Raw genomic sequence first — 111590 nt, 5'->3', positions numbered from 1 at the left:
CCGCAGATCCGCGAGGAACCGCTCGGCGTCCGACCGGTGCTCGAACCCGACGACGGTGTCGTCGGCGTAGCGCACCACGGCCATGGTCCCGGTCGCGTGGCGCTGGCGCCACTGCCGGACCCACAGGTCGTAGACGTAGTGGAGATAGACGTTGGCCAGCAGCGGCGATGCCACCGCCCCTTGCGGGCTGCCGGCCGTCGCCGGCTGCCGTTTCCCCGTCTCGTCCACCACGCCGACCGTCAGCCACTTGCGGATCAGCCGCAGGACGCGGGCATCGCCGATCCGGTGTTCCAGGAACCGCATCATCCACATGTGGTCGATGCTGTCGAAGAACGCCCGGATGTCTGCATCCAGGATCCAGTTCACCCGGCACTCGCCGATCGCCACCGCCAACGCGTCGAGCGCGTCGTGCTGCCCCCGTCCCGGCCGGAAGCCGTAGGAGAAGCCGAGGAAGTCTTCCTCGTAGATGGCGTTCAGCACCTCCACCAGCGCCCGCTGGACGATCTTGTCCTCCAGCGCCGCGATCCCGAGCGGCCGCATCCGGCCGTCCGGCTTGGGGATGAGATGCCGGCGTGACGGATGCGCCCGGTAGCGGCCGGAATGCACGCGGTCCTTCAGGTCCGCCAGCCGTTCCTCCAGCCCCTCCGCGTACTCCCGCCACGTCATTCCGTCCACACCCGGAGCCGCGTCCCGCTTCAATGCCCGATAGGCAAAGCGCAGCAGGTCGGTATCCACGTGCGTCAGAAGGGTGGTGAACCGCTCCTCCTTTCGCTCCCGTGCCGCTTGACGTATGCGCTCCAGCCCCGAGAGCACGGGTGCCCGGTCCTGAGCCCGGCCCGTGTGCGGCGGAGACGCATTCCCCTCGGCCCCACCCCTTCCCTCCACCGGCTCCGCGTCCGCGTTCGCCGGTTTCACAGGTACTATGGATGGGTCTGGAGCTTTAGCTAACGCCGAAGGCGATACCTCTTCGGCGCGTGCATCACCGGCTACGGCTCCTCGCCTTCCCGGTGCGGACCGCCAGGCCATCGGCCCGTGGTCACGCCGAAGATCTCCCGGTTCCCGCTCGAGGAGCGTCCGCACATGCCAGGGTCTCTGACCACGCCGGACCGCCGGGGTGCTCGCATGACGCGCCCCGCCGTATCGCCTTCCAGGCACAGAACCCTGTCGGCATCCGGGATCGAGATTCTTACGCGGCTCAATGGCTGGCCTATGCGCCCCCCTGTCAACGCTTCGCCGTCGGCCTCACGACCGCCGCCGCATGACTCGGGGCCGGTGTGGATCGCTACTCCTTCACCGTACAGGACTTTCACCCGCTACTCCTTGCCGGTCTCCCGGCGCTCTCTGCGTGCATCTGCGGCCCTAATCCGTGAACGCCGCCTTCACGACCTCGCACTTGTTGCTCAGGTGCCGCCGCAGCGCCGCGCCCAGGGCCGGGCCGTCGCGGCGCTCCAGGAGCGCCAGGATCTCCTCGTGCTCGTCCACCGCCTGCTTCCACCGGGCGTCCGACATGTTCGCCATGTAGCGGGCGCGGCGGATGCGGGTGGCGAGACCGTCGTACAGGGTGCGCAGCGTGGCGTTGCCGGACGCGTCCATGATGCCCTCGTGGATGCGCTGGTTCAGCCGGAAATAGTCCGGCAGCTCGCCCCGCCGGTAATGCTCGACCATGCGCTCATGGATCGCGCGGATCGACGATATCCCGGCATCGTCGATCCGGGCGCAGGCCAGTTCGCCCGACAGCGCCTCCAGCGCGCCCATCACCTCGAACATCTCGTCCACGTCCCGGGCGGTCAGCTTGGTCACCACGGCGCCGCGGTTGGGCAGCAGCTCCAGCAGCCCTTCGGAGGCCAGGACCTTCAGCGCCTCGCGCAGCGGCGTGCGCGAGATGCCGAACTGCTCGCACAGCTGCTTTTCCGGAACCCGGCTGCCGGGCGCCAGCTCGCCCTCCAGCACCAGCCCGCGCACCCGCTCGACCACCTCGTCGTGGAGCGAGCGCCGCGCGATGCGGCCCGCCGGTTCCATCAGCGCATCGGTCATGCCCGCGCCTCCTGTCCAAGCGCCTGCTCGAGCACCCGCGCGACATGGATCGCGGAGCGCCGGGCGCCGTCGTGGATCTGGTGACGGCAGCTGGTGCCGTCGGCGACGATCAGGGTCTCCGCGTCGGCCGCCCGGACCGCCGGCAGGAGGGAAAGCTCGGCCATCTTCATGGACACATCATAATGCTTCGCGTCGAAGCCGAAAGCCCCCGCCATGCCGCAACAGCCGCTGTCGATGACCTCGACCTCCAGCCCCGGCACCAGCCGCAGGGCCTTCTCGACGGCGCCCATGGCCCCGAAAGCCTTCTGGTGGCAGTGGCCGTGGACCAGGGCGCGCTTGGCGGCCAGCGGTTTCAGCGGCAGCTTCAGCCGGCCCGCCGCGTCCTCCCGCGCCAGGAACTCCTCCAGCAGCAGCGCCTGTCCGGCCAGCGCGTCGGTATCCTCCCCCGGCAGCAGCGCCTTGAACTCGTCGCGCAGCGTCAGCAGGCAGCTCGGCTCCAGCCCGATCACCGGCACGCCCCGCGCCACGAAGGGGGCCAGCGCCGCGACCGTCCGCCGGGCCTCGGTCCGCGCCTCCTCCACCAAACCGGAAGCCAGGAAGGTCCGTCCGCAGCACAGCGGCCGGCTCTCGCCGCCGGCGCGCGCGGTCCGCACCCGATAGCCGCCGGCCTCCAGCACGGCCCGCGCCGCCCGCAGGTTCTCCGGCTCGAAATAGGTGTCGAAGGTGTCGGCCAGCAGCACGACCTCCGGCCCGCCGGGATTGCGCCCGGTCTCGTCGGCCCGGAACCAGTCGCGCCGCCACGCCGGCAGGCTGCGCCGGGCGCTGAAGCCCAGCATCCGCTCGCTCAGCCGGGCCAGCGCCGGCACCCGGTCGCGCAGGCCGGCGACGCCGCCCAACCGGGCCGCCTTGGCGGCGTAGCGCGGCAGGAACGCGACCAGCCTGTCCATCGGCCGCAGGCCGTGGCGCTTGCGGTAATGGTGCAGGAACTCGATCTTCATCCGCGCCATGTCCACGCCGGTGGGGCATTCGCGCTTGCAGCCCTTGCAGCTCACGCACAGGTCCATGGTCTCGTACATCTCGTCCGAGACCAGCGCGTCCGGCCCGAGCTGGCCGGTCAGCGCCAGCCGCAGCGAGTTGGCCCGCCCGCGCGTCACGTGCTTCTCGTCCTGGGTTGCCCTGAACGAAGGGCACATCACCCCGGGGTTGGACTTCCGGCAGGTGCCGTTGTTGTTGCACATCTCCACCGCGCGCGACCAGCCGCCCCAGTCGGACCAGTCCAGCGCCGGCTCCAGAGGTTGGGGCGCGTAATCCGGCCCGTAGCGGAACAGCGTGCGGTCGTCCATGCGCGGCGCCCGGACGATCTTGCCGGGGTTCATCATCCCCTTCGGGTCGAACGTGTCCTTGATCTCCTCGAAGGCCCGGACCAGCCGCGTGCCGAACATGCTCTCGTGGAACTCCGAGCGGGAGATCCCGTCGCCGTGCTCGCCCGAATGGGACCCCTTGTAGGCCCGCACCAGCGCGAAGGCCTCCTCCGCGATGGCCCGCATCCTGCGCGCGCCGTCGGCCTCCTTCAGGTTCAGGATCGGGCGGACGTGCAGGCACCCGACGGAGGCATGGGCGTACCAGGTGCCGGTCGTGCCGTGCCGGGCGAAGACCTCGTTCAGCCCGTCGGTATAGTCGGCCAGATGCTCCAACGGCACCGCGCAGTCCTCGATGAAGGAGACCGGCTTGCCGTCGCCCTTCATGGACATCATGATGTTCAGCCCGGCCTCGCGCACCTCCCAGATCGAGCGCTGCTGCACCGGATCGACCACCTCCACCACGGCGTCGGGAAAGCCCAGGTCGGCCATGGCCTGGTCCAGCCGCTTCAGCTCCCGCACCAGCGAATCCCGCTCGGCGCCGGCGAACTCGACCAGCAGCAGCGAATCGGGCTCGCCGCGCACGAACCTGCCCAGCGTGGCGTTGAACTGCGGGATCGCGCGGCCCAGCTCGATGATGTTGCGGTCCACCAGCTCGACCGCGACCGGCCCCAGCTCCACCAGATGCTTGGTCGCGACCATCGCCGAGCGGAAGGTCGGGAAATGGCAGACGCCCAGCACCCGGTGCGTCGGCACCGGCTGGACCTCCAGTTCGACCCGCGTGGTGAAGGCCAGCGTGCCTTCGGACCCTACCAGCAGATGGGCCATGTTGTTGCCGCCCAACCCGTCGCCCGGCACGACGCTGTCCAGGTTGTAGCCGCCGACCCGGCGCTGGACCTTGGGGAAGCGGGCCTCGACCTCCGCCGCCTCGCGCCCCGCCACGGCGCGCACCCTCCGGACCAGGTCCAGGAACCCGGGAGACCCGGCCGCCGCGTCGGGATTGCCCGGCACCGGGCCGAAGCGCATCGCCTCCCCGTCGGGCAGGATCGCGTCGATCGACAGCACGTTGTCGACCATCTTGCCGTAGCGGAGCGAGCGCGCCCCGCAGGAATTGTTGCCCGCCATGCCGCCGATCGTGCAGCGGCTGGCCGTGGACGGCTCGACCGGGAAGAATAGGCCGTTCTTGCGGAGGAAGGTATTGAGCTTGTCCAGAACGATGCCCGGCTCCACCGCGACCCGGCGCGCCTCCACGTCGAATTCCGCGATGGCGTTCAGGTGCCGGCTGACATCGACCACCAGCGCCTCGCCCACGGTCTGGCCGTTCTGGGAGGTGCCGCCGCCGCGCGGCAGCACCGGCACGCCCTGCTCCCGGGCGATTTCCAGGGTCGCCGCGACGTCCGCGACCGTGCGCGGGACCACCACGCCGATCGGCTGGACCTGGTAGATCGACGCGTCGGTGGCATAGCGCCCGCGGTCGAAAGCCCCAAATAGAACCTCGCCCTCGATCGCGCCCTGCAGCCTCCTGGCAAGTCCCGTGTCGCGCACCAGCTTCTCTCCCTCGCCCCGGCGGGCTGAAACTCGTTTTGATTTTGCATTCATAATTATCAATGTATAATGCATTCACAGGCGAGGAAACCACCATTTCATAAGAGAGGAGCCGCCATGCCGGCGCACAGCGGACGTCACTTCCTTCAGATCCCCGGCCCGACCAACGTCCCGGACCGCATCCTGCGGGCGATCGACCACCCGACCATCGACCATCGCGGGCCGGATTTCGGCCGGCTCGGCGCGAAGGTGCTGGACGGCGTCAAGGGGATTTTCCGCACGGCGTCGCCGGTGGTCATCTATCCCGCGTCGGGAACCGGCGCCTGGGAAGCGGCGCTGGTCAACACCCTCTCCCCCGGCGACCGCGTGCTGATGGCGGAGACGGGGCATTTCGCCAGCCTGTGGCGCGAACTGGCGGCCCGCCTGGGACTGGAGCCGGAATTCCTGCCCGGCGACTGGCGCCACGGCGCCGACCCGGCCGCGATCGAGGCCCGGCTGGCCGAGGACCGGGAGCACGCCATCAAGGCGGTCTGCGTCGTCCACAACGAGACCTCGACCGGCGTCGCCAGCCGCATCCCGGAGATCCGCGCCGCGATCGACCGCGCCGGCCACCCCGCGCTGTTCCTGGTCGACACCATCTCCTCCCTGGGCTCGATCGACTACCGCCACGACGAGTGGGGCGTCGACGTCACGGTCGGCGGCTCCCAGAAGGGGCTGATGCTGCCGCCCGGCCTCAGCTTCAACGCCGTCAGCGACAAGGCCCGCGCGGCGGCCAAGTCGGCCCGCCTGCCCCGCTCCTATTGGGACTGGGAATCGATGATCGCCGTCAACGGGACCGGCTACTTCCCCTACACGCCCGCGACCAACCTGCTGTTCGGCCTGGACGCCGCGATCGACATGCTGATGGAGGAAGGGCTGGACAACGTCTTCGCCCGCCACGACCGCCACGCCGAGGCGACCCGCCGCGCCGTCCGCGCCTGGGGACTGGAGGTTCTGGCGGCGGACGCGCGGGAATATTCCAGCTCCCTGACCGCCGTCCTGGTGCCCGACGGGGTCGATGCCGACGCGCTGCGCGGGACCATCCTGGAGCGGTTCGACATGTCGCTGGGCAACGGGCTGGGCCGGCTGAAGGGCAAGGTCTTCCGCATCGGCCATCTGGGCTCCTTCAACGACCTGATGCTGTGCGCCACCCTGTCCGGCGTCGAGATGGGACTGGTGACCCACGGCGTGCCGGTCGAGCGGGGCGGCGTCCAGGCGGCGATGGAATACCTGACCGGCAACGCCTGACGCCGGCGCGGGGAACCCGGCCGCCCGCCGGGCGGTTGAACTTCCATGGCGGACAGGGACGGCAAGGAACCCATCGACATCGACGCGGTGTTCGAGCGGCTGCGCCGGGCGGTGTCCGGCCTGCCCAAGGCCGCCATGTTCGACCTGCGCGACCGGGGCTACGGCACGCCGTTCGAGCAGCTCGTCGGCAGCCTGATCTCCGCCCGCACCCGCGACGAGACGACGGTCGAGGTCTGCCTGCGCCTGTTCGCGGAGGCCCGCACCCCGGAGGACTTCGTGCGCCTGCCCGGGGACCGGCTGGCAACCCTGCTCGACGGCGCGACATTCCCCGAGCCCAAGGCCCGCGACCTGAAGGAGATCGCCCGGCGGATCCTGGAGGAGCACGGCGGACGGGTCCCCGACGGCCTGGAGGCGCTGACCGCCTTTCGCGGCGTCGGCCCCAAGATCGCGGCCCTGACGCTGGCGGTGGGTTTCGGCCGGCCGGCGGTGGCGGTAGACGTCCATGTCCACCGCATCGTCAACCGCTGGGGCTACGTCGCGACCACGGCCCCGGAGCGCACCATGCAGGAGTTGGAGAAGAAGCTGCCGGAGCGCTACTGGATCGAGATCAACGAGCGCCTGGTGCCGTTCGGCAAATTCGTCTGCACGGCGGCCCGCCCGAAATGCTCGGCCTGCCTCCTGCTGTCGATGTGCCGCCAGGTCGGCGTGGTCAATCCGCGCTGACCGGCCCCCGCGACCCGGGTTCCAGCAGCCCGGCGATCGCCCGCTTGAGGTCCGACCCGGCGAGCGGCTTGTGGAGCAGGCGGATGCCGTCCCGGTCGGCCTGCCGGAGCACCTCCGGCGCGGTGTCGCCGGTCATCAGGATCGCCGGGGTCGGCCATTTCTCGCGGACCGCTTCGATCGCCTCGAAGCCGCTGCCGTCGCCCAGCCGGTAATCCGACACGATCAGGTCGAAGGGAGATTCCCGCCCGGCGAGGCAGGCCCGGAGCTCGCCCACGCCCGAGACCCGGGTGACATCCAGGCCCCAGTCCCGCATCTCCATCACCAGGGCGGCGGCGATGATGGCGTCGTCCTCGGCCATCAGGACGGAGCATCGCCGCAGGTCGCCGATCTCGGGCACGGGCGCCGGCGCGGGCCGGACCGACGCCGGGTCCGCCCGCGGCACCCGAACCGAAAAGGTCGAGCCGACCGAGACCCTGGAGGCCACGCCGATGCGGAGACCGAGCACGTCGGCGATCCGGCGGACCGTGGCCAGACCGATGCCGAAGCCCCCCGAAGGATCCGCGGGATCGCCGCCCTGGTAATAGTCCTCGAAGATCCGGGCGATCTGGTCCCCCGGGATGCCCCGGCCGGTGTCGCGCACGTCGATCCTGACGACGCCCCCGTCCTCCTCGGCGGCTTCCACCAAGATGCCGCCCCGGTCCGTGTATTTCAGCGCGTTGCCGATCAGGTTGCGCAGGATCAGCTCCAGCATCACCTGGTCGGTCAGCACGGCGAGCGGGGTCGCGGGCACCGCGAGCCGCAATCCGGTCGCCCGGGCCTGTCCCGCGAACTCGCCGGCGAGCCGCTGGAGCAGGGCATCCAGCGGGAAGGCCGCCCGGTCCGGCCGGACGACGCCGGCTTCCAGGCGGGCGAGTTCCAGCAGGCCGCTGAGCAGGCCGCGCAGGCCTTGCAGCGACAGCTCCACCATGTCGGCCAGCGCCCTGGCGTCCGGGTCGGTCAGCCGCCGGTTCAGCAGGTCCATGTAGAGGCACGCCGCCGTCACCGGCTGGCGGAGGTCGTGGCTTGCCGTCGCCAGGAAATGCGACTTGGCCCGGTTGGCCCTCTCCGCCTCGTCGCGCGCATACCGCATGGCGGCCTCGACCTCCTTCAGGGCGCTGACGTCGGTGCAGGTGCCGCACCAGTGCGTGATGCCGCCGTCTGCGCCTCGGATCGGGACGGCGCGGGTCTGGAACCACCGGTACTCGCCGTCCGCCCGCCGGAGGCGATGATCCACATCCAGCCAGCCGCGCGACGGCGCGGCGCTCCAGGCGGCACGGGTCGCCGCCCGGTCGTCGGGATGGACCGGCTCCAGCCATCCCCAATGAAGCGCGTCGGGGCCGGCCTGTCCGGTGAAGGCGATCCACTGGCGGCTGGCCCAGGTCCAATCGCCCTGGCCCACGGCCGTCCAGACCAGTTGGGGGATCGCCTCGCTCAGGGTGCGGAAACGGGCCTCGCTGGTACGGAGCGCGGCCTCCGCCTTTTCCCGCTCGACCAGCTGCGCGAGCGCCTGCGCGTGTGCGCGTTCGGCGCGGTCCTTCGCGTCGCCGAGCGAACCGAGCAGCCCGATCACGCGCAACGCGGTCGCCGCGGCGCGGGCCAGCGTCTCCAGCACCGCGACCTCCTCCGCGTCGGGCGTCCGGACCTCCGCCCAGTACACCCCGATCGCCGAATTGGGCTCGTCCCGCCCGATCGGGATGGTGATCAGGCTTTTCACGAAGGTCGTCCGATAAACGTCGGAGGAAACGCGGCCGTCGCGATAGACGTCGGGGACCACCGCGGTCCGGCGGTTCAGCATGGCCCACCCGGAAATGCAGGATGCCAGCGGAAAGCGCTGTCCGCTCCAGAGCGGGCCGATGGCGTCCTCGGCGACGTAATGGCACTCGTCGCCCGTCCGCAGCACGACCGTCACCCCGTCGGCCCCGCAGAGCCCTCCGGCGGCGTCCCGGACCGAGTCGATGACCTCCTCGCGGGATTCGGCCGCTTGAATCCGCTCCATCGCCTCCGATAGGCGTCGCAGCCGGGCATTGGTTTTCTCCAAGCGCTGCTCCGCCGTCGCGGTCATCGCCTTTTCCTCGTTTTTATCCCCGTTCGTCAAAACAAACAGGCGAGGAGGCCAAATGATCGGAAAAGATTTGCCGTTATCGTTTGAATCTTTTCGGAACGCCCTCAATCGGCGCCGGCGAGTTTCTTTGGGCGGGCGAGGGGATGGTGGTCGTTGACGACTCTCCTGAGCCGGTCGCCGACCACGTGGGTATAGATCTGGGTCGTCGCGATGTCCGCATGGCCCAGCATCTTCTGGACGCTGCGCAGGTCGGCGCCGTGATCCAGAAGATGGGTCGCGAAGGCGTGGCGCAGCACGTGGGGGCTGACCTTGCGGGGCTCGATCCCGGCGTCGATCGCCAGCTCCTTGAGCAGTTGGGCGAAGCGCTGGCGGGTCAGGTGCCCGTCCTCCGACGTGCGCGACGGGAACAGGAAGGCCGCCTGGCGCTGCTCCCGCCCCGGCACCATGAAGGCCTTGCGCAGCGGCATGTAGGCGGACAGCGCCTCGCGCGCGGGCTCGGACAGGGGCACCATGCGCTCCTTGCCGCCCTTGCCCTTGACGATCAGGCAGCGGGCGTCCCGCGCGATGCCGGTCAGCGGCAGCCCGACCAGTTCGGACACGCGCAGCCCGGTGGCGTAGAGCACCTCGAGCAGCGCCACCAGCCGGATGCCGTCCGGGCCGCCGCGGCGCTGGGCGGCGGTCAGCAACGTCTCGACCTCGACCTCGGTCAGGATCTTGGGCAGCGGGCGGCCCTGCTTCGGACTGTCGATGGTCGCCGCCGGATCGTCGGTGCGCAGCCCCTCCGAGCACAGGAACCGGTAGAACTGGCGCAGCGCCGACAGGCGCCGGGCGATCGTGCGGACCGCGGTCCCGCCGTCCAGCCCGCTCAGATGGTCGAGATATCCCCTCAGGTCGTCGGTGCCGGCCCCGTCGAGGCCGGTGCCGCGCGTGGCCAGCCAGGATGCCGCGTCGATCAGGTCCCTCTCATAGGCCTGGCGCGTGTTGTGCGCCGCGCCGCGCTCGGCCACCAGCATGTCGAGGAAGGCCTCGATGCGCGGCGACGCCGGCATCTTGGGTTTTCGGGGGCGTCCGGGACGTGCCATGGGCATGCTTTCCGCTACGGTGAACAGGGGCGCGGCAAATCAGCGCATGGGTCGGCGGCTTGGCCGGTCAGCGGGGGAATCGGTCATCGGGAATGACGCGTTCCACCGTCCTGGACGGCGCCGGAATGTCCCAGGTCGCCAGGAAAACCGATCCGCCGGCGGCGACTATCAGGACGAGAACGATCAGGACGCTGAGCAAGCGGGACATGATACCAGTCGAGGATGAGCCCGAGTACGGGCGGTTGCGAGAGCGAGCCACGGCACCGTCATTGGTCTAGAGAAGACGAAATGCCTTGTGTTAAGGAACACCATGGCCTTTTTTAGGCACGGTCCCGACCTGCGGGCGGTCCGGCCGGGATCCCAAGCCGTCCCCCTGCGGGTCGGCCGGCGGATCCTCGCCCTGCCCAAAGGTTGAAGACGCTATACTGTACCGATGGCATCGTCGCAGCGCAATATAACCAACCGTCAATCCTGTTCGCAGAAGGCCGCGTCCGTTCCATGAACGCCCAACAGTCTGTCGCCTCGCCGCGCTCGGCGGTCCCTCGCCTCGCGGTGCCCCGGACCGTGGTGCTGGTCGGCCTGATGGGAGCCGGGAAGACGAGCATCGGGCGACGGCTCGCGGCGCGGCTGCACCTGCCCTTCCGCGACGCCGACAACGAGATCGAGACCGCCGCCGGCCGCACCATCGAGGAGATCTTCGAGCAGTTCGGCGAGGCCGAGTTCCGCGCCGGGGAGCGCCGGGTGATCGGCCGGCTGCTCCAGGACAACCCGCCGCACATCCTGGCGACCGGCGGCGGCGCCTACATGGACCCCGAGACCCGCGCCCTGATCCGCAGCCACGGCATCTCGGTCTGGCTGCGCGCCGAGCTGGACGTGCTGCTGGCCCGGACGTCCCGGCGCAGCAACCGGCCGCTGCTGAAGCAGGGCAACCCGCGCGAGATCCTGGGCCGCCTGATCGACGTGAGATACCCCGTCTACGCGGAGGCGGACATCACCGTGGACAGCATCGACGCCCCGCCGGAGGAGACGGTCGAGCGCGTGCTGAAGGCGCTCGGCTCCTATCCCGGCGTCATCCTGGCGGACGGCGGCTGAACCGGCTATCTGGATCTCTGGGCTGGATTAATGGGAAAGACTGACACCATGCAGGACATCGTCCGGGTCGATCTGGCCGAGCGGGGCTACGACATCGTGATCGGCCCGGGCGTGATCGCCCAGGCCGGGGCGCGGATCTCCGCCCTGGCCGGCCGGCGGCCGGTCGTCGTGGTGACCGACGACACCGTGGCCCCGCTCCACCTGCCGGCCCTGGAAGCCTCGCTCGAAGGGGCCGGAGTCCGGCGCAACGGCCCGGCGATCGTCCTTCCCGCGGGCGAGAAGACCAAGAGCTTCGCCCACCTGGAAGCCCTGCTCGACGACCTGCTCGGCCGCGGCATCGAGCGTTCCACCCTGCTGGTGGCGCTCGGCGGCGGCGTGATCGGCGACCTCGCCGGCTTCGCGGCGGCCGTGGCGCTGCGCGGGCTCGACTTCGTCCAGGTGCCCACGACCCTCCTGGCCCAGGTCGACAGCTCGGTCGGCGGCAAGACCGGGATCAACACGCGCCAGGGCAAGAACCTGGTCGGCTCCTTCCACCAGCCCCGCCTGGTCCTGGCCGACACCGGCGTGCTCGCCACCCTGTCCCGCCGCCACATGCTGGCCGGCTATGCCGAGGTGGTGAAGTACGGGCTGATCGACGACGCCGGTTTCTTCGCCTGGCTGGAGGAGCACGGCGCCGCCGTCTGCGCCGGCGAGCCGGAGGCGCTGGTCCGGGCGGTGACGGTGAGCTGCGCCGCCAAGGCCGCCATCGTCGGCCAGGACGAGCGCGAATCGGGCCGCCGCGCGCTGCTCAATCTCGGGCACACCTTCGGCCACGCCCTGGAGGCGGCGGTCGGCTACGACGACCGGCTGCTCCACGGCGAAGGCGTGGCGCTGGGCATGGGCCTGGCGTTCGACCTGTCCGCCCGGCTCGGCCTGTGCGGGGCCGAGGATCCCGGCCGGGTGCGGCGCCATCTCGACGCGATCGGCCTGCCGACCCGGCTCGGCCAGGTCGCGGGCGTGACATGGGATACGCAGGAACTGTTGGGGCACATGGCGAAGGACAAGAAGGTCCAGGACGGCCGGATCACCTTCGTCCTGGCGCGCGGCATCGGCCAGGCCTTCACCGCCCGCGACATCGACGGGCGCGAGGTCGCGGCGGTGCTGGACCGAGCCCGCTGAGCGATCCGCGCCGGCCCGTGGCCGGCACGGCACGCCCCTCCCCCACCCCATACCGAGGCCTTTGAAACCATGGACCTGACGCTCTGGATCACGGTCGGAGCGATCCTCGCCCTGCTGGTGATGTCGGCCTTCTTCTCCGGGTCCGAGACGGCGCTGACCGCCGCGTCCAAGGCGCGGATGCACCAGCTCGAACACGAGGGCGACCGCCGCGCCTCCGTCGTCAACCGGCTGCGCGACGACAAGGAGAAGCTGATCGGCGGGCTGCTGCTCGGCAACAACACGGTCAATATCCTGGCCTCGTCGCTGGCGACCAGCGTCCTGATCCAGCTCGTCGGCGATGCCGGCGTGGCCTATGCCACGCTCGGCATGACGCTGATGGTGCTGATCTTCTCCGAGGTGCTGCCCAAGACCTATGCCCTGCGCCACGCCGAGCGGACGGCGCTGTTCGTCGGCCGGCCGGTGCGGTTCCTGGTGATGGTGTTCTCGCCGGTCACGGCGGCGGTCAACGTGCTGGTCAGCGCGGTGCTGCGGGCCTTCGGCTCGAGCATCGAGAATGTCGGCGTGCAGTCCAACATCGACGAGCTGCGGGGCGCCATCGAGCTGCACCGGGGCGAGGACCCCGGCGACGAGGAGGAGGTCCGGCACGAGCGCGCCATGCTGCGCTCGATCCTCGACCTTGCCGACGTCGAGGTGATGGAGATCATGACCCACCGGCGCAACCTGGTGACGATCGACGCCGGCCAGCCGCCGGCGCGGATCGTCCAGGAGGTGCTGGAGAGCCCCTTCACCCGCCTGCCGCTGTGGCGCGACGATCCCGACAACATCGTCGGCGTCCTGCACGCCAAGGCGCTGCTGCGCGAGGTGCAGGCGAACGGCGGCGACCTGGAGAAGCTGGACATCGGCGCCATCGCCGCCGATCCCTGGTTCATTCCCGACACCACGACCCTGTTCGACCAGCTCCAGGAGTTCCGCCGCCGGCGGGAGCATTTCGCGCTGGTCGTGGACGAGTACGGCTCCCTGATGGGAATCGTGACCCTGGAGGACATCCTGGAGGAGATCGTCGGCGACATCTCCGACGAGCACGATATCGCCGTGGCCGGCGTGCGGCCCCAGCCCAACGGCACCTACATCGTGGACGGCTGGGTGACCATCCGCGACCTCAACCGCGAATTCGAGTGGCGGCTGCCCGACGAGGAGGCCTCGACCATCGCCGGACTGGTCCTGTACGAGGCGCGGCGCATCCCGGAGGTCGGCCAGACCTTCAGCTTCTACGGCTTCCGCTTCGAGGTGCTGCGCCGCCAGCGCAACCAGATCACGGCGCTGCGCATCACTCCGCCGGCCGACTCCGGAGACGGCGACGACACGACGCGCGACCGCGGGGACGCTTCCGCTTCGGCTTGACCATCCACGCACGATCCTGCCAAAATCGCAATTACGCGAAAAATCTTATACAAGATTGCGTCTGGTCGATTGCAACTTTCCGTCCGGGGTTCTGGCGGAGAGCCCCGGGCCTGGACAGTTCCGTCCGCAGGTGGAGAGGGATAGGGATAATGCCGAAGCGTAAATTGGTCCCGGACGTGGTGCGGGAACAGGAAGTCATTTCATTCAAGCCCGATGACATGGTCGGCGCGGCGGTCAAGGCGATGGCCGAACGCCGGGTCGGCGCGGTGCTGGTGATGGAAGGGGACGGCCTGAAGGGGATCTTCACCGAACGCGACCTGGTCACCCGCGTCGTGGCCCAGGACCTCGACCCCAAGACCACCGCCCTGGGCCAGGTGATGACCGCCGGCCCGGACACCCTGCCGCCCGACGCCATGGCGATCGAGGCGCTCGATTTGATGCGCAAGCACAACTACCGCCACCTGCCCGTCCTCCGCGACGGGGCCGTGGTCGGCATCGTCTCCATCCGCGACCTGTACGCGGCCGTCCATGCCCAGCTCGAGCAGGAGATCAAGGAACGCGATTCGTTCATCTTCGGGCAGGATTACTCGATCGGCGCCTGATCACGGGGTGCTGCGGGATGCCGCATGCGACTTCCGGCCGCATGCGGCATTCCCCAGGATGTTTGACGCGGCGCCGCCGCGCGCCACATAGAGCGGTGGTGCGGAGCATCCTGAAATAATCAGATTGGGTTGGAGCCTTGTCCCTAACATATCCGGCGCCCCGGCATGCGGCGCCCGCCGCGGCGGTGCCCGCGGAAGCCCGGCACGCCCGGGCCATCGCGGTCTGGCTGCTGTTCTGCTGCGGCATGGTGTTCGCCATGGCGGTGATCGGCGCCATCACCCGGCTGACCGAGTCGGGCCTGTCCATGGTCGAGTGGAAACCGCTGATCGGCATGCTGCCGCCGCTGTCGGAAGGCGAGTGGAACCGCGTGTTCGACCTGTACCGGGCGACGCCGGAATACCGTTACGTGAATGCCGGCATGTCGCTGGACGAGTTCAAGCTGATCTTCTTCTGGGAATGGTTCCACCGCCTGTGGGGCCAGCTGATCGGCTTCGCCTTCCTGCTGCCCTTCCTGTGGTTCTGGGCGACGAAGCGCATCCCCAAGGGCCTGATGCCCAAGCTGGTCGGGCTTTTCGTGCTGGGCGGCCTGCAGGGCGGGATCGGCTGGTTCATGGTGGTCAGCGGCCTGGTCGACCGGCCGTCGGTCAGCCACTACCGCCTGGCGCTCCATCTCGGGCTCGCCTTCCTGATCTTCGCGCTGATGCTGTGGGTGGCCCTGGGTCTGCTCGACCCGAAGCCGCGGTCCGGCCGCAGCGCCGCGGCGCCGTCCCTCAGGCGCCATGCCGAACTGGCCCTGGGCTTCGTCGCGGTCACGGTCGCCTGGGGCGCCTTCGTCGCCGGGCTGGACGCCGGGATGATCTACAACACCTTCCCGCTGATGGGCGGGCAGCTCGTGCCGTCCGACATGTGGTTCCTCGACCCGGCTCCGCTGAACCTGGTGGAGAACCACGCGGCGGTCCAGTTCACCCACCGCTGGCTCGCCATCGTCACCGGCGTCGTGGTGCTGGCCCTGTCCTGGCGCGCGGTCCGGGCCGACCTGGGCCCGCGCGGCCACAGGCTGGCCTATGCCGCCGGCGCGATGATGCTGCTCCAGATCGCTCTCGGCATCGCCACCCTGCTGACCGTCGTCGCGATCCCGGTCGCCGCGATCCACCAGGCCGGCGCCCTGACCCTGATCGGCCTGCTGGTCTGGTTCCGCTACGAAGTCAGGGCGGCGGGGGCTCCGGAAAGAGCAGCCTGACGCAGCTTCCGCCGCCGGCCCGCCCAGCGACCGTGACGCCGCCGGCATGGATCTCCATCGCCTTGGCCACGATCGCCAAACCCAGGCCGGCGCCGCCGCGGGTCCGCCTGTCGCCTTGCGTGAAGCGGTCGAACAGATCGTCGCGCAGGGCCGGCTCGATACCCGGCCCCCGGTCGCGGACCTCGATCACCGCCCCCGGGCCGGCGACCACGGTGACGGCGGTTCCGCGCGGCGTCGCCCGGAGGGCATTCTCCACCAGGTTCCGCAGCGCACCCGCGATAGCATCGCGATGCCCCGCGACGGCGGCGCCGCCGTCGTCCTGGAACTCCAGTTCCCTGCCCTGGTCGACCGCCAGCGGGGCCAGGCGCCGGACCGTCTCGCGCCCGACCTCGGCCAGATCGACCGAGGCGGGCGGTTCGGCGGCCAGCCCTTCCAGCTGGGCCACCCGCAGGAGTTGGTCGACCAGCCGGGACATCGCCTGCACGTCCCGCTTGGCCGCCGCCGCGGCCGCTCCCCCGATCCCGTCCAGCTCCAGGAGAAGGACGGCAAGCGGCGTTCGCAGTTCATGGGCCACGTTGGCGGTGAAGTCGCGCTGGAAGCGAAGGACCTCGTCGGCCCTCCCCAAGGCCGCGTTGACCGCGCTGACCAGCGCGTGCACCTCCCGCGGCAGATCCTCGCCCGCATCCAGGCGAAGGCCGCCGCGCCGCACGTCGAGCTTCCTGGCCTGCCCGGCGGCCCGATCCAGCGGCAGCAGGGTTCGCCGGACCGCGAACACGTTGACGGCCAGCAGCAGCAGGGCCAGCGGCACCATCGGGATCGCCACATGGTCCATCACCTCGTGCGCCAGCACGCCCCAGGCGATATGGTCCGGATCGGCGGCGATCGCGACGCAGACCAGCAAACCGATTTCGATCGCGTCGAAGCGCTGCGCCAGGATGCGGACCTCGCCCCGGCCGTCGGGAACGATGCGCCAGAAAAGATCGGGCGCGGCGGCGGGATCCGGCAGCGGAACCGTGAACAGGCCGCCGTTCATGCCGGCGATGACGTTGCCCCGGCCATCGACGATGCGGAACCCGTAGGCGCCGGGATGGCGCCGGTAGCGTTCGGCATGCTCCTCCGGCAGGTCGAGCGCCGGGCGGCCGTCGGCGCCCGCCGCGACATGGGCGGCAAGCCGCTCTGCCTCGCTCGCGGCGGCCCGCACCCCGAGCTGGCTGCCGTCCAGCCCGTAATGGAAGGCGACAAGGACCACCTGGGCAGCCATGACGAGGCTCGCGACCAGGACCAGGCGTACGGTGATCAGGTGCGCCACCGATCGCCGCTGCCGCCGCGCCTCGGGGCCGGTCCGGCGGATCACGCCGCCTCCGCGGTCCGAAGCAGGTAACCCACCCCCCGCACGGTATGGATCACGGCGTCCGCCCCGGCCTCGGCAAGCCGCCGCCGCAGCCGCGAGACGTGGGCCTCCAGCGCGTTCGGCGTCACCTCGTCGTTGAATCCGTAGAGGCTTTCCTCCAGGACCGGGCGCGTCACCACCTGCCCGACACGGCGCAGCAGGATCTCCATCAGGTCGAGTTCCCGGCGCGGCGCGTCGATCGCCCGTCCGCCGACGCTGATCCTGCGCGACACGGTATCGAAGGCCACGTTGCCCGCCGTCAGGACCGTGGCCAGGCAGGAGCCGGGACGGCGCAGCAGCGCCCGGCAGCGAGCCAGCAGTTCGTCCATCTCGAACGGCTTGACCAGATAGTCGTCCGCTCCGGTGTCCAGCCCCGACACCCGGTCGCCCAGGCCGCCCCGCGCCGTCGCGACCAGCACCGGGATGCTCCGGCTGCGGCTCCGGAAAGCCTTCAGCCAGGCCAGCCCGTCCCCGTCCGGCAGTCCCAGGTCGAGCAGGATCAGGTCGTAGTCCGCGGCGGCGACGGCGGCATCCGCCTCCTCCAGGGACCCGAAGGCGTCCACCGCGAATCCGGCGCGGGCGAGCCCGCCGGCCATCAGGCCGGCGAGCCTTTCGTTGTCCTCGACGAGCAGCAGCCTCATGCCGACACTCAGACCCGTTTCCGGCCGGTGACCATCGCCCCGATCAGGTTCTCCCGATGCCGCACGCTTTCATAGATCGCCGCCGAGGCATGGATCAGGGCCAGCCAGAATATCGCGTCCGCCGTGCCCTCGTGAAGCTCCTCGACCCACTCGACGCCCCAGAAAGCGTCGAGCGTCGCCATCCAGCCGGTGACGCTGACGGCCGCGAGCAGCACCATCAGCGTGATCATCATGACCGCGGCGGCCGGATTGTGGCCGAACCGCCGGGGTTCGCGCCTACGGAGCAGGAGCGAGACGTACCGGACCAACCGGGCCGGCGTCGGCACGAAGTCGGAAAAGCGGGCGTAGCGCGTCCCGACGAATCCCCACGCGATCCGGACGGCCAGGACCGCCGCGACCGCGTAGCCGATGATCTCATGGGCTTGCCCGCCGTCCTCGACGATGAAGAGGTTGGCGACGCATCCCGCCACGACCACCCAGTGGAAGAGGCGGACGACCGGATCCCAGACCATGACCGACCCGTGGCGGGTGCCGCCGGCCGTTCCGCCGGCCATGCCGCCGCCGATGCCCGTTCCCGTCATCAGTCGTCGACCTCCGCCTTGACGATCCTGGCGTCGACCGGATCGAAATAGACCTCGGCCTTGCGGCCGTCCTTGTCGTAGCCATAGATCTCGTAGCAGTTGCCGCTGGTGGTCTTGAAGGTCCGGATGTCCCGGTAACCCATCTCGGCGATCTTCTGCTTCATGTCCGCTTCGGGAATCCACTTGTCCCGGGACTCCCTGGTGCAGGTCGGACCGGCCAGCGCGGAACCGGCGAGCAGGGCCAGGGTGAGCGATACGGTACCAAGCAGGACGGGCTTCTTCATGACGCTGTCTCCTTCCGTTGACGGCGGACCGGGACGGTCCGCGCCGTTGACGGCGGACCGGGACGGTCCGCGCCGTTGACGGCGGACCGGGACGGTCCGCGCCGTTGATCGACGAAGGAGACCCTAGGCGCCCCGCCTGACGGCAATCTGACGAAACCGGGCCTTCAGGCGGAAAGGGCCGCCGCGGCGCCCGGCCGGAAGAACAGGCCCAGTTGCAGGCTCTCCGCGATGCGCCTCGCCCGCTCCAGGAAGCGCTCGGCCTGGGGCGGCTCGAACAGCTCGGCGGCGGTCTCCTCGAACAGGGACAGCCACCGGGCGAACAGGCCCGCCTCCATGCCGGGGATGCGCATGTGGGCCTGCATCGGGCTGCCGTGGTAGGTCCCGGTCTTCAGCATGACCGAGGACCAGAACCGGACCATCGTCCCCAGGTGCCGGTCCCAATGGCCGTCCACGACCCGCTCGAACACCGGGCCGAGTTCCGCGTCGTCGCGGATACGCTCGTAGAAGCGGTGCACCAGGGTGACGATGGTCTCTTCGGTGATGCTGTCGAACCTCATGGCTTTCTCCGGCTCCGGTCTTGGGTCTGTTCCGATCCTAGCCCTCGGCAGATAACATGTACATTCAAAGCATCTTTCTGCGTCGCTAGGTCGCCCCCCTGGTTTCCGCCTTCGGGATCGTGCAGTGTGCCGTCAACGCCTGGAAACGACGGAAGGGAAGCAAGCCGATGCCGGAGATGGATGTCGCCGCCTGCCGGGCCCTGGACGCCGCCGACCCGCTGGCCCGGTTCCGCGACCGCTTCGCCCTGCCCGACGGCGTCATCTATCTGGACGGCAACTCGCTGGGGGCGCTTCCCCGGGCGACGGCGGCGCGGGTCGCCTCGGTGGTCGAGGCCGAATGGGGCCGCGACCTGATCGGCAGCTGGACCGCCCATCACTGGATCGACCTGCCCCGGCGCGTCGGCGACAAGATCGCGCGGCTGGTAGGCGCCGCCCCCGGCGAGGTCAGGGTCGCCGATTCGACCTCGGTCAACCTGTTCAAGCTGATGGCGGCGGCCCTGCGGCTCCGTCCCGACCGCCGGGTCATCCTGTCGGAACCCGACAATTTCCCGACCGACCTCTATATCGCGCAGGGCTTGGTCGACCTTCTCGGCCAGGGGCACGAGCTGCGGCTGGCCGGTCCTGACGGGCTGGCGGACGCGATCGACGGTGACGTGGCGCTGGTTTCCCTGACCCACGTGAACTATCGCAGCGGCCGGATCCACGACATGGCCGAGGTGACCCGGCGGGCGCGGGCCGCCGGCGCTCTGACATTGTGGGACCTCGCCCACAGCGCCGGCGCCGTGCCGGTCGACCTCGACGGCTGCGACGCCGATTTCGCGGTCGGCTGCGGCTACAAGTACCTGAACGGCGGCCCCGGCGCGCCGTCCTTCCTGTTCGCCGCCGCCCGCCACCACGACACCCTGACCCCGCCGCTGTCGGGCTGGATGGGCCACGCCGCCCCCTTCGCCTTCGACGGGAACTACCGCCCCGCCGACGGCCTGGACCGGATGCTGGTCGGCACGCCGCCGGTGATCAGCCTGGCGGCACTGGAGGTCGGGGTGGACCTGATGCTGGAGGCGGACATGGCGGCGCTCCGCGCCAAGTCCATGGCGCTCGGCACCCTGTTCGCCGACCTGGTTTCCGCCCGCTGCGGCGCCCACGGCTTCCGCCTCGCCTCCCCGGCCGATCCCGCGGGGCGCGGCAGCCAGGTCTGCTTCGCCCACGCGCAGGGCTACGCCATCGTGCAGGCCCTGATCCGACGCGGCGTGATCGGCGACTTCCGGGCACCCGACATCCTGCGTTTCGGCTTCGCGCCGCTCTATGTCGGCTATGCCGACGTCTGGCGGGCGGTCGAGCATCTGCGCGCCGTGATGGAGAGCGGCGAATGGGACCACCCGGAATTCCACCGCCGCGCCGCGGTCACCTGAATCGAAGGCAAGGAGAGATCCTCATGGAAGACCTCGACCACGGGGAATCGGGCGCCCACACCGATTTCAGCGGCGCCATGAGCTACGGCGACTATCTCAGGCTCGATCCGCTGCTGGCCTGCCAGCAGCCGGTGTCCGAAGAGCATGACGAGATGCTGTTCATCGTCATCCACCAGGCGACCGAGCTATGGCTGAAGCTGGCGATCCACGAGCTTCGGGCCACCATCGCCGGGCTGGAGCGCGACGACCTCCAGCCGGCCTTCAAGAACCTCGCGCGGGTCTCGCGGATCCAGAGCCAGCTGATCCAGTCCTGGGACATCCTGTCCACCCTGACCCCGGCCGACTACCTGAAGTTCCGAGACCGGCTCGGCCAGTCCTCGGGTTTCCAGTCGCACCAGTACCGCATGATGGAATTCCTGCTGGGCAACAAGCGCGCCTCGATGCTGGCGCCCCATCGCCACCGCGAGGACCTTCATGCCGGCCTCAAGGCGGCCCTGGAAGGCCCCAGCCTGTACGACGCCACCGTCCGCCTGCTGGCCCGGCGCGGCTTTGCCATATCCCGGGAGGTCCTGGACCGGGACCTCTCCACCCCCCACCGCAGCGATCCCACCGTGCTGTCGGCCTGGCTGGAGATCTACCGCGACACCCGGCGGCATTGGGACCTCTACCAGCTGGGCGAGGAACTGGTCGACCTGGAGGACTGGTTCCAGCAATGGCGGTTCCGGCACATGACCACGGTCAAGCGGATCATCGGCTTCAAGCGCGGCACCGGCGGCACCGCCGGCGTCGGCTATCTCCGCCGCGCCCTCGACATGACGTTCTTCCCGGAACTGTGGGAAGTGCGGACCGAATTGAATTAGCCGCAGATGAACACAGATGGGCTCCCGAATGCCCGATCCTCTGCGGGCTGCGAGAGCTTATTTCCAAAGAAATCTGTGTTTATCTGCGTGCATCTGTGGCCCAAATCCGAACGTCAGTCGAGCTGGACGTTGATGCCGAACCCGATATACTCCAACTTGCGGGAGTAGAACTGCCCGTTGGGGTTCGAGCCGTTGTAGTATTCCGCCAGCAACCGGATGCGACGGGGCGTCAGCAGGGTGCTTTCGAGCTGGAAGCCCGCCTGCAGGGACAGGTCCATGTCCCAGTCGGCCTCCTCGCGGAACTTCATGTCGGCCGCGGCGACCGGGCGGAGCAGTCCGCCGGCGTAGGTGTCGCGGCTCTCGTACTCCAGGCCGGCCTGGGCGGCCCAGGGCTCCAGGTCCGACGGTTCCTGGTCGAACAGGTAGCTGACCCCGCCATAGACCCGGAACTCGTCGCCGATATCGTAGGAGGCCAGCCCCTCGACCGCCTCGTAGCTCAGGTTGATGCGGCGGGACCGGTCGATCTCCTCGCGCAGCAGGTACTCGTCGCCCAGATGGGAGCTCTGGTGGAAGATGCGCCCGAGCACCGAGAAGTCGCCCCGCCGCCACGACACCGGGATGCCGACCCAATAGTCGGCGTTGACCAGGTCCATGCTGTCGCTGTTGAGGTCGAAGACCGAGAAGACGCTGGCCTGGAAGCCCACTTCCCAGCGACCGCCGAACAGGCTGTTGCGGTACAGGGCGAAGGTCTCGCCGAAGCTGACCGCGCCGGCATGCTCCACGTCCGGATCGTCCAGGTAGTACCGGTAGCTGGCCGAGAAACGCGGCCAGCGGGGATCGGCGACCAGCGGTTCGAACAGGTTGTTGCGCGGCAGGATCTCCGCGCCCTGCGCCACGATCGCGGTGGCCGGGACGCCGGCAGCGTCGGCCGGAGGCTGTGCCAGCACGGGTCCCGGCGCGGGCACGGGCGGCACGGCCGCCTCGCGCACCCGGACTTCGGTGACGCCGGGGATTTCCGACAGGGCGCTCCGCAGGCGCGGACCCGTGGAGGAGGCGAGGGTCTCGGCATCGACCTGGACCACGCCGCCCGATACCGTGACCTTGGACGCGGCCAGACCGAATTCGCGCTGGACGATCGCGGCGGCATAGCCGGCGATGAAGGTGTCGTCGGGCGCCTGGGCGAATGCCGGATTTCCGCCGGCGACTCCGGACAAGGCGGCAAGGCAGAGGGCGGACGCCAGTCCATGGCGTCGGATTTGGGACGGAATCACGGGTTTTTCTTCTCCGGCTTCGACGAGCCGCCTTTCACCACGGCGGAAAGGAGGCTGCGGCGTGGAAACGCTCGACACCGCTCCTTGGCTCCCTCGTCTCCGGAAAAGTCACCGCCAGGGCCGGGAAGAAACGAAAAACGCCGCGATCCGGAGGATGCGGCGCTTTCGAACGAACGTCGGAAAGGTTGGGAAGGCCGTCAGGCGGCCTTCTTGACCTGGGCGGCGTCCGTGAACGACTTGACGAGCTGGTCGACGAACGCCGGCAGGCTGTCGAGGCCGTCGGCGGTGACCAGGGCCTTGTCGAGGGTGATCGGCTCCTCGCTCCACACGGCGCCGGCGGCTTCCAGGGACTCGCGGACCGTCTCCGAGGCGGTGACGGTGCGGCCCTTGACCTTCTGGGCCACGGCCAGGAGGCTGACGCCGTCGTCGATCGCCGCGACCGGCTTGCCGCCGTCCATGAAGCTGCCGATGATCCGGCGGACATGCGGATTTCCGGCCAGCTTCGCGACGCTGCGCTCGCCGCCGGGCAGGATCAGCATGTCGAAATCGGCCGCCAGGACCTCGGCGATCTGCTGATCGACCGGGAAATAATGCCCCCAGGCCTTGCCGTGCCAACCGTTCACCAGACCCTGCTCAGGCGAAATCACCTTGAGGCTGGCACCGGTCTTGAGCAGGGCGCGCTGGGGCTCGGTCATTTCGGTTTCTTCGAAACCGTTAGCCACCAGGATGGCGATGGTCTTACCCGCGAGCGGCTGATCCATCAAAGCAATCCTCCATTGGTTGTGTCGTGTGACGTCGGACGCTTCGGCCCGCCGCGGCTGCGACAACCCGGCGAACCACGTCGGCAACTGTAGAAATCGCAGCGAGGTCCGCCGTGAAGCGGCTCGATCCACCGATCCCCGACCTGAACTGATCCGAAGCGGGCTCGGCCAACGCGCGAGATGCAGATGCCTGTGAGACGGTCTGTCCCGGAAGGGGCGCGACCGTAGCCGGGGCGCAAAGGCACCGTCAAGCTTTTCGAAGCATGAAGGTTAAGTGGCGGCTTTCATGCGCCAAGTCAATGTTTAATTCCGCAGCGCAACCGATGGCTACCGGCCGCCGCCCGGCCGGTAGTGGCGCAATCCCGCCATGATCAACTCATCCGCTCCGGACCCGGTGATTGGCGGGTCGGGCGGCATGATTTCGCACATACGAGGTACGCGCCCCGCGCAGGCCTGGAGGACGGCGGCCGGAGAGCCGCGGGGCGCGCGGAGACGGGGCCGGATGAAAAAAGGCGGCGGTGAGGGATCTCACCGCCGCCAGTCTGCTCCAACACTGGGATGGGAACGGCGCCGCCGCGCCGTCAGCCTTCCTGCGCGATGGTGAAGCGCATGTGGCAGTTGCTGCGGGTCGCCTCCGCCTGGGCCTGCCACTTGGACCGGGCCTTCTCGTAGCTGTCGAACGGACCGAACATCTTCTGGGTGCCGTCCTTCACCTCGGAGAACCGGGTGTCCTTGTACTCGCCGCCGACGACCCAGAAACGATTGTTGCTTCCCATGACACTCTCCATCGTTCTCGTAGGGTTGAAGTCACTCAGGGTTAAGTCCGGTGATGCGCTCCGGGCGGAGCGGATCAGTGGAACTGGTCGCTCTCGGTGCTGTCCTTCATCGCGGTGGTCGAGGACTTGCCGCCCGACACCGCGACGCTGACCGCGTCGAAATAGCCGGTGCCGACCTCGCGCTGGTGCTTGACCGCGGTGAAGCCGTCCTTCTCGGCCGCGAACTCCTTCTGCTGGAGTTCGGAATAGGCCGCCATGCCGCGCTCCTTGTAGCCGCGCGCCAGGTCGAAGGTGGCATAGTTGAGGCTGTGGAAGCCCGCCAGCGTGACGAACTGGTACTTGTAGCCCATGGCGCCGATCTCCTGCTGGAAGCGGGCGATCGTGGCGTCGTCCAGGTTGGCCTTCCAGTTGAAGCTGGGCGAGCAGTTGTAGGCCAGCATCTTGCCCGGGAACTCCTTGTGGATCGCCTCGGCGAACCGGCGGGCGTCCTCCAGGTTGGGCTTGCTGGTTTCCCACCACAGCAGATCGGCATAGGGCGCGTAGGCCAGGCCGCGGGCGATGCAGTAATCGACGCCGACGCCCTTCCTGATGCGGTAGAAGCCTTCCGGCGTACGGTCCTCGCGGTCGATGAAGGGGTGGTCGCGCTCGTCGATGTCGGACGTGATCAGCTGCGCGCTCTCCGCGTCGGTGCGCGCCATCAGCAGGGTCGAGGTGCCGCAGACGTCGGCGCCCATGCGGGCGGCGTTGAGCGTCCGCACGAACTGCTGGATCGGCAGCAGCACCTTGCCGCCGAGATGGCCGCACTTCTTCTCCGACGCGAGCTGGTCCTCGAAATGGACTCCGGCCGCACCAGCCTCGATCATGGCCTTCATCAGCTCGAAGGCGTTCAGCGGCCCGCCGAAGCCGGCCTCGGCGTCGGCGATGATCGGCGCGAACCAGTAGGTGCCGGACTTGCCTTCCATGTGGTGGATCTGGTCGGCGCGCTGGAGCGCGTTGTTGATCCGCTTGACCACCGACGGGACGGAGTTGGCCGGGTAGAGGCTCTGGTCCGGGTACATGGATCCGGCCAGGTTGGCGTCGGCCGCGACCTGCCAGCCGGAGAGGTAGATGGCCTCCAGCCCGGCCTTGACCATCTGCATGGCCTGGTTGCCGGTGAAGGCGCCCAGCGAATGGACGTAGGGGCGGGTGTGCAGCAGCTCCCACAGGCGCCGCGCGCCCAGCTCGGCCAGGGTGTACTCGATCCGGACCGAGCCGCTCAGCCGGGCGACGTCCTCCATGGTGTAGTCGCGCTTGATGCCGTCCCAGCGCTTGGCGTGGATCTCTTCGACGGCGTTGAAGCCGGTGCTGTGGTCGAGCGGTGCCATGGTCGCGTTCTCCTTCTTGTACCGTTCTCCGGGGCCGGCGCCCCGGGCCTGGACCGCTTTCCAAGGTGCGGTGCAGCGATGAACTACAGGTACCGTCATAACGCTCCATGGGCAATAAGTGGCTGATTGTAAAAGGGTAATCCTGTAAAGGCTAGTTTCCGGCTTGCTGTAAATCCGTAAAGCTTGTAAATTTTGCGGCACTGCGGCGAAGGCGGAGACAGGCTGTGGGAGCGGACAAGAAGGCGATGCTGGGCCACAAGGTCCGCCGGCTGCGGCGCGACCACAACCTGACCCAGGCGCAGATGGCGGAGCAGCTCGGCATCTCGGCCAGCTACCTCAACCTGATCGAGCACAACCAGCGCCCGGTGACGGTCCAGCTCCTGCTGAAGCTGGGACAGGCCTTCGAGATCGACCTCCAGGCCTTCGCCGAGGACGAGGAGAGCCGGCTGATCGCGGGGCTGCGCGAGGTGTTCGCCGACCCGCTGTTCGCCGGCAGCGACGTCAAGAATTCCGATTTCCGCGAGCTGGCCGCGGTCGCCCCGACCCTGGGCCAGGCTGTCGTCACGCTCTACCAGGCCTACCGCGAATCGCGCGAGGACATCGAGGCGCTGGCCGGACGGGTGGCGGACCGCGACAAGCTCCAGGTCGTCCAGGCCGCGGCCTTCCCGGTGGAGGAGGTCCGCGACTTCTTCCATGCCCAGGGCAACCATTTCCCCGAGCTGGAAAGCGCCGCGGAGGAGCTGTGGCGCGACCTGAAGGCGGAGAGCGGCGACCTCTACCGCGGCCTGACCGACTTCCTCAGCCGCGCCCACGGCGTGCGCGTCAAGCTGATGCCGATGGACGTGATGGGCACCGGCCTGCGCCGGTTCGACCGCCACAGCCGGCGCATCCTGCTGTCGGAGATGCTGCCGCCGAGCGGCCGCAATTTCCAGCTCGCCTGCCAGATCGCCCTGCTCCACCACCGCGACCTGCTGGACCGGCTCGCCGCCGGAACGTCCCTCTCGGGCGACGAGGCGCGGCGGCTGACCCGCATCGGGCTGTCCAACTATTTCGCCGGCGCCGTCCTGATGCCCTACGACCGCTTCATCGAGGCGGCCCGGTCGGTCCGGTACGACATCGAGATCCTGGGCCACCGGTTCGACGCCAGCTTCGAGCAGGTCTGCCACCGGCTGACCACGCTGCAGCGGCCCGGCGCCAAGGGCGTGCCCTTCTTCCTGATCCGGGTGGACAACGCGGGCAACGTCAGCAAGCGGTTCAGCGCCGGCAGCCTGAACTTCGCGCGGTTCGGCGGCGCCTGTCCGCGCTGGAACGTCCATGACGCCTTCCGGTCGCCGGGGCAGATCATGACCCAGCTGGCCCGCATGCCGGACGGCACGACCTATTTCAGCATCGCCCGCACGGTGGACAAGAGCGGCGGCGGCTGGCGCAGCCCGCCCCAGCAGTTCGCCATCGGGCTGGGCTGCGACGTCGCCCATGCCGGGCAGCTGGTCTATGCCGAAGGGGTGGACCTGGACAATGTCGGCGCCGCGACGCCGATCGGCGTCAATTGCCGCCTGTGCCCGCGCCTGGACTGCAGCCAGCGCGCCTTCCCGCCGCTGAACCACCGCCTGATCATCGACGAGAACCAGCGCGGCCTGTCCACCTACTTCTTCATGCCGGGCCGGCAGCAGACGGAACTTTGATGGACGCCGACAGGTTGAAAGAGTAAATGTGTCATTTCAAAGTGCAGTCATCGACCCAAAACTTCGACCAAATTTGTCGCACATGGATGTTTTTTGGCGGAAAAGCCGCCCGTATTCCACGAAATTCAATCTTTTCTTTGAGGTGTCAATAACCACTTTGCATCTTCTCTTGAGGCACGACATATAAATCCTGGCATACAGGCATCCAATATGGTCTTCACCCGTTCATGATGCTTGATGAAACTATTGCAGGAACCTGGCTCCGATGACGGTCAATGACAGCCATGCCGCTCGGCCCCTCGGTGCCGACCGCTTCAACAAGCCCTTCTATCGCCTGCTGATGGCGCTCGGCCTGTTCGGGCCCTCCCGCAGGGTGAACCGCTGGCTGTACCGGGTCCGTACCCAGCGGCGGGCGCTGGCCGGCCAGGGCCTCGTGCCCGAACGGAAGCTCACCGCCAGCTTCGTCGACGCCGTCGAGCGCCTGCGCGGCCTGAACGGCGGCAAGCCGATCGGCGACTACATGGAATTCGGCGTCTGCTACGGCTCGTCCATGGCCTGCATGCACGACGCGCTGGTCCGGACCGGCACGCCAGGCGTCCGCCAGTTCGGCTTCGACAGCTTCGAGGGACTGCCGCCGGAAACCGACCACCAGGACAACCAGCTCTGGAGCAGCGGCCAGCTCGCCTCGTCGATCGAGTTCGCCCGCAAGCTGCTGACCCGCCGCGGCGTGGACTGGAGCAAGACCTTCCTGATCAAGGGCTGGTTCAAGGACACGCTTACCCCCGACCTGGTCGAGCGGCACGGCATCCGCCATGTCGGCATCGCCATGATCGACTGCGACATCTACACCTCGGCCCGCGATTCGCTGGCCTTCGTCGAACCCCTGATCGGCGACCACGCGGTCTTCCTGTTCGACGACTGGCACGCCGGCGGCCTGGCGGAGCAGAACCTGGGCGAGAAGCGCGCCTTCGACGAGTTCCTGCGCCGCAATCCGGACATCACGACGATCCAGCTGCCGGCCTATGACGAGAATTCGGCCGTGTTCCTGCTGACCCGGAACAAGGCCCGGCCGCACGCCTGACGGCAGGCCGGGGCCCGCGCCGGGACCGGTGCCGGACGGGGCCGTTTTTCAATGCCGGGTGGCGGCGATTTCGTGTAGATATCGCCGCCATGCGTGTCCCCGTCCTACTGGCCGTCCTGGCCGTCGCCGTCCTGGGCAACTTCGCCCTGTGGGCGCTCCCCAATCGTCCCCAACCGCTCGAGCCGCCTCCCGGCGGCAAGCTGCAAAGCGTGTCCTTCGCGCCGTTCCGCGACGGGCAGAGCCCGCTGACCATGGTCTATCCGACGCCGGCCCAGATCGAGGAGGATCTCCGCCTGCTGGAGGACGAGGTCATGGCGGTCCGGACCTACACCAGCCGCGAAGGGCTGGAGAACGTCCCGCCGCTTGCCCGCAAGTACGGGCTCAAGGTGATGCAGGGCTCCTGGATCGGACCCAAGACCGACCTGAACGAGGAGGAGGTCGCCGCCCAGATCCGCCTCGCCAACGAGTATCCCGACGTGATCGACCGCGTGATCGTCGGCAACGAGGTGCTTCTGCGCGGCGACCGCACCGTCGATCAGCTCGTGGACTATATCCGCCGGGTCAAGGCGCAGGTGAAGCAGCCCGTGACCTACGCCGACGTCTGGGAATGGTGGCTGAAATATCCGCAGGTAGCGGACGAGGTGGACTTCATCACCATCCACCTGCTGCCCTACTGGGAGGACGTCCCGGCCGGCGTCGAGGGCGCCGAGGAACGCATCCTCGAAGCCTACCGCGAGATCCACGAGCGTTTCCCCGGCAAGCCGATCCTGGTCGGCGAGGTCGGCTGGCCGACCGCCGGCCGGACCCGCGGCCCGGCCGAGACCGGGCTGGTCAACAAGGCCCGGTTCGTCAACCTGTTCGTCCGCATGGCCGAGCGGGAGGGCTTCCAGTACAACATCGTCGAGGCCTTCGACCAGGGCTGGAAATCTGCCAACGAGGGCACCGTCGGCGCCAATTGGGGCCTGTTCTCCACCGACCGCGACCGCAAGTTCTCGCTCGCCGGGCCGGTCGTCGAGAATCCGGACTGGATGCGCCACTTCGCGCTGTCGAGCGGCCTGGCCGTCGCCGCCGTGCTGGCCGCCGCGGCGGCGGTGCCGGGGCTCGCCGGCTCCCTGCGGCCCGGCCGCGCGCTGGTCCTGGCGATCCTGGCCCAGGGCATGGCGAGCGCCCTGGTCCTGGCCGGGCACGTCGCCTGGACCCAGACCTATTACCCGTTCGAAACGGTCCGCGCCGCCCTGCTGTGCGCGCTGGAGGTCGTCCTGGCCGCGGCGATCCTCGACTCGGCGGCCCGCCTCCTGGCCGATCCGCGGGGCGGCAAGGCCGGGATGCTGGCCGGCGCCGGCGCCGCAGCGGCCTGGACCCTGGCGGCCGTGGCGGTCGTCGCGACCGCGCTGCTGATCTTCGACGGGCGCTACCGCGACTTCCCCGTTCCCGACTACCTGGTGCCCGGCCTGGCCCTGCCGGCGCTGGGGCTGGTCCGCCTCGCCCTCCAGGGCGGCGGGCTGAACTCCCTGACGGTGCGGGGCGCCCTGGCTGGCGCCTCCGCGGCGGTCGTCCCGTCGGTCCTGGCCGGGCGGGCGGCGCTCGCCCTGGCCGTGCTCCTGCCGCTCGGCGCGGCGGGCATCGTGATTCGGGAAGGCACCGTCAACACGGAGGCGATGGCCTGGGCGGGGCTCCTGGTGCTTACCGCCATACCGTACGCGGCTGCAATCGCGGCAGCCCGTGGCAAGCTTTCGTCAACCAAAGGCATTTTATCAGCATCTCGTTAACCATATGAAAACCCGGCCCGCCCACCCTGTGCTCCGAACTTTGGGAGTAGGGAGGGGGCCGGGATGCCTCATCGAGTTAGTACCAAATATCCTGCGCGGCTGCTGGCCGGCGTCGTCGCCTTCGCCCTGGGTTGTTCGGCATCGTCCCGGGCCGACCCCGTCCTGGATCCGGCCGATCTGAACAACGCCGTGATCGCGGCCGGACAACAGACCCGCGCCGTGATCAACCGCCTGAACGATCTCCACGCATCCCATGCCGGCGGCGCGCCCAACGGCGGCAACCGCGCCGAACGGCTCCGGCTGGAACTGGACGAGAAGCAGGTGCCGCTGCGCGCCTTCTCGCGCTTCATGCCGCCGGCCCTGAAGGATTCCCGCACCGGCCCGGTCGGCACCTTCTTCAGCGGCAGCGCGCGCCTCGCGAAGAAGGCCGGCCGGCACGAGCGCGGCGGCACCATGCTGGAGACGCCCGGCCTGACGGCGGGGGCGGACATGCAGGTCGGCGACCACAGCTCGATCGGCGTCGCCGGCGGCTACGTCGCCACGGCGGAGAAGCTGTCGGGCCGCAGCCTCGCCGTCTACGGCGCCCATATGGTGAAGCCCGGCCTGACGCTCGACGCGATCGCCGGGACCGGCGACCTGTCCTTCGCGACCGGAGGGGCCGACCTGATGTTCGGCGGCCTGGGCCTCCGCAACGAGCTCCGGCTGGACGGCGGCCTGATCCTCGCCGCCACCACCCGCTTCAACTATGCCGCTGCCGAGGGCGGCGACTCCGGCGCCGACAGCGAGGTCGCGACCGGGACCGTCGGGCTGCAGGCCAGCTACCGGATCGACTACCTGTGGGGCACGCTGATGCCGCGGGCCGGCATCGAGCATGTCCACGAACTGGCGGACGAGGCCGTGCAGCCGACCGAGACCAGCATCCGCTTCGGCCTCACCGCCCACCACCGCGACGGCGGCATCCTGACGATCGACCATTCCACCACCCAGGCCCGCACCCACACCCTGCGGGCGGCGCTGAAGGTCAAGTTCTGACGGACCCTTCTCCGTCCGTCAGGGCGAGGGAGACAGGCGCCGGGGCGTCCGCCCCAGCTTCTCGCGCAGCAGCTCCGCGGCCCCGGCCATGCCGACCAGGGCGACGATCCGCGGCATCAGGGCGCGGACCTCGGAGAAACGCCGCTTCCGGAAGGCCGCCATCGCCTCGTAGATCAGCCCCTTGGCCAGCGAAACCCGGATCTGCCGGCCGATCCGCCCCTTGCACGCCCGCGCGAGCCGGCGGCATTCGTCGGTGCCGATCTCGCGCAGCGCGGTGAAATGGGTCAGCGCGCCGATCAGGATGCGGCGCTCGGCCGCCGTCAGGTCACCGCCGTTCGCGACGATCCAGGCCAGGTCCCGCCCGGCGCTGTCCGGAACGACGTGCCGCGTCGCGATCGCGAAGCGCTGGATCCGGGCGGTCTGCTCGCCGTAGGCCCAGGACTTCGGGACGTAACGGTCCAGCGGAAGCCCGTCCAGCAGTTCCGAGATGAAGATCCTGTTGTAGCGGCTCCAGGCCACGGAAGGGTCCGCGCCGCTGAGCGACTGGGCCAGGGTGCCGCGGGTCCCCGGGTGCCGGCGCTGGATGAAGGTCGGCTCCTCGATCCGCGCCGGCGGATAGTGGCGCGCCAGCTTCAGCATGATGTCGTAGTCCTGGCACCGGACCAGCCGTTCGTCGAACAGGCCGACCCGCACCAGGCACTCCTTCCGGGCGACGACCGCCGGCTGGCCGTAGACGAAGCAGTGCTCCATCATCCGGATCAGGAACTCGTCCGGCTCCGCCGGCCAGAGCCTCGCCTCGTACTGGACGGCGATCCGGCCGTCGGGTCCGGAACGCCCCACCTGGACCGCGCTGTAGGTGAACCCGGCTTCGGGGTTCCGCTCCAGGGCGGTCAGGTGGCGCGCCAGCGCGTCGGGCAGCGCCACGTCGTCGTCGTCGAAGACCCAGATGCAGTCGCCCCGGGCCAGCGGCATCGCCCTGTTGATGGCCGTCGACTTGCCGCCGTTCGGCTTGGAGACGACCTCGATCCGGCCCGAATAGGCCGCCAGCACCGCCAGGGTATCGTCGGTCGAGCCGTCGTCGACCACGATGACCTGGTCCGGCGCCCTGGTCTGCCCCAGAATGCTGTCGATCGCATCCGCGATGTAGCCCGCCCGGTTGAAGGTGGGAATGATCACGGTGCAGGTCAGTCGCTTCATCTCCCGGTTCCCGTTCGGCCGATCCGCATGGATGGAACTGCGGTGGCTGTTCTAGGGCAGAACCGGGTCCGACGGAACCTGAAGATGGGACGTCCGCCCCTCACGCCAGCCTGGCGTCCAGGGTGATCTCGGTCGCCGCCAGCGCCTTGGAGACGGGGCAGTTGGCCTTGGCGTCTTCGGCCTGCTTCCGGAAGCCCGCCTCGTCGATGCCGGGGACCTCGGCCTCGCAGACCAGATCTATCCGGCTGATCGTGAACCCGCCGTCCGCCTTCTCCAGGTGGACCTTGGCGGTGGTCGAGACCCGCTCCGCCGGATGGCCGGCGCCCGCCAGCCCATGGGCCAGCGCCATGGAGAAGCAGCCGGCATGGGCCGCCGCGATCAGTTCCTCGGGGTTGGTGCCGCTGCCCGATTCGAAACGCGACGGGAAGGAGTAGGCGCTGTCCAGGGTGCCGCTGCCGGTCCTGATCCGGCCGGTCCCGTCCCTGAGCGCGCCGCGCCATTCGGCTTCCGCCGTCCGCACTGCCATGATCGTCCTCCGTCGATAGGGGTCCGTGCCTGCAGAACACGCCGGCGGGCTTTTGGGTCCCGCCCCTTTCGGGCCGGCCCGTTTCACGATGTCGCGCCCGCATATCCCGCTTGGCGGCGCGGGCAGGCCTGGATCATCGTCGGGCCGTGATCGTCCGTCCGGAGCATCATGCCTCAACGAGCGGCCTTCCCCGTCGGTTCGACGGTCCCGCGGGCCGCCGCAGCCCTGGCTGCGGCGATGATGCTGTCCTTCTGCCTGCTTACCGCCTCGGCCGGCGTCGCCCGGGCGCAGAACGCCGCCCGGACGGTCATGCTGGTCAACGAGATGGAGGTCTACGCGCTCGGGCGCGACATGGAGCTGTTCGAGGACCCGACCGGCCGCCTGAAGATCGACCAGGTGGCGGCCCCCGAATTCTCCCACCGCTTCCGGCCCGGCGGGGAGGACGAGCCGAATTTCGGCCTGACCCGGTCCGCCGTCTGGGCCCGGGTGACCCTGAACAGCATCCTGGCCGTCCACCGGGACTGGTTCCTGGTGTTCCGCGAGGCCTTGGTCGACCGGGTCACGGTCTATGTGCCCCGGCCGGACGGCGGCTGGACGGCGCTCGAAGGCGGCATGCTGGCATCGCGGAGCTATTTCCGGCTGGCCCACCGCTATCCCGTCTTCCCCCTCTGGCTCCAGCCGTCCGAGCGGCCGACCCTCTATGTCCGGGTGGAGAACCGCGGCACGCTGACCGTCCCCCTGGTGATCCAGTCCGTGGCGTCGCTCTACACCTCCGACCGGTCCGAACAGCTCCTGTTCGGGACCCTGTTCGGCATCCTGATGACGGTCTGCGTCTATCTGTTCTTCATCTGGCGGGTCATGCGCGAGCGCTGCCAGCTCTACCTGATCCTGATGCAGCTCTCGGTCACCTTCTACATCGCCTCGGCGAACGGCTTCCTGGCCGAGTACCTGTGGCGCGGCATGCCGTGGTGGACCGGCTATTCGGTGCCGCTGTCGATCCTGCTGGCCATGGTCACCGGCATCCTGTTCGCCGACAGCTTCCTGGCGGTCCGGCGGCACATGCCGGCCTTCTACCGCGTGCTCCGCCTGCTGGTCGTGGCGCTGGCGTCCCTGGCCGTCCTTGCGGCCTTCGACCGGCTGCTCGTCAACAGGCTGCTGCCGTGGTGCGTGATCGGGTTGGTCGCGGTGTTCCTCCATGCCGGGGTCGGGGCCATCCGCCTCAAGGTGGAAGGCGGGCCGGTCTTCCTGGTCGCCTTCTCCGCCCTGCTGGCCGGCGGGCTGGCACGCAGCCTGGTCAGCCTGGACCTGCTGCCGGCGAACCTGCTGACGTCCAACATGTTCGACGCCGGGGCCGCAATCTCCTCCGTGGTCTTCGCGGTCGGCATCGCCGGGCAGTTCAAGACCCGGCAGGAGGAGAAGGAGCGCGCGCTCCGCCTCAGCAACGAGCGGTTCGCCCTGGCCGCCGACGGCGCCAGCGCCGGGCTGTACGATTGGGACCTGGTCACCGGCACCGTCTACTACTCGCCCCGCATGGCCGAGCTGTACGGCGGCCCGGCCGCCGACCTCGGCACCTCCGCCGAGGCCTGGACGCGGCAGATCCATCCCGCCGACGCGATGCGGGTGCGCCGCGCCTATCGGGCCTTCCTGAAGAGCCGGTCGAACACGGTGGCCCTGGAATACCGCCTGCTGTCGCGGGACGGCAAGCTGCGCTGGGTATCGACCACCGGGGCCGCGGTGCGCGATCCGCGCACCAACTGGGTGCTCCGGGTCGCCGGCTCGACCGCGGACATCACGGAGAACAAGCGGGCGGAGGAAAGCCTGCGGGCATCCGAGTCGCTGAAGGCCGCGGTCATCGCCTCCTCCCTCGACTGCATCATCACCAGCGACGCCGAGGGCCGGATCATCGAGTTCAACCCCGCGGCCGAGCAGACCTTCGGCCATGACCGGGAGTCCGTCCTGGGCAGGCCGCTGGGCGACATCATCATGCCGGTGCTCCAGCGCGCCCGCCATACCGCCGGCATGCGTCACTATTTCGATACCCGTGAGCGCCACCTGCTCGGCCGCCGGGTCGAGGTCGAGGCGATGCGCTCCGACGGCACCGTGTTCCCGGTGGAATTGGCGGTCAACGAGGTCAAGGCCGGCGGCCAGGCGGTCTTCACCGCCTTCGTCCGCGACATCACCGAGCGCCGGCGCGCCCAGGCCCAGATCGCCAGCCAGCGGGAGGCCCTGCTCCAGTCGGAGAAGCTGGCGGCATTGGGCTCGCTGCTGGCCGGCGTGGCGCACGAGCTGAACAACCCGCTGTCGGTGGTGGTCGGCCAGTCCGTCCTGCTGGAGGAGACCGCGCCGGACGATCCGACGGCCCGGCGCGCCCGCAAGATCCACCGGGCCGCCGACCGCTGCGCCCGCATCGTCAAGACCTTCCTGTCCCTGGCCCGGCGCAGCCCGCCGGAGCGGCAGGAGGTCGATCTGAACGAGATCGTGCTGGCCGCGGTCGAGCTGGTGGGATACTCGCTGCGCACCGACGGGATCGAACTGGACCTCGCCCTGTCGCCCGGCCCGGCCCGGCTGTGGGGCGATGCCGACCAGTTGAACCAGGTGGTCACCAACCTGGTGGTCAACGCCCGGCAGGCGCTCCAGGGGGCTCCCGGGCCCCGGCGGCTGGAAGTCTCGGTCGTCCGAGCCCCCGAGCCGCCGGTGATCCGGCTGACGGTGGCCGACAACGGTCCCGGCGTTCCGGCCGGCATCCGAACCCGGATCTTCGATCCCTTCTTCACGACCAAGCCGGCCGGGATCGGCACCGGCGTGGGGCTGTCCATGTGCCACAACATCATCGACAGCCACGGCGGCACCATAGTCGTCGGCGAGACGCCCGGCGGCGGCGCCACATTCACCGTCGAGCTGCCGGCGCGCGATCCGGCCCCGGTCCCGGCATCGGAGCCGCCCCCGGCCCCTACGGCCGTGCGGCCGCTGAACCTCCTGATCGTCGACGACGATCCCGAGATCGCCCTGACCCTCGCCGAGATGCTCCAGCCCGACGGCCACTCCATCGCCATCGCCCAGAACGGCGCGGAGGCGTTGGAACGCCTCGCCTCGGAGCCCTGCGACCTGGTGATCAGCGACGTCCGCATGCCCGGACTGGACGGCCGGGGCCTCTACCGCGGGCTGGAGGCACGCCATCCCAGCCTGCTGGACCGTATCGTCTTCGTCACCGGCGACACGCTGAGCGACGGCGTGCGCGACTTCCTGGGCAGGACCGGCGTGCCCGTTCTCGAGAAGCCCTACGAGCCGGCGGACCTGAAGGCGATGGTCGCCCGGCTGGTCGGCGGCCCCTGACCGGCCGGCGGCCGGGACGGCATCAATAGATATTGAAAGGGAAATAACGCGAATTGACGCGCAGGAAGGTTCCGTTGCGCAGCAGCCTGTCGATCGCCGCGTCCACCCGCTCCACCAAGTCCGTATCGCCGGAGCGCATGGCGACGCCGATCCCCTCGTCCACGTAGAGGGGATTGCCGATCCAGGCGAAACCGGCACCCTGCGGCGTGTTGAGGAAATGCCAGAGCCCGAGCCCGTCGGCGAGCACGAGGTCCAGCCGTCCCGCGACCAGCGCCTCCAGCATCTCCCCCTGGGTCTCGAACAAGGTCGGCTTGACCGCGGGGCCGTAGGTTCGGAGCAGATGATCGACATGGGTCGTGCCAATGACCACGCCGATCCGCCGGCCGGCAAGGCTGTCCGCCGTAATCGGCGCCGTTTCGGCGCGGTCCGCCAGGAACCGGATCGGCGTGGAATAGTATTTGGCCGAGAAAGCCACGAGCCGCCGCCGTTCCTCGGTGATCGCGAAGCTGGCCATGACGGCGTCGATCCGGCCGTCGCGAAGCGCCCGCACAAGCTGGCCGAACGGGATGTCTACCCACTGGCAGACGGCGTCGAGGCTGTCGCAGATCTGGTTTCCCAGGTCGACCTCGAACCCGGTCAACCTGCCTTCGGCGGTGAAATAGGCGAAGGGCGGGTATCGCGCGTCGGTCCCGATGCGGAGCGTCTCGCCCCGCACCGGCGCCGACAGTCCCGGAAACGCCAGCCCCAGGAGGACCAGCACCAGCAACGCCTTGATCACGGCACCGCGCCCCCGTCCGGCTCCCGTTCAGACCACTCCGGGCACACTATGGATCGAAAGAGGTAACGTCAACGGCCGGTGCCATCGTCGCCGCGGGCCGAGGCCGGGGAGCGGCGAACAAGGGCAGCGGCATCCGCTCCGTCGTCATGACCGAGGTTGATCCACGGCTGTCCGGCACGTTGTTCGCGCATTCCACAAAAGCGCCAATCTCGTGCAGAAGCACTCCTTTTTCGTCATGGCCGGACTTGATCCACGGCTGTCCGGCACGATGATTGCTGATCAACCCCAAGCTGATGCTCAGGATACTTCATCTTCCCATTATCGTCATGCCCGGACTTGATCCGGGCATCTCCAGCCACGGAGCCCCCGTGAGACCTGTGAGACGATGGCCGGATCAAGTCCGGCCATGACGAAAAAGGGGTGGTTCTGCCTTGAGTTCAGGCTTGTGAGCGGTAAGCAATAAACGTGCCGGACAGCCGTGGACTTGATCCGGCCATCTATCACGGGAAGCATCGAAGCCTCCGTGCCTTGAGATCCGCGGGTCAAGCCCGTGGATGACGAAGACCGGCGTAGATCACGATTGCATTGCTGGCGGCCGGTGTCTGTCAGCGCAAGCCGAGGAACGACAGGATCGCGATGATGACGACGATGACGCCGATGATGACGAAGATGTTGGGCATTCATAAGCTCCGGATTCAGGATTAGGACCGACAGAAAACGTTCAAATCGTGGCAAAGTTCCGCAATTTCCATAACTGGAACAAATCGCGGATCAGGCTGTTCATGAGTCAACGTCAACTACGGCCGGAACGACTGATGACCTTCAAGAAAACCCTGACTGCCGCCGCTTTGGCGATTGCTATCTGCCTGCCATTCTCTTTCGATACCGCCCACTCGACTGGAAAGCCCGGCACCGATTTCAGGCAGGTCGGGACCGCGTCCTGGTACGGCCCCGGCCTGCACGGCAAGAAGACCGCGAGCGGCGCGCGTTTCGACCAGAACAAGCTGACGGCGGCGCACCGCTCGCTGCCCCTGAACACCGTGGTCAAGGTGACCAACCTGGAGAACGGCAAGGCCGTCAAGGTCAAGGTCAACGACCGCGGCCCTTACGCCAAGAAGCGGGTCATCGACCTGTCGCGGGCCGCCGCCCGCAAGCTCGACATGACCGACGACGGCACGGCCCGCGTCCGGATCGAGGTCGCGGAATATCCGGCCTCCGACCAGACCGCCTCGTCCAACTGAGGCTCCGGGAACAGGATCCCCGGACGGCGCCGGCCCCGGGGGCCGACGCCGGATCACGGGGATCAGGCTTGCCCCTCGTCCTGATGCTGGTGCTCGCTGCTGACGCGCCAGACCTTGCTGGCCTGCGGCCCGGTCTCCCCGACGACCTCCACGTAATGGACCGGATCGCCTTCCGAGAAGCTTTCCAGTTCCTCGTTCATCACCGAATTGCGGTGGAACCAGAGCTGCGTCCCCTCGGCGGTCCGCAGGAAGCCGAAGTCATTGTTGGGATTGATCCGCATGATGTGGCCGTGCATGGGCGCATCGTGCGGCTTGGTGACCTCGCTCGACAGCTTGCCCTTGTAGCCCTTCAGCATGCGCTCGGCGGTGTCGAAGGCGTCCTTGAGAACGGTATAGACATCCGGGTCCGCGAAACGCTCGGCCGCCCGGTTGGGCTCCTTGCTGACCACGAGGTCGTCGCCCGGCACCGACATCTCGATCCGGACACGATAGATGTTGCCCTTCTGATGCTGCCGGTGCGGCGCTTCGACCACCACTCGGCAAGCCACAAGACGCGGAAACAGCTTCTCCAATTTGGCAACACGTTCGCGCACGCGGGTTTCCACAGTTGCGGAGGGCTCGAGATTGTGGAAGGCGATTTCCAGCGGAACGTCCATGGTATGCGATCCTCGATGCTTCGTGTCCAATGCCCCTCCCAACAGACGAAGGCCGGCATCGGCACGCAGGTCCCGGGGTCGCGTCCGTGATCGGGCGGATCCGCCGCGGCCGCGGCTTCCCACTCCATCTTTCTGCGAAAATGAAACGATATTCCTGCGAGTTTGAAATATATCTTTTCCGCCTCCGGGCTCATCCAAAATATCGCTTGCTCATATCCCAGTATTTACTTCACATCTAGAACCTGGAGTTAAGACTGCGGTAATAGACTTTTGCCGATAATCTGTCCGGAACGAGGATTATGGCCGTCGCATGGAGCGACGTCGGGGAGACAGCGGAGTGCCGAACGAGATGGACGTCCAGGATCAACATGGGTCGATCTTCAGCCGCGACGCGGTCGTGCGGCTCGGGCGATCCCATGTCGCGTCCCCGGCTCCCTCCCGCGAGGCCTCCGCCCCCGATACGTTCCTGACGCGGACGCTGAACCGGATCCTGACGGCCGCCTGCGGGCTCGACGAGGTCCCGACACCGGAACCGGCGCTCGGAAGGATCGCGGCCCTGCTCGACACCATCCCCGGCATCTCCGGCGCCGAATTCCAGCTCGGCAACACAGGAGATCCGCAGGCCCAGCGTTTGGAAACGCTGCCGGCGGAGTCTCCCGCCGGCGGGAGCCTGCGCCTGGTCGCCCGGCGCGGATCGGCGGAGGACCGGACCTACCTGATCCCCCTGCGGGCCGGCCGTTCCCACCATGGCTGGCTGCGCCTGCGGCACGATCCGGACGTCCCGCTGCCCCGCCTGTCCAGCGAACTCGACACGATCTGCCGGCTGGTCGCCCTCCACCTGGAGAAGCGCCGCTCGGCGGACCTGCTGGAGCAGGCGAACCGCGACATGGCGGAGCTGCGCGCGACGCTCGAACGCGCCGCGGACCGGAAGGACGCCGGCCGCCGGGATCCCGGGCCCGACGGTGCGGGCTTCCACGACAGGGAAAGGGCGCTCCTCCTCGCTATCATGCGCGCCCAGGGCGCGGTCCTACGCGGCGAGCCGGCGGAGGATGCCCTGAACCCGCTGTTCGCCGCCCTCCGGGACCTCACCGGCAGCAACGCGGTCCGCGCCGGCTCCGACGGAGCCCTCGAATTCGAGGACCCGGCATCGCCCCTGCCGCCCGGCCTGCTGGCAGAGGCCCGCTCGGCGGTCGCATCGATCATCGCGTCGGAGGCCCACGGCGTCGAGCTGTGCGAAGCCCGGCAGCGGGCCGACCGCGCCGAATTCGCCGACCTCGCCAAGACCGAGTTCCTGGCGACCATGAGCCACGAGCTGCGGACGCCGCTGAACGCCATCCTCGGCTTTTCCGAACTGCTGAAGAACCAGACCTTCGGCCCGCTCGGCTCCGCCCGCTATGTCGGCTACGCCTCCGATATCTATGACAGCGGCAAGCTGCTGCTCCAGATCGTCTCAGACATCATGGACGTCGCCAAGGTCGAGACCGGCCGCATCCATCTCGCCCATGACTGGGTGGATGCGGACCATCTGGTGTCGTCCGTGGTCCGGCTGATCGAGCCGCGCGCCGCGGCGGCCGGCATCGCGTTCGAGACCCGGATCGCCCGGCACCCGCTGCCCCGCCTGTGGGCGGACGAGCGGCTGATCAAGCAGGCGCTGCTCAACATCCTGTCCAACGCGGTCAAGTTCACGCCGCCGGGCGGCAGCATCCGGCTGACGGTGGACGCGGCCCGGCTCGACTCGGGCGACACCGGCCTCGGGATCGAGATCGCGGACACCGGGCTGGGGATCGCGGCCTCGGAACTGACCCGGGTGTTCGAACCGTTCCACCGCGGCGACTGCGCGACCAACCGCCGGTTCGAAGGCACCGGGCTGGGTCTGCCGCTGGCCCGCTCCTTCATCGACCTCCACGGCGGATCGCTCACCCTCGACAGCATCCAGGGTGCCGGTACCACGGTCCGCATCAGCCTCCCGCCGGCCGCCGCGGAATAGGGCGGGCCGCCGGAACCAGCTCAGCGTTCCGCGAAGAACCGGGCGATCGTCTCCGCCGCGGTCCCGATATGCCGCCTCAGGACCTCCGTGGCACGGGCCGCGTCGCGCTCCCGCGCGGCCTCCAGCATGAGGCGGTGGTCCTCCTGGGACATGTGCTCCGGTCCCTTGGCGGCGAGATGGAAACGCAGGTACCGGTCGAACGACGCGAGCTGGGCCTCGACCAGCGCCAGCAGCTTGGGATGCCCGGCGCGGACATAAAGCGACATGTGGAAGCGCCGGTTCAGTTCGCCCATGCGGGACGGGTCGGCCTCGCTGTCCATCTCCCCGATCAGGTCAGCGGCCCGGCCGAAATCCTCCTCCACCAGCCTGGGGATCGACAGCGCCAGCGCCGCCGGCTCCAGCGCCAGCCGGATCGCATAGGTATCCGCCGCGTCCGCGGCGGAGATCTCGGTCACTACGGCGCCGCGGTGGGGCACGAAATCGACCAGCGCCTGGGCTTCGAGCTGGCGCAGGGCCTCCCTCACCGGCATCCGGCTGACCTGGAAGGCCTCCGCGAGATCCTCCTGCCTCAGCGGGGTGCCGCCCGCCAGCCTGCCGGTCAGGATGGCCGTGCGCAGCGTCGCCTCGACGAACCCGGTGGCGGTGCGGTGGCGCGGCGGCGCCTCGGCGATCAGCGCGGCCAGGCCGGCCGAGGCGGAAGGGTGATTCTGGCTCATCCGATATCCAGACGTTGATTGGATCCAATTTTCATGTAGGCTCGTCCCGATCTTTTTCCAACCCGGATCCAAAGACGAGGACAGCCGCCATGCGGAATGATACCGCACCCCGGTCCCTGCTCCAGCCCATGACCGCGGGCTTCCTGGCCGCCCTCGTCGGGTTCGGCAGCGCCTTCCCGATCGTCCTCCAAGGCCTCTCCGCCGTCGGCGCCTCCCCCGCCCAGGCCGCGTCCGGCCTGCTGGCGCTGTGCATCGTGACCGGGCTGCTGGGCGCCGCGCACAGCATCGCGACCCGGCAGCCGATCAGCATCGCGTGGTCGACGCCGGGCGCCGCCCTGCTGATCGCGACCGGCGTGCCGGAAGGCGGCTTCCCCGCGGCGGTCGGCGCCTTCATCGTCGCGGGAGGCCTGGTGGTGATCGCCGGCCTGTGGCGGCCGTTCGGCCGCGCCGTCGTCGCGATCCCCATGGGCCTCGCCAGCGCCATGCTTGCCGGCGTGCTGCTCGACCTCTGCCTGGCGCCGGTCCGGGCGGTCGGCGCGCTGCCGGAACTGGCGCTCCCGATCGTCGTCACCTGGGCGCTGGGCTGGCGCTTCGCCCGGCTCTACGCGGTGCCGCTGGCCGTGCTGGTCGCCGTCCTGATCATCCTGATCGCCACCCCGATACCCGAGGGGGCGCTGGCCGACATCTGGCCGAACCCGGTTCTCGTGATGCCGGAATTCACCCTGCCGGCGGTGGTAAGCATCGCGGTGCCCCTGTTCATCGTCACCATGGCGTCGCAGAACGTGCCGGGCCTCGCGGTGCTGCGCGGCAACGGCTACCGGCCGGAGGTTGCCCCGGTGTTCGTCTCGACCGGGCTGTTCGGCGCGGCCTCGGCCCTGTTCGGCGGCCACGCGGTCAACCTCGCCGCCATCACCGCGGCGCTCTGCGCCGGACCGGAGGCCCACCCCGACCCGGCGCGCCGCTATCTCGCCCCCGTCGCGGCCGGTGTCGCCTATGTCCTGCTGGGCCTGTTCGCCGGCTTCGCCGCGTCCTTCATCGCCGCCTCCCCGCCTCTGCTGATCCAGGCTGTCGCCGGACTCGCCCTGCTCTCCAGCCTCGCGGGCGCCCTGGCCGGCGCCCTCGGCCGCGACGACGAGCGCCTGCCCGCGGTCGTGACCTTCGTCACGACGGCGTCAGGCGTCGGCTTCTTCGGGATCGGCTCCGCCTTCTGGGGCCTGGTGGCCGGCGGACTGCTCCTCGCCCTGGGGCGGAGCGGGGCGGTCCGCTAGGGGGCGGAGGCCGGACCGCCGCATCAGGGTCCCGCGATAGACCCTGCGGGGCTTGCCGTCGCCGAACAGGCCGTCCAGGGAGGTGACGGCCAGCGCCTTGCGGAAGAGCGCATCCATCGCCTCCGGGGCGGTCCGGCGCACCCGGGCCTGAAGGTCCGGAGGAACCGTCCCGAACTGCGACTCCAGATAGAACAGGATGGCGTCCGCCTTGCCCCTGGCCATTCCCTGGAGCAGCCCCTCCTCGCGGCCCTTCGCGAGCCCCTCGGCGATGCCCTCGGTCCTGCCCTGGCTGAGCCATTCCTTCGCAGCGAGCGATATCAAGTTCCCCTCCCGATCCGGCCTGACCCTGCGCGCCACCCTGGTCAGAAGCTCGACCGTGATGGCTGGAAACGCCCGGATCATATAGCGGATGACCTGCTCTTCAAAGACCGTCCCCTCGCGCAGTTCCGCAAGCAACGCGGCCAGCAGGGGTTCCGGGTCGCCGGGGCGGGAGACATGCTTCAACGCCCGCAGCCCGGCCCGCACCTCCGCGTCCGAGGACAGCTCCGAGTCGGGAACCGGCCCGACGTCGCACAGCAGGTAGCCCATGTCGCCGGCGAGCTGGCGAAGGTCCTCGTCGGCGTCCACGCAGCCGATGATCGAGGTCGGGACCGTCCAGGGCCGGCGTCCGTGATAGAAGACCAAGGTAATGATCGGCGGCAGCCGCAGCCTGCCGTCGGGACCGATCGTGCCGACGCGGCGCCAGATGTCCACCCGGTATCCCAGCACCTGGACCGGCGTCCAGGGGAAGGGCGAGCTCTTGTGCTCGACCAGGGCATGGAGCAGCAGGGTCCCGGCGTCGCGCAGCGCCAGCCCGTACAGCCGGTCGCTCTGGGTCGGGTTCAGCTCCGGGTCGACGAAGCTGCCGTCGAGCAGCACCGGCGGCTCGTCCGCCAGCCGGCTCACGATGTCGGCCGGAAGATAGTCGCGGATCAGGATGCCCGCGCGGCGGGGATCGTCCAGGAGGGCGCGGAACAGCGCGTCGTGCGGAGCGGACATGGAAGCCGAATACCATGGCAGGAGGCGGGCACCGGGCACGTGACCCGATGCCCGCCCCCGACGCCATGCGGCATGGTGTCAGGCCGGGCGGAAGCCCCGCCGGGCGCCTACCGCACCTTGCCCTGCTTCCAGGCCTCCAGCAGCTGCTCGTAGGCGACCGTCTCGCCCTTGGGCTTCTCGTCGGCCAGCTTCGGCTTCGGCGCGCCGGGCTGGTCGAACCAGTACTGGGCGTCCTGGACCTTGTTCAGCTTCGGACCGCAGTCGCCCTGGACGTTGGCCCGCTCGAGCCGCGCCAGCACGGCGTCCTGGGCCTCCGCCAGGCTGTCCATCGCCTGCTGCGGGGTCTTCTCGCCCGTCACCGCCTCGGCGACGTTCTGCCACCACAGCTGCGCCAGCTTCGGATAGTCAGGGACGTTGGTGCCGGTCGGAGTCCAGGACACGCGCGCCGGGCTGCGGTAGAACTCGACCAGCCCGCCCAGCTTGGGCGCCATGTCGGTCATCGCCTGGGTCTGAAGGTCCGACTCGCGGATCGGGGTCAGGCCGACCATGGTCTTCTTCAGGGAGGTGGATTTCGCCACGGTGAACTGGGCGTACAGCCAGGCCGCCTTGCGGCGGTCGACCGGGGTGCTCTTCAGAAGCGTCCAGGAGCCGGCGTCCTGGTAGCCCAGCTTCATCCCCTCTTCCCAATAGGAGCCGTGGGGCGACGGTGCCATGCGCCACTTGGGCGTGCCGTCGGCGTTGACCACGGGCAGGCCCGGCTTGGTCATGTCGGCGGTGAAGGCGGTGTACCAGAAGATCTGCTGCGCGATGTTGCCCTGCGCCGGGACCGGCCCGGCCTCGGAGAAGGTCATGCCGCCGGCCTCGGGGGGCGCGTATTTCTTCAGCCAGTCGATGTACTTGGTCAGCGCGTAGACCGAGGCCGGCCCGTTGGTGTCGCCGCCGCGGGTCACGCTGGAGCCCGCCGGGTTGCAGCCCTCGACCCGGATGCCCCACTCGTCCACCGGAACGCCGTTGGGGATGCCCTTGTCGCCGGCCCCCGCCATGCTCAGCCACGCGTCGGTGAAGCGCCAGCCCAGCGACGGGTCCTTCTTGCCGTAGTCCATGTGGCCGTAGACCCGGACGCCGTCGATGGTCTTCACGTCGTTGGTGAAGAAGTCGGCGATGTCCTCGTAGGCGGACCAGTTGACCGGCACGCCCAGCTCGTAACCGTACTTGGCCTTGAATTTCTCCTTCAGGTCCGGCCGCGCGAACCAGTCCGCGCGGAACCAGTAGAGGTTGGCGAACTGCTGGTCGGGCAGCTGGTACAGCTTGCCGTCGGGGGCGGTGGTGAAGCTCTTGCCGATGAAGTCGTCGATGTCCAGGGTCGGCAGGGTGACGTCCTTGCCCTCGCCCGCCATCCAGTCGCTCAGCGCCACCGCCTGACCGTAGCGGAAATGGGTCCCGATCAGGTCGCTGTCGTTGACATAGGCGTCATACACGTTGCGCCCCGACTGCATCTGGGTCTGCAGCTTCTCGATGACGTCGCCTTCCTGGATCAGGTCGTGCTTCAGCTTGATCCCGGTGATCTCGCTGAAGGCGCGGGCCAGGGTCTTCGCCTCGTACTCATGGGTCGTGATGGTCTCGGACACGACCGAGTTCTCCATCCCGCGGAACGGTTCGGCCGCCTTGATGAACCACTCCATCTCCTTCAGCTGCTCCTCCTTGGAGAGGCTGGAGGGCTGGAACTCCTGGTCGATCCAGCGCTGGGCCGCGTTCAGCTGGTCGGCGGTCTGGGCCAGCGCCGGCAGGGCCGTCAGGGCCAGGGCGGACGCCAGCACCGTGCCGGCCATCAGGGTTCTTCGCACCGTCTTCGTCATCGTTTCCTCCGAACCGTTCTTGGTTGTTGTCGTCACGATCGGGCCCTGCTCCCGGGGACCTCGCCGGGGTCGGGCATTCACCCGAACCTCATGACCACCGCCATCCACAGCAGCGACAGGCCGAACGCGATCCACAGGTTCAGGTCGGTGAAGCCGATGAAGGCGAGGTGGATATAGGCGCTGCCCAGCAGGCCGATGAACAGGCGGTCGCCGCGCGTCGTCGGCATCGGCAGGAGGCCCCGCCGCTCGACCGAGGGCGACACCGCCTGCCACGCCGTCATGCCCGCCAGGATCAGCGCGATGCCGGCGAAGAAGGCGGCGGTCGGCCCGGTCCAGGCCATCCATTCCAGTTCCGTCGCGAAGTCCATGGCCGCTCCTCAGACCCGGCCCAGGGCGAAGCCCTTGGCGATGTAGTTTCGGACGAACCAGATCACCAGCGCGCCGGGCACGATGGTCAGCACCCCGGCCGCCGCCAGCAGGCCCCAGTCCATGCCGGCGGCGCTGACCGTGCGGGTCATGGTGGCGGCGATCGGCTTGGCGTCCACGCTGGTCAGGGTGCGGGCGAGCAGCAGCTCGACCCACGAGAACATGAAGCAGAAGAAGGCCGTCACCCCGATCCCGGCGCGGATCAGCGGCAGGAAGATCGTCAGGAAGAACCGCGGGAATCCGTAGCCGTCGATATAGGCGGTCTCGTCGATCTCGCGCGGGACGCCGGACATGAAGCCTTCCAGGATCCAGACCGCCAGCGGCACGTTGAACAGGCAATGGGCCAGCGCCACGGCGATGTGGGTGTCGATCAGCCCGAAGGTCGAGTAGAGCTGGAAGAACGGCAGCAGGAACACCGCCGGCGGCGCCATGCGGTTGGTCAGCAGCCAGAAGAACATGTGCTTGTCGCCCAGGAACCGGTAGCGCGAGAAGGCGTAGGCCGCCGGCAGCGCCACGGCGAGCGAGATCACCGTGTTCAGCGCCACGTACTGGATCGAGTTGATGTAGCCCGTGTACCAGGACGGGTCGGTGAAGATCGTGACGTAGTTGGCGAAGGTGACCGTCTGCGGGAACAGGCTGAACCCGCTCAGGATCTCCTGGTTCGGCTTCACCGACATGGCGAGCAGCCAGTAGATCGGCAGCAGCAGGAAGACGAAATACACGATCAGCCCGACATGGCGCTTCCTGAAGCCGGAACCGGAATGCTTGCCCCGGGCGCTCATCGCGCATCCTCCCGGTCGGTGTGGGTGATGTAGGTGTAGAAGATCCAGGACAGCAGCAGGATCACCAGGAAATAGATCAGCGAGAAGGCCGCCGCCGGCCCCAGGTCGAACTGCCCGACCGCGATCTGCGCCAGGAACTGGCTCAGGAAGGTGGTGGCGTTGCCGGGGCCGCCCCCGGTCAGCACGAAGGGCTCGGTATAGATCATGAAGCTGTCCATGAAGCGCAGCAGGATCGCGATGGTCAGCACCCGCCGCAGCTTGGGCAGCTGGATGTAGCGGAACACCGCCCAGGCGGACGCGCCGTCGATCCTGGCCGCCTGGTAGAAGGCCTCCGGGATCGACCGCAGGCCGGCGAAGCACAGCAGGATCACCAGGGGCGTCCAGTGCCAGACGTCCATGATCAGCACGGTCAGCCAGGCGTCGAACGCGTCGGCGGTATAGTTGTAGGGAATGCCGATGCCGTTCACCGCCACGCCCGCCAGCCCGATGTCCGGCCGGGCGTAGAGCTGCCAGATCGTGCCGACCACGTTCCAGGGGATCAGCAGCGGCAGCGCCACCAGCACCAGGCACAGGGACGACCGCCAGCCCCTGGCCGGCAGGGTCAGGGCCACCGCGATGCCCAGCGGGATCTGGATCAGCAGCACGCAGCCGGAGAAGACGAGCTGGCGCAGGAAGGCGCCGTGCAGCCGCCCGTCGTTCAGCACCTGCTCGAACCATTCGGTCCCGACGAAGACCCGCTGGAACGGCCCCAGGATGTCCTGGACCGAATAGTTCACCACGGTCATCAGCGGGATGATCGCGCTGATCGCGACGATCAGGAAGACCGGCAGCACCAGCAGCCAGGCCTTGTTGTCATGGGGGCGGTTGTCCATCGCGGCCTCTCTCCCGTCAGGCGACCAGCCGGCCGTCGGCATAGAGCCGGGTGCGGTCGGGCGGGAAGGTCAGCCAGCCGCGCTCGGCCGGGACCGGGGCGTCCTCGTGCAGCTTGGCCTTGACCTGATGGCGGCCCAGCCTCGCCGTGACGATCTTGAAGTTGCCCAGGTCCTCGACCAGGGCGATCTCCACCGGCAGGGCGCCGTTCGCCGGGGACGCGCCGACCCGCAGGTGCTCCGGCCGGATGCCGATCTCCAGCGGAACGCCGCGGTGCGGCGCGTGCTCGATCACCGACCGGGCCAGCGGGATGCTTACGTCGTCCACGACGGCGGCGCCGCCCTCGAACCGGCAGGGCAGGAAGTTCATGCCCGGGCTGCCGATGAAATATCCCACGAAGGTGTGGGCCGGCACCTCGAACAGTTGCTGCGGCGTGCCCAGTTGCATGACCCGGCCGTCATACATCACAGCGACCTGCTCGGCGAAGGTCAGCGCCTCGTTCTGGTCGTGGGTGACATAGATCAGGCTCAGCCGGAACCGCTCGTGGATCTGCTTGAGCTTCCGGCGCAGCAGCCATTTCAGCTGCGGGTCGATCACGGTCAGCGGCTCGTCGAACAGGATCGCCGCCACGTCGCTGCGGACCAGACCGCGGCCCAGCGAGATCTTCTGCTTCCGGTCGGCGGTCAGCCCGCGCGCCCGCCGGCCCAGGTCGGCCGACAGCTCCAGCATGTCGGCGACCTCCTCGACCCGGGCGCGCACCTCGCGCTCCGCGACCTTTCGGTTGCGCAGGGGAAAGGCCAGGTTGTCGAACACCGTCATGGTGTCGTAGATCACCGGGAACTGGAACACCTGGGCGATGTTGCGCTCCTGCGGCGGCAGGGCGGTCACGTCGCGGCCGTCGAACAGCACCTGCCCCTCGCTCGGGACCAGCAGGCCGGAGATGATGTTCAGCAGGGTGGTCTTGCCGCAGCCGCTCGGTCCCAGCAGCGCATAGGCGCCGCCGTCCTCCCAGACATGCTGCATCGGCTTCAGCGCATAGTCGGCGTCCCCCCCGGGGTCGGGCCGGTATGAGTGGGCGAGGCCGCGCAGTTCGATCCGTGCCATGGGTCTTCCCCTCCGCCCTATTCCGCCGCCATGCCCAGCCGGGGCCGCGGCGGCGCCGCGACCAGCCGGCCGTCGGCCCCGAAGGCGAACAGCCGGCGGGCATTGATCCAGGCGGTGACCGGCTCGCCCAGCGTCAGGCTGTGGACCCCCTCCTGCTGCACGACCCAGGCGAACCCCCGGCCCCGGACATGGATGAAGGTCTCCGACCCGCTGATCTCGGCCAGTTCGACCGTGCCCGGGACCGGGATATCGTCCTCATGCTCCCGGAACACCGAGAGATGGTTCGCCCGCACGCCGAACCGGTAGCGGCCGTGGGGCAGGTCGGCCAGATGACCCGCCGCCGGCACCCGGATGCCGTCGGCCAGCAGCACGCCCGTCCCGTCGACCACGCCGTCCACCTGGTTCAGCGGCGGATCGCTGAACACCTGCCCGACCCGGAGCGACGACGGGTTGTGGTAGACCTCGACTGTCGGCCCGGTCTGGATCAGCCGGCCCTCGTGCAGCACGGCGATGGTGCCGCCGAGCATCAGCGCCTCCAGCGGCTCCGTGGTGGCATAGACGACGATGGAGCGGTGCCGCCTGAAGATCTCGCGCATCTCGGTGCGCAGCTCCTCCCGCAGCTTGTAGTCCAGGTTGACCAGCGGCTCGTCCAGCAGCAGGAGTCCGGCTTCCTTGACCAGCGCGCGGGCGATCGCGGTGCGCTGCTGCTGGCCGCCGCTCAGCTCGGCCGGCAGGCGTCCCAGAAGTCCGTCGATATGCATGATGGCCGCCGCCTCGCGCACCTTGCGGTCGACCTCGGCCTTGGGCAGGCCCGCCAGCTTCAGCGGGGAGGCGATGTTGTCGTAGACAGTGAAGGAGGGGTAGTTGACGAACTGCTGGTAGACCATCGCCACGTCGCGGGTCCGCACGGACTGGCCGGTCACGTCCCTGCCCTGCCAGACGACGCGCCCGCCGCTCGGCCGGTCAAGCCCGGCCATCAGGCGCATCAGCGACGTCTTGCCGGCGAGCGTCGGCCCGAACAGCACGTTGAGCGATGCCGGCTCCAGCGCCAGGGATATGTCCTGCAGGTGGGTCTCACCGCCGACGACGCGGGAAATCCGGTCGAGCACCAGGGTCATCGACGCCCGGTCCGGTCCTGGGACACGCGGAAAACCGGGACGCACCCGTCACGGCACATGGTCAGCCATCCTCCCCAATCCTCCCCTCTAGAGCCCGGCGCGGCGCCGGTGCGGAGAGTTCTTATAGTTTGATACAGGGAGGTTATGCGGACTGCCCGTGTTTTTGCAAACGAAAATTTCGGGTTCAGATTGTTCTTAAACGAACATGATTCCGGTCAAGATGATCGAAAAGGAACATACCGTGCATAGATGTCGCCGGAACCGTCGGCCGGGCGGCGGCTTTCCAGCCACCGGGCGATCCCCGCCTGGTCGACCCAGTCCGCGAACAGCAGGCGCCGCTCCTCGCCGAGCGCGACGTTGTACCGGTGCGTCCCCAGGTCCGCCAGCCGCTCCAGGCAGGAGAGCGCACGATCCGGCGTTTCGGGAATGAACTCGAACGACAGGCACTCGACCGGCCGGGACAGCCCGTCGAGCACCGCCCGCTCGAAGCCCTCCACGTCGATCTTGCAGAACCGCGGCACGCCATGGAGTCCGATCAGCGCGTCCAGGGTCGTCACCTCCACGGTGACCCGCTCCTCCCAGCGCTCGCCGGGGAAGCGCGGCGACGCCGCCACCTCGGCGGCCCAGTCCGCCGACAGGGTGGACAGCGTGGGATTGCGCCGGTTGATCAGCAGCTCGGCGCTGCCCGGCGCGGCGCCCAGCGCGGCGCGGACCAGCGTCACCGAAGGGTCGCGGCCGTGGAGGCGGCCTAGCACCGTGGCCAGATGAGGCTGGGGCTCGACCGCCACGACCCGGGCACCCAGGTCGCGCCACGCCCGCACCCGGTCGCCCAGATGCGCCCCGATGTCGAAGGCAAGATCGCCGGGACCGAGAAAACGGCCGTAGAACGCCCTGGACCGCCGCCGCCGCAGGGGGTTGGCGCGGTAGATCAGCGCCGACCGGACGACGCCGTAGGCCTTCAGGAGTGAATTCGGCCGGAGTGTCAAGGGGAGCGTCCTGTTTTCCGGGTATGCCAGCGCCTGCGTCACCAAGATAGGGAAGCGCCGCCGGGTTGCCAGGACCGTCGCGGAAGAGGCGCCGCGCGTGAATCTTCCGCGACCGAACAGATCTCGAACGAGATCGGCGGCATCCAGTCCATCTCGGGCGAGGTCGTCGCGGCGCTCGACACGGTTCGCGAAGCCATCGCGACGGTCCGCGAATACGTGACCGTCAGGGCTTCCGCGGTCGAGGAGCAGAGCTTTGTCACCCAGTGCATGTCGGCCAACATGCAGAGCGCGTCCCGTGCCGTGACCGTCGTTTCATCCGACATCCGGGAGATCTCCCCGATCGTTCATCAGGCGGCGCATGCGGTGTCCAAGACGAAGGGGACCGCCGGCGTGCCGGTTCAGCGAAGAATTGTCGCAGGCCGCCATATCGCCGCGTATTTCAGGCATGGTGCCTGCCGGGCACCAATTTGCGCGAGACATGGCGATGATGGGATCGATCGGTTCACGAGTGCTCGGCCTTGCCATGTGCATCGCCGCTTTCGTCGCGGCGGCGCTGACCGCCGCCACCTTCCTCCGCCTCGACCGCATGATCGACGCGGATGACGGCGAAAGGCTGGAAAACGCGTACCGCGCCTTCGTCTCCACCCTGGATTATCGGGCGGAGGAGAGCGAGATCCTTGTCTCCTACCTGGCCCGGATGACCGACACGGTACGCCTCGTCCGCGACCGCGACCGCGACGGCTTGGTGGCGCTGCTGAAGCAGCCGTTCGAAGCGAACCGCGCCGCCACGGGCATCAGCCAGATGCATGTCCATACGGCCGACGTCAGGTCCCTGCTGCGCGTCAACCAGATCGAGAAGTGGGGAGACGACCTGACCGCGATCCGCCCGATGCTGGTGGAGGTCAACCGATCCCGCAAGCCGTTGCGCGGGCTGGAAGGCGGCGTGTTCGGCCTGGCGATCCGCGGCGTGGTGCCGGTCCTCGACTCGGACGGCAACCCCGTCGGATCGATGGAGGCCGGCACCTTCCTGGACGACGCCCTGCTGAAGCGCGCGGCGGATCCCGACATCCATTACGCCGTCTTCGTGAACACGCCGGAGGGGATGAAGCGCCTGGCCGCGACCTACGACGGCGCCGAACCGCTGGCTCCCGGGGAGGCGCTGCACGCCGCCGGGCGCGGCGAACGGGCGGTGGCCCGGACCTCCCGGGGCGGCATCCCCTACTCCCTGGCCGCCGAACCGCTGCGGGACTATTCGGGGCGGGTGATCGGCGCGGTGGAAGTGGCGCACGACCGGACCGCGGCGATCGCCGCGTCGCGCGACGCGCTGATCGAGTCGGCCGCCATCGGCCTGGGCATGCTGGCGCTGGCCGCCCTGGCGGCGGTGCTGGTGGGCCGCCGGCTGGTCGCGCCGATCGACAGCCTGACCCGGACCATGGGCCTGCTGGTCGAGGGCCGCACGGACGTCGAGGTCGGCTACCGCAGCCGGCGGGACGAGATCGGGGCCATGGCCCGGGCGGTGGAGACGTTCCGCGGGAGCCGGGAGAGGATCGACCGGATGATGGCCGAGGAACGGCTCCAGATCGAGCAGAGGCAGCGCCGGACGGAACGGCGCGACGGCTGCATCGCGGGTTTCGAGCAGTCGATGAGTTCGGTCTCGGCGGCCCTGTCGGCCGCGGCCCGGCAGATCGGCGAACGCTCGGACCGGCTGGGCGCCGTCGCCGAGCGGACGGCGGCCTCCGCCTCCACCGTGGCGGCGGCGGCGGCCCGGTCGACCGCCGGGGTCGAGGCGGTCGCCGCCGCGGCGGAGGAATTGTCCGCCTCGATCCAGGACATCGTCCGGCAGGTCACGGAATCCTCGTCGATCGCCCGGGAGTCGGTCGAGGAGGCCGAGCGGACCAACGCGACGGTGGCGGGACTGGCCGACGCCGCCGACCGGATCGGCGAGGTGGTCGCGCTGATCAACTCGATCGCCGCGCAGACCAATCTCCTGGCGCTGAACGCGACCATCGAGGCGGCCCGGGCGGGCGAGGCCGGCAAGGGCTTCGCCGTCGTCGCATCGGAGGTCAAGAACCTGGCCAACCAGACCGCCAAGGCCACCGAGGACATCTCCCTCCAGATCGCGGCCCTGCAGCAGGTCGCGGGCGAGGCGGCGGGAGCCATCGGCGGGATCGGCGGCACGATCCGGCGCATCGCCGCCATCGTCACCTCGATCGCCGCGGCGGTCGACCAGCAGGAAGCGAGCACCCGGGAGATCGCCCGCAACGTGACCCAGGTGAACGACGGCACCCGCGTGGTCACCGAGCAGGCCGGCGGCACCCTGGGCAATGCCCGGGAAGCCAGCGGCCTGGCGGAGGACGGCCGGGCCGACGTGGCCGCCCTCGCGCTCCAGACGGACGCCCTGCGCAGCCATGTCGACGACTTCATCCGGGATATGCGCGCGGCCTGACGGCGGCCGGCGGCGGCCCGCATCTTTCACGGTTCCAAGGAACCCGGCGGCGATTTCGCGGTTCATTCTTCAGGGGCCGCGGAGGGCCCCCGGGAGCAGGCCGAAGCCCAATGCTTGGTTAATTTCACGTAAAAGGAACTGGACCAAAAAAGCGGCAACTGTTCGGAGTCGCAAAAACGGCATAGGGCTTCATTTTACCCCTACCAACCGCACCGGTGTTGCACCACTCTAATTGGCAACGAAGGAGAGGATACATGGAAATCGCTCTGATAGCTTTGATCACCTCTGTCGCCGTTGCCGGCTGCTACGCCGCCGCCAGCGCGCCGCGTCCGGTTCCCGTGCGGGTCCGTTCCAACCGGCGCAACCAGCGCCGCTGATCCCTCACCCCGCATCCGCTTGACGGGATCCGGGCAGGAGTGTCCGACCCGGACGGCGCGTCCGGGCCGAAACCCCGTTCGAACTGACGGCCGGTCACCGATCGAGATCGTTGATCGCCCGGTCCAGTTCGAATTCCTTCGAGGAGACATAGGTCTCCATGCCGCCCAGGCGCCGTTCCATCTCCCGGAACTTGTGCTTGAGCCCGGCGATGGTGACATCGGGCTTGGTCGCCACCGTGCGCCAGAAGTCCTCCTCCTCCCGGCTGGCATAGACCCGCGCGGGCTTGTTCTTGAGCACCAGCGCAGCCAGCAGGTAGGCGCCGACCACGGGCATGGTGAAGAAGATCCCGCCCAGCGCCACCCCGAGGCGGACGAGGAAGACGTCCACCCCGAAGTAGTCGGCCAGTCCGGCGCAGACGCCGAGCAGCTTTCCCCGTTCCCGGTCCCGGTAGAGCCGGTGCGGGTTGGGCGAGGCGAAGGGCGATTCGGGCCAGCTCATTGTCGGCTCCTCCATCCCGGCGCCTCGGAATCCAGGATCTTCTCCAGGCTGACGATCCGGTTCTCCATCCTGCCGGCACTCTCCCAGAGTTCGGCCAGCGTCCGTTCATCCTCGGCGGACAGCCCGCGGGCCGACCGCCACTTGGTGACGTAGTGGAAGATGATCCAGAGCGGTGCCACGATGGTCAGGAACAGCACCGCCAGGACGAAAACGCCCCCGCCACCCATGGCTCAGCCCGCCACCGGCTTGGAGTTGTGCAGGCGGGCCTTCAGGTCGGCCAGCTCCTGCTCCACCTTGGACGAGGCCTCCAGGTCGGAGAACTCCTCGGCCAGGGTCTTCTTGCGGCCGAGATCGAAAGCCTCGACCCGCCCTTCCATCTCGTCCAGGTTCCGCTCGACCTGCTCGAACCGGGCGAACGCCTCGTTGATCCGGTCGTCGTGGATCTGGCTGTTGACCTTCAGACGGCTGGCCGCCGACTTCTGGCGCAGCACGATGGCCTTTTCCCGCTTCTTGGCGTCCGTCAGCTTCTCCTGGAGCCGGCTGATGTCCTCGCTGCTCTTGGCCAGCGCCTCCTCGATATGGACGAGCTGGTGCTGAAGCGCCTCGATCTGCTCGGCGATCTTCGACTTGGCGACCAGCGCGCCCTTGGCGAGGTCCTCGCGGTCGCGCGACAGGGCCAGCTCGGCCTTGCGCTGCCAGTCCTCCAGCTCGCGGTTCAGGGTGACGAGGCGGCGCTCGATCTCCTTGCGCTCGGCGATGGTCTTGACGGTGCTGGAGCGGACCTCGACCAGCGTGTCCTCCATCTCCTGGATCACCAGGCGGATCAGCTTCTCGGGGTCCTCGGCGCGGTCGAGGATCGCGTTGAGGTTGGAATTGATGATGTCGGTCAGGCGCGAAAAGATGCCCATGATGGCTTGTCCCGTCCTATGGTCTGTCTGTTGGGGAATGGTCGGTTCGGCGTCCGGTCAGCCTACGAAGGCGCCCAGGATCACGCCGGCGGCGAAGAACACCCAGGTCTCGGTCGAGCGGGTGCGCAGATAGTCGAGGAAGCGCTCGCCGGTGCTCCGGCTGGACCGGGCCGTGTTCCGATAGTTGCTCCGGTAACGCGCGTAATCCTGCATGGCAGTCTCCAAGGGGAACGGTCTTGATATGCGCCTCATGTATTGCACCCCCTGTGCCAACCCGATGACGCGACCGTAAGTCTTTGATAAGACTGAAAAGATGGAAAGCGCCTGCCGCCCGCCCCCTGGAACCCGGGAGGATGCTCGCCATATATCGGCGGGAAAGATCACTTCTTGGCGAAATCCACCGCATGGCGAGACCTTCCCCCGACCTGCCGGCCCTGATGGGCGAATCCCCCGCCTTCCAGGCGATGCTGGAGCACGTCTCCAAGGCGGCTCCGCTGGACAAGCCGACGCTGGTCATCGGCGAGCGCGGCACCGGCAAGGAGCTGGTGGCGGCCCGCCTGCACTATCTGTCCAGGCGGTGGGACCGTGCGTTCGTCAAGCTGAACTGCGGCGCGCTGGCCGAGTCGCTGCTGGAGAGCGAGCTGTTCGGCCACGAGGCCGGCGCCTTCACCGGCGCCGTGCGGCGCCATGTCGGCCGGTTCGAGCTGGCCGACGACGGCACCCTGTTCCTGGACGAGATCGCCAACGCCCCGCCGGCCGTCCAGGAGAAGATGCTGCGCGTCATCGAGTACGGCGAGTTCGAGCGGGTCGGCGGCAGCCAGACCCTGGCGACCGACGTCCGCCTGATCGGGGCCACCAACGCCGATCTCCCGGCGCTCGCGGCGGAGGGGAAGTTCCGCGCCGACCTGCTGGACCGGCTGAGCTTCGACGTCATCACGATCCCGCCGCTTCGCGCCCGGCGGGAGGACATCCCCCTGCTGGCCGAGCATTTCGCCGTCGCCATGGCCCGCGAACTGGGGCGGCCCTATTTCCCCGGCTTCACCGACCGCGCCCTCGCGCAGTTGCTGGCCCACCCCTGGCCGGGCAATGTCCGCGAGCTGAAGAACACGGTGGAACGCACCGTCTATCGGTCCGAGCGGCCCGACCGGCCGGTCGACGCGGTGGTGCTCGATCCCTTCGCCTCGCCCTGGCGGCCGGCACCGCCAGTGCCTTCCTCCCCTCCGGTCCCGGCCTCCGGCCCCGCTCCGCCGGAACCGGGCTCCTTTCCGGATGCCGTGCGCGCCTTCGAGATCGGGCTCCTGAAGGGGGCCCTGGAGCGCAACCAGTTCAACCAGAAGCGGGCGGCCGCGGATCTCGGCCTCCGCTATCACCAGTTCCGCGGCCACCTGCGCAAATACGGCCTGTCGGAAGACCGGTCGTCCTGAGCGCCGCCGCGGCAAGGACGGCACGCGGTGCGACACCGCGGCCAGCGGCAGCACGACGCGTCCGACGGGAGTCTTGATCGATATCAAACCCCGGCCGGGACGGATCTGTTACGAATTCGTATTATGCCGATTCGCATATGCCTTGCCGCCGTGGTCGCCTTGCTGACCGCCGTCCTGACCGCCGCCACGGGAAGCGCCCTGGCCCGGCCGATGCTGCTGATTTCGACGGAGAACGGCCCCGACCACGTGCAGACCCTGATCGTCCGCCGCTTCGTCGACCGGGTGCGCGACTGCTGCGCCGACCGCATCGACGTCGACCACCGGTTCGGCGGCGAACTCTACCGCGACCGCGACGTGCTGGCTGCCCTGGTCCAGGGCAAGATCGGCATGGCGGTCGCCGGGACTTGGCAACTCGACCAGGTGGCTCCCGACACCGGCGCCTTCATGCTGCCGGTCTTCTACGGGCGCACCGCGGAAGAGGCGGCGCTGGTCCAGGACGGCCCGGCGGTGGAGGCGATGAACGGCCAGATCGAGGAGGGCCTGGGCGCCATCGTTCTCGGCCGCTGGATCGGGCTCGGCTTCGCCCATGTCTTCACCACCCGGACGGCGGTCGCCGACGTGGACGACCTCGCCGGGTTGCGCATCCGGTCCCCGGGCGGGGTGGCGAACGCCTGGCGACTCGCGGCGCTCGGCGCCGAACCCGTCACGATAGCCTGGAACGACCTGCCCCGCGCGCTGGCGGAGGACAGGGTGGACGGGCTGATCACCACCTTCGCCACGCTCGACAGCGTCCCGCTGTGGACCCGGGGCGTGCGATTCGCGCTGGAGGACCGCCAATATTTCTCCCATTACGTCCCTCTGGTGTCGGATTAACCTCTGGCGGCAGCTGGACGACGCGATCCGCCGCGACCTGCGCACCGCCTGGGAAATCGGCGTCGAGGAAGGGCGCGCCCTGGCGGCCCGGGCCCAGGCGGACGCCCGGAGCCGCGCCCTCGCGGCGGGCGTCCGGATCGCCGTCCCCACCCCGGAAAGGGCCGCGGCCGTGCGGGCCCGGCTGATAACCGGGCAGGCGGCCGTGGCGCTCCGGTCCGGGATCGACCGGCTCGCCCTCGACCGCATCACCGCGGGACTGAAGGAATGACCATGACCGACGGCCCGCCCAAGGGGCGGCAGCGAACCGGCCCGCCCCTCCATGTCCTGTCGCCCCTGGCCGGAGCGACGATCTTCGCCGGCGCGACCATCGGGCTGGTGATCGCGCTCCTGGTCGTCGGCCTGTGGAAGGACCGCATGGATCGGCTGGCCTAGGTCCGTTCGGAAGCGGAGACCCGCGCGATCCTGCTGGCCCAGCACGCCGACGGGGTCCTTCGCCAGGTCGACATCGCCCTCGCCGCCGCCGCGTTCAACCTGGAGGAGCAGGCCCCGGAGGGAACCCGGGCGGAGCTCCGCGATCCCCTCCAGCGATTCATGGCCCGCCACCTGCCGACCGGCGGCTGCCTGGTGATCTTCGGTCCCGACGGCGGCATCCGCTCCTCCGCCTGCCCGAGGTCGGCCGACCTCGCGCTCGACGCCGCCACGCTGCGGGACCATGCCGGCGGCCGGATCACCGGCAGCATGGGCCACGACCATGTGCTGGGGCTGATCGCCCTCCGGCGTTCGATACTCGACCGGCGGGGGCGCTTCCTGGGCATCGCCCAGGCGAGTTTCCAGGCGGTGGCGCTGCTGGGATACGGCCACACCGCCGGCGTCGAGCATGTGGAGATCCTGGCGCTGGCCGACGGCGACATCGTGGTCGGGCCCTCCGACATGTTCGCCGGGCAGCGGCAGGACGTCGCGGACGACGCGGTCGCCCTGATCGGCGGCGGAAGTCGCGGTGCCGGCGCCATCCAGGTCGCCGAACGGGACGGCCTGATCGCCGCGGCGGCCCAGACCCGCGTCCTGCCGCTCCTGGCGATCGCGGCGACCCGGACGGGGGAGACGCTGGCCGCCTGGTGGCGCACCGTGACGATCGCGGCCCTGATCGTGGGCGTCCTGGCCGCCGGCGCGCTGCTGCTGCTGGCCCGGCTGTTCCACATCGAGCGGTCGCGGTCGGACGCCATCTCCGAATTGCGGCTCAAGGACCATGCCCTGGCCCAGTCGAGCAACGGCATCCTGATCTGCCGGGCCGGTACCGACACCCCGATCGCCTGGGTCAACCACGCTTTCGAGCGGAACACCGGCTACACGTCCGCCGAAGTGGTCGGCAGGAATCCCCGCTTCATGCACGGGGCGGAAATAGCGCAGCCGGCGCTCGAGGAGATCCGCCGGGCGCTGCGCGACAGCATGCCGGTGGTCGCGACGGTGCGCAATTTCCGCAAGGACGGCTCGCCGTTCTACAACCAGGTCAGCATCGCGCCGGTCTGCGACGACGACGGCCGGCTGACCCACTTCATCGGCATCCAGCACGACGTGACCGACCGCATCCTGGCCGAACGGGCGCTGGAGGACCGCGCCCGGTTCGAGCACACCCTGCTCGACACCATTCCCCTGCCGGTCTTCTTCAAGGACATGGACGGCGTCTATCTCGGCGCCAACCGGGCGTTCGAGCAGGCCCTCGGCCTGGAACGGGGCGGCATCCGGGGACTGCGCGTCACCGACATCGCCGATCCCGAGATCGCCGAGATCTATGCCGAGGTCGACCGCGACCTGCGCATGCACGGCGGCTCCCGGACCTTCGAGACCAAGGTCCGCTACGCCGACGGCAGCCTCCGCGCCGCCGTCATCAGCAAGGCGGTGTTCCTCAACGCGGCCTCCCAGCGGGCCGGGATCATCGGCGTGTTCAGCGATATCGACGAGATCAGGCGGCGCGAGGCCGAACTGGCGAACCTGGTCGACCAGCGCGACCGGGAACGGGCCCGCGCCGAGGAGGCGAACCGGGCGAAGTCCAACTTCCTGGCCTGCATGAGCCACGAGCTGCGGACGCCGCTCAACGCGATCCTGGGCTTTTCCGAGATCATCCGGGAACGGAGCTTCGGCGACGACCTAGACCGCTACGCCGAGTATGCCGGCGACATCCACGCCAGCGGCGAGCATCTCCTGTCGCTGATCAACGACATCCTGGACCTGTCCAAGATCGAGGCGGGCAAGCTCGACCTGGCCCCGAACTCCCTCGCGATCGGGCCGGTGGTGAACTCGGTGATCAAGCTGGTCCGCCAGCGCGCGGAGGATCACGGCCACTCCCTCCACGTCGATCTCGGCGACGCCGCGGAGGAGCAGCTCTACGCGGACGAGCGGGCGGTCAAGCAGATCCTGTTCAATCTCCTGTCCAACGCCATCAAGTTCACCCCGGATCGCGGCCGGATAGACCTGGCCTGCCGGCTGCAAGCGGGAAGCCGGATGGAGCTGTCCGTCTCCGATACCGGCATCGGCATCCCCGCCGACCGCCTGCTGACGGTGCTCCAGCCGTTCGAACGGATCGACAGCGCCTATACCCGCGGGCAGGAAGGGACGGGGCTGGGGCTCTCGCTGGTCGACGCCCTGGTCAAGGGGCATGGCGGTACCCTGGCCATCGACAGCACGGTCGACGTGGGGACCCGCGTCCGCGTAACGCTGCCGACCGTCAAGCAGGCCTCCGGCATGGCCGCGTGACGGAATGCAGCTGTCCGCCTACCCTCAACGGATAGTCGCACCCCGAACGCGCCTGTGATAAATAGAAGACGCCCGGCGCGATGCCGGGACCGGGAACCAAGCGAATGGGGTCAGCGGATCATGTCCATGGGACTGTCGGACATCGGCAAGGCGATGAGCCCGGTCAGGGCCAGCTATCAGGCACGCGTGCAATCCCAGAACGCGGTGACCGAGGAGGTCGTCCAGAAGAACGAGAGCCGGCAGAACCAGACGCCGCAGCTGATGGGCTCGTCCTTCGAGATCTCGAACCAGGGGCTGCGCAGCCGCGGCGGCCGGATCGACATCCAGGTCTGACCGGCCCCCTTCCCCCGCCTTCGGGGGCGCCCGTCCCGTCGTCCCCGTCAGGTTCATCGCCAATCCGTCATTTGGCGTTCCTCAGATGCACGCCGCGCATCAGGTGCGCCGAGCCGTCGCGCCTTTCGGCGTTCCGCGGGTTCTTCCGAGTCCGTTTCGGCCACGAGAACAGCCAATGCAGGCCCAGCCGGTTGATCACCTCGATGGCCACGAGGGTCCCGGCGAAGCCGATCGCCGTCAGCAGGGCGAACAGCACCATTCCCTGATCCTCCGGAACGGCCATTCTCAGCACCACCACCGCGATCGCCAGGATGATCCAGTGCAGGATATAGGCCGGCAGCGAGTTCCGGCCGATATGGCGGAACAGCGCCGCGGACGGCTTGTCGCCGATTCGCCCGGCCAGCAGGATCATGACGCCGATGCCGCCCACGGCCAGCGGGACGCTGGGTATGCGGTACCGCAGATCGGTTTCCAGCAGCAGGACGGTGGCCGGCATGCCGATGGTCAGCGCGGTCATGACGGCGACCACCCTGCGATCGGCCAGCAGTCGGGAGATCAGGTCCTCCCGCTGGACGGCGTAGTCGCCGAGCGCGAAGAACGCGAGCAGGAAGAAGAACCGGTCGAGGTACCAGAAATCCACCAGCCCGGACGCCGCCAGGGCCACCGCCGCGATGACCAGCCGCGAGACCCGCTGGAACGCCAGCACGATCAGGTAGAACAGGAACAGATTGTGGAGGAACCACATGTGCCCCTGGGGTGCATAGGGGATCATCAGCAGCTCGCTCCAGGAATGGGGCGTGCCGGAGAACGGGGCCGCGATCACCCAGAGCGAGACGTAGACCGTCGACCACAGCAGATAGGGATAGAGGATGTTCCTCGTCTTCCCCGACAGATAGTCAAGGGCGCCCTTGCGCAGCGACGGGCCGAGCAGCATGCCTGACAGGAACACCATCAGCGGCATGCGCAGCGGGTTGAAGATGAGCGACAGGATCGCGATCCAGTCTGGAACGCTGTCGGAACTCAGCGTGGCGTGATAGAGCGCGTGGTCGAAGATGACGAGCACGATCGCCATCCCGCGCAACGTGTCCATCCAGCCGATCCGGGCTTTGCTTCCGGACGGCCTGCCCACGCCATGTTCCGTTGAATCGGAAGTTGGCAGCAACACCATGAAGTGATCTCACGAAAACCGGGATCTGGCGCGTGTCACGGGGACAGCGCAGAGAGACGGCCCCCCGGGCTGGGGTCCGTTTCAGTGAAAGCCGGGTATCGTGTGGATCAGGGCGGTGACGACTTGACGCAGCGCTGGCCCCGGACGGCCATGATGGTGCCGCCGTCGCGGCGCGCCGTCGGAATGAAGCCAAGCAGGACCGCCGCTATCCGGATCAGGACGACGGTGACCTCGACGCCGCCGCGGGCGTTTTGTCGAGCACTCCAGGGTGCGGTAGTTGTCTGAAGGATGGTTGTCCACATGCCGTCCTCGCATTCCGGCATGGTCGCCGCGGATGCTCAGTAATCCTGAACGTCCTGTGCGGCGCCTTGTTGCCGGCGAAGCAGGAGTTTGTTCATCCCGTTCAGAACCGTATACAAGTCGGCGAATTGTGCAAGGAATGCCGAAATGGTCAACCCTCGTTCAACTTTTCCAAGTGCTTCATAGAGCTTACCCACGCTGGTCCGGCCATCGATCCGGGCCAGCAGCGGTCCGGCCAGCCGGGGCATCGGCAGGTTCACCGGCATCCCGCCGAGGTCGGCGCGCAGTCCTGCGCCGGGCTTGAGACCGCGGGCGATGGCGGCGCCGTCGAAATCCCGCAGCACCGGCACCATGTCCAGGTCGCCGGGCGCGGCCACGGCGTCCGCGGCGTCCTCCGGCCGCACAAGGTAGCACACGTGCTTCGCCATGCTGCCTGAAAGCTGCTCGGCCAGGGCGGCCCGCGCCACGGTATCCAGCCCCTCCAGGCGCCGCCGGACGCGGGGATCGGCGATGTAGCGGGCGGGATCGTAGCGCGCCGGCTCGATGAAGGCGGTTATGGCAAGCCCGCAGCCCGAGGCCAGCTCCGCCAGTTCCGGCACCGTGTAGGCCCGGTCGCGGCTGTGCAGCAGCAGGTCGTAGAGGCCGGCGTCGGATTCCTGGTGGTCGCCGATGAAGGGGTTGCGCTTCAGCCAGTTGGTCGGCGGCAGGGTCTTCAGCAGGCGCTTGGCCAGGTCTATCCGCTCCGGGTCGGACAACCCGTCCGCCAGCGTCCGCAAGGCGTCCTGGAGGGGATAGACCCCCGTCCGCCCGAACGTGCCGTAGACCATCAGCCCGATGCCGCCGCCGGGCGCCAGGGCGGACAGCAGCGACCGGAGCCCCGCCGCGGGGTCCTCCAGATGGTGCAGGACGCCGCAGCAGTCGATGTAGTCGAAGCTTCCCAGCCCTTCCAGGTCGAGCAGCGACCCGTTCCGGAAGCGGATGCCGGTCAGCCCCCGCGCCTCGGCCCGCCGTTCCGCGACGGCCCGCGAGGCGTCCGAGAGGTCCAGGTAGGTGATCTCGGCCGCCAGCCCGGCATCGGCCGCCTGCTGGGCCAGCATGATCGTGCCGTCGCCGGTCCCGCCGCCGGCGAACAGCACGCGGAACGGCGCCGTACCGCCCCGGCTCCCGCCGAGGCGGCCGCCGAAGACATAGTGGTTCACCTCGTCCAGATGCCCCGGCGACCCGGTCAGCAGGCGTTTGGCCTCGTCGCGGGGATCGCGCGCGGGATAGGGATAGGCCTCGTACTGGGCGCGCAGGCGGTCGGGCATCGGATTCGCCTCCAAGCGGATCTCCGGGGTCAGCCCCGCCCGGGGATCGAGAGGACCACCTTGCCGGTCGAGCGCCGCTCGATCAGCAGCCGCATCGCCTCCCCGTTCTCCTCGATCGGCAGCCGGTGCGAGATGTGCGGCCGGATCCGGCCCTCCTCGAACCACCGGAACAGGGTGCGGAAGCTCTCGGCGACGGTGGCCGGCGCGTGCTGGCGATAGGCGCCCCAGTGGACGCCCACCGCGGCGCAGTTCTTGACCAGCAGGATGTTGGCCGGGATCTGCGGGATGCGCCCTTCGGCGAACCCGATCACCAGCAGCCGACCGCCCCAGGCGATGCAGCGCAGGCTGGCGTCGAACACGTCCCCTCCGACCGGATCGAAGATCACGTCCGCCCCGGCCCCGCCGGTCAGTTCCTTGACCCTGGCGCGGATGTCCTCGGTGCGATAGTCGATCAGGTGGTCGGCACCGCGGCCGGACGCCACCTCCAGCTTCTCGGCGGATCCGGCGGAGGCGATCACGGTGGCGCCCATGGCCTTGCCGATCTCGACGGCGGTCAGCCCGACGCCCCCGGCGGCGCCGTGGACCACCAGCGTTTCCCCCGGCTTCAGCCCGGCCCGTTCCCACAAGGCCACGTGCGAGGTGCCGTAGGCGATCGGGAAGCCCGCCGCCGTCTCGAAATCCATCGAATCCGGGATGGGGAACACGTCGGCGGCCCGCGCCACCGCCCGCTCGGCATAGCCCCCGTGGTCGAGCAGCGCCATCACCCGGTCGCCCGGCCGGACCGACGTCACGCCGGACCCCACCTCCTCGACGATCCCTGCGATCTCCAGCCCCGGCGAGAACGGGAAATCCGGCTTGACCTGGTACTTGCCGCGGATCATCAGCGTGTCGGCGAAATTGATGCCCGCCGCCCTGACGGCGATCCGGACCTGGCCCGCCCCCGGCGCCCCGGGCTCCGCGACTTCTTCCAAGGCAAGGCTCTCCGGCCCGCCCCATTCCCGGCACACCACGGCACGCATCGGCTCCCCTCCTCGATCCTTCTTCGGCGGCCGGACTATATAGCCCCCGTCCGGCCGGGCCAACCTTAGTCGGGACCCGCCCTTACCCGGGCCAGCCGGCCGCCGGACGGACCTCGCCGACCGCCAGGCCGACGCGGTTGGCGATTTCCGGGTGGGTCACCGCCGCCAGCTCCTGCCAGCGCGCCTCGGTCAGCACCTTGCACTGGCGCAGCAGGGCGGCCATGGCGACGCCGGCGGCACGGGTGGCGCCGTCCTCGATCTTGACCGCGATACCCAGGCCCAGGCCGGGCAGGACGGCGCACATCACGCCCTCGGCCCCGATCTTGACCAGCGCCTCGCCGCCGGTCGCCTCCATCATGCGGGTATCGAAGGTGCCGCGCCCGCCTACCAGGTAGGGGTGCGTCCCCCAGGCGCGGCGGATGCGGGCGACCGCCTCGGCCCTGCGGTCCGGCAGTTCGCGCGGGTCGGCCAGCCGGGCCATCGCGAGCGCCAGCGAGCCCAGCGGGATCGCGATGGTCGGGATGCCGCAGCCGTCGACGCCCCAGGGCGCCGCGGACAGGTCGCGCGCCGTCATCTGCTCCAACACGCCCAGGATGCGCTGCTGCACCGGGTGGTCGAAGCGGATATAGCCCTTGGTCGGCTCGCCCTTGTGCCGGGCGGTCGAGAGCATGCCGGCATGCTTGCCCGAGCAGTTGTTGTGGACGGTGCCGGGCGCCTCGCCCGCGCGGATCAGGGCGTGGGCGGTCTCCTCGTCGTAGGGCAGGTGGGTGCCGCACTCCAGGTCGGCGGGGCCGCAGCCGATCCGCTCCAGCCAGGCGGAGACCAGCCTGGTATGGCGCTCCTCGCCGTTGTGGGAGGCGCAGGCCAGCGCCAGCTCCTCGTCGGAAACGCCGAACGCCTCGGCGGCGCCGCTCTCCACCAGCGGGATCGCCTGGAGCGACTTGATGGCGGACCGGGCATAGACCGGCTTCTCGAAGTCGCCCCAGTGGGCGACCACGTGGCCCTCGGCATCGACCACGGCCGCGATGCCGCGGTGGCGGGACTCGACGATGCCGCCGCGCGTCACCTCGACCAGGACCGGCGTCTCGGCGGCGCCCAGCTCGGCATGCCCTTCCAGGGATCCGGACACGTCCTGTCCATGGGTATGGCCCTGTCCGCAACAGGCGTGGCCGTGGTGATCGCTCATGGGAATTCCATCCGACGGTGCTTCAGAACGCGTGATACTTGCCCCGGCGAAGGCGCCGGTGCAAGGTGCGCTCATGCGTGGATATTTTGCAATCGGGGTAGAGGGCGTCAGCAAGGCCTTCAACGTGGGCAACCTCGTCAGGTCGGCCCATGCCTTCGGCGCCAGTTTCGCCTTCACCATCGACGCCCGGCTGGACAAGCGCCAGCTCCGTGTCTCCGACACCTCCGATGCCGGCGGCCATCTGCCGCTCTACCACTATCCCGACCTGGGATCGCTGGAGCTTCCCCAGGGCTGCGCCCTGGTCGGCGTCGAGCTGCTGGACCGCTCGATCGACCTGCCCAGCTTCCGCCATCCGCTCCGCGCCGCCTACGTGTTCGGCCCCGAACGCGGAAACCTGTCGCCCGGACTGGTCGAGCGCTGCGAGTTCGTGGTCAGGATTCCGACCCGTTTCTGCATCAATGTCGGCGTCGCCGGAGCCCTGGTCATGTACGACCGCATGATCAGCCTGGGCCGCTTCGCCGAACGCCCCGTCCGCGCCGGCGGCCCGACCGAGGCGGTCCCCGAGCACGTCCACGGCAAGCAGATCTACCGGACCCGGAAGGAATAGGGCCGCAGATGGACGCAGATGAACACAGATGGGTTTCGGCCTCGGGCGCGCTCGCGGCCCGCCGACGCCGATCCAGAATTCTTATCTGCGTGCATCTGCGTGCATCTGCGGCCAAAAATGGAAAGCTCGCCCCGCGTCACCGCACCGCATGGACCGGCGCGAGCGCGCGGACGCCGCGGCCAAGCTGCTGATCCTGTCCCAGTTGCGCAGGGCGACCCCGGTCGTCAAGGAGGAGTTGGAGACCATGGCGATCCAGTTCAACATCAAGGAACACCCCTCCCTCAGCGAGATCTTCGCCCAGGGCTTGGCGGAGGGCGAGGCCGCGGGGCGCGAAGAAGGCGAGGCCGAGGGCCGGGCGGAGGCGCTTCTCCGGCTGGTCGAGCGCCGCCGCGTCATCGTGCCGGAGGAGGCCGAGCGTCGCATCCGGGCGGCGACGGTCGCCGATCTCGACCGCTGGCTCGACGCCGTCTTCGACGCATCCGACCTCACCGCCGACAGTCTCGAGGCCATCCTGGCGGCACCGCGCCACTGATCTCCGGCCCGGCGGTCAGAAGCTCACGAACGGGTTCAACAGGCGCATCAGCGGGCCGGTCAGGCGCAAGGGAGCGTCGGTCAGGGCGACGCAGACGCAGTCCTCGCCCTGGTCTGCGACCGGCCGGTGGTCCACGTCCGAGTCGGAACACGCGAGGTCGCCGCGCCGGTAATGCCCGGAGGCGTCGCTGAAGCCTCCGGCCAGCACCAGGGTCATCTCGATGCCTTCGTGGGTATGCTGGGGCACCGCGACGCCGCCCCTGACCCGCATCAGCCGGACCTTGATCCGCCCTCCGCCGGCGGAGCCGACCGGAATGTCGTACAGATCGACGCCGCGGATCAGCCGCTTCCACCGGACCGCATCGAGGTCGCCGCCGACATAGTCGCGCAGCGGCCGGGGCAGCGCCGGCGCCGGATCGGACCCGCTTGACGGACCGACGGTCCCGGCGGGCACCGGTCCGACGTTCCCCTCCCGGTCCAGCCGGGACAACAGGGCCGGCAGCGCGTCCGGTGCCATCGGAACAGGCTCCACATCGTCGAGCAGCGCCCCCCCGACCGCCTCGAACAGGGCCACGGCGTCGCGGCAGCCGGGGCAGAGCGCCAGGTGTGTGGCGATCACGAGGCTGGTCGCCTCGTCCAGCGTCCCGGCCGCGTACCCGACCAGCAGCGCGTCGTCCGGATGATGGGCCGGGATCATCGCCCGTCCTCCAGCTCCCGGCGCAGGCGGCCCATGGCGAGGCGCAGCCGCGACTTGACGGTCCCGAGCGGCAGCCCGCGCGTCTCGGCGATCGCGGCGTGGGGCTGGTCCTCGAAATAGGCCAGCCGCAGCAGGTCCGCCTGCTCGGCCGGCAGCTTCAGGATGGCGGCGCGCAGGCGCGCGGTGTCCTCGACCGATTCGATGGCGCGGTCGGCGCTCGGCGGCACGTCAGGAACCAGGGCGGGATCGCCGGGATCGATCTCGGGCCGGCGCTCCCGCCGGATGGCGTCGATGCGCTTGTTGCGGGCGACGGTGAAGATCCAGGTGGCGGCACCGGAACGGGCCGGATCGAAGGACCCGGCACGGCGCCAGACCAGCAGCATGACCTCCTGCGTAAGCTCGTCGGCCTGGGCCGGGCCGGCGCCGAGCCGTTGCAGGTAGCCCTTCAGCCTGGGCGCTATCCGATGGAACAGCTCGGAAAAGGCTTCCCGGTCCCGGTCGCGCGCGACGGCGACCAGAAGATCGTCGAGCGACCGCTCCTGGGCGGCGGCAAGGGGCGGAATATCCGGCATTCCCCTATTGAAGGTGAATACCCGCCCCAGGACAAGCCCGCAGATGACGGCCGGCGCCCCGCCCATCGGCGTCGCCCTCGATGAAAGTGCGCATCCCATGGCGGGTTGTACGCGGGAGGCCCCGTGTCGGATCACCCGGTTAACGGAAATTTTTCCAACGCCTGCGCACAAGAGTGGTTACCACGGTTAATTTGGGCGCTACGGGCGCTGGAAATCCTCCCTCAACCTGTATAGTGTGGCGCCATGCCGATACCATTTCGCACCTGCACAATGATCAGCCTCATCCCGTCCTTCCGGTCTGCCGGCCTCTTCCCGGCCCTCTGCCTCGCCCTCGCGACGCTCGCCTCCGGAACCTCGGCCATCGCCGCGGAACCGCAGCTGATCGGCTCGTTCAACGACTGGAACGCCTTCTCGTACGACGAGAACGGCCAGAAGGTCTGCTACATGTCGAGCCGGCCGAAGAAGGACGAGGGGAATTACAAGCAGCGCGGCGACATCTATGTGCTGATCACGCACCGTCCGGCGGAAAAGAGCCTGGACGTGGTCAGCGTGACGACCGGCTACACCTACAAGGAAAAGAGCGAGACCACCGTCTCGATCGGCAACCAGAACTTCAAGCTGTTCACCGACGGCGACACGGCCTGGGCACGCGACGAGAGGACCGACCGGGCGCTGGTCGACGCGATCCGCAGCGGCTCCGCCATGATCGTCAAGGGCACGTCGAACCGCGGCACGGCGACCACCGACACCTACAGCCTGTCGGGCACCGCCGCGGCCTACGACGCGATCAGCAAGGCGTGCGACGTCAAGCGCTGATTCGGGGGGCCTGCCGCTCCACGCAGCATTTGACACCGCAGGGGCGAGGCCCCATTTAGCGCCGCATGGGCGTTTCAAGTCATGCAAGCATGTTCGCGCCGCCGGCCTCCAGGGCCGACGGGCGCCGTAATCTGATCGGCCTCGACCGCGTCGAGCTGGCCGCCGAGCTGGGCACGCTCGGCCTGCCGGCCTTCCGCGCGCGCCAGGTCTGGCACTGGCTCTATCATCGCGGCGCCACGTCGTTCGAGGTGATGACGACGCTGGCGAAGCCGGTGCGCGAGCAGCTGGCGGAGCATTTCTTCATCGACCGGCCCGAGGTCACCCGCGACCTGAAGTCGTCGGACGGCACGGCCAAGTGGCTGCTGCGCATGGCCGACGGCCAGCAGTTCGAGACCGTCCACATCCCGGAGGAGGACCGCGGCACCCTGTGCGTGTCGTCCCAGGTCGGCTGCACGCTGACCTGCCGGTTCTGCCACACCGGGACCCAGCGGCTGGTCCGCAACCTGGAACCGTCGGAGATCGTCGGGCAGGTCATGCACGCCCGCGACCGGCTGGGCGAGTGGCCGGCGCCCAAGGACGGGCGCATGCTGTCCAACATCGTGATGATGGGAATGGGCGAGCCGCTCTACAATTACGACAACGTCGCCAAGGCGCTGAAGATCGTCATGGACGGCGAAGGGATCGCGATCTCAAAGCGCAGGATCACGCTCTCGACCTCCGGCGTCGTGCCGATGATGCGCCGCTGCGGCGAGGAGCTGAACGTTAACCTCGCCGTCAGCCTCCATGCCGTCACCGACGAGCTGCGCGACCGCATCGTGCCGCTGAACCGGAAATACCCGATCGCCGAGCTGCTCGACGCCTGCCGCAATTATCCCGGCATCAACAACGCCCGCCGGATCACGTTCGAGTACGTCATGCTGAAGGGTGTCAACGACAGCCTGGCGGACGCGAAGGAGCTGGTGCGGCTGCTCGACGGCATCCCGTCCAAAATCAACCTGATCCCGTTCAATCCCTGGCCGGGCGCCCCGTTCGAGCGCTCGACCGACGCCGCGATCCGCAAGTTCGGCGACTACGTCAACAACGCAGGCTATGCCAGCCCCGTCCGCACCCCGCGCGGCGAGGACATCATGGCGGCCTGCGGGCAGCTGAAGTCGGACAGCGTCAAGCAGCGCGCGTCGGACCGGCTGGCGGAGGAGGCCGCGGCCCGCGCCGCCGTCGCCCTGGCGGTGGCCGAGAAGGAAGCGGCCCTTTCCCTCTAGGGGCTTTTGCCCTAGATCATCGCCGGGCAGGCCACCGCTGGAATCATCGCCGTGCAGTATTTCCTCGATCCGTTCTGGTTCAACCTGGCGCTAAGCCTGGCGGTGCTGTGGCCGCTCTGGCGGATCTTCCGCCGGGCCGGCCTCAACCCCGTCTGGTCGCTGCTGGTCTTCGTGTCGGTCGCGATCCCGCTGCTGGGCCAGCTGCTGGTCCTGCTGGTGCTGTTCCATTCCAAGTGGCCGACCCTGCCTCCCAAGCCGCCGCCCCAGCCGCGCAAGAAACCCCGCCCGGTCCAGCGGGCGAAGGCATGAAGCGCATGAAGGAGATACCGGCATGGGCAATCTGAGCGAGACGGTGACCTTCTTCCGCGACGTCGATCCCAACGTGTCGCTGATCATCATCGGCATCATGCTGACCTGGACCCTGGCCGCCGGTTCGTTCCTGCTGGCCCGGCTCGGCATCAAGCCCTTGTGGGTCCTGCTGCTGGTGGTGCCCGGCCTCAACGTGCTGGCGATCTGGCTGTTCGCCTATGTCCGCTGGCCCCGGTACGAGGAAGCGAAGCGCAAGGGGCTTCAGCCCGGCGGATCGCCCTGATCGGTCCCGCGATAGCTGGTCCATGACCCGTGCGGGGTCCGGGTGCTCCGGGCGGCGTCGCCCCGGCGCTCGGCCCGGTCGTCCACCGCGTCGTCATAGCCGCGCCGGTTGCTGTAGAAGACCAGGAACATCAGCCCGCCACCCAGGGCCAGGGTGCCCACCCCGCCCAGCAGCAGGGCCAGCAGCCCGTGGCCGCTGATCGCCACGTCGGCGCCGTCCAGGTTCCAGCCCGCGAAGCCGAACACGAGAGCCGCCGCGAGCAGTGCTACCAGAACGGCGATGACGAGGAAGGTCTTCATGCCGGGTTCAACCGGTCGGAAGGCTGGATTGTTCCGGGCGGCCCGCTGCGGATCCCGAAGCCCTGCGGGCGGTCTTGCGGGCCGCCGCGCTTGGCCCTAATGTCGCGCCGGCTTTCTACCCTCGGACTGTACGGGCACCCTCATGAGCGGCGACATCAAGAAAATCGTGCTGGCCTATTCCGGCGGCCTCGATACCTCCGTCATCCTGCGCTGGCTGCAGGAGACATACCGCTGCGAGGTGGTGACCTTCACCGCCGACATAGGCCAGGGCGAGGAGCTGGAGCCCGCCCGCAAGAAGGCCGAGATGATGGGCGTGCAGCAGATCTACATCGACGATCTGCGCGAGGAGTTCGTGCGCGACTTCGTCTTCCCGATGTTCCGCGCCAACACCCTGTACGAGGGGACCTACCTGCTCGGCACCTCGATCGCCCGGCCGCTGATCGCCAAGCGCCAGATCGAGATCGCCAACGAGGTCGGCGCCGATGCCGTCGCCCACGGCGCCACCGGCAAGGGCAACGACCAGGTCCGGTTCGAGCTGGGCTACTACGCCCTCAAGCCCGACATCAAGGTGATCGCCCCCTGGCGCCAGTGGGACCTGAACAGCCGCACCAAGCTGCTGGACTATGCCGAGCAGCACCAGATCCCGATCGCCAAGGACAAGCGCGGCGAGGCGCCCTACTCCACCGACGCCAACCTGCTGCACATCTCCTACGAGGGCAAGGCGCTGGAGGATCCCTGGGTCGAGCCGGACGAGGACATGTTCACCCGCTCGGTCGCCCCGGAGAAGGCCCCGGACACCCCGACCTACGTGGAGATCGAGTTCCGGCACGGCGACGCCGTCGCGGTGGACGGCACCGCCATGACCCCGGCGCAGGTGCTGACCCGGCTGAACGAGCTGGGCGGCCAGAACGGCATCGGCCGCCTGGACCTGGTGGAGAACCGCTTCGTCGGCATGAAGAGCCGCGGCGTCTACGAGACTCCCGGTGGCACCATCCTGCTGGCCGCCCACCGCGGCATCGAGAGCATCACCCTCGACCGGGGCGCCATGCACCTCAAGGACGACATGATGCCCCGCTACGCGGAGCTGATCTACAACGGCTTCTGGTTCAGCCCGGAGCGCCTGGCGATCCAGGCCCTGATCGACAAGACGCAGGAGCAGGTCAACGGCACGGTCCGGCTCAAGCTGTTCAAGGGCCAGGCCAGCGTGGTCGGCCGCAAGTCCCCCAACTCGCTCTACCGCCTGGACTACGTCACCTTCGAGGCCGATTCGGTCTACAATCAGAAGGATGCGGAAGGCTTCATCAAGCTGAACGCGCTGCGGCTCCGCCTGGGCGCCATGGCGAAGGGGAGCTGAAGCGCCGTTCCGGGACGCCGGCGCCGATCCCTCCGGGATGATCGGCGCCGGCCCATGATCCGCGCGACCCACGGGCTTCTACCCGCATCACCTCTGCCCTGCATCGACTCGTAGGTTGCGCCCATGGCGCAACTCAGTGCGCCGAGTGGAACGGCAGCCCGCCCTCAGACCGGCGGCAGGGGCGACACGCCGAACAGCCAGGCGTGGCCGTGCAGCAGCCCGGCATAGAGCGCCAGCGTCACGATCAGCCGGATCCAGCCGATCTCCCGGACGGTTGCGGCCAGGTTCTGGCGCCCCTGGACGATGGCGGCGAAGGGGACGTTGGAGCTCAGCTCGGTCCAGCGCTCCCACGCCAGCCCCTTGCGCACCGCGTTCTTCGAATCGATCAGGACCGAGCCCAGCAGCGCCAGCACCGCCAGGGTCCCGAAGAACAGCAGGGAGGCCCAGTCGCCGTTCGGGATCATGTGCGACACCGCCCACAGCCCGATCGCCCACATCACCGGGTTGCGGGTGATGCGCAGCACGCCGCGCGGCCCCAGTTCCTTCTCCAGCAAGGCGCCCTGCCCGACAGCGGTCGGGTTCGGCGTACTGACCCCGCCGACCAGCAGCAGGAAGGCCAGCGGCATCAGGACCAGCGGAAAGATCCACATCCAGGCCGACGGAAACCAGACCGGCTCGTAGGGGGCGGCGGCATAGGCCCGGACCAGCCAGACCATGGCGCCCAGCGCCACGATCGAGTAGACGCCGGTATAGGCCCGCTCGCCGATCCGCCGGACCAGGGCCGTGCGCAGACCGGTGCTGGACACGCCGAAATGGCTCGCCAGCAGGAAGGCGGCGGCCAGGGCCAGCCAGCCGAAATTGCCGGTCATGGATGAACTCTCATGGCTGAACCCTCATGAAGCGACTCCGGATCCGGTGATGACGACCTGCACGTCGGTCGGCCCCGCGGAATAAGGCGCCGAGGTCACCAGCACGGCGCAGCCGGTCGCGGCATAGGCCGCGGCGTTCGCCTCGGTGATGCCGCCCGCCGCAGCGACCAGCGGGACCGGGTCCAGCCCGGCCACCCGGCGGACCGCCTCGGCGACCGCGTCGGGGGCCAGCTTCTCCAGCTGCAGCACGTCGGCCCCGGCCTCCGCCGCCGCGACGGCATCCGCGACCGAGGCGACCTCGACCACCAGCTTGCGTTCCGGATGGCGGCGCTTCAGCCCGTGGAAGTCCGGCGCGCCGTCCAGGAAGACCCTGTGCTCGGGGAACACCAGCAGCGTCTCCGACAGGCCCAGCCGGTGCATCTGCGCGCCGCCGGCCAGCACCGCCTTGACGCTGATCTCCTTCGTGCCGGGGAAGTTCTTGCGGGTGCAGGCGACCGCCACCCCGGGGGCCACCGCCTGAGCCGCCTCGACGATCCGCCGCGTCCGGGTGGCGATGCCGGATGCGTATTCCACCAGCGTCTGGGCCACCTTCCAGGCCAGGTGGATGCCGCCGGCCGGCCCCTCCCCCTCCAGGAAGACGGTGCCGGCCGCGATCCGCTCGCCGCTGCCGTGGCGCAGCGCGGCCCGGACGCCGGCCCGCTCCAGCAGGCGGGCGGCCTCCTCGGCGCAGCACAGCACCATGTCGGAGCGGGCGGCGAAGCTGATCCGGCCGGGGCGCGATCCGATGCCCAGGGCGTGGGTGGTCAGGTCGCCGGCCGGCGCATCCTGGGCCAGCAGCGCGTCCAGCGCGCCGTCGCCGATCGGCAGCATCATGACGTCCCGCATCCTCCCGTAACCGCGCTGGGCCGAAACCGCATTCGGCCGAAACCGCGTTAGATCGAATCGGGCGGGATGGTAACTTCGGCGCCCCGACAATGCACCTGCCCGTCTGGCCGCAGGCGGCGAATCGAGCGACCTGATCCATTTTTGCACTTCCCTCGGGGTTGACCGGAACGGGATAGACGCCAAGTCTGTTATCAGCGGCATTGCATAGCAGCGTGATGCCAATCCCATCAAATCGCCCTCAGGATCCCCAGTAATTTCCCGGGGCGATGAAGATCTTGTACTTACGTTGGAGGAAAGACATGCCGAAGTCCATTGAAGGTCGCACGGTCGCTATTCTGGCCACCCATGGCTTCGAGCAGGCTGAACTGACCGAGCCGCAAAAGGCATTGAAGGAAGCGGGCGCCACCGTCCACGTGGTCTCGCCGGAACAGGGCACGATCCGCGGCTACCGCCACCTGGACAAGGGGGACGAGGTCGGCGTCGACCGGGTCCTCGACGACGCGCGGCCCGACGACTACGACGCGCTCGTGATCCCCGGCGGCCTGTTCAATCCCGACGAGCTGCGCACCAACGAGGCGGCGCTCCGGTTCGTCCGCGCCTTCTTCACCGCCGGAAAGCCGGTCGGCGCCATCTGCCACGGCCCGCAGGTCCTGATCAGCGCCGATCTGGTCCGGGACCGCACCCTGACCGCCGTCGCCCCGATCCGCAAGGACCTGGCCAATGCCGGGGCCAACGTCCTGGACGAGGAGGTGGTGACCGACAAGGGTCTCGTGACCAGCCGCACGCCGAAGGACCTACCGGCCTTCTGCGCCAAGCTGATCGAGGAGATCGCCGAGGGCCGCCACCGCGGACAGGCCAAGGCCGCCGCCGAGTAAGCCGGCGGCGCCTACCGGAAGAAATGGATCAGCAGCCCGGCAGCGGCGCACGCGCCGATCACCGGCAGCACCCCGGCCTTGAAGCGGAACACCGCGACCACGGCGGCGGCGCTCAGCAGCGCCGCCGCCGGGTCGATGGAGGCCGGGACCGGCCAATCGATGCTCATCCCGGCCACCCGGGTCTCGCGCACCTCCCGGAACAGGACGTGCAAGGCGAACCATATCGCCAGGTTCAGGATCACCCCGACCACCGCCGCGGTGATGGCGGCCAGCGCGGCGCCCAGGGCCCGGTTGCCGCGCAGCTTCTCCACGAAGGGCGCCCCCAGGAAGATCCACAGGAAACAGGGCACGAAGGTGACCCAGGTGGCCAGCAGCCCGGCCAGCACGCCGGCCAGCAAAGGCGGCAGGCTGCCGGGATCGCGGAACGCGGCCATGAATCCCACGAACTGGAGCACCATGATCAGCGGTCCCGGCGTCGTCTCGGCCATGCCCAGCCCGTCCAGCATCTCGCCCGGTCGAAGCCAGCCATAGGTCTCCACCGCCTGCTGGGCGACATAGGCCAGCACGGCGTAGGCGCCGCCGAAGGTGACCACCGCCATCTTGGAGAAGAACAGCGCGATCCGGGTGAAGGTGTCGTCCCAGCCCAGCCACAGCGCCAGCGCCAGGATCGGGCCGAGCCACAGCGCCAGGCAGATGGCGGCGACCTTCAGCGACCATCCCAGGGTCGGCCGGGCATGGGCGGGGATCTCCTCGCCCAACAACGATTCGGCATCGTCCACGGCGCGTCCCCCGACCGAGCCGTGGCCGCCACCCCCGGCGAAGGCGCTCCACCCGAAATGCCCGCCTGCCAGGCCGATCAGCGCCGCCCCCAGCACGATCAGCGGGAACGGCACGTCGAACAGGAAGATCGCGGCGAAGGCCGCCGCCGCGATGCCCAGCGCCGCCCCGTTCCTCAGCGCCTTGCCGCCCAGCCGGACGACCGCCTGGAGCACGATCGCCAGCACCGCCGCCTTCAGGCCGAAGAACAGCGCGGCGACCAGCGGCACCGACCCGAACGCGGCATAGACCAGGCTCAGCGCCATGATCGCGACGACGCCGGGCAGCACGAACAGGATTCCGGCGATCAGTCCCCCCGCCGCCCTGTGCATCAGCCAGCCGATATAGACGGTCAGCTGCTGGGCCTCGGGTCCTGGCAGCAGCATGCAATAGTTGAGCGCGTGCAGGAACCGGGTCTCGCCGATCCAGCGCAGTTCCTCGACCAGGATCCTGTGCATCAAGGCGATCTGCCCGGCCGGCCCGCCGAAGCTCAGCAGGCCGATCCGCATCCAGACGCGGAACGCCGTCCCCAGGCTGACGCCGTGGCCCGGACTCGACGAACCCGGCCTCGAAGAGCCGGGCCGCGGCGGACCGGAGCGGTCCGCGGGGATGTCTGTCATGTCGGGAAATCCTTGCCCCGGTTGTCGCCCGACAGGACCCTAGGCCGGAGTCCCGTCCGGGAGCAACAGCCCCGCGGCGGGGCACCGCCCAATTCAGCCGCCCCGCTCCATCTCGTCCTGCCGCATCGGCATCGAATCAATGGCGGCGAACAGCTCCTCGGCCAGGATCGGCTCGCTCCGGCGCAGCTTCTCGGTCCCGTCCTTGCCGATCAGGATCGCGGCGAACCCTTCGGCCGGCGCGCCGTATCGCTCGCGGAAGCCCGCCGCTTCCGGATCGCTCGCCGGCATCGCCCGCACGATCAGGTCCCGGTCGGCGAAATCGTCCTTGTTGTCGGCGGCGCTGGTCAGCTGGTGCTGGACCTGGGGATCCTCGGGCGACGGGCCGAAGACCAGCAGGACGCGGTTCTTCCCGCGATAGACGTCCAGGGAAACCATCGGGAAACTCCTCGGGCAATCGATATGTCGAACCTCGTCAACACTCCGCCCCACGGTCCCGTGCCGCGACTTTCCGCCGATTGCGGCGATCGCATTTGAGGCATATGATCGGCATCACGGCAGCGCATCCGCGCCCGCCGCGTCTTCCGGGGGAGCAGACAGTCCATGAAAGCCTTCGTTCTCGGCGTCTTCACCGCCGTCGTCCTGGCCGTCGGGGCGGCCGTCGTCCTTCAGAACTATGTCCAGCAGCCGGCGTTCCAGGCCTTCAGCACCTCTTCGGTCCGCGTCTGACCGGGAGGTCGGCCCCCTTCTACGCCCCCTTGTCCAGTGCGAGAATCCAACAGGGAATCGGGTCAGCCCGCGGCCAGCATCGCCTGGCCCGCGGGTTTGCGAAGGGCCTGGGCGGCGTTGAGCACCGCCTTCTGAAGCTTCTCGAACGCCCGAGCCTCGATCTGCCGGATCCGCTCGCGCGACACGGCGTAGCGCTCGCCCAGCACCTCCAGGGTGGCCGGCTCGTCCGCCAGCCGGCGCTCCATCAGGATCTGCCGCTCGCGGTCGTTCAGCTTCTCCAGGGCCTGGTCCAGCAGGCGTCGCCGCAGGGCCAGCTCGTCGGCCTCCGCGACCACCGCCTCCTGGGTCGGCCGCTCGTCCGACAGCAGGTCCAGCCAGTCGGTATCGCCTTCCGCCCCCACTGCCGCGTTCAGCGAGCTGTCGCCCATGGACAGCCGGCGGTTCATCTCGACCACTTCCGATTCGGGCACGTCCAGCTCGGTCGCGATGGTTGTCACCGTGGCCGGCGACAGGTCGCCCTGCTCCAGCTCCTCCATCCGGCCCTTCAGGCGGCGCAGGTTGAAGAAAAGCTTCTTCTGGGCGGCGGTGGTGCCCATCTTGACCATGGACCAATTGTGCAGGATGTATTCCTGGATCGCCGCGCGGATCCACCAGATCGCATAGGTGGCGAACCGGAAACCGCGGTCCGGGTCGAACTTCTGGGCCGCCTGCATCAGGCCCACGTTGCCCTCGGCGATCAGCTCGGACGCGGGCAGGCCGTACCCCGCGAAGCCGCGCGCGATCTTGATCACCAGCCGCAGATGGCTGCCCGTCAGCAGGCGCAGGGCCTCCTCGTCGCCGCGCTCGCGCCAGGCGATCGCCAGGTCCCGCTCCTGCCCGGGATTCAGCATGGGAAAGCGTTTCGCTTCGTCCAGGTAACGGCCCATGCCGCCGCCGGCCTGCGCGATGTTCAGCAATGTCATTCGTCGAGCCTCCTCTTCGTCGACATGTCCCACCCTGACGTAACCCGCCCGACACGACAAAATCGCCCAGTTCCGGCGGTGATTCTGAAAATCACCCCGTGCTGGGTCGATGCGCGTCGAACCGGTATAGGTCGGGATTTCCGGGAAGTCCGCCGATCCAGTACGGCTCCTTCCGAGCCTCGACGAACAGACTAGAGATAAGATTTCCTGACCGGATTTCAAGTGCTTACGACCGGTGACGCGGACCGGTATCGCATATTGACTAGGAACCATCGACCCCGTTGATAACAGATCTATAACACGGATGACAGCGATTCGGCCCAATTCATGGCTGCTTTGAAAAATCGGAGCCTTCGTCAGTAAATTCACGCCGCCCCCGCCCCAAACGAAAAATCCTACCGGCTCCGCGGCCTTTTGCCGGCTGCCGCCTCCGGCCAGTCCTGACGGAATCTCCTTGAGGCTTTTGAAAGCATTGCGCGATCTGATAACTTGCCCTGCCGACATCATGGGTCGGCTGGCAGGCGGTTCGGTGATCCTTTGTTTCGGAGGCAGGGAAATGATCGTATCAAGTCCATCGTTCGGCGCGGTGGATCTGACGAACTGCGATCGTGAGCCGATCGAGATCCCGGGATCGATCCAGCCCCACGGCGTGCTGGTCGTCCTGCACCCCGAAACCCTGTGCATCCTCCAGGCCGCCGGCCCGACCGAAACCCTTCTCGGCAGCACCCCCGGAGAGCTTGCCGGCATCCCGTTCGGCTCGCTGGTGAACGCCGACGCGATCGGCGTGATCCGCGACGTCGTGGCGCGGGCGAACCTCATTCCCCGGTCGAAGAACCTGTTCAGCTTAGAACTGGCCGCCGCCGACCGCCGTTTCGACGCCTCCGTCCATGCCGGGGAAGCCGGTCTGGTCGTCGAGCTGGAGCCGGTGGACGGATCGTCCCCTCTGCCCCCCGGCGGCCCGCTCGGGCTGGTCCAGGCGATGCTGGGCGCGGTCCAGGGCGCCGCCACGCTCCGCGACTTCTGCCGGGGCGCCGCGGAAGAGGTGCGGCGGGCGACCGGATTCGCCCGCGTCATGATCTACCGCTTCAACCAGGACGGCATCGGGCACGTCTTCGCCGAAAGCCGGCGCGACGACATCGGCTCCTACCTCGACCTGCACTATCCCGCCTCGGACATTCCCGCCCAGGCGCGCGACCTCTACCGCCGGAACTGGCTTCGCCTGATCCCCGACGCGCGCTACCGGCCGGCTCCCCTGGTGCCGCCCGTCAGTCCCCTGACCGGCCGGCCGGTCAACCTGGCGCACTGCGCGCTCCGCAGCGTCTCGCCCCTGCACCTGGAATATCTCGCCAACATGAACGTGCGGGCGTCCATGTCGCTGTCGATCCTGCGCGGCGACCGGCTGTGGGGACTGGTCGCCTGCCACCATGACGAGCCCCGTTACCTGCCCCACGGCACCCGGGCCGCCTGCGAGCTGTTCGCGCAGATGTTCTCCTTCCAGCTCGACGCCAGGCTCAAGGCCGAGATGCTGGAGGAAGCCATGCGCTTGCACGGCGTCCACGACCGGCTGGTCGGCGTGATCTCGCGCGACGACGACCTGGCCGGCGGCCTGATGTGCCACAAGCCGAACCTGCAGGACTACGTGCCGTGCTCCGGCGTGGCGCTGTGGCTCGACGGCCGTTTCTCCTCGATCGGCACCACCCCGGACCAGGCGACCGTCAAGGACCTGGTGGACTGGCTGGACCGCTCCAGCCCGGACGGCGTGTGGGAGACCGACCGGCTTTCCCAGGTCTGGCCCGGCGGCGATGGCATCCGGGAGATCGCCGCCGGCGTCCTGGCGCTCTCGGTCTCGCGCAGCCCGCGTGATTACATCCTGTGGTTCCGGCCGGAGGTCGTCAGGACGGTCACCTGGGCCGGCAACCCGAACAAGCCGGTGGAGGCGACGTCCGCCGGCGACCGGCTCTCGCCGCGCCGCTCCTTCGAGGCCTGGAGGGAAGAGGTCCGCGGCCGCTCCCACCCCTGGAGCGAGGCGGAGATCGCCGCGGCCCGGACGCTCCGCACCACCCTGCTCGAAGTCGTGCTCCGGCGGGTCGACCAGATCGCGAAGGAACGCGAGACGGCCCGGCGCAGCCAGGAACTCCTGCTCGCGGAGCTGGACCACCGGGTCAAGAACACGCTCGCCAACATCCAGGCGCTTGTCCAGTACTCCGCCTCCGGGCACCGGGGCAGCTCCACCGCGCTGGAGGACTTCACCGCCTCGTTCGGCCAGCGTCTCCGCGCGATGGCCTACGCCCACAGCCTGCTGACCCGCAGCCGCTGGGAGGGCGCCGACCTGCGCAGCCTGCTGGAGGAGGAGATGCGCGCCCACCAGGATCCCCGGGCCGCCGGCCGGCTGCGTCTCGACGGCCCGGCGATCCTGCTGCGTCCCAAGGCGGCGCTGGCGCTCAGCATGGCCGTCCACGAACTGGTCACCAACGCCGCCAAGTACGGTTCGCTCTCTACCCCCTCCGGCACCGTCACGGTGCGCTGGGCGCTGGACGGCCCCGCCGAGGCCCGGGTCTTCACGCTCGACTGGACCGAGCGCGGCGGCCCCGCCGTGACGCCCCCGGACCGCAGCGGCTTCGGCCGCATCGTCATCGAGAGGAGCCTGGCCTACGAGGTGGACGGGACCAGCCGGCTCGATTTCGAGCCCGAGGGCGTGCGCTGCCGCATCGGCATCCCGGAGGAGCACGTGATCGACGTCACCCCGCCCCCCGCGCCGCCGGAAGCCGGACCGTGCGATCCCGCTCCGGCCGCGTCCCGGCGGCCCCGCCGGGTCCTGCTGGTCGAGGACTCGGCGCTGGTCGCGATGCAGGTCGAGCACATGCTCCTGGCCGCCGGATGCGAGGTGGTCGGTCCGGCCGCCCGCGTCGCCGCGGCGCTCAAGCTGGCCCGCGAAGAACCGATCGACGCCGCGGTCGTCGACATCGATCTCCACGGGACCCCCTCCTGGGACGTCGCCGACGTCCTGGCCGGCCGCGGCATCCCCTTCCTGCTCGCCACCGGCTTCAGCTCCGACGATGCCCTGCCCGAGCGCTTCCGCCATGTCCGCCGCCTGTTCAAGCCCTACTCCTCCGGAGACTTCGCGGAAGCGCTCGATACCCTGATCGGGAGGGCGGCCTACCCGGCGTAGGCGGCGTCGAAGAAGGCCTCCTCCAGCACCATCATCCGCCGGAAACTGTCGCGCATGGCGGCCCCGGTCGCCTCGTCCGCCGCCGCCCCGACCCGGTCGGTCTCCTCGCGCAGCCAGGTGACGAAGGCCTCGAACTCCGGGATCGCGTGCAGCTCGATCCACTCCGCCAGCCAGAACCGCTGCGGCCGCCGGGCCGGGCAGGCCTGTGCCCAGGTCAGGTAGCTCCACTCCGCCGCGACCAGCACGGCGAGCATGTGGGGATAGCTGCCGCTGCGCCCGGCCCCCTCCAGCACGGCGATGAAGTCCCGCGTCACCGGTCCCAGTTCGGGCGTCTTCCACGTCCCTTCGGGAATTCCCAGCGCCTCGAACGACCGGAGGAAGAAATCGTTCTCGTCGGCGGTGACCGCCGCCGCGAAACCGGCGAACCGCCGCTTGGACGGCATCGCCGGCGCCGCCGCGATGGCGCTTCCCAGAAGCGAGACGAAGCTGTTCACGAAGGCGTAGTCCTGCACCAGGTAACGCCCCGCCACGGCATCGTCCAGGCTATCCTCCCCCAGTTCCCGGGCGAACCGGTGCGTCGTCATCCGCGTCCAGTGCGGCTCCGCCTCGCTCCTCAGCCAGTCGGTGAAACGCGCTTCCGGATCGTTCTTCCTGTACTCGTCGAAACTCATGCTCCCGGGCCTTCCCTTGTCTTCCGTTTCCTCGCCGCCGAGGATAGCCCGCCGGCCCCCGTCATGACACCCCGACGACGGGGGCGTAGCATTACTGTCGAGTCACATCGCTCGTTGAACCGCTCCGGCCCTCGCAGCCGGCCGTTCCATTCGCCGCACGGTGTTGCGCCATGGGCGCAACTTACGGCTGGATGCAGGGCGGAGGCGATGCGGCCCGACGATCGTCGGTTGCGCCCATGGCGCAACGCATCGGACCGGTTGTCTCGGGAGGATCAACCTGATCGGGTACTCGCGATAGGACGGGGGAAGCCTTGCGGCTCGAAGGCTCAGGGACCGATGTGCAGGGCTGACGCGAGCCGGGCGCGCAGGCGCGGCGCGGTCCAGTCCAGGAAGGCGCGGACCTTCAGCGGCAGCAGGCCCTGCTCCGGATAGACCAGGCTGACCGGCACCGGCGCGGGGCCGAAAGGCTCCAGCACGGGCACCAGGGCGCCGCTCCTCACCTCGTCGGCGACCTGGTACGACAGCAGCCGGGTGATCCCCAAACCGGCGACCGCCGCATCGACCGCGGCCTCCGCCGTGTTGACCGCCAGGCGCACGCGCGGCACCGCGACGCCGCGGGAGTGGCGCCAGTCCGGGTCGGCGGGCGTGCCGCGGAACTCGATGCCGTCATGGCCGGCCAGATCCTCGGGCGTTCGCGGCGTACCCCGGCGCGCCAGATAGTCCGGGCTGGCGCACAGGAGACGGCGGATCGAACCGACGCGCGTGGCGACCAGCGTGCTGTCGTCCAGCACGCCGATGCGCAGCGCAAGATCGACATGCTCCTCGTGCAGCGTCACCGACCGGTCGATCAGCAGCAGCCGCAGGTCGATCTCGGCATGGGCCGCCAGGAACTCCAGCGCGATCGGCAGCAGGTGGCGGCGGCCGAACACGATCGGCGCGGTCACGTTCAGCTCGCCGCGCGGCTCCCGGTACTCCCCCGATGCGGTCCGCTCCGCCTCCTCCACCTGCTCCAGGATGCGCTTCGACGCGGCGACATAGGCGCGCCCGGCATCGGTCAGGCCGATGCGCCGGCTGGTCCGCACCAGCAGACGGGTGTGGAGGTGGCGTTCCAGGTCGGCGACCTTGCGGCTGACCGTGGCCAGCGGCTGGCCGAGCCGACGCGCCCCGGCGGACAGGCTGCCCGCCTCGACCACCGCCAGCAAAACGCTCATCGCCTCGAACCGGTCCAACCCAGCCTCCCATGAAACGGGAGGGAAACTCCCGAAACCGCAGGATACTGCACTCCCACGGAAGGCATTAGGTTTTCTTCAGCCGATGGCATCGGGCGATCGGCAAGGACCGCCCCTCACGAAGGAGAACCGACATGCTTCGCAGAACGCACCCGCTGCTCGCCCCGACCGCTGAAACCGGATCCGCCGAAACCGGATCGGCCCCCTCGGAGTCCGGATCGACGCAGGTCCGCTACCGCACCGTCGCCGTGGACGGCCTCGACATCTTCTACCGGGAGGCAGGTCCCAGCGGCGCGCCGGCCATCCTCCTCCTGCACGGCTTTCCGACCTCCTCGCAGATGTTCCGCGACCTGATCCCGCGCCTCGCGGACCGCTACCGCGTGGTCGCGCCGGACTATCCCGGCTTCGGCCACAGCGCCGCCCCGGACCGCGACGCGTTCGCCTACACCTTCGACGCCTATGCCGCACTGGTCGACAAGTTCACGCGGCAGGTCGGCCTCGACCGTTTCGCGATCTACGTCATGGATTACGGCGCTCCGGTCGGCTTCCGGCTGGCGACCGCCAACCCCGACCGGGTGACGGCGCTGGTGATCCAGAACGGCAACGCCTACGAGGATGGCATCGCCGGCTTCTGGGACCCGATCAAGGCCTACTGGCGCACCGGTGCCGCGCCCGAGCGCGAGGCGATCCGCTCGTTCACGTCGCTCCAGGCGACGCAATGGCAGTACACGCACGGCGTCAAGGACACGAGCCTGATCAGCCCCGACGCCTGGACCCTCGACCAGGCGCTGCTCGACCGGCCGGGCAACCAGGAGATCCAGCTCGACCTGTTCTACGACTATCGCAACAACCTTCCGCTCTATCCGCGGTGGCAGGCCTATTTCCGGGACCGCAAGCCGCCGGCCCTGGTGGTCTGGGGCGCCAACGACGAGATCTTCGTGGCGCCAGGCGCGGAAGCCTACCGGCGCGACCTGCCCCATGCGGAGATCCACATGATCGACACCGGGCACTTCGCGCTCGAAACCCACGGGCCGCAGGTCGCCGCGCTGATCCGCGACTTCCTCGACCGCTCCGTCGGCTCCAGCCGGGCGTAGGGGCGCGATCATGATCAACCGTTTCCTGCAGATCGCCTCGACCCCGTCGGTCCGGTCCGCGCGGGAGAAGCAGGGCAGCGCCGCGGGCTACGCCCGGTTCGACGGTACCCTCGATCCGGACGGGCCGGTCGCCCACGACCGCCTCGGCGCGGCGGAGGTGGAATTCATCGCCCGGCGCGACGGCTTCTACATCGCCTCGGTGTCGGAAACCGGATGGCCCTATGTCCAGTTCCGGGGCGGTCCCCCGGGCTTCCTCTGGGTCCTCGACGACCGGACCCTGGGCTTCGCCGACTTGCGCGGCAACCGGCAATACATCACGGTCGGCAATGTCGGGCAGAACGACCGGGTGGCGCTGTTCCTGATGGACTACGCCCACCGGCGCCGGCTGAAGCTGTTCGGCCGGATCGCCCTGGTGGAGGCCGGGGACGACCCCGGCCTCGGCGCCCGGCTGGCGGTGCCGGGCTACGCCGCCGGGGTCGAGCGGGCGGCCCTGGTCACCGTCGAGGGGTTCGACTGGAACTGCCCCCAGCACATCACCCCCCGCTTCACCGAGGCCGAACTGGCCGACGTGCTCGCCCCGCTGACCCAGCGTCTCGAAGAGCTGCGGGCCGAGAACGACCGCCTCAAGTCCGCCCTGGCGGAGCGGGCCCGACCTCCCGGTGAGGCTGTAGCCCCTCGTTGAGGAAGCGTTGGTGTCCGTTCACACCCATAAGATTGCATTCCTCAGAATTGGGTGATAATATACCTACGCCATCTGCCCGGAGAGTTCCCGCCCTGTCCGCCTGCGCCAGCACTATCAAGTCCACGGGTGTTAGGCACGGTTTTGGCCTGCTGGTCACAAGCCCGAACTCAAGGCAGAACTATCCCCCGGTTCGTCATGCCTGGACTTGATCCACGGCTGTCCGGCACGGTACTTGCTAATCAACCATTGAGAACATTTCTAGTGACCGTTTTCTCCTTCAGTTCGTTATCCGCGGGCTTGACCCGCGGATCTCAAGGCACGGAGGCTCCGATGCTTCCCGTGAACGATGGCCGGATCAAGTCCGGCCATGACGAAAATGGAGTAATCTTACCTCAAACTAAACCTTTCGTAGCGTAAGCAATCGCTGTGCCGGACAGCCGTGGATCAAGTCCGGCCATGACGACAAGACGGTCATTCCCCTGCCGGGGATGCGCCTCTCGGTTGATCCAGCGGATACCGCGCCTGGGGCCGCAGTCATGACGAATCATGACATCCAGCCATTCCGGCTAATCCTCGTGCCGGTTGCTGCGCAGACGCTTCACGGCGGACCGCTGGCCCTTGGCCTCCAGGCGCCGCTGCTTGGACCCGAAGGTCGGTTTCGTGGGGCGCCTGGGCGTAGGCGGGATCGACGCCTCGCGGATCAGTTCGGTCAGGCGCTCCAGCGCCGCGTCGCGGTTGCGCCGCTGGCTCCGGTACTGGTCGGCGACCAGGATCAGGACGCCGTCCTGGGTCAGGCGGTTCCCGGCCAGCCGCTCCAGCCGCAGGCGCACGTCGTCGGACAGGTTGGGCGACCGGCGCACGTCGAAACGCAACTGTACGGCGGTCTCCGTCTTGTTGACATGCTGGCCGCCGGGACCCGAGGCCCGGACGAAGCTCTCCTCGATCTCGTCGTCGTCGAGGGATATGCGGTGCGTGATCCGGATCATGGGCCGAATATCGCCTTTCCCCCGGTCCCGCGCAACGGCTCCCCGAACCGGAACGCCATCCGTGCCCATCCGCGATCCCGGAACCCCGCCGCGCCGGCCGTCAGCCGGAACCCGCGCCCTCGGAAGCGGCGCCCGTACCATGACGAATGCTGACATTCGCCCCCGCCCGCGGCGCACCGGACGCCCGCGCGATGTGCATCAGCCAGAGCAGCAGCAGGAGCCCCGGCAGTGCCGCCGAGGTGGAGAGGACGTAATAGGCCACCCAGTCCATCCGGTCGGCCAGCCAGCCGCTCGACGCCGCCAGCAGGTCGCGCCCCAGGGCGGAGAAGGACGACAGCAGCGCGTACTGCGTGGCCGTATAGGCGACGTTGCACAGGCTCGACAGGTAGGCCACGAAGGCCGCGGTCCCCATGCCGCCGGTCACGTTCTCGACCGCGATCACCACGGTCAGCATGCCGATGTCGTGGCCGCTGCGGGCCAGCAGGACGAACATCAGGTTCGACACCATCTGGAGCAGCCCGCACACCAGCAGGCTGCGCATCACCCCGAACCGGCTGACCACCACGCCGCCCAGCAGCCCGCCGACGATCGAGGCGCCCAGGCCGAACGCCTTGGTGACGTTGGCGATCTCGATCTTGCTGAAGCCCAGTTCCAGGTAGAAGGGCGTCGCCATGGCCCCGGCATAGACGTCGCCCAGCTTGTAGATCGCGATGAACAGCAGGATCGCGGCCCAGGCCCGGCGTGTCATGAAATCGGCGAACGGCGCCACGACGGCGCCGAACAGCCAGGCCAGCAGCTCGGCGCGCCAGCCCTTCAGCCCCGGCCTCATCTCCAGGAAGTCGGCGACCGACCGCTCCCGCCGCTCGGACTCGGGCGAGGCCCGGACCTCCGGCTCGCGGTTCAGCAGCATGGTGACGAAGCCGACGCCGACCAGCGCCGCCATGACCGCGTAGACCAGCGACCACGGCAGGACGCTCGCCAGGTAGAGCGCCCCCGCCCCCGAGGTCAGCATGCCGATGCGGTAGCCCAGCACCACCGCCGCGGCGCCCGCGCCGTACTGGTTCTCGTCCAGGATCTCGACCCGCCAGGCGTCCAGCACGATGTCCTGGCTGGCCGAGCAGAACGACACGCACACGGCGAACAGCGCCATCCACCAAAGCTCGGCGATCGGATCGGTCGATCCCAGGCCGAGCAGCGACAGCATCAGGCCTGCCTGGGTCAGCACCGCCCAGCCGCGCCGCCGCCCCAGCAGCCGGGTCAGGACGGGCAGCCGCAGACGGTCGATCAGGGGAGCCCAGGCGAATTTCAGGGTGTAGGGCAGCCCCACCAGCGCGAACAGGCCGATCGCCGTCTTGGCGATTCCCCCCTCGACCAGCCAGACGCTCAGCGTGGCGCCGGTCAGCGCCAGGGGCAGCCCGCTGGAGAAACCCAGGAACAGGATCGCGATGACGCGGCGGTCGAGATAGACCGAGGCCGCGCCGGCCCAGGAGGACAGTGCCACGAGGATCGAAACTCCGCCGGGAAAACGGGATGCGCCGCAAGCACCCGGTTTAGCCCGGCCATGGTTAACAAGCTATGATCGGAACGGCGGGATCGTCGGAAGCGGCGCGCCGGCCCTCCCGTCACGCCGGCTCGCCGCCGCCCTCGCCCACTCCGTCACCGCCGCCCTCGCCCTTCTGGCGCGCCCGCAGGTACTCGGCGAAGGCGAGCATGGCGAGCGGTCCCGGCTCCATACCCTCCTGCCCGGCCATCCAGTCGCGGAACTCCTGCGGGTCGGCGGTCGTCCGGATCACCGGAAGCCCGCGGATCCGGGCCTCCTCGACCAGCTCGTCCATGGTGGCGCGATGGTACTGGAAATCGTCCTCGGTCATGTCGTCGCCCAGGACCCGGCGGAAGTCCTCGAAATTGGCGAAGTCCATGACGTCCAGCTCGCTGATCTCGCCGTTGTTGACCCGCTCGATGAAGGCCTCGACCGGATCGGCCTCCTCGTCCTCGTCCAGCTCGCCTTCCCTCCGCTCGACCTCGGCGGCCAGTTCGCCCAGCATCTCGTCGGTCATGTCGAGCTGGTACTCCACCGCCTCGGCGGCGGCCTCGATCAGGCTGAACAGCACGCGGCCCTTGGCGCGCTTGGGCGTCAGCCAGACCAGGTCGGTCAGGAAGCTGCCGTCGCTCAGGGCGATCATGGATTCGCGCGGGTCTCCGGGCGGCGCCACCGCCATCGTGAAGGGGGGATCGCCCAGATGAACGACGGACATCTCCTCCTCCACCCGGATCTCCTCGGAGGTGAGGCCGAGGCTGACCCCGACGACATAGGTGCGGCGCTTCACCGACATGAACCGTGTCTCCCTGCAGCTTCCAGCCCGCTGTGTACCATGCCGCAGAGGGACCGTACCATGCCCGAGACGCCTCCGGACCCGCCCCCGACCTTGATCCGGGCGCCCTCCCCCTCCATCATGCGCCGCGCAACGAGGCCAGCGGAGACTTGCCGATGAAATCCCCATCCCTGCTGATCGCCGCGGCGCTGCTGGCGGCGGGCGCCCTGATGCCGGCCGGCGCCTCGGCGCAGAACCGCGACCGCCTGGTCATCGGCATGCAGCTGGAGCCGCCGCACCTCGACCCGACCGCCGGCGCCGCCGCGGCGATCGACGAGGTGACCTATTCCAACCTGTTCGAGAGCCTGACCCGGATCGACGCGCGGGGCGAGGTGGTCCCCGGACTGGCGGAGAGCTGGGAGGTCTCGCCCGACGGATTGACCTACACCTTCAAGCTGCGGCCGGACGTGACCTATCATGACGGCACCGGCTTCGATTCCGCGGACGTCAAGTTCGCGCTGGACCGGGCGCGCGGGGCCGATTCGGTCAATGCCCAGAAAGGCTATTTCGCGGCGATCGGGTCGGTCGAGACGCCCGACCCGCTGACGGCCGTGGTCACCCTGACCCGGCCCGACGGCCAGTTCCTGTTCAACATGGGCTCCAACGACGCCGCCATCGTGGCGCCCGAGTCCGCCGCGACCAACCGGCAGAAGCCGGTCGGCACCGGCCCCTTCCGGTTCGACCGCTGGGTGTCCGGCGACCGGGTGGTGCTGGTGCGCAATCCCGGTTTCCGCGACCCGGCGGTGCCGAAGCTCGGCGAGGTGGTGTTCCGCTTCATCAGCGATCCGGCGGCCCAGCTGAACGCCATGCGCTCCGGCGACGTGGACGCCTTCCCCAACATCGGCGCCACCGAGTCCCTGCCGGTGCTGGAGGCCGACGGGAACTTCACCGTCACCGTCGGCACGACCGAGGGGGAGACGGTGCTGGCCCTCAACAACGCGCGCAAGCCGTTCGACGACGTCCGGGTTCGCCGCGCCGTGGCCCATGCGGTCAACCGGCAGGACGTGATCGACGGGGCGATGTTCGGCTACGGCACGCCGATCGGCAGCCACTTCGCCCCGCACCGCGCCGGCTACGTGGACCTGACCGGCCTGTATCCCCACGACCCCGCCAAGGCGCGGGCGCTGCTGGCGGAAGCGGGGTATCCCGACGGCTTCGACGCCGTGATCAGGCTGCCGCCGCCGGTCTATGCCCGGCGCGGCGGGGAGATCGTCGCCGCCCAACTGGCCGAGGCCGGCATCCGCCTGCGGATCGAGCCGATGGAATGGGCGCCCTGGCTGGAGCAGGTGTTCCGCGGCCGGGACTTCGACATGACCATCGTCTCCCACGTGGAGCCGCTGGACATCGATATCTACGGCCGGCCCGACTATTACTTCGGCTACCGCAGCGAGCGATTCGCCGCCGTCCTGGACGAGCTGAGCCGCACGGTCGAGCCGGACCGCCGCGCCGCCCTGTACGGCGACGCCCAGCGCATCCTGGCCGACGACAGCGTCAACGTCTTCCTGTTCCAGCTGCCCAAGGCGGGCGTCCACAAGGCCGGGCTGACCGGCCTGTGGGAGAACAGCCCGGTTCCGGCCAACGACGTGACGGCTGTTTCATGGAAATGAGGCGTTTCATGGAAATGAGGCGTTTCGTGGAAGTGACATGACCGGGTTCCTCGCCCGGCGCCTGGTCGGCCTGGGACTGACGCTGTTCCTGGCTTCCCTGGTGGTCTTCACCGTGCTGGAGGTGCTGCCGGGGGACCCGGCCCTGCTGATGCTGGGCGTCGATGCCCGGCCCGACACCCTGGCGGCGCTGCGCGCCCAGATGGGGCTGGACCGGCCGGCCCCGGTCCGCTACCTGGCCTGGGTCGGCGGGCTGCTGGACGGCGACATGGGCGTCAGCCATACTTACGGAGTGCCGGTCGGGGACCTCGTGCGCGACCGGCTGGCGGTCACCGTCCCGCTGGCCGCCCTGGCGATCCTGCTGTCCACGGCGGTGGCCCTGCCGCTCGGCATGGCGGCGGCGTCCCGGCGCGGCCGGCCGGCGGACTACGGCGTCATGGCCTTCAGCCAGCTCGGCGTGGCGATCCCCAATTTCTGGTTCGGCATCCTGCTGGTGCTGTGGCTGGCGGTCGGGCTGGGCTGGTTCGACGCCGGCGGCTTTCCCGGCTGGTCGGCCGGCATCGGCCCGGCGCTGAAGGCCCTCCTGCTGCCGGCATTGACCCTGGGCCTGACCGAGGCCGCGATCCTGGCGCGGATCACCCGGGCGTCGATCCTCGACACCCTGGGGGAGGATTACGTCCGCACCGCCCGCGCCAAGGGCCTGGGACCCGGGGCCGTGATGCGGCGGCACGTCCTGCGCAACGCCCTGATCCCGATCACGACCATCGTCGGGCTCCAGTTCGCCTTCCTGCTGGGCGGCGCCATCGTGGTCGAGAACGTGTTCTTCCTGCCGGGGCTGGGCCGGCTGCTGTTCCAGGCGATCAGCCAGCGCGACCTGATCGTGGTCAAGGACGTGGTGATGGTGATGGCGGCCCTGGTCGTCGCGGTCAACCTGATCGTCGACATCCTCTACGCCGTGATCGACCCGCGGCCCAAGGCCGCCCCATGAACCCGGGAGTCCTGAGGCGCTTCAACCATTCCGGCCTGCTGATCGGCGGCGCGCTGACCTTGCTGATGGCGGCGCTGGCCCTGGTCTCCCTGGCCTGGACCCCCTATCCGCCGGAAGCGATGCGCATCGCGGCCAGGCTCCAGCCGCCGAGCGGCGCGCACTGGCTGGGCACCGACCATTTCGGCCGCGACGTCCTGTCCATGATCATGGTCGGGGCGCGCAACTCCATCGCGGTCGGCGCCGTCGCGGTCGGGCTGGGCATGGCCGCCGGCGTGCCGCTGGGACTGGCCGCCACCGTGCTGGACGGCTGGACCGACGAGGCCGTGGGCCGCCTGACCGACCTGACCTTCGCGTTCCCGGCGATCCTGTCGGCGATCCTGGTCACCGCCCTGCTGGGGCCGGGCGCCGTCAACGCCATCCTGGCGATCGGCATCTTCAATGTCGCCGTGTTCGCCCGGGTGACCCGGGGCGCCGCCCTCCAGGTGATGGGGCGGCCGTTCGTCCGGGCGGCCGCCGCCCTGGGGCGCGGGCCGCTCTCGATCACCCTGGTGCATGTGCTGCCCAACGTCGCCGGCGCCCTGGCCGTCCAGGCCACCATCTCCTTCGCGGTGGCGATCCTGGCGGAAGCCGGGCTCAGCTATCTCGGCCTGGGCATCCAGCCGCCGGCGCCGAGCTGGGGCAAGATGCTGAACGAGGCGCAGACCTTCATGGCGTTGCGCCCGACGCTCGCGATCTTCCCCGGCGCCGCCATAGCCCTGGCCGTGCTGGGCCTCAACCTGCTGGGCGACGGCCTGCGCGACCTGCTGGACCCCCGCGCGCGGTCGCCTATGACGAATCTCAGATGAGATTCGTCGCGATAGCTCGGAAAACATAGACGGAATGCTTCCAGCTGCATTTTATATTCATTAACAATATGGGTCCGATTCTTCCGGTGACTTGAGAATGTTGGGATTCGACAGGAAATCCTGCGTCGAGCCCTTGAGAAGTCCCGCCCCTGCACGGCGGAGACAAACCCGGAGGACATGCCCGTGAAGCGCCTTCAATCACTGAAGATCTCCACCAAGATCTATCTGCTGGTGGGTTTCCTGGGGCTGATCGCCGCCCTGATCGGCACCGTCGGCGTCGTGACGCTGAGGACCTACGATGCCCAGATGGACGTCATCACCACCGCCTCGACCCGCGCCCTGCTGGGCGAGCGGGTCAACGGCCTGGTCAACTCGGTCGTGATGGACTCGCGCGGCATCTACATGGCGGAGAACCCGGAGCGCGTCGAGCGGTTCGGCAAGCCGTTGCTGGAGAACCTGAAGTCGATCGAGGACCTGATCCGGGAATGGCGGCCCCTGGTGCCGGCCGACCACCTCGCCCAGTTCGCGAAGGTGGAGGAGAGGGCCGCCGAGTTCGTCCGGTTCCGCGCCAGGTTGGTCGAACTCGGCCGCCAGGGCGGCGCCGCTCCCGCCCGGGAATGGGGCGACAACGAGGCGAACCGGACGAACCGGCAGGCGTTCAACAAGGAATTGCAGGCTATCGCCGCGCTGAACGCCGGCATGGTCGACGCCGGCTCCGCCGCGCTGGACACCTTCTACGACCGCATGCTGCTGACGCTGGCGCTGCTGTCCGTCCTAGGCGTCGGCTCCGCGGCGGGATTGGCCATCGTGGTGGTGCGCCGGACCGTGACGGGACCGCTCGCCGAGGTCACCGGCACCATGAAGCGGCTGGCCGGCGGCGATGCCGGCGTGGAGGTCAGGGGTACCGACCGCGGCGACGAGATCGGAGAGATGGCCCGGACCGTCGGGGTCTTCCGGGACAACCTGAGGCATGCCGCGGCCCTGGAGGAGCAGCGCCGCGCCGACGAGGAGGCCCGCGGGCGGCGCAGCCTCGGCCTGGAACGGCTGACCACCGAGTTCGGCGTCAACATCGACCAGGTGGTCAAGGCCGTCACGTCGCAGGCCGCCGAGATGCGCTCCACCTCCGAATCCATGTCGGCGATCGCCGAGGAGACCGCGCGCCAGTCGTCCGCCGCGGCCTCCGCCTCCGACCAGGCGCGGGTCAACGTCCAGACCGTCGCCGCGGCGGCGGAGGAGCTGAGCAGCTCCATCGGCGAGATCGGCCGTCAGGTGGGCGAGTCCTCGCGGATCGCCGGGATCGCGGTGGCCGAGGTGGAGCGGACCAACGGCAGCGTCGCCGGCCTGGTCGCCGCGGCGGACAAGATCGGCGAGGTGGTCAGCCTGATCAGCGACATCGCCAGCCAGACCAACCTGCTGGCGCTGAACGCCACGATCGAGGCGGCCCGGGCGGGCGAGGCCGGCAAGGGTTTCGCCATCGTCGCGTCGGAGGTCAAGAACCTGGCCAACCAGACCGCCAGGGCGACGGAGGAGATATCCCTCCAGATCTCGGGCATGCAGAGCGCCACCTCGGGCGCGGTCGGCGCGATCCAGACCATCGGCGGCACCATCACGAAGATCGACGAGATCGTCACCGTGATCGCCGCCGCGGTCGAGGAGCAGGGCGCCGCCACCCGCGAGATCGCCCGCAACATCCAGGAGGCCTCGCGCGGCACGGACGAGGTCAGCACCAACATCAACGGCGTCCACGGCGCCGCCGGGGAGACCGGCCGGACCGCCACCCAGGTGCTGGACGCGGCGGCCGGCCTGGCCCGCCAGGCCGAGGCGCTGCACCGGGAGGTCGGCGACTTCATCACCCGCGTGAAGAGCGCGTGACGGCCTGCCGTCCGGCGCGGCGGCGGATGCGGCGGCTCAGCGGCCGCCGCGCTGGAGGGCGATCGGCTGGGTGAACTGGAGCTCGACGTCCCACGGGAAATAGATCCAGGTATCCTGGCTCACCTCGGTGATGAAGGTGTCGACCAGCGGCCGGCCGGCCGGCTTGGCGTAGATCGTCGCGAAATGCGCCTTGGGGATCATCTTGCGCAGGACGGCGGCGGTCTTGCCGGTATCGACCAGGTCGTCGATGATCAGCCAGCCCTCGCCGTCGCCCTCGAAGCCCTTCAGGACGCGGGCCTCGCGCTGGTTCTGGTGGTCGTAGCTGGAGATGCAGACGGTATCGATCAGCCGGATGTCCAACTCGCGGGCGATGATCGCGGCCGGGACCAGGCCGCCGCGAGTCACCGCGACGATGCCCTCCCAGGGGCCCTTCTCGGCCATGCGCCAGGCCAGGGCCTTGGCATGACGGTGCAGTTCTTCCCACGAGACGGGGAAATGCTTGATGTTTTCCTTATCGGCCACGGCCATTCTCCAGCGCGACTGTCCACCCGGTATGATCGGCCGCTTATAACTTACGGGCCGGTCCGCGGCAATCCGACGCTCCGCCCCGCCGGACAGGCCAGCTTTGCGGAGCGCATCGGCGCCGGACGCGTTAACCTGGGATCGACGCGTTCCACAGGCACCCAGACGGAAACCACAGACATGCTGAACACCGCATCCGCCCGCCGCGGCATGGTCGTCGCCCCGCATCATCTCGCGGCCCAGGCCGGCCTGTCCGTGCTGCGCGACGGCGGCACCGCCGTGGAGGCGATGGTCGCCGCCGCCGCAACCGTCGCGGTGGTCTATCCCCACATGAACGGCATCGGCGGCGACGGCTTCTGGCTGATCGCGGAACCGGGCAAGCACCCGGTCGGCATCGACGCCAGCGGCGCCGCGGCGGCCGCCGCCGTTCCGGACCTCTACCGCGGACATGGCCATGCCGCGATCCCCGCCCGCGGCCCGCTGGCCGCCAACACCGTGGCCGGCACCCTGTCCGGCTGGGGCGCGGCCCTGGCCGCGGGCGGGGACTGGCCCGGAACCCGCCTGCCGCTCTCCCGCCTGCTGGAGGACGCCGTCCACTACGCCCGCGACGGCGTGCCCGCGACCGGCGGACAGGTCCGCCTGACGGCGGCCAAGCGGGCGGAACTGGAAGCCGTGCCCGGCTTCGCCCCGGTCTTCCTGCCCGGCGGCTCCGTCCCGGCGCCGGGCGCGCGCTTCCGGCAGCCGGACTTGGCGGGGTCGCTGGAGCGGATCGCGACCGCCGGGGTGGAGGACTTCTACCGGGGCGACCTCGCCCGCGCCGTCGCCGCCGGCCTGGAGCGGGCCGGCAGCCCGGTGGCGCTCGCCGACCTGGAGGCGCACCGGGCGCGCACCGTCCGGCCGCTCGGCGTGCGCCTGCGCAACGCCGCGCTCTACAACATGACGCCGCCGACCCAGGGTCTCGCGTCGCTGATGATCCTCGCCCTGTTCGACAGGCTGGGCGTCGCGCGGGCCGACGGCTTCGACCATGTCCACGGCCTGGTGGAGGCGACCAAGCAGGCCTTCCTGGTGCGCGACCGCCATGTCACCGATCCCGCCCGCATGACGGCCGATCCGGCGGACTTCCTGACCGAGGCCGCCCTGTCCGACCGGGCCGGCCGGATCGACCCGGCGCGGGCGATGCCCTGGCCGCGCTCGGGCCCTCCCGCCGACACGATCTGGATGGGGGCGATCGACGGCGCCGGCCGGGCGGTCAGCTTCATCCAGAGCACCTATTGGGAGTTCGGTTCCGGCGTGGTCGCCGGCGACACCGGCATCCTGTGGCAGAACCGCGGTTCCAGCTTCTCGCTCGACCCGAACGCCGTCAACGCGCTGGTCCCCGGCATGCGCCCCTTCCACACGCTGAACCCGGCGCTGGCCCGCTTCGGCGACGGCCGGGTGATGCCCTACGGCACCATGGGCGGCGAGGGCCAGCCGCAGACCCAGGCGGCGGTCTTCAGCCGATACGGCCTGTTCGGGCAGGAGTTGCAGCAGGCGGTGACGGCACCGCGCTGGCTGCTGGGCCGCACCTGGGGCGCCGACAGCACCAACCTGAAGCTGGAAGCCCGCTTCGCCCCCGAGGTGGTCGAGGCGCTTCGGGCCGCCGGACACGACGTCGAGGTGGTGGAGCCCTTCAGCGAGATGATGGGCCATGCCGGCGCCCTGGTGCTCCACCCCGACGGCACCATCGAGGGAGCCTCCGACTGCCGCTCCGACGGCGCCGTGGCCGCCTTCTGACCCGGCCTTCAAAAATCTTTCAGAAGGGGGTTGCGCGGCGCGATCCCATTGGCTAATTACAGGCCGCACGACGGACCGCACGGTCCAACGCCCCGCAAGAGGCGGTCGTGAAATGGCAAGCGCCCGTAGCTCAACTGGATAGAGCATCTGACTACGGATCAGAAGGCTAGGAGTTCGAATCTCTTCGGGCGCGCCACTTTCCTCCAATCAATTCAAGTATTTGGCATCGACCTCCGGGCCGCCTTCGGGCGGCCCTGGTCGTTTGGGGACCCACCGGGTACCCACCGGCGCGGCGGTTTTCAGCCGCCTCGGCGACCATCCGGCCGGTGCCGGAAACCCCGCAGTCCCCAATTCCGGCACCAGCGGCGCGCCGGGGAACCCATGGAGCAGCGATCCCGCCCGGCGGCTCGCCTCCGCGGATCCACGGCCCTGATGCTTCAGCCGAGGCGCCGGAGCACCCGACTCGCGAGTGCCGCGGAAACCAGGATGCCCCGCCCCGCGGAGACCGGCGCGCCAGAAGCCCGAGAAGCGCTCGCGCCCGATTCTCAGCGCGCATGACCTCGGGCGGGCTGCCAAGCCCCTCTAACCGGTGCGATGCCCGGCATGGCCGCCCCCTGTGCCTGGGATGCCGATACTCCCAGAGAGCTGCACGACGACGTCACCGCCGCCGCGGCCCGCGCGGACGATGCGACGCGGTTCCGGCCAAACCCGTGTTCGGTCTACGCCCGGAAGCCTCGACCGGCATGGCGTCTTCGGGGTGGAAGAACAGCCGCACGATCAGCCTGAGCCGGCCGGCGGCGGCGCTGGAGTGGTCCTCGACACGGCCGCCGCGGTTGCGGACCATCGCGGCGGCGCGCCGGGCCGGCGCCGGCAACTCGAAGCCGCCCACGCCCCCGTCCGGGGGCGGCTTCACCGCCGCCCCCGGACGCAGTGGACCCGTGAGCGAGAGCTGAACCACCTCCGAAGTCACTCCCTCGACCCGCATCTCCACCGTCCCGCCCGGCTGCACGGCCGAGATCGCCGCGCGCACGAGTGCCGGCAATGCCCGCGACAGGGGTGCCGGCGATTCGACCGTCATGCGCTGGCTGTCCGGCACCGCCAGCGATACCCTGACCCCGGCCGCGGTCGCGTGCCGGTGCTGCGCCGCCATCACCCGGCACAGCGTTTCCATCAACGAACGTCCCACCCCTTGGCCCCCCGCCGCCCCCTGTCACCGTCCGTTTTCAACACGTCCCGGGGTGACCGCAAGACCATCATCGGGACAGTGCATCCCTGACAAGCAATAAAAATGAAAGCCATATGCACAAAGACTTAAGGGCGAATTTAGAGGGCATTAACCGCACCTAGCCGAGTGTGCCGGGAACAACCCTTACGGCCACGAGGCCCACGACTTGCTCCCACTAAGACGACCTGTATCCTACCTCTACACGCTTCGCCTGACCGCAAGCGGCTGGGCCTGGGAGTATCTGCGCCGGAACCCGGACTACCAGGACGATTGGCAGTTGGAGCGCAGGACGGAGCGCCGCGCGCTGGGCCACCCGCCCGGAGAACAGTCGCGCAGGCCTGGAGACCGCGCCGCCCGCTGGGGCCTGGTGTTCCTGGAACCGCCCGACCAGACCGGACTGGAGGCCGTCCCGTTCTGGCGCGCCGACGCGATCCCGGGGCGCGTCCGCGTCGGCGCCCGGCCGGGACCCGGGCCGGGCACCGGGCTCTTCGACCTGTTCGCCGAGCCGGGAAACAAGGCGGTGTGCCTGACGCCCGAAGGCGCCTACGCCATCATCGAGCGCGGCCGCGAGAGCTTCCGGCTGTTGTTCGCCGACCCGGCCGACCTGCGCGACCGGCTGCCCGTAGAGGTCCGGTTCGGCGACCTGCCCTCCGACGAGCCGGAGCGCGAGGCGGCGCTGCGCTTCGTCCACCGGGCCGACGGCGGGACGCCGCCGAACCGCTTCCGGCCCGCCAACGCCGCCAACCTAATGCGGCAGCTCCAGGCGCTCGACGCCCGGCTGGCCGGAGCCGCCAGCCTGCGGGAAATCGCCGAAGCGGTGTACGGCCTGGAAGCAGTGGCGGGGGACTGGGCCGATCCCGATGGGGTTCGCCGTCGCCGGACCCGCTATCTTGTCGAGCGCGGCACCGAGCTGATGCGCGGCGCTTACCGGACGCTGCTCAGGCCACTGAAAGCCAAGGCGTAGAGCGGGTTTCGGCACGCTGGCCGGTCAATCGGCAGGGCAGTGCCGTTCGACTCTCCCGCCGCCCGTCCCGATCCGCGAGGCTACCCTCGGGGTGGCGGCTCTCCGCCCGCCACCGACCGGCAACCCTCGGGGAGACAAACCATGCCCACATCCGATATGACGCACCGGAGCGTGCCGGCCCGGGCCATCCCGGCGGAAGGCGGCCGTCGCTTCATGCCCACCGCCCAGGCCGCCGGGTACCTGGGCCTCAGTCCGCGCACGCTGGAGAAGCTGCGTGTCCGGGGCGGTGGCCCGGCCTATGCCAAATTCGGCCGCCGCGTCGTCTATGCCGTCGACGATCTCGACCACTGGGCGGCCGAGCGGCGTCGGGACTCGACCTCGGCGCCGGAACGTCCAGGCCGGCGGTGACGGGCCGGCTGAACGGAGCACGGAGCGGGCGGGACGACGCCCGCCCCTTCCCTGAAAAACAGACATAGAATTTAAACAAGTTGCTCGCTGCAATATGGAATAAAATTCAGGTAAAACTTACTGAACCTCCATGATTATGATAGCGTCCTATCATGATGATTCAAGGATGACCGATCTTTCATTGAGCGAAGCTCCATAAGAATACGATCGTAGGTTCACTTACTGTTCTTCCAGGTGCCGCGTTTCCGAGTGTCGACTATGCTCATTCACGATTTTGGGCGTCGGCGGGGAACCGGAGGGAGGTGGATCATCAAGGTCGTATTCCTTGGGGATCGCGGCGGCCTGTCCCGGACCAGGATCCGCATTCCGCTGGACGCGATGGGATGCCTCATCGCCGGGTATCTCGCCGACCCGGCGGTGGCGGCCGCCACGGTCGATCATGACGGCAGGCTTCTGGTCGAACGGATCGATGGCCGCACGCTTCGGCCAGCCGGCTTGACGCGCCGCGAGGTCGACTGCCTCGTCGGCGGCCTGGCCCACCGTCTCGGTCGCCGGCCCGGCGACCGGCGGCCGATCGTGATCGAGGACCCGGAGGCGGATCTCGCGGTGACAGCATTGCCGTCCGACGGTATCGTGGCACCCGCGATCAGCGTCGCCAGAATGGCGGCTCCCCGGCTGGACGGCTGGGTGGCGGCCGGCCTGCTGGACGGTGCGGACGCCGGGCAACTTCGCGAGCTGGTGCGCAACGGCGCGAACCTCGTGGTCGCGGCGCACGTCGAACTGGCCCGACGGCAGATCGTCGAGACGCTTCTCGCCGAGGCGGCAACCCACGGGCAGCGGGTTCTTCACGTCCAGGGACACGAACGGTTTCACACCGGGATGCCGGGGCTGGTCGCGATCGCCGCTCCGGCGGGCGGCGCGGTGTGCCGCGCCGGCATCGAGGCGCTCGCCGGCCGTCTGCGCCCGGACCGCCTCGTCTTCCCGGCCCCGACGATCGTGACGCAGTCCTGGCTGATCGACCGCGCCGCGCACCGACGACCTCCCTGCATCATGTCCATCCATGCCCGGGGCCCGGGGCGGGCAGCCGGCGAACTGGAACGGCTGATCGGCCTGACACCGGACGGTCCGCCGGCGTGCGCCGGGGCTGACCTGACCGACGCGGTCGTTTCCACCACGGCGCCGGGTGCGCCCTGGCGCCTGACGGAGGTCCGCAGGAGCCGGTGCGGACGCCGGCGTCCGCCCGCGGCGCCCTGGCGGGAACCCAAGGAGCCCGATCCCGACCCGCGACCTTAGAAACGTTCGTGCCTGAGACGCGCGGGAGCGGCCGAGGAGCCGGAAAGCCCCGGTCCCTGTCTGCGCCAAGCCGGACCGGACGCCGGAGCCGAAGGTGACCGACTCCGGAACTCGAGCCGCCACTTTCCCGTGCCTGTGGGATACGCGATGATCGGGAGAAGGCTTCCGGCCTGGAGGTTGCCGCGCGGCTCCAGGCATCCGCATCAGACTCTTGGGCGGTGTGCCGACCTCCCGAGCCGGCTCATCGAACCCCGTGCCCGCTTTGATTTTATTACGGCGACGGCTCCGACAGATTATTCATCAAGACCAAAACCCTCGCCCCCGACTTCCCGACAGCAACGAAAACCTTGCTACAATCTCGCTGAATAACCAGGTGAGCGATCGGCGGCGTGACCACCGATCGTCCGGCATGCCCCCGTTCGTCCGTTAGATCGTGAGCGTCCCTATACCTATGAGTCCTTGGCAGAACCTTGAAGCGGTCGGTCGGCAGCCGCAGTATCGAATTTGACGGAACATCACGAAGGCCGCGCTTCGCTGCCGCCTGAGGGTTCGCAATGACCAGGATCGTCTCCTACGTCAATCTTTTCGCGGGCGGCCCCGCCCCGCGGTGCACCGCGCACGTCTCGATCGGCGATGCCGCCCGCGAGATCGCCGCCGCGGGCGGTTCCGGCCGGCGCATCGGCACGCTCCGCGTCGAGTCCGACGCGTACGGGATCGTGCGTTGCGAACCGATCGATCCGGCGTTGCGCGCGGCTCCCAACGTGACGGCGCCTGTGTCATCCCGAATGCTTGAGCTGATCGCCGAGTACCGGCGCTGGACCGCGGCGCTCGACGTGATCGACTTCGGCGAGCGTCCGCCCGAGTGGGAGGCGGTCGCCGACCGACGCTGCCGCGCGATCGACGCGCTGCTTGCCGAGCGCTCCGCGAGCGTGGCTGACCACTGTGCCAAGTACACCGCGCTGATGAGCTTCTTTCCCGAGGACTTCGAACTGGTGTCCCTGGGCGTCCTGGCCGACGAGGCCCGCGGCCTGGTCGACGCGAGCCGGGGCGCGCCGGCGAAGGCGGCCGAGTGAGCCGCCCGCCTCACTCGGCCGAAACCCACACCGGGCGGAACACCCCGACGATGTCGGTCTCGCGGACCGGACCGTAGTAGCGGCCGTCCAGGCTGTTGGGCAGCCGGGACGTGTAAGTGAGCCACTCGCCGGGCTCCAGCGTCCGGCAGCCGCTCCAGCGGGGCAGCGGCACGCCGTCCGGCCCGGCCTCCAGAACCGGAGCGACCCGACGTCCGTTGATGGCGAGGTGATCGGTCGCGCAGACGTGGTCGCCGGGACCGGCCGCCAGCGGCTTGATCAGCAACGGCAGGCCGCCGGCATGGCCGCGGCGCCGGGCATAGTCCACCACGGCAGGAGGGGCGGTGAAGGCGATTATCTTCCCAACCGCCGGCTTTTCCCAAACAGCGCGGAGATATAAACCTTCCGGCATCGACGGCGTGCCGTTCCAGGTGAACAGCGTGACCTTCGGCGCAGCGAGAACCACGCCCAGGATCAGCAGCAGAACCGTATGAGGAACCAGCTTCGAAGCGATCGACCGGGCCTGTGAGGCTCTGGATCCGCCGCAGGACCCGGGTGGCGGAACAGAGCTCCCGGGAGGTGTCACGGATCGGGCCCTGCCGCTGGACGGGTCAGCGGAACTGCCGGGCTGGATGAGCCGCCACCGGACGGACCTGCCCCGGCTGGGCACAGGCGCAGAGTGGCGCCGCCGTGCCGGCCGGCGGGATCACGCTACACCTCGACATCGATGCCCTCCCGTTCCGCGTAGCGCTTCAGCGCAGTCAGGAACAGCACCGTTTTGCTGACGTTGTCCGCCGTTGCCGCTTCGTTCATCTGCTCGACAAGGTCGTCCTCCAGCCACAGTGACCGCCGGACACCTCCTTTGCGGGATGCCGGATAATCGATCATCGTCCCGGCTTTCCGGTCCTCCAGCAGTTGCCGGATCGCCTGGCTGAAAAGGTCGCGGGGGAATATCCCCTGGGCGCGTGCGATGTCTTTGAGCTGGTCGAAGCCCCTTGGCGGGACGGAGGTGAATGAAACGCTCGTAAAACCTTCCCGATCGACCATGTCGCCAGCCTTGCCAGTGTCAATTTGTGACACATTAGCGGCTGCCGCCAAACGAGGCAAATATGTGGTAACGGCCTCAATCATCGTAGCACGCCATCGCGATGGTGCGGTCGACCATCAGGCTCACCGGATGTCCGATGATCTGCTCCAGCGTCGGCGGCACCTGCAGCTCGCGCTGGATGATCCGCTCGCCGATCGATGCGGCGTTATCGGCGGCAGCGCCCCCGATGTTAATCTGTGTCCCGCTGTTCCTGCCGCCGCGGGCCAGTCCACCGAGGACATCGAGCGCGGTCGCGGCGATCGCCGCACCGGCCAGGCGGCCATAGTGGTTGTTGACGTTGGCGGTGATCCCGGCCCGGCCGGCTCCATCCGTCGCGTCCATCCCCATCAGGTCCAGTTTCTTCCCGTCGGGCAGGATCAGCATCGTCCAGACCGCCTGCTGCCGGCGCTGGCCGTACTGGACCTCGTCGGAGAGCTTGCCGAACACCGTGGAGTCGCGCGGGATCAGCACGCACTGGCCCGTCCGGTTATCGTAGATGTCGGCGGAGACCCGGGCCACGACGTTGCCGCCCAGCTCGCTGTTGGTGGCGCCAGCCAGCTTCGCCGGGATGATCGTTCCGGGCCAGATCTCCCGCTCGCCCAGCGGCGCCTGGACCGACCGGGGAAGATACATGTCACCGCCGGCACCGTTCCGGTGCCGAAAGTCCTGGGCGAGCGTGCGAGGCTGTCCCGGAGCACCGGCATGCCTGTCAGCCACCATCCGAACGCCTGCCTGTTCCGCATCGCCCAGGCCATCGTCGCCGCCGACCGAAATGCCGCGCCTCACGGGTTTGCGTCCCGGCGAAGCTCCCGGGTGCTGGACAGCAGGCACGAGCCGGGATTCAGCCCCCGGAGGAAGATCGACCGCCGGGAGAAGCGGCGGCTCCGGGGGAACAGCGACGGATGCCGTCTGCGTTTCCCGGTAGTCGGACGGCAGCATGGACAGGTCGGGCTTGACGTTGCTCAGCAACGGCAGTGTCTCGGGCGGCTTCCGGCGGACCGTGCCGAACCCCGGATCGAATACGAAGACGGCGATGACTGCCGCAGCGCCGGCACCGGCCAGCCCGATCGTCACCTTGCGGTTCAATCCTCTCGGTTTCGGTGATCGCGGCCGCAAGGTGCCGGGCGCCTTGGTCTTGGGAAGCATGTCAGGTTTCCTTAACGCTTCAGGGTCAGGCGGACGGTGTCGTCGCCCAGCGTCAGGTTCAGCACCGGGACGACCTGATCGATTTCGATGAACCGGCCGGACGTGCGGTAATGGACGGTCATCGCGTCACCGCCGGCAGGCCGGGAGATCGACGGGGTCTCCAGGTTGCCCGGACCACCCGGCATGCCGATGCAGAGCTTCGAGCCGTTGTGGAACACGTCCCGGTCGGCCGGTCTCCAGGCGGGCTTGTCGCCCGAAACCGTGTAGCCGTACTGGACCTGGGAGACCGGCGTGTCGGTGCAGGACAGCACCGCCGGGCGGGTCTTTTCCCGCTCGTCGGCATAGGGCGGTTCGGGCAGGCCGAGGTTCGGTTCCTCCTGGCGGAACTTCACGGTGACGTTCGCGGAAGACTCGGTCGAAATCAGCTTGTAGGTGAAGGCCCCGCAATCGCTGTCGATCATCAGGTCGGTCCTCAGCCCCGGCTTGTTGGGCCGAACCACGACCTTCGAGACCGGATCGCGCGGCGTGCCGTGGAACGTCTTGGCGATCGTCCAGTTAGCCGGCTCCTTATCCTCAGCCGTGGCTTGTTGCTGGCCGTCCGCCTCATGGGAGGGATCTCCGAGCATCGGCGCTTTCTTCACCATCCGGCACCCCGGCGGGATCTCGATGGATGTCAGGTGATCCACCGCCGTCAGCACGTTGTAAACCGCCCCCGGAACGATGGGATAGACCAGGGTAGCGCCGATGAAGCGCTCGGCCCGAGGCATCTCCATGGCCTTGGCGTTGGCCCTGCGTGTCGCGGCGACAGGGTCCTGCTTCCGGGGCTTTTCCCTGATCACCGGGGCGGGAGGCATCAGCACAGGCACGACCTTCTCGACCACCCGGACAGGCGGTTCCGGCAGCACCGGCACCGGATGGAGTGCCGGCCCTCCCCGTGCCGTTGCACAAGCCGCCAGGAGGGCGGGCGAGACGATGGCGGCAAGCCTTTTCATTGCTCAAACTCTCCCGCCCCACGTGTCATATAGTATCACAAGCCAACCTTCGTGTCAGGGCGCGGTGTCGCTGCGCCAATCGAAATCGTGGATCGTCGTGCCAGCGGGATTGATGTTGAGCAGGGTACTGTCGGTCTGTCCCGTCGCGGTCGCCGTGAAGGTCGCCGTCATGGTGTAGGACGGGCGCGGCTGGCCGTGTTCCCAGACGGTCTCGGTCCAGGTCGCGTGGTAGCTGCTCCCTTCCATGGGCAGGACTTTCGGGAACGACATGGTGACCGTCTTCTTCGACATCCTGTCCGGGGTGTTGTAGGTCGCGAACGGGTCGAACCGGGCATTGTACTCGTTGAGCTTCCGCTTCGCGGTATCGTCCATGAAATCGTAGGCTTTCTCGATGTCGGCCCTCAGCTTCACGCCGTCCGCGGGGCGTGTCCGCACCCACTCGATCCACTGGGCAAGGTCGGCCGCGACCTGGGCACGCGTCGGCTCGTAGCGCTGGACCGCGAAACGCTGTGCCGGGCCGGCGACGATGCCGCTCTCGTCCACGGGGATCGCCCACAGGTCGAGCGGGGCGACGAACAGCTTGTAGATCAGCGCACCGGCGAGGACCAGGCTGACGGCGGTCGAGCCGAAAGCCGCCAACCTCCAGTTCTTCGCCCGCACGACCGGCGCTCCGATCCGGTCATCCCATTCCTGGCGGGCCCGCTGGAACGGCGTCAGGACAGGATATCCGGCGCCATGGTCCTCGACCTTGTCGGACCGGAACTCATGGCCTCCCATGGCCTTTCCCGCCGCGTCGGACGCCGCCTTGAACGGGTTGGACATCATTCCCGTACTCCTGTGTTGCTGGCAGTCATCCCGGCGCTTCTCTCGGCGCCCCGCGGGACGATCGCGTTGAGGCTGGCCGGGATCTTCAGGAGGTTCGATGAAGCACCATGACCCGGGTTCCTGGCCCAGGAGGGAGCATCGGACCGTGCCGGCTGTGCGGGAGCTTGCGCCGCCGCAGCACCCCAATTCTTCTTTTCCAAGGCTGCCCAGGACTTGAAGCCGGCATCGGTCGGGTTGGGGATGCCGTGCTCATCCTTGTACGCCTGGACCACGGCCATGCGGTGCAGGTTGGCGTCGCTGCCCTGGCCGATCCGCTCCGCCATCCTGTTCACCGGGGACAGGCGGTCGCCCAATCCCTCGGCGATCTGGCGCGTCGTCCTGCCCTTCGCCGCCTCCGCCCGGATGAGGTTTCCGACGCCCAGGCTGGACGCCAGGGCGGCATTCCGGGACCGTCCCTCGGGCGTCAGCGAGGTCGAGAGCGACGGGGTGTCGAAACCGCCGCCGCCGTCCAGGTTCAGCGCCCGCATCGTGACGTTGCGGTACTCCTCCGCCAGGGTGGCGCTGTTCACGGCAGGAGAGACACCGGCCCTGGCGAGATCCATCTTCATCGCCTCGATCCGGTCCAGTTCGCCCTCGATCCTCTGGGACAGCTCCGGATCGCTCTCCTGCATCTGGCTGCCGATGTCCCAGGCCAGACCGCGGTAAGCCTGTGCCCGTTCGTGCTCCGCGGTTTCCGGCGCCTTGAAGCTCACGCCGCCGTTGATCTTCCCCAGGGTCGCGGCATGCGCCCGCTCCGTGCGGTCGATGGTCTCGAGGGCGGAGGACGCCATCACGGGGTTTGCCCTCATCTGCCAGGACAGACCACCACGATTACCGCCGGGAGAACCCCCACCGTCGCCTCCAGGGGCAACGCCACCCATCGGAGGCAATCCGCCGCGTGTCGCCCCTCCGGTCGTGGCAGCGCGCAGCGCACCGGTTCCCGAAGCGGCTTTGGCGACGGCGGCACCTCCGACCGCGGCCACCGCGGCGGTCGCCCCGATCGCCGCCATCGTGCCTATCGCGGCTCCGGCACCCAGGGAGGGTCCCCCGCCGATCACACCCGCCACCTTGGAGGGGATGAACCACGCCAGGGCAGCCAGCACCAGCGATCCGAACGCCATGCCCAGGGCCTCGTTATAGGTCGGGGCGGTCGGGTCGGCGACCGTGCCCATCGTCGTCATCAGGACCGATCCGACCGATACGACGGTGGCCAGGGCGAACAGCTTGATCCCGGAGGCGAAAACGTATCCCAGCGCCTTCTCGCTGGCGAACGCCGTGCCCTTGAAGATCCCCAGCGCCACCATGAAGAAGCACCACACGACGCCGAGCTTGAACTCGATGATCGCGACCAGGACCTGCAGCGACATGATGAAGAAGGCGAAGACCACGATGATCATGCTCACGGCCAGGAGGACGTTGGTCCCGGTCAGCCACCCCCAGAAGCCCACGGCATCGATCAGAGGGGCGGCGATGCGGATGCCCGCGGATGCGATCTCGCTCGGATGGAGGAACTGGTCGGGCGTCATGGCGTTGCCGCCGGCCTTCAGGCCGAGCTGGACCATGCCGCCCATCAGCGCCCTCATCAGGCCGGACCAGTTCTCCAGCAGCCAAACGAAGAAACCGACCGTCATGAACTGCATGATCAGCAGGTTGATCGGGCTCTCCCGCAGGGTCAGGGCATTGCGCAGATGCGCCCACGTCAGGCCGATCACCGCCAGGGTGATCAGGACGAACATCACGTCGGGACGGATCGCCTGGACCGCAGCATCCCCGATGGCGATGTAGGCGTCGAGCAGCCTGTCAGCGACCGAGGTATTCATTTCTGTCCTTCTCCCTCAATCGCCCACGGGCTGCGCACCGGGACATAGTCGTTTTCTCCGAGATCCTTCATCGCTGCGTCGTGACGGTCAATCTGTGAGCATCCACGGTCGACCAAGAGGAGGATGCCGAAGATGAAGACAATCAGGATCGCCTTGGGCGTAAGAGTCGAAATCAACATTACATCCTCCTAGAATGGGCTGCGTACATTTACGGCATCATTCCCACTCAGTCCCTGCATCGCCCTCCGGTGAAGCTCTTCGGCTCTTTTTGCCTTTGCCTGCTCCTGGGCCATCGAGTGCTCGACTGCACGGAAGTGGGAGATCGAAACGGACTGCAAGGTCTGGGTCTCGCCGATCAGGCTGCCGATGAGCTGCGCCGTTCCCTGCTGGGCTGCCAGCATGCCGGGCGCTGACCGGACGGCACCGAGCTGCCGGCCGACGCGAACCTGGGATGCCGACTGCGCCTCTACCGCTCCTGACTGGACGCGCCAGGATTCCTCCGTCGCCCGGTGCGCCGCGTTGCGCCACTGCTCAGGCTTGGCGAACAGCTCCTCGGTCGACAGGCCATCCATGTCGTCCGGGTACAGGTCCTGGTATATCCCCGGCGCCTCGTCCGTGTCGTAGACTTCCGTTTCTCCAATAAGGGAGCGCTGCCGCATCATGGCGCCCTGGATATCCGCGCCGGTATCCACCTGCGACGGCTGCAAGTGCTTGAGCTGCGCCTGAAGCTGCCTCTGCTGCACGGCGAGCTGCCTGCTGAGGCACAGATTGCCCGCGATCATCGTCATCTGCTGGGCGATCTGCGCCGGGAGGGTCGCGCGCCCGCCGCCGAAGATCCCGCTGACGATGCTGGCCCCACCCCCCATGATGCTGCCGCCGATGTTGCACTTCACCGCCTCGACCACGCCGGAGACCGTGTCCTCGACCGGCTGCAGTACCGTATCGACGGCCTCTCCGATGGTGCTGTTCACCGTGCTGATCATCTGACCGGTGGCACGGTTGATGATCCGGTTGCCCTCGCGTGCGACGATGCCGCCGGAGACCAGGTCGTTCAGTCGGCGCAGCGCTCCCGTCTCGCCCCGTTCCACGGCCCGCCAGAACTGCTCGTCCGTGTCGAGGACGTTTCGCTGAAGACCGTCCACGTTCCTATCGAACTGACTGTCCGTAGTGCCGTTCCAGGCAGCCGTCCCCGTGCCCCCTGTCACCCGGTTGTCGGCGATGGCGTTGTTCCGGCTGGCGATGCTGCCCGGCATGTCGCTGTTCCGGCCGTTGCTGATGCTCCCGGAGATGCTGTTGCCTTCGATCCTGTTGTTCTCGGCCGAGATGACCCGCACGTCGCCCCGGATGTCGTTGCCGGTGACGACGCTGTTCTCCGCTTCGTTGTCCTGGAACTCGTCGGGGAAGCTCCCCAGCCGACCCAGGCGCGAATCGCCGTAGCCGCCGACCGAGACCGCCGTGTCCGCGGCGATGTCCACCGTGTTGTTGATGAACCTGACGCCGTCGCTGCCGGCCTTCCAGGTGATCCCTGCGAAGCCCGCCCGGCCCTTGATCGTGTTTCCCTGATAGGTCACGTCCACGACCGACACGTTGTCGATCCCTTCCTGCCGCCAGTTGCCGTCGATGGTGTTCCCGGCGACCACCACGCGCCCGTCGCCGGGCGCCATGTTGAAGATCTTGATGCCGTCCTGGCCGACCCCGGTGACCAGGTTGTTGGTGATCGTCACGTCGTGCAGTTTCTGGTATGACCCCCAGAACTTGATCCCGCCCGTGTCGCCGCTCCGGCTGGTCGAGACGATGTTCAGCCCGTCCACGGTGATGTGCGAAAGCCGGTTGCCCTGGATGGCCGCCCGGTTGCCCTGGGCCACGACCCGGGCAGCGCCCTTGCCATCGGCCGACACGAGACGGATCGGGGCGCCGGCAGCACCGTGCTTGTTCGAGAAGTCGAGGGACTGGTTATAGGTGCCGGCGCGCAGGGCTATGGTGTCGCCGGGGCGGGCGCGGTCGATGGCGGCCTGGACGCTATCCCCCGGCGACAGCGTGATCGTCTCGGCAAGGGCAGGCGTCGTGAGGACGGTGCCGGCCAGCAGGACCGTGGAGAGCAGCTTCATATCCGTTACTCCGCCGCCTGGGAGATGAGGTGCCGGGTCACGCCGTCGGGGTCGACCATGTCGGCCGCCCAGTCCAGGCCCTTGGCGCGCAGGAACGCCGGCAGGAAGACATCCGCGCCGCCAGACGCGAGCAGGCTGTCCGCGAGCTTGTGGTCGTCGGGATCGCTCGACCCGACCAGCGCCAGGCCGAGCTCGCCGAGCCCCAGTTCGAACAGCCGGTTTCCCGCGGCCGACGCGTAGTAGTATTGGCGCTTGCGCCGGGCACTCGCGATCAGGTCGACCTGCCGGTCGTTCAGGCCCTGCGCCGAGTAGTAGCCTCTGGTCTGGGGGTCGTTCGCCGCGGCGTTGGGCAGGTAGATCCGGGTCAGGCAATTGTCCCAGATGATCGGGGCGACCTTGCTGCTGGCGATGCTGGAGATCGTCTGCGTCGTGAAGATGACCGCGACCTTCTTCTTCCTCAAGGTCAGCAGCCAGTCCTCGATCTTCTTCGCGAAGGTCGTGTCGTCCAGGAACCGCCACCCCTCGTCGATGATCAGCAGGGTCGGAGACCCGTCCAGGGACTCCTCGATCCGGTGGAACAGGTAGGTCATCACCGGCACCGCGGCACTCGGCTGCTTGAGCAGCGAGCCCATCTCGAACGCCTGCCAGCGGCCCAGGTGCAGGGTATCGCGGTCCCCGTCGAGGAGATGTCCGAACGCTCCGCCCACGCAGAAGGGCTTCAGGGCATCCTTCAGGTCCCGGTCGCCCAGCCGCGCCCGGAGCACGGTCAGGCTGCGCTCCCCGACGGGACTGGTCGCCAGGCTCGCCAGCTTCTCGGCGACGTGGTTCTTCTGCTCCGGGGTCAGCTCCAGTCCGGCTTTGCCGAACAGGTCGTACAGCCACTCCGTGGCCCAGGTCAGTTCGGCGGGCGCGTCGATATAGGCGAGCGGCTGAAACCCCGGCGTCCCGCCCTGGGCGCCGATATCGTGGAACCGGCCGCCGGCACACAGCGTCGTCAGCCGGATGGACCTGTCCTTGTCGAAGGCGTAGACCCGCGCCCCCGGATAACGCAGGCACTGCAACGCCACCGAGGACAGCAGCACCGACTTTCCGGCGCCGGTAGGGCCGTAGATGACCGAGTGCCCGACGTCGTCGTGGTGGAAGTTGAAGTGGAACGGCGTGTTGCCTTCGGTGATCACCCGCATCAGCGCCGGGCCGTTCAGCTCGCCGTTCCAGGACTCGCCGGCCCACACCGCCGACAGTGGGGCCAAGTGGGCGAGGTTCATGGTGTTGACCAGCGGCTGGCGCACGTTGGCGTAGCAACTCCCGGGCAGGCTGCCGAGCCACGCCTCGAAGGCGTTGAACGTCTCGACCCTGGCTATGAAGTGCTTCGCCGTCAGCAGGCCGACCACCTTCTTGGCGTTGTCCAGGGCCTGGCCCAGGTTCTCGTGCCACACCGTGATCGTCGGGGTGACGTAGGCCATCGACACCAGCCCTTCCGCGACCTCCTGCAACGCCGCTAGGGCGTCGGCGTGCTTGGCGACCGCCTCGTGGTTCACCCGCTCGCTGGGCTCCCTGAGGACGTGTTCGGCGATCAGGGTCATGAAGCCCCTGCGCTGGCTGCCCCACCGGTTCACCCGCGTCTGAACGGCCCGCAGCGACTGCTGAGAACCGAGTGTGATCGCGCGCGTGCTCCACCGGTACTCGAAGCCCAGGCTGTTCAGGTCATCGAGCATCCCGGCGTGGGTCGAGGATGGGTATCCCCGAACCCCCACGGTGACCAGGTACCGTTCCGGCCGGGACGTGCCGTTGGCGTCCTCGGTGTAGCCGATCCCGACCCGCATGCCGGGCCACACCGGCTGTTCCGCCAGGAGCGAGTCCAGGAACATCGGGACCTCGGGCATCGCCACCTGGTGCCGCTCCAGCCCCAGGGGATGGTGCAGGAAGGTCAGCAGATCATCGCCATTAAGGAGACGCGCGAGGGGCATGAAGGCGCGCAGCATGTCGCCGATCTCGGTGACGCGATGGGCGAAGTAGTCGACCTGTTCGATGCCGGAGCCTTCGCGCTCGCCGTCTTCCCCCTCGATCAGCAGGCCTTCCAGCCGGCTGGACGCATCGCCCGGCGGCAGGTAGGTCAGGGCCAGGACGTAGTCGGACTCAAGCTGCCGGCCGCTGCCCTGGACAAGGTTTCGACGCTCCAGGTCGAACAGGGCCGCCGCGTGGCAGGGCCAGTCGGCATCCGGGTATTCCGACGTGTAGAAGCGATCCGCGATCAGGTGAACCGCCCAGCGGTCCCCCAGGTGCTTCAGCATCGTGCCCAGGCCGGCGTAGTAGGTCACCAGGACTGAGGTGGTCGTGCTTTCCAGGTCCGGCCCGCGATAGCGGATCAGGGCGAGCAGGCTGCCGTCCTTCTGCGCCATCACGAACGGGTATTGCCCGAACGGCAGCGCCGCGTAGGGCAGATAATCCGCCAGGGACCTGGGCTGCTCGCGGTACTCTTTCAGATTGAGCATGATCTAACCCCCCAGGAACGGCAGGCGCGCCCGGGCCCGCCGCGTGATGAAGTCGAACATGTGCGGGTCGATCCCGGTGAGGTGGCGGGCGACGGTCCAGAGCCCGACGGTCAGCAGCACGCCGCCGGTCACCTTGTGAAGCGAGAAGACCAGCAGGGCCCCCACGGTCCCGATCAGGATGGCGGGAACGCGCGCCACCCCCTTGATCGTCACCGGCTCCAGCAGGCTCTGATGGAGGGTGATCCGGAACCCCGGAACGTCGTCGCCCGCCATCTCAGA

At 69.0% G+C, this 111590-nt stretch carries 109 protein-coding genes and 1 tRNA gene (2 of these 110 running past the window's edge); 46 read left to right on the top strand and 64 right to left on the bottom strand.

The features are described 5' to 3' along the window. The 3 genes from ltrA to IGS68_RS01600 all read right to left on the bottom strand — a co-directional run. On the bottom strand, positions 1 to 813 hold the 5' portion of the coding sequence (ltrA, locus tag IGS68_RS01610) for a group II intron reverse transcriptase/maturase (protein ID WP_201076821.1). The gene continues 567 nt to the left of window position 1, outside the view; the window shows 813 of its 1380 coding nt (coding positions 1-813); its start codon is at positions 811 to 813; the stop codon falls past the left edge of the window. Positions 814 to 1359: 546 nt separating this feature from the next. Next, positions 1360 to 2034 carry a GntR family transcriptional regulator gene (locus IGS68_RS01605; RefSeq protein ID WP_201076820.1) on the bottom strand — a complete coding sequence of 225 codons (675 nt, stop codon included), beginning with the start codon at positions 2032 to 2034 and terminating at the stop codon, positions 1360 to 1362. After that, entirely contained in the window at positions 2031 to 4937 is a 2907-nt protein-coding gene (locus IGS68_RS01600) for an FAD-binding and (Fe-S)-binding domain-containing protein (RefSeq protein ID WP_247881125.1), read from the bottom strand. Before IGS68_RS01600 ends, IGS68_RS01605 begins: the two co-directional genes overlap by 4 nt. Positions 4938 to 5054: 117 nt before the next feature. Between IGS68_RS01600 and IGS68_RS01595 the strand changes: the two genes are divergently transcribed. Together IGS68_RS01595 and IGS68_RS01590 are read left to right on the top strand one after the other, a co-directional pair. Next, complete coding sequence (locus IGS68_RS01595; RefSeq protein ID WP_201076817.1) at positions 5055 to 6224, top strand: pyridoxal-phosphate-dependent aminotransferase family protein; 1170 nt, start codon at positions 5055 to 5057, stop codon at positions 6222 to 6224. A gap of 45 nt (positions 6225 to 6269) precedes the next feature. Further along, positions 6270 to 6947: an endonuclease III domain-containing protein gene (locus IGS68_RS01590; RefSeq protein WP_201076815.1), complete on the top strand. Its 678-nt coding sequence runs from the start codon at positions 6270 to 6272 to the stop codon at positions 6945 to 6947. Here the strand turns inward: IGS68_RS01590 and IGS68_RS01585 are convergent. The 3 genes from IGS68_RS01585 to IGS68_RS01575 all read right to left on the bottom strand — a co-directional run bounded on the left by IGS68_RS01585 (position 6934) and on the right by IGS68_RS01575 (position 10338). Continuing rightward, on the bottom strand, positions 6934 to 9048 hold the full coding sequence (locus IGS68_RS01585) for an ATP-binding protein (protein WP_201076813.1): 2115 nt from the start codon (positions 9046 to 9048) through the stop codon (positions 6934 to 6936). The two genes, IGS68_RS01590 and IGS68_RS01585, sit on opposite strands and share 14 nt — an antisense overlap. A 104-nt stretch (positions 9049 to 9152) precedes the next feature. After that, positions 9153 to 10097, bottom strand: a complete 945-nt coding sequence (xerD, locus tag IGS68_RS01580) for a site-specific tyrosine recombinase XerD (RefSeq protein ID WP_201076812.1) — start codon at positions 10095 to 10097, stop codon at positions 9153 to 9155. A 100-nt stretch (positions 10098 to 10197) separates the two neighbouring features. Then, on the bottom strand, positions 10198 to 10338 hold the full coding sequence (locus IGS68_RS01575) for a hypothetical protein (protein ID WP_192499217.1): 141 nt from the start codon (positions 10336 to 10338) through the stop codon (positions 10198 to 10200). Positions 10339 to 10628: 290 nt separating this feature from the next. Here IGS68_RS01575 and IGS68_RS35300 point away from each other — a divergent pair, with 290 nt between their 5' ends. The 5 genes from IGS68_RS35300 to IGS68_RS01555 all read left to right on the top strand — a co-directional run bounded on the left by IGS68_RS35300 (position 10629) and on the right by IGS68_RS01555 (position 15624). Next, positions 10629 to 11222 (top strand): shikimate kinase, encoded by a 594-nt coding sequence (locus IGS68_RS35300; protein ID WP_247881124.1) that lies wholly within the window; start codon positions 10629 to 10631, stop codon positions 11220 to 11222. Positions 11223 to 11270: 48 nt separating this feature from the next. After that, positions 11271 to 12380 carry a 3-dehydroquinate synthase gene (aroB, locus tag IGS68_RS35295; protein WP_247881123.1) on the top strand — a complete coding sequence of 370 codons (1110 nt, stop codon included), beginning with the start codon at positions 11271 to 11273 and terminating at the stop codon, positions 12378 to 12380. A gap of 69 nt (positions 12381 to 12449) precedes the next feature. Further along, complete coding sequence (locus IGS68_RS01565; protein ID WP_201076810.1) at positions 12450 to 13781, top strand: HlyC/CorC family transporter; 1332 nt, start codon at positions 12450 to 12452, stop codon at positions 13779 to 13781. A gap of 149 nt (positions 13782 to 13930) precedes the next feature. Further along, on the top strand, positions 13931 to 14383 hold the full coding sequence (locus tag IGS68_RS01560) for a CBS domain-containing protein (RefSeq protein ID WP_201076809.1): 453 nt from the start codon (positions 13931 to 13933) through the stop codon (positions 14381 to 14383). Positions 14384 to 14520: 137 nt separating this feature from the next. Further along, on the top strand, positions 14521 to 15624 hold the full coding sequence (locus IGS68_RS01555; protein ID WP_371821872.1) for a COX15/CtaA family protein: 1104 nt from the start codon (positions 14521 to 14523) through the stop codon (positions 15622 to 15624). Here IGS68_RS01555 and IGS68_RS01550 read toward each other — a convergent pair. The 5 genes from IGS68_RS01550 to IGS68_RS01530 all read right to left on the bottom strand — a co-directional run bounded on the left by IGS68_RS01550 (position 15590) and on the right by IGS68_RS01530 (position 19077). Next, positions 15590 to 16978, bottom strand: coding sequence for a sensor histidine kinase (locus IGS68_RS01550; RefSeq protein WP_201076807.1), 1389 nt, complete (start codon positions 16976 to 16978; stop codon positions 15590 to 15592). The two genes, IGS68_RS01555 and IGS68_RS01550, sit on opposite strands and share 35 nt — an antisense overlap. Next, complete coding sequence (locus IGS68_RS01545) at positions 16975 to 17655, bottom strand: response regulator (protein WP_201076806.1); 681 nt, start codon at positions 17653 to 17655, stop codon at positions 16975 to 16977. The genes IGS68_RS01550 and IGS68_RS01545 overlap by 4 nt, the downstream gene beginning before the upstream one ends. A gap of 8 nt (positions 17656 to 17663) precedes the next feature. After that, entirely contained in the window at positions 17664 to 18236 is a 573-nt protein-coding gene (locus IGS68_RS01540; protein ID WP_247881122.1) for a cytochrome b/b6 domain-containing protein, read from the bottom strand. Further along, positions 18236 to 18520, bottom strand: coding sequence for a PepSY domain-containing protein (locus tag IGS68_RS01535; protein ID WP_201076805.1), 285 nt, complete (start codon positions 18518 to 18520; stop codon positions 18236 to 18238). The genes IGS68_RS01540 and IGS68_RS01535 overlap by 1 nt, the downstream gene beginning before the upstream one ends. A gap of 164 nt (positions 18521 to 18684) precedes the next feature. Next, positions 18685 to 19077 (bottom strand): group III truncated hemoglobin, encoded by a 393-nt coding sequence (locus IGS68_RS01530; RefSeq protein WP_201076804.1) that lies wholly within the window; start codon positions 19075 to 19077, stop codon positions 18685 to 18687. A 167-nt stretch (positions 19078 to 19244) separates the two neighbouring features. Between IGS68_RS01530 and kynU the strand changes: the two genes are divergently transcribed. Together kynU and kynA are read left to right on the top strand one after the other, a co-directional pair. Next, positions 19245 to 20486 (top strand): kynureninase, encoded by a 1242-nt coding sequence (kynU, locus tag IGS68_RS01525; protein ID WP_371821871.1) that lies wholly within the window; start codon positions 19245 to 19247, stop codon positions 20484 to 20486. 23 nt (positions 20487 to 20509) lie between these two features. Then, a complete protein-coding gene (gene kynA / locus IGS68_RS01520; protein WP_201076803.1) occupies positions 20510 to 21346 on the top strand; it encodes a tryptophan 2,3-dioxygenase in 837 nt (278 codons plus the stop codon). Between the two features lie 113 nt (positions 21347 to 21459). Here the strand turns inward: kynA and IGS68_RS01515 are convergent, their stop codons facing one another. From IGS68_RS01515 to aceA, 4 genes are all read right to left on the bottom strand, one after another. Continuing rightward, complete coding sequence (locus IGS68_RS01515) at positions 21460 to 22617, bottom strand: DUF1207 domain-containing protein (RefSeq protein WP_201076802.1); 1158 nt, start codon at positions 22615 to 22617, stop codon at positions 21460 to 21462. A 197-nt stretch (positions 22618 to 22814) separates the two neighbouring features. Then, positions 22815 to 23378 (bottom strand): DJ-1/PfpI family protein, encoded by a 564-nt coding sequence (locus tag IGS68_RS01510; protein WP_201076800.1) that lies wholly within the window; start codon positions 23376 to 23378, stop codon positions 22815 to 22817. A 581-nt stretch (positions 23379 to 23959) separates the two neighbouring features. Continuing rightward, positions 23960 to 24154, bottom strand: a complete 195-nt coding sequence (locus tag IGS68_RS01505) for a DUF4170 domain-containing protein (protein WP_201076799.1) — start codon at positions 24152 to 24154, stop codon at positions 23960 to 23962. Positions 24155 to 24228: 74 nt separating this feature from the next. Further along, on the bottom strand, positions 24229 to 25518 hold the full coding sequence (aceA, locus tag IGS68_RS01500) for an isocitrate lyase (protein ID WP_201076798.1): 1290 nt from the start codon (positions 25516 to 25518) through the stop codon (positions 24229 to 24231). A gap of 224 nt (positions 25519 to 25742) precedes the next feature. Here aceA and IGS68_RS01495 point away from each other — a divergent pair, with 224 nt between their 5' ends. The 4 genes from IGS68_RS01495 to IGS68_RS01480 all read left to right on the top strand — a co-directional run bounded on the left by IGS68_RS01495 (position 25743) and on the right by IGS68_RS01480 (position 31082). Beyond that, positions 25743 to 27200: a helix-turn-helix domain-containing protein gene (locus IGS68_RS01495; RefSeq protein WP_247881121.1), complete on the top strand. Its 1458-nt coding sequence runs from the start codon at positions 25743 to 25745 to the stop codon at positions 27198 to 27200. A 265-nt stretch (positions 27201 to 27465) separates the two neighbouring features. Next, on the top strand, positions 27466 to 28281 hold the full coding sequence (locus IGS68_RS01490) for a TylF/MycF/NovP-related O-methyltransferase (RefSeq protein WP_201076797.1): 816 nt from the start codon (positions 27466 to 27468) through the stop codon (positions 28279 to 28281). A gap of 89 nt (positions 28282 to 28370) precedes the next feature. Next, entirely contained in the window at positions 28371 to 30050 is a 1680-nt protein-coding gene (locus tag IGS68_RS01485) for a glycoside hydrolase family 17 protein (protein ID WP_201076796.1), read from the top strand. A 63-nt stretch (positions 30051 to 30113) separates the two neighbouring features. Further along, a complete protein-coding gene (locus IGS68_RS01480; RefSeq protein ID WP_201076795.1) occupies positions 30114 to 31082 on the top strand; it encodes an autotransporter outer membrane beta-barrel domain-containing protein in 969 nt (322 codons plus the stop codon). 18 nt (positions 31083 to 31100) lie between these two features. Here the strand turns inward: IGS68_RS01480 and IGS68_RS01475 are convergent, their stop codons facing one another. Both IGS68_RS01475 and IGS68_RS01470 read right to left on the bottom strand, forming a co-directional pair. Further along, positions 31101 to 32279 carry a glycosyltransferase gene (locus IGS68_RS01475; protein ID WP_201076794.1) on the bottom strand — a complete coding sequence of 393 codons (1179 nt, stop codon included), beginning with the start codon at positions 32277 to 32279 and terminating at the stop codon, positions 31101 to 31103. 100 nt (positions 32280 to 32379) lie between these two features. Then, positions 32380 to 32805 (bottom strand): OsmC family protein, encoded by a 426-nt coding sequence (locus IGS68_RS01470; protein WP_201076793.1) that lies wholly within the window; start codon positions 32803 to 32805, stop codon positions 32380 to 32382. A 168-nt stretch (positions 32806 to 32973) separates the two neighbouring features. On the opposite strand from IGS68_RS01470, the gene IGS68_RS01465 reads away from it, so the two are divergent. Then, positions 32974 to 36138, top strand: coding sequence for a PAS domain S-box protein (locus IGS68_RS01465; RefSeq protein ID WP_201076791.1), 3165 nt, complete (start codon positions 32974 to 32976; stop codon positions 36136 to 36138). Positions 36139 to 36160: 22 nt separating this feature from the next. Here IGS68_RS01465 and IGS68_RS01460 read toward each other — a convergent pair whose 3' ends face one another. Beyond that, a complete protein-coding gene (locus IGS68_RS01460; protein ID WP_201076790.1) occupies positions 36161 to 36916 on the bottom strand; it encodes a transporter substrate-binding domain-containing protein in 756 nt (251 codons plus the stop codon). An 815-nt stretch (positions 36917 to 37731) separates the two neighbouring features. Here IGS68_RS01460 and IGS68_RS01455 point away from each other — a divergent pair. Further along, a complete protein-coding gene (locus IGS68_RS01455) occupies positions 37732 to 38157 on the top strand; it encodes a septal ring lytic transglycosylase RlpA family protein (protein ID WP_247881120.1) in 426 nt (141 codons plus the stop codon). 62 nt (positions 38158 to 38219) lie between these two features. Here IGS68_RS01455 and IGS68_RS01450 read toward each other — a convergent pair whose 3' ends face one another. Next, positions 38220 to 38813 carry an HPF/RaiA family ribosome-associated protein gene (locus IGS68_RS01450; protein WP_201076788.1) on the bottom strand — a complete coding sequence of 198 codons (594 nt, stop codon included), beginning with the start codon at positions 38811 to 38813 and terminating at the stop codon, positions 38220 to 38222. A gap of 337 nt (positions 38814 to 39150) precedes the next feature. Here IGS68_RS01450 and IGS68_RS01445 point away from each other — a divergent pair, with 337 nt between their 5' ends. Next, positions 39151 to 40800 carry a sensor histidine kinase gene (locus tag IGS68_RS01445; protein WP_201076787.1) on the top strand — a complete coding sequence of 550 codons (1650 nt, stop codon included), beginning with the start codon at positions 39151 to 39153 and terminating at the stop codon, positions 40798 to 40800. A gap of 20 nt (positions 40801 to 40820) precedes the next feature. On the opposite strand, the gene IGS68_RS01440 is transcribed toward IGS68_RS01445, so the two are convergent. Beyond that, complete coding sequence (locus IGS68_RS01440) at positions 40821 to 41516, bottom strand: GntR family transcriptional regulator (protein ID WP_201076786.1); 696 nt, start codon at positions 41514 to 41516, stop codon at positions 40821 to 40823. Between the two features lie 89 nt (positions 41517 to 41605). Here IGS68_RS01440 and IGS68_RS01435 point away from each other — a divergent pair, with 89 nt between their 5' ends. Next, complete coding sequence (locus tag IGS68_RS01435; protein ID WP_201076785.1) at positions 41606 to 42784, top strand: benzoate/H(+) symporter BenE family transporter; 1179 nt, start codon at positions 41606 to 41608, stop codon at positions 42782 to 42784. On the opposite strand, the gene IGS68_RS01430 is transcribed toward IGS68_RS01435, so the two are convergent. From IGS68_RS01430 to IGS68_RS01390, 9 genes are all read right to left on the bottom strand, one after another. Beyond that, a complete protein-coding gene (locus IGS68_RS01430) occupies positions 42689 to 43822 on the bottom strand; it encodes an Rpn family recombination-promoting nuclease/putative transposase (RefSeq protein ID WP_201076784.1) in 1134 nt (377 codons plus the stop codon). The two genes, IGS68_RS01435 and IGS68_RS01430, sit on opposite strands and share 96 nt — an antisense overlap. Before the next feature lie 107 nt (positions 43823 to 43929). After that, the gene (locus IGS68_RS01425) at positions 43930 to 45678 is read right to left on the bottom strand and encodes an ABC transporter substrate-binding protein (RefSeq protein ID WP_201076782.1); all 1749 of its coding nucleotides are present in this window, start codon (positions 45676 to 45678) and stop codon (positions 43930 to 43932) included. Between the two features lie 77 nt (positions 45679 to 45755). After that, positions 45756 to 46046 (bottom strand): DUF2160 domain-containing protein, encoded by a 291-nt coding sequence (locus IGS68_RS01420; RefSeq protein WP_247881119.1) that lies wholly within the window; start codon positions 46044 to 46046, stop codon positions 45756 to 45758. A 9-nt stretch (positions 46047 to 46055) separates the two neighbouring features. Beyond that, the gene (locus IGS68_RS01415; protein ID WP_201076781.1) at positions 46056 to 46886 is read right to left on the bottom strand and encodes a carbohydrate ABC transporter permease; all 831 of its coding nucleotides are present in this window, start codon (positions 46884 to 46886) and stop codon (positions 46056 to 46058) included. After that, positions 46883 to 47758 carry a carbohydrate ABC transporter permease gene (locus IGS68_RS01410; protein ID WP_201076780.1) on the bottom strand — a complete coding sequence of 292 codons (876 nt, stop codon included), beginning with the start codon at positions 47756 to 47758 and terminating at the stop codon, positions 46883 to 46885. The genes IGS68_RS01415 and IGS68_RS01410 overlap by 4 nt, the downstream gene beginning before the upstream one ends. Positions 47759 to 47774: 16 nt before the next feature. Further along, positions 47775 to 48860, bottom strand: a complete 1086-nt coding sequence (locus tag IGS68_RS01405) for an ABC transporter ATP-binding protein (protein ID WP_201076779.1) — start codon at positions 48858 to 48860, stop codon at positions 47775 to 47777. 17 nt (positions 48861 to 48877) lie between these two features. Further along, complete coding sequence (locus tag IGS68_RS01400; protein WP_201076778.1) at positions 48878 to 49978, bottom strand: ABC transporter ATP-binding protein; 1101 nt, start codon at positions 49976 to 49978, stop codon at positions 48878 to 48880. A 215-nt stretch (positions 49979 to 50193) separates the two neighbouring features. After that, the gene (locus tag IGS68_RS01395) at positions 50194 to 50964 is read right to left on the bottom strand and encodes an FkbM family methyltransferase (RefSeq protein ID WP_201076777.1); all 771 of its coding nucleotides are present in this window, start codon (positions 50962 to 50964) and stop codon (positions 50194 to 50196) included. Between the two features lie 38 nt (positions 50965 to 51002). Beyond that, a complete protein-coding gene (locus tag IGS68_RS01390; protein ID WP_201076776.1) occupies positions 51003 to 51287 on the bottom strand; it encodes a hypothetical protein in 285 nt (94 codons plus the stop codon). A gap of 161 nt (positions 51288 to 51448) precedes the next feature. Between IGS68_RS01390 and IGS68_RS01385 the strand changes: the two genes are divergently transcribed. Next, positions 51449 to 53410: a methyl-accepting chemotaxis protein gene (locus IGS68_RS01385; protein WP_201076774.1), complete on the top strand. Its 1962-nt coding sequence runs from the start codon at positions 51449 to 51451 to the stop codon at positions 53408 to 53410. Between the two features lie 254 nt (positions 53411 to 53664). After that, the gene (locus IGS68_RS35880) at positions 53665 to 53787 is read left to right on the top strand and encodes a hypothetical protein (RefSeq protein ID WP_256445748.1); all 123 of its coding nucleotides are present in this window, start codon (positions 53665 to 53667) and stop codon (positions 53785 to 53787) included. Positions 53788 to 53881: 94 nt separating this feature from the next. On the opposite strand, the gene pspC is transcribed toward IGS68_RS35880, so the two are convergent. From pspC to IGS68_RS01365, 4 genes are read right to left on the bottom strand one after another with little or no spacing between them, the layout of a single operon-like run. Next, entirely contained in the window at positions 53882 to 54286 is a 405-nt protein-coding gene (gene pspC / locus IGS68_RS01380; RefSeq protein WP_201076772.1) for an envelope stress response membrane protein PspC, read from the bottom strand. Continuing rightward, positions 54283 to 54513: an envelope stress response membrane protein PspB gene (gene pspB / locus IGS68_RS01375; RefSeq protein ID WP_201076771.1), complete on the bottom strand. Its 231-nt coding sequence runs from the start codon at positions 54511 to 54513 to the stop codon at positions 54283 to 54285. Before pspB ends, pspC begins: the two co-directional genes overlap by 4 nt. A 3-nt stretch (positions 54514 to 54516) precedes the next feature. Beyond that, positions 54517 to 55194 (bottom strand): phage shock protein PspA, encoded by a 678-nt coding sequence (gene pspA, locus IGS68_RS01370; protein WP_201076770.1) that lies wholly within the window; start codon positions 55192 to 55194, stop codon positions 54517 to 54519. A 57-nt stretch (positions 55195 to 55251) separates the two neighbouring features. Then, the gene (locus tag IGS68_RS01365; RefSeq protein WP_201076769.1) at positions 55252 to 55407 is read right to left on the bottom strand and encodes a hypothetical protein; all 156 of its coding nucleotides are present in this window, start codon (positions 55405 to 55407) and stop codon (positions 55252 to 55254) included. 191 nt (positions 55408 to 55598) lie between these two features. Here IGS68_RS01365 and pspF point away from each other — a divergent pair, with 191 nt between their 5' ends. The 5 genes from pspF (at position 55599) to IGS68_RS01340 (ending at position 60575) form a co-directional block, all read left to right on the top strand. After that, positions 55599 to 56618 carry a phage shock protein operon transcriptional activator gene (gene pspF, locus IGS68_RS01360; RefSeq protein ID WP_201076768.1) on the top strand — a complete coding sequence of 340 codons (1020 nt, stop codon included), beginning with the start codon at positions 55599 to 55601 and terminating at the stop codon, positions 56616 to 56618. A 123-nt stretch (positions 56619 to 56741) separates the two neighbouring features. Next, entirely contained in the window at positions 56742 to 57491 is a 750-nt protein-coding gene (gene dctP, locus IGS68_RS01355; RefSeq protein ID WP_201076767.1) for a TRAP transporter substrate-binding protein DctP, read from the top strand. 264 nt (positions 57492 to 57755) lie between these two features. Next, positions 57756 to 57923 (top strand): hypothetical protein, encoded by a 168-nt coding sequence (locus IGS68_RS01350; protein ID WP_201076766.1) that lies wholly within the window; start codon positions 57756 to 57758, stop codon positions 57921 to 57923. Between the two features lie 159 nt (positions 57924 to 58082). Next, the gene (locus tag IGS68_RS01345) at positions 58083 to 60242 is read left to right on the top strand and encodes a sensor histidine kinase (protein ID WP_201076765.1); all 2160 of its coding nucleotides are present in this window, start codon (positions 58083 to 58085) and stop codon (positions 60240 to 60242) included. A 126-nt stretch (positions 60243 to 60368) separates the two neighbouring features. Then, positions 60369 to 60575 carry a hypothetical protein gene (locus tag IGS68_RS01340; RefSeq protein ID WP_201076764.1) on the top strand — a complete coding sequence of 69 codons (207 nt, stop codon included), beginning with the start codon at positions 60369 to 60371 and terminating at the stop codon, positions 60573 to 60575. Between the two features lie 67 nt (positions 60576 to 60642). On the opposite strand, the gene IGS68_RS01335 is transcribed toward IGS68_RS01340, so the two are convergent. From IGS68_RS01335 to IGS68_RS01315, 5 genes are all read right to left on the bottom strand, one after another. After that, positions 60643 to 61665 carry an acyltransferase family protein gene (locus IGS68_RS01335; RefSeq protein WP_201076763.1) on the bottom strand — a complete coding sequence of 341 codons (1023 nt, stop codon included), beginning with the start codon at positions 61663 to 61665 and terminating at the stop codon, positions 60643 to 60645. A gap of 185 nt (positions 61666 to 61850) precedes the next feature. After that, the gene (locus IGS68_RS01330; protein ID WP_201076762.1) at positions 61851 to 62045 is read right to left on the bottom strand and encodes a hypothetical protein; all 195 of its coding nucleotides are present in this window, start codon (positions 62043 to 62045) and stop codon (positions 61851 to 61853) included. A 36-nt stretch (positions 62046 to 62081) separates the two neighbouring features. After that, on the bottom strand, positions 62082 to 63350 hold the full coding sequence (locus IGS68_RS01325) for a class I SAM-dependent methyltransferase (protein WP_201076761.1): 1269 nt from the start codon (positions 63348 to 63350) through the stop codon (positions 62082 to 62084). Positions 63351 to 63379: 29 nt separating this feature from the next. After that, a complete protein-coding gene (locus IGS68_RS01320; RefSeq protein ID WP_201076760.1) occupies positions 63380 to 64369 on the bottom strand; it encodes an NADPH:quinone oxidoreductase family protein in 990 nt (329 codons plus the stop codon). Positions 64370 to 64451: 82 nt separating this feature from the next. Beyond that, positions 64452 to 65555: an asparaginase gene (locus IGS68_RS01315; protein ID WP_201076758.1), complete on the bottom strand. Its 1104-nt coding sequence runs from the start codon at positions 65553 to 65555 to the stop codon at positions 64452 to 64454. A gap of 73 nt (positions 65556 to 65628) precedes the next feature. Here IGS68_RS01315 and IGS68_RS01310 point away from each other — a divergent pair, with 73 nt between their 5' ends. Both IGS68_RS01310 and IGS68_RS01305 read left to right on the top strand, forming a co-directional pair. Continuing rightward, positions 65629 to 66162, top strand: coding sequence for an RNA methyltransferase (locus tag IGS68_RS01310; RefSeq protein WP_201076757.1), 534 nt, complete (start codon positions 65629 to 65631; stop codon positions 66160 to 66162). Positions 66163 to 66310: 148 nt separating this feature from the next. Next, a complete protein-coding gene (locus IGS68_RS01305) occupies positions 66311 to 66694 on the top strand; it encodes a hypothetical protein (RefSeq protein WP_201076755.1) in 384 nt (127 codons plus the stop codon). A gap of 15 nt (positions 66695 to 66709) precedes the next feature. On the opposite strand, the gene IGS68_RS01300 is transcribed toward IGS68_RS01305, so the two are convergent. Together IGS68_RS01300 and IGS68_RS01295 are read right to left on the bottom strand one after the other, a co-directional pair. Further along, on the bottom strand, positions 66710 to 67390 hold the full coding sequence (locus IGS68_RS01300) for a ChrR family anti-sigma-E factor (protein ID WP_201076754.1): 681 nt from the start codon (positions 67388 to 67390) through the stop codon (positions 66710 to 66712). Next, a complete protein-coding gene (locus IGS68_RS01295; protein WP_201076753.1) occupies positions 67387 to 67962 on the bottom strand; it encodes a sigma-70 family RNA polymerase sigma factor in 576 nt (191 codons plus the stop codon). The genes IGS68_RS01300 and IGS68_RS01295 overlap by 4 nt, the downstream gene beginning before the upstream one ends. 270 nt (positions 67963 to 68232) lie before the next feature. Between IGS68_RS01295 and IGS68_RS01290 the strand changes: the two genes are divergently transcribed. The 4 genes from IGS68_RS01290 (at position 68233) to IGS68_RS01275 (ending at position 70629) form a co-directional block, all read left to right on the top strand. Beyond that, positions 68233 to 68778 (top strand): invasion associated locus B family protein, encoded by a 546-nt coding sequence (locus IGS68_RS01290; RefSeq protein WP_201076752.1) that lies wholly within the window; start codon positions 68233 to 68235, stop codon positions 68776 to 68778. A 65-nt stretch (positions 68779 to 68843) separates the two neighbouring features. Continuing rightward, positions 68844 to 70037: a dual-specificity RNA methyltransferase RlmN gene (gene rlmN / locus IGS68_RS01285; protein WP_201076751.1), complete on the top strand. Its 1194-nt coding sequence runs from the start codon at positions 68844 to 68846 to the stop codon at positions 70035 to 70037. A gap of 51 nt (positions 70038 to 70088) precedes the next feature. Next, a complete protein-coding gene (locus tag IGS68_RS01280) occupies positions 70089 to 70346 on the top strand; it encodes a hypothetical protein (RefSeq protein ID WP_201076749.1) in 258 nt (85 codons plus the stop codon). Positions 70347 to 70368: 22 nt separating this feature from the next. Then, a complete protein-coding gene (locus IGS68_RS01275) occupies positions 70369 to 70629 on the top strand; it encodes a hypothetical protein (RefSeq protein ID WP_201076747.1) in 261 nt (86 codons plus the stop codon). Here the strand turns inward: IGS68_RS01275 and IGS68_RS01270 are convergent. Beyond that, positions 70608 to 70928: a hypothetical protein gene (locus IGS68_RS01270; protein WP_201076745.1), complete on the bottom strand. Its 321-nt coding sequence runs from the start codon at positions 70926 to 70928 to the stop codon at positions 70608 to 70610. The genes IGS68_RS01275 and IGS68_RS01270 overlap by 22 nt on opposite strands. Before the next feature lie 142 nt (positions 70929 to 71070). Between IGS68_RS01270 and IGS68_RS01265 the strand changes: the two genes are divergently transcribed. Continuing rightward, on the top strand, positions 71071 to 72282 hold the full coding sequence (locus tag IGS68_RS01265) for an argininosuccinate synthase (RefSeq protein ID WP_201076743.1): 1212 nt from the start codon (positions 71071 to 71073) through the stop codon (positions 72280 to 72282). A gap of 164 nt (positions 72283 to 72446) precedes the next feature. Here IGS68_RS01265 and IGS68_RS01260 read toward each other — a convergent pair whose 3' ends face one another. Both IGS68_RS01260 and modD read right to left on the bottom strand, forming a co-directional pair. Continuing rightward, positions 72447 to 73151 (bottom strand): NnrU family protein, encoded by a 705-nt coding sequence (locus tag IGS68_RS01260; protein WP_201076741.1) that lies wholly within the window; start codon positions 73149 to 73151, stop codon positions 72447 to 72449. A gap of 24 nt (positions 73152 to 73175) precedes the next feature. Then, the gene (gene modD, locus IGS68_RS01255) at positions 73176 to 74024 is read right to left on the bottom strand and encodes a ModD protein (RefSeq protein ID WP_371821870.1); all 849 of its coding nucleotides are present in this window, start codon (positions 74022 to 74024) and stop codon (positions 73176 to 73178) included. Between the two features lie 311 nt (positions 74025 to 74335). Here modD and IGS68_RS01250 point away from each other — a divergent pair, with 311 nt between their 5' ends. Beyond that, positions 74336 to 74911, top strand: a complete 576-nt coding sequence (locus IGS68_RS01250; protein ID WP_201076739.1) for a type 1 glutamine amidotransferase domain-containing protein — start codon at positions 74336 to 74338, stop codon at positions 74909 to 74911. Between the two features lie 11 nt (positions 74912 to 74922). On the opposite strand, the gene chrA is transcribed toward IGS68_RS01250, so the two are convergent. Together chrA and IGS68_RS01240 are read right to left on the bottom strand one after the other, a co-directional pair. Then, positions 74923 to 76347 carry a chromate efflux transporter gene (chrA, locus tag IGS68_RS01245; protein ID WP_201076737.1) on the bottom strand — a complete coding sequence of 475 codons (1425 nt, stop codon included), beginning with the start codon at positions 76345 to 76347 and terminating at the stop codon, positions 74923 to 74925. Positions 76348 to 76440: 93 nt separating this feature from the next. Beyond that, a complete protein-coding gene (locus IGS68_RS01240; RefSeq protein WP_201076736.1) occupies positions 76441 to 76782 on the bottom strand; it encodes a DUF4174 domain-containing protein in 342 nt (113 codons plus the stop codon). Between the two features lie 165 nt (positions 76783 to 76947). Between IGS68_RS01240 and IGS68_RS35875 the strand changes: the two genes are divergently transcribed. Beyond that, positions 76948 to 77073, top strand: a complete 126-nt coding sequence (locus tag IGS68_RS35875) for a hypothetical protein (RefSeq protein WP_256445747.1) — start codon at positions 76948 to 76950, stop codon at positions 77071 to 77073. 62 nt (positions 77074 to 77135) lie between these two features. On the opposite strand, the gene rpoH is transcribed toward IGS68_RS35875, so the two are convergent. Further along, entirely contained in the window at positions 77136 to 78035 is a 900-nt protein-coding gene (gene rpoH, locus IGS68_RS01235; RefSeq protein WP_201076735.1) for an RNA polymerase sigma factor RpoH, read from the bottom strand. Between the two features lie 556 nt (positions 78036 to 78591). Here rpoH and IGS68_RS01230 point away from each other — a divergent pair. Then, positions 78592 to 81204, top strand: a complete 2613-nt coding sequence (locus IGS68_RS01230; RefSeq protein WP_201076734.1) for an HWE histidine kinase domain-containing protein — start codon at positions 78592 to 78594, stop codon at positions 81202 to 81204. Here IGS68_RS01230 and IGS68_RS01225 read toward each other — a convergent pair. Further along, positions 81192 to 81875, bottom strand: a complete 684-nt coding sequence (locus IGS68_RS01225) for a TenA family protein (RefSeq protein ID WP_201076730.1) — start codon at positions 81873 to 81875, stop codon at positions 81192 to 81194. The genes IGS68_RS01230 and IGS68_RS01225 overlap by 13 nt on opposite strands. Before the next feature lie 326 nt (positions 81876 to 82201). Next, on the bottom strand, positions 82202 to 83086 hold the full coding sequence (locus IGS68_RS01220; protein ID WP_247881118.1) for a LysR family transcriptional regulator: 885 nt from the start codon (positions 83084 to 83086) through the stop codon (positions 82202 to 82204). Positions 83087 to 83238: 152 nt separating this feature from the next. Between IGS68_RS01220 and IGS68_RS01215 the strand changes: the two genes are divergently transcribed. Both IGS68_RS01215 and IGS68_RS01210 read left to right on the top strand, forming a co-directional pair. Then, entirely contained in the window at positions 83239 to 84198 is a 960-nt protein-coding gene (locus IGS68_RS01215; protein WP_201076728.1) for an alpha/beta fold hydrolase, read from the top strand. Between the two features lie 10 nt (positions 84199 to 84208). Continuing rightward, a complete protein-coding gene (locus tag IGS68_RS01210) occupies positions 84209 to 84880 on the top strand; it encodes a pyridoxamine 5'-phosphate oxidase family protein (RefSeq protein WP_201076727.1) in 672 nt (223 codons plus the stop codon). Positions 84881 to 85446: 566 nt separating this feature from the next. Here the strand turns inward: IGS68_RS01210 and arfB are convergent. From arfB to IGS68_RS01195, 3 genes are all read right to left on the bottom strand, one after another. Continuing rightward, positions 85447 to 85866 carry an alternative ribosome rescue aminoacyl-tRNA hydrolase ArfB gene (arfB, locus tag IGS68_RS01205; RefSeq protein WP_201076726.1) on the bottom strand — a complete coding sequence of 140 codons (420 nt, stop codon included), beginning with the start codon at positions 85864 to 85866 and terminating at the stop codon, positions 85447 to 85449. A 100-nt stretch (positions 85867 to 85966) separates the two neighbouring features. Beyond that, entirely contained in the window at positions 85967 to 87367 is a 1401-nt protein-coding gene (locus tag IGS68_RS01200) for an AmpG family muropeptide MFS transporter (protein WP_201076725.1), read from the bottom strand. Positions 87368 to 87488: 121 nt separating this feature from the next. Then, on the bottom strand, positions 87489 to 88199 hold the full coding sequence (locus IGS68_RS01195; protein ID WP_201076724.1) for a hypothetical protein: 711 nt from the start codon (positions 88197 to 88199) through the stop codon (positions 87489 to 87491). A gap of 155 nt (positions 88200 to 88354) precedes the next feature. Between IGS68_RS01195 and IGS68_RS01190 the strand changes: the two genes are divergently transcribed. From IGS68_RS01190 to IGS68_RS01175, 4 genes are all read left to right on the top strand, one after another. Then, complete coding sequence (locus tag IGS68_RS01190; protein ID WP_201076722.1) at positions 88355 to 89845, top strand: ABC transporter substrate-binding protein; 1491 nt, start codon at positions 88355 to 88357, stop codon at positions 89843 to 89845. Between the two features lie 37 nt (positions 89846 to 89882). After that, positions 89883 to 90830: an ABC transporter permease gene (locus tag IGS68_RS01185; RefSeq protein ID WP_201076720.1), complete on the top strand. Its 948-nt coding sequence runs from the start codon at positions 89883 to 89885 to the stop codon at positions 90828 to 90830. Further along, the gene (locus IGS68_RS01180) at positions 90827 to 91675 is read left to right on the top strand and encodes an ABC transporter permease (protein ID WP_201076719.1); all 849 of its coding nucleotides are present in this window, start codon (positions 90827 to 90829) and stop codon (positions 91673 to 91675) included. Before IGS68_RS01185 ends, IGS68_RS01180 begins: the two co-directional genes overlap by 4 nt. Positions 91676 to 91852: 177 nt before the next feature. Beyond that, the gene (locus tag IGS68_RS01175; protein ID WP_201076718.1) at positions 91853 to 93547 is read left to right on the top strand and encodes a methyl-accepting chemotaxis protein; all 1695 of its coding nucleotides are present in this window, start codon (positions 91853 to 91855) and stop codon (positions 93545 to 93547) included. Between the two features lie 36 nt (positions 93548 to 93583). Here IGS68_RS01175 and gpt read toward each other — a convergent pair whose 3' ends face one another. Next, complete coding sequence (gpt, locus tag IGS68_RS01170) at positions 93584 to 94051, bottom strand: xanthine phosphoribosyltransferase (protein WP_371821899.1); 468 nt, start codon at positions 94049 to 94051, stop codon at positions 93584 to 93586. Between the two features lie 198 nt (positions 94052 to 94249). Here gpt and IGS68_RS01165 point away from each other — a divergent pair, with 198 nt between their 5' ends. Continuing rightward, the gene (locus IGS68_RS01165; RefSeq protein ID WP_201076716.1) at positions 94250 to 95842 is read left to right on the top strand and encodes a gamma-glutamyltransferase family protein; all 1593 of its coding nucleotides are present in this window, start codon (positions 94250 to 94252) and stop codon (positions 95840 to 95842) included. Positions 95843 to 95961: 119 nt separating this feature from the next. Continuing rightward, positions 95962 to 96038, top strand: a tRNA-Arg gene (locus IGS68_RS01160). Positions 96039 to 96500: 462 nt separating this feature from the next. Here the strand turns inward: IGS68_RS01160 and IGS68_RS01155 are convergent. Then, a complete protein-coding gene (locus tag IGS68_RS01155; protein WP_201076715.1) occupies positions 96501 to 97013 on the bottom strand; it encodes a hypothetical protein in 513 nt (170 codons plus the stop codon). A 220-nt stretch (positions 97014 to 97233) separates the two neighbouring features. Between IGS68_RS01155 and IGS68_RS01150 the strand changes: the two genes are divergently transcribed. The 4 genes from IGS68_RS01150 (at position 97234) to IGS68_RS01135 (ending at position 100805) form a co-directional block, all read left to right on the top strand. Next, positions 97234 to 98031 (top strand): DUF2285 domain-containing protein, encoded by a 798-nt coding sequence (locus tag IGS68_RS01150; RefSeq protein ID WP_201076714.1) that lies wholly within the window; start codon positions 97234 to 97236, stop codon positions 98029 to 98031. 141 nt (positions 98032 to 98172) lie between these two features. Beyond that, entirely contained in the window at positions 98173 to 98439 is a 267-nt protein-coding gene (locus IGS68_RS01145; protein ID WP_371821869.1) for a helix-turn-helix transcriptional regulator, read from the top strand. A 378-nt stretch (positions 98440 to 98817) separates the two neighbouring features. Beyond that, a complete protein-coding gene (locus IGS68_RS01140; protein WP_201076713.1) occupies positions 98818 to 99732 on the top strand; it encodes a P-loop NTPase family protein in 915 nt (304 codons plus the stop codon). A 554-nt stretch (positions 99733 to 100286) separates the two neighbouring features. Beyond that, entirely contained in the window at positions 100287 to 100805 is a 519-nt protein-coding gene (locus IGS68_RS01135; protein ID WP_201076712.1) for a hypothetical protein, read from the top strand. A 10-nt stretch (positions 100806 to 100815) separates the two neighbouring features. On the opposite strand, the gene IGS68_RS01130 is transcribed toward IGS68_RS01135, so the two are convergent. The 11 genes from IGS68_RS01130 to IGS68_RS01080 form a co-directional block, all read right to left on the bottom strand. Continuing rightward, complete coding sequence (locus IGS68_RS01130) at positions 100816 to 101268, bottom strand: S26 family signal peptidase (RefSeq protein ID WP_201076710.1); 453 nt, start codon at positions 101266 to 101268, stop codon at positions 100816 to 100818. 245 nt (positions 101269 to 101513) lie between these two features. Further along, a complete protein-coding gene (locus tag IGS68_RS01125; RefSeq protein WP_201076708.1) occupies positions 101514 to 101933 on the bottom strand; it encodes a hypothetical protein in 420 nt (139 codons plus the stop codon). Further along, entirely contained in the window at positions 101926 to 103035 is a 1110-nt protein-coding gene (locus tag IGS68_RS01120) for a TraB/TrbI/VirB10 family type IV secretion system protein (RefSeq protein WP_201076706.1), read from the bottom strand. The genes IGS68_RS01125 and IGS68_RS01120 overlap by 8 nt, the downstream gene beginning before the upstream one ends. Positions 103036 to 103046: 11 nt before the next feature. Beyond that, positions 103047 to 104027: a TrbG/VirB9 family P-type conjugative transfer protein gene (locus IGS68_RS01115; protein ID WP_201076704.1), complete on the bottom strand. Its 981-nt coding sequence runs from the start codon at positions 104025 to 104027 to the stop codon at positions 103047 to 103049. Positions 104028 to 104081: 54 nt separating this feature from the next. Then, a complete protein-coding gene (trbF, locus tag IGS68_RS01110) occupies positions 104082 to 104852 on the bottom strand; it encodes a conjugal transfer protein TrbF (RefSeq protein ID WP_201076703.1) in 771 nt (256 codons plus the stop codon). Beyond that, positions 104849 to 106711 carry a P-type conjugative transfer protein TrbL gene (gene trbL / locus IGS68_RS01105; protein ID WP_201076701.1) on the bottom strand — a complete coding sequence of 621 codons (1863 nt, stop codon included), beginning with the start codon at positions 106709 to 106711 and terminating at the stop codon, positions 104849 to 104851. Before trbL ends, trbF begins: the two co-directional genes overlap by 4 nt. Then, the gene (locus IGS68_RS01100) at positions 106708 to 106890 is read right to left on the bottom strand and encodes a hypothetical protein (protein WP_201076699.1); all 183 of its coding nucleotides are present in this window, start codon (positions 106888 to 106890) and stop codon (positions 106708 to 106710) included. The genes trbL and IGS68_RS01100 overlap by 4 nt, the downstream gene beginning before the upstream one ends. 9 nt (positions 106891 to 106899) lie before the next feature. Continuing rightward, on the bottom strand, positions 106900 to 108819 hold the full coding sequence (locus IGS68_RS01095) for a hypothetical protein (protein WP_201076697.1): 1920 nt from the start codon (positions 108817 to 108819) through the stop codon (positions 106900 to 106902). A gap of 5 nt (positions 108820 to 108824) precedes the next feature. Next, the gene (locus IGS68_RS01090; RefSeq protein ID WP_201076695.1) at positions 108825 to 111311 is read right to left on the bottom strand and encodes a VirB4 family type IV secretion/conjugal transfer ATPase; all 2487 of its coding nucleotides are present in this window, start codon (positions 111309 to 111311) and stop codon (positions 108825 to 108827) included. A gap of 3 nt (positions 111312 to 111314) precedes the next feature. Next, entirely contained in the window at positions 111315 to 111584 is a 270-nt protein-coding gene (locus IGS68_RS01085; RefSeq protein WP_201076693.1) for a VirB3 family type IV secretion system protein, read from the bottom strand. Position 111585: 1 nt separating this feature from the next. Next, on the bottom strand, positions 111586 to 111590 hold the final stretch of the coding sequence (locus IGS68_RS01080) for a TrbC/VirB2 family type IV secretion system protein (protein WP_201076691.1). The gene runs 316 nt beyond the window's last position; only the last 5 of its 321 coding nucleotides appear in the window; its start codon lies off the right edge, out of view; its stop codon occupies positions 111586 to 111588.

This window comes from Skermanella sp. TT6, assembly GCF_016653635.2.
GTDB lineage: Bacteria > Pseudomonadota > Alphaproteobacteria > Azospirillales > Azospirillaceae > Skermanella > Skermanella cutis.
Note: the sequence above shows the minus strand (reverse complement) of the source record. Positions and strands in the feature narration are given on the sequence as shown.

Excerpts from the sequence above, each read along its gene's own strand:
- IGS68_RS01390 (WP_201076776.1), bottom strand. The coding sequence starts at position 51,287 with ATGTCGGATGAAACGACGGTCACGGCACGGGACGCGCTCTGCATGTTG.
- IGS68_RS01085 (WP_201076693.1), bottom strand. The coding sequence starts at position 111,584 with ATGGCGGGCGACGACGTTCCGGGGTTCCGGATCACCCTCCATCAGAGC.
- IGS68_RS01560 (WP_201076809.1), top strand. The coding sequence starts at position 13,931 with ATGCCGAAGCGTAAATTGGTCCCGGACGTGGTGCGGGAACAGGAAGTC.
- IGS68_RS01425 (WP_201076782.1), bottom strand. The coding sequence starts at position 45,678 with ATGACGAAGACGGTGCGAAGAACCCTGATGGCCGGCACGGTGCTGGCG.
- IGS68_RS01095 (WP_201076697.1), bottom strand. The coding sequence starts at position 108,819 with ATGAAGCTGCTCTCCACGGTCCTGCTGGCCGGCACCGTCCTCACGACG.
- IGS68_RS01215 (WP_201076728.1), top strand. The coding sequence starts at position 83,239 with ATGCTTCGCAGAACGCACCCGCTGCTCGCCCCGACCGCTGAAACCGGA.
- IGS68_RS01265 (WP_201076743.1), top strand. The coding sequence starts at position 71,071 with ATGAGCGGCGACATCAAGAAAATCGTGCTGGCCTATTCCGGCGGCCTC.
- rpoH (WP_201076735.1), bottom strand. The coding sequence starts at position 78,035 with ATGACATTGCTGAACATCGCGCAGGCCGGCGGCGGCATGGGCCGTTAC.
- IGS68_RS01430 (WP_201076784.1), bottom strand. The coding sequence starts at position 43,822 with ATGTCCGCTCCGCACGACGCGCTGTTCCGCGCCCTCCTGGACGATCCC.
- IGS68_RS01295 (WP_201076753.1), bottom strand. The coding sequence starts at position 67,962 with ATGCCGGATATTCCGCCCCTTGCCGCCGCCCAGGAGCGGTCGCTCGAC.
- IGS68_RS01595 (WP_201076817.1), top strand. The coding sequence starts at position 5,055 with ATGCCGGCGCACAGCGGACGTCACTTCCTTCAGATCCCCGGCCCGACC.
- aceA (WP_201076798.1), bottom strand. The coding sequence starts at position 25,518 with ATGGCACCGCTCGACCACAGCACCGGCTTCAACGCCGTCGAAGAGATC.
- IGS68_RS01185 (WP_201076720.1), top strand. The coding sequence starts at position 89,883 with ATGACCGGGTTCCTCGCCCGGCGCCTGGTCGGCCTGGGACTGACGCTG.
- IGS68_RS01510 (WP_201076800.1), bottom strand. The coding sequence starts at position 23,378 with ATGGATCAGCCGCTCGCGGGTAAGACCATCGCCATCCTGGTGGCTAAC.
- aroB (WP_247881123.1), top strand. The coding sequence starts at position 11,271 with ATGCAGGACATCGTCCGGGTCGATCTGGCCGAGCGGGGCTACGACATC.
- IGS68_RS01480 (WP_201076795.1), top strand. The coding sequence starts at position 30,114 with ATGCCTCATCGAGTTAGTACCAAATATCCTGCGCGGCTGCTGGCCGGC.
- trbL (WP_201076701.1), bottom strand. The coding sequence starts at position 106,711 with ATGAATACCTCGGTCGCTGACAGGCTGCTCGACGCCTACATCGCCATC.
- IGS68_RS01535 (WP_201076805.1), bottom strand. The coding sequence starts at position 18,520 with ATGAAGAAGCCCGTCCTGCTTGGTACCGTATCGCTCACCCTGGCCCTG.
- pspA (WP_201076770.1), bottom strand. The coding sequence starts at position 55,194 with ATGGGCATCTTTTCGCGCCTGACCGACATCATCAATTCCAACCTCAAC.
- IGS68_RS01485 (WP_201076796.1), top strand. The coding sequence starts at position 28,371 with ATGCGTGTCCCCGTCCTACTGGCCGTCCTGGCCGTCGCCGTCCTGGGC.
- IGS68_RS01190 (WP_201076722.1), top strand. The coding sequence starts at position 88,355 with ATGAAATCCCCATCCCTGCTGATCGCCGCGGCGCTGCTGGCGGCGGGC.
- IGS68_RS01300 (WP_201076754.1), bottom strand. The coding sequence starts at position 67,390 with ATGATCCCGGCCCATCATCCGGACGACGCGCTGCTGGTCGGGTACGCG.
- IGS68_RS01275 (WP_201076747.1), top strand. The coding sequence starts at position 70,369 with ATGGGCAATCTGAGCGAGACGGTGACCTTCTTCCGCGACGTCGATCCC.
- IGS68_RS01240 (WP_201076736.1), bottom strand. The coding sequence starts at position 76,782 with ATGGTTTCCCTGGACGTCTATCGCGGGAAGAACCGCGTCCTGCTGGTC.
- IGS68_RS01365 (WP_201076769.1), bottom strand. The coding sequence starts at position 55,407 with ATGCAGGATTACGCGCGTTACCGGAGCAACTATCGGAACACGGCCCGG.
- IGS68_RS01120 (WP_201076706.1), bottom strand. The coding sequence starts at position 103,035 with ATGCTTCCCAAGACCAAGGCGCCCGGCACCTTGCGGCCGCGATCACCG.
- IGS68_RS01310 (WP_201076757.1), top strand. The coding sequence starts at position 65,629 with ATGCGTGGATATTTTGCAATCGGGGTAGAGGGCGTCAGCAAGGCCTTC.
- IGS68_RS01545 (WP_201076806.1), bottom strand. The coding sequence starts at position 17,655 with ATGAGGCTGCTGCTCGTCGAGGACAACGAAAGGCTCGCCGGCCTGATG.
- IGS68_RS01260 (WP_201076741.1), bottom strand. The coding sequence starts at position 73,151 with ATGACCGGCAATTTCGGCTGGCTGGCCCTGGCCGCCGCCTTCCTGCTG.
- IGS68_RS01320 (WP_201076760.1), bottom strand. The coding sequence starts at position 64,369 with ATGCGTGCCGTGGTGTGCCGGGAATGGGGCGGGCCGGAGAGCCTTGCC.
- IGS68_RS35880 (WP_256445748.1), top strand. The coding sequence starts at position 53,665 with ATGGAAATCGCTCTGATAGCTTTGATCACCTCTGTCGCCGTTGCCGGC.
- IGS68_RS01340 (WP_201076764.1), top strand. The coding sequence starts at position 60,369 with ATGGGACTGTCGGACATCGGCAAGGCGATGAGCCCGGTCAGGGCCAGC.
- IGS68_RS01305 (WP_201076755.1), top strand. The coding sequence starts at position 66,311 with ATGGACCGGCGCGAGCGCGCGGACGCCGCGGCCAAGCTGCTGATCCTG.
- IGS68_RS01350 (WP_201076766.1), top strand. The coding sequence starts at position 57,756 with ATGACCATGACCGACGGCCCGCCCAAGGGGCGGCAGCGAACCGGCCCG.
- IGS68_RS01455 (WP_247881120.1), top strand. The coding sequence starts at position 37,732 with ATGACCTTCAAGAAAACCCTGACTGCCGCCGCTTTGGCGATTGCTATC.
- IGS68_RS01385 (WP_201076774.1), top strand. The coding sequence starts at position 51,449 with ATGATGGGATCGATCGGTTCACGAGTGCTCGGCCTTGCCATGTGCATC.
- IGS68_RS01145 (WP_371821869.1), top strand. The coding sequence starts at position 98,173 with ATGCCCACATCCGATATGACGCACCGGAGCGTGCCGGCCCGGGCCATC.
- IGS68_RS01400 (WP_201076778.1), bottom strand. The coding sequence starts at position 49,978 with ATGACCCTGGTGCTCGACCGGATTTCCCGCGTCGTCGGCGGTGAGACC.
- IGS68_RS01530 (WP_201076804.1), bottom strand. The coding sequence starts at position 19,077 with ATGAGGTTCGACAGCATCACCGAAGAGACCATCGTCACCCTGGTGCAC.
- xerD (WP_201076812.1), bottom strand. The coding sequence starts at position 10,097 with ATGCCGGCGTCGCCGCGCATCGAGGCCTTCCTCGACATGCTGGTGGCC.
- arfB (WP_201076726.1), bottom strand. The coding sequence starts at position 85,866 with ATGATCCGGATCACGCACCGCATATCCCTCGACGACGACGAGATCGAG.
- IGS68_RS01490 (WP_201076797.1), top strand. The coding sequence starts at position 27,466 with ATGACGGTCAATGACAGCCATGCCGCTCGGCCCCTCGGTGCCGACCGC.
- IGS68_RS01585 (WP_201076813.1), bottom strand. The coding sequence starts at position 9,048 with ATGACCGCGACGGCGGAGCAGCGCTTGGAGAAAACCAATGCCCGGCTG.
- kynU (WP_371821871.1), top strand. The coding sequence starts at position 19,245 with ATGCCGGAGATGGATGTCGCCGCCTGCCGGGCCCTGGACGCCGCCGAC.
- IGS68_RS01230 (WP_201076734.1), top strand. The coding sequence starts at position 78,592 with ATGATCGTATCAAGTCCATCGTTCGGCGCGGTGGATCTGACGAACTGC.
- IGS68_RS01195 (WP_201076724.1), bottom strand. The coding sequence starts at position 88,199 with ATGTCGGTGAAGCGCCGCACCTATGTCGTCGGGGTCAGCCTCGGCCTC.
- IGS68_RS01175 (WP_201076718.1), top strand. The coding sequence starts at position 91,853 with ATGCCCGTGAAGCGCCTTCAATCACTGAAGATCTCCACCAAGATCTAT.
- IGS68_RS01345 (WP_201076765.1), top strand. The coding sequence starts at position 58,083 with ATGGCCCGCCACCTGCCGACCGGCGGCTGCCTGGTGATCTTCGGTCCC.
- IGS68_RS01540 (WP_247881122.1), bottom strand. The coding sequence starts at position 18,236 with ATGACGGGAACGGGCATCGGCGGCGGCATGGCCGGCGGAACGGCCGGC.
- IGS68_RS01180 (WP_201076719.1), top strand. The coding sequence starts at position 90,827 with ATGAACCCGGGAGTCCTGAGGCGCTTCAACCATTCCGGCCTGCTGATC.
- chrA (WP_201076737.1), bottom strand. The coding sequence starts at position 76,347 with ATGACAGACATCCCCGCGGACCGCTCCGGTCCGCCGCGGCCCGGCTCT.
- IGS68_RS01165 (WP_201076716.1), top strand. The coding sequence starts at position 94,250 with ATGCTGAACACCGCATCCGCCCGCCGCGGCATGGTCGTCGCCCCGCAT.
- IGS68_RS01090 (WP_201076695.1), bottom strand. The coding sequence starts at position 111,311 with ATGCTCAATCTGAAAGAGTACCGCGAGCAGCCCAGGTCCCTGGCGGAT.
- IGS68_RS01135 (WP_201076712.1), top strand. The coding sequence starts at position 100,287 with ATGACCAGGATCGTCTCCTACGTCAATCTTTTCGCGGGCGGCCCCGCC.
- kynA (WP_201076803.1), top strand. The coding sequence starts at position 20,510 with ATGGAAGACCTCGACCACGGGGAATCGGGCGCCCACACCGATTTCAGC.
- IGS68_RS01100 (WP_201076699.1), bottom strand. The coding sequence starts at position 106,890 with ATGTTGATTTCGACTCTTACGCCCAAGGCGATCCTGATTGTCTTCATC.
- IGS68_RS01435 (WP_201076785.1), top strand. The coding sequence starts at position 41,606 with ATGCGGAATGATACCGCACCCCGGTCCCTGCTCCAGCCCATGACCGCG.
- IGS68_RS01415 (WP_201076781.1), bottom strand. The coding sequence starts at position 46,886 with ATGAGCGCCCGGGGCAAGCATTCCGGTTCCGGCTTCAGGAAGCGCCAT.
- IGS68_RS01315 (WP_201076758.1), bottom strand. The coding sequence starts at position 65,555 with ATGAGCGATCACCACGGCCACGCCTGTTGCGGACAGGGCCATACCCAT.
- IGS68_RS01220 (WP_247881118.1), bottom strand. The coding sequence starts at position 83,086 with ATGAGCGTTTTGCTGGCGGTGGTCGAGGCGGGCAGCCTGTCCGCCGGG.
- IGS68_RS01225 (WP_201076730.1), bottom strand. The coding sequence starts at position 81,875 with ATGAGTTTCGACGAGTACAGGAAGAACGATCCGGAAGCGCGTTTCACC.
- IGS68_RS01420 (WP_247881119.1), bottom strand. The coding sequence starts at position 46,046 with ATGGACTTCGCGACGGAACTGGAATGGATGGCCTGGACCGGGCCGACC.
- IGS68_RS01565 (WP_201076810.1), top strand. The coding sequence starts at position 12,450 with ATGGACCTGACGCTCTGGATCACGGTCGGAGCGATCCTCGCCCTGCTG.
- pspC (WP_201076772.1), bottom strand. The coding sequence starts at position 54,286 with ATGAGCTGGCCCGAATCGCCCTTCGCCTCGCCCAACCCGCACCGGCTC.
- trbF (WP_201076703.1), bottom strand. The coding sequence starts at position 104,852 with ATGATGTCCAACCCGTTCAAGGCGGCGTCCGACGCGGCGGGAAAGGCC.
- IGS68_RS35875 (WP_256445747.1), top strand. The coding sequence starts at position 76,948 with ATGAAAGCCTTCGTTCTCGGCGTCTTCACCGCCGTCGTCCTGGCCGTC.
- IGS68_RS01210 (WP_201076727.1), top strand. The coding sequence starts at position 84,209 with ATGATCAACCGTTTCCTGCAGATCGCCTCGACCCCGTCGGTCCGGTCC.
- modD (WP_371821870.1), bottom strand. The coding sequence starts at position 74,024 with ATGATGCTGCCGATCGGCGACGGCGCGCTGGACGCGCTGCTGGCCCAG.
- pspF (WP_201076768.1), top strand. The coding sequence starts at position 55,599 with ATGGCGAGACCTTCCCCCGACCTGCCGGCCCTGATGGGCGAATCCCCC.
- IGS68_RS01465 (WP_201076791.1), top strand. The coding sequence starts at position 32,974 with ATGCCTCAACGAGCGGCCTTCCCCGTCGGTTCGACGGTCCCGCGGGCC.
- IGS68_RS01115 (WP_201076704.1), bottom strand. The coding sequence starts at position 104,027 with ATGAAAAGGCTTGCCGCCATCGTCTCGCCCGCCCTCCTGGCGGCTTGT.
- IGS68_RS01475 (WP_201076794.1), bottom strand. The coding sequence starts at position 32,279 with ATGAAGCGACTGACCTGCACCGTGATCATTCCCACCTTCAACCGGGCG.
- IGS68_RS01410 (WP_201076780.1), bottom strand. The coding sequence starts at position 47,758 with ATGGACAACCGCCCCCATGACAACAAGGCCTGGCTGCTGGTGCTGCCG.
- IGS68_RS01325 (WP_201076761.1), bottom strand. The coding sequence starts at position 63,350 with ATGCCCGACCGCCTGCGCGCCCAGTACGAGGCCTATCCCTATCCCGCG.
- pspB (WP_201076771.1), bottom strand. The coding sequence starts at position 54,513 with ATGGGTGGCGGGGGCGTTTTCGTCCTGGCGGTGCTGTTCCTGACCATC.
- IGS68_RS01450 (WP_201076788.1), bottom strand. The coding sequence starts at position 38,813 with ATGGACGTTCCGCTGGAAATCGCCTTCCACAATCTCGAGCCCTCCGCA.
- IGS68_RS01125 (WP_201076708.1), bottom strand. The coding sequence starts at position 101,933 with ATGATTGAGGCCGTTACCACATATTTGCCTCGTTTGGCGGCAGCCGCT.
- IGS68_RS01405 (WP_201076779.1), bottom strand. The coding sequence starts at position 48,860 with ATGGCACGGATCGAACTGCGCGGCCTCGCCCACTCATACCGGCCCGAC.
- rlmN (WP_201076751.1), top strand. The coding sequence starts at position 68,844 with ATGGGCGTTTCAAGTCATGCAAGCATGTTCGCGCCGCCGGCCTCCAGG.
- IGS68_RS01440 (WP_201076786.1), bottom strand. The coding sequence starts at position 41,516 with ATGAGCCAGAATCACCCTTCCGCCTCGGCCGGCCTGGCCGCGCTGATC.
- IGS68_RS01505 (WP_201076799.1), bottom strand. The coding sequence starts at position 24,154 with ATGGGAAGCAACAATCGTTTCTGGGTCGTCGGCGGCGAGTACAAGGAC.
- IGS68_RS01155 (WP_201076715.1), bottom strand. The coding sequence starts at position 97,013 with ATGGAAACGCTGTGCCGGGTGATGGCGGCGCAGCACCGGCACGCGACC.
- IGS68_RS01605 (WP_201076820.1), bottom strand. The coding sequence starts at position 2,034 with ATGACCGATGCGCTGATGGAACCGGCGGGCCGCATCGCGCGGCGCTCG.
- IGS68_RS35300 (WP_247881124.1), top strand. The coding sequence starts at position 10,629 with ATGAACGCCCAACAGTCTGTCGCCTCGCCGCGCTCGGCGGTCCCTCGC.
- IGS68_RS01590 (WP_201076815.1), top strand. The coding sequence starts at position 6,270 with ATGGCGGACAGGGACGGCAAGGAACCCATCGACATCGACGCGGTGTTC.
- IGS68_RS01270 (WP_201076745.1), bottom strand. The coding sequence starts at position 70,928 with ATGAAGACCTTCCTCGTCATCGCCGTTCTGGTAGCACTGCTCGCGGCG.
- dctP (WP_201076767.1), top strand. The coding sequence starts at position 56,742 with ATGCCGATTCGCATATGCCTTGCCGCCGTGGTCGCCTTGCTGACCGCC.
- IGS68_RS01330 (WP_201076762.1), bottom strand. The coding sequence starts at position 62,045 with ATGTGGACAACCATCCTTCAGACAACTACCGCACCCTGGAGTGCTCGA.
- IGS68_RS01470 (WP_201076793.1), bottom strand. The coding sequence starts at position 32,805 with ATGGCAGTGCGGACGGCGGAAGCCGAATGGCGCGGCGCGCTCAGGGAC.
- IGS68_RS01335 (WP_201076763.1), bottom strand. The coding sequence starts at position 61,665 with ATGGACACGTTGCGCGGGATGGCGATCGTGCTCGTCATCTTCGACCAC.
- IGS68_RS01250 (WP_201076739.1), top strand. The coding sequence starts at position 74,336 with ATGCCGAAGTCCATTGAAGGTCGCACGGTCGCTATTCTGGCCACCCAT.
- IGS68_RS01290 (WP_201076752.1), top strand. The coding sequence starts at position 68,233 with ATGATCAGCCTCATCCCGTCCTTCCGGTCTGCCGGCCTCTTCCCGGCC.
- IGS68_RS01140 (WP_201076713.1), top strand. The coding sequence starts at position 98,818 with ATGGGATGCCTCATCGCCGGGTATCTCGCCGACCCGGCGGTGGCGGCC.
- IGS68_RS01575 (WP_192499217.1), bottom strand. The coding sequence starts at position 10,338 with ATGTCCCGCTTGCTCAGCGTCCTGATCGTTCTCGTCCTGATAGTCGCC.